The sequence below is a fragment of the Ensifer sp. CCNWLY38 genome (assembly GCF_037120565.1).
In the GTDB taxonomy this organism is placed as follows: Bacteria; Pseudomonadota; Alphaproteobacteria; order Rhizobiales; family Rhizobiaceae; genus Ensifer; species Ensifer adhaerens_H.
Window position 1 is genome coordinate 115,344 of the sequence record NZ_JBBBBO010000005.1, and the last position, 115,343, is coordinate 230,686.

At 63.0% G+C, this 115,343-nt stretch carries 94 protein-coding genes, 1 pseudogene and 1 riboswitch (2 of these 96 cut by a window edge); of the genes and pseudogenes, 55 read left to right on the forward strand and 40 right to left on the reverse strand.

Features of this window, described 5'->3' with window-relative positions:
* On the reverse strand, positions 1-930 hold the 5' portion of the coding sequence (locus V7S54_RS12630) for an aspartate-semialdehyde dehydrogenase (RefSeq protein WP_057251996.1). The gene continues 105 nt to the left of window position 1, outside the view; the window shows 930 of its 1,035 coding nt (coding positions 1-930); the start codon lies at positions 928-930; its stop codon lies off the left edge, out of view.
* Positions 931-1,427: 497 nt separating this feature from the next.
* Between V7S54_RS12630 and V7S54_RS12635 the strand changes: the two genes are divergently transcribed.
* Positions 1,428-3,317 (forward strand): MFS transporter, encoded by a 1,890-nt coding sequence (locus tag V7S54_RS12635; protein ID WP_065376393.1) that lies wholly within the window; start codon positions 1,428-1,430, stop codon positions 3,315-3,317.
* Positions 3,318-3,425: 108 nt separating this feature from the next.
* Here V7S54_RS12635 and V7S54_RS12640 read toward each other — a convergent pair whose 3' ends face one another.
* Positions 3,426-4,115, reverse strand: coding sequence for a phosphatase PAP2 family protein (locus V7S54_RS12640; RefSeq protein ID WP_065376394.1), 690 nt, complete (start codon positions 4,113-4,115; stop codon positions 3,426-3,428).
* A gap of 195 nt (positions 4,116-4,310) precedes the next feature.
* Entirely contained in the window at positions 4,311-5,423 is a 1,113-nt protein-coding gene (leuB, locus tag V7S54_RS12645; protein WP_336408456.1) for a 3-isopropylmalate dehydrogenase, read from the reverse strand.
* A 463-nt stretch (positions 5,424-5,886) separates the two neighbouring features.
* On the opposite strand from leuB, the gene V7S54_RS12650 reads away from it, so the two are divergent.
* On the forward strand, positions 5,887-6,528 hold the full coding sequence (locus tag V7S54_RS12650; RefSeq protein WP_065374021.1) for a LysE family translocator: 642 nt from the start codon (positions 5,887-5,889) through the stop codon (positions 6,526-6,528).
* 106 nt (positions 6,529-6,634) lie between these two features.
* Positions 6,635-8,698, forward strand: coding sequence for a M3 family metallopeptidase (locus tag V7S54_RS12655; protein ID WP_065374022.1), 2,064 nt, complete (start codon positions 6,635-6,637; stop codon positions 8,696-8,698).
* Positions 8,699-8,768: 70 nt separating this feature from the next.
* On the opposite strand, the gene V7S54_RS12660 is transcribed toward V7S54_RS12655, so the two are convergent.
* Positions 8,769-9,941 (reverse strand): dihydrodipicolinate synthase family protein, encoded by a 1,173-nt coding sequence (locus tag V7S54_RS12660; RefSeq protein ID WP_065374023.1) that lies wholly within the window; start codon positions 9,939-9,941, stop codon positions 8,769-8,771.
* Between the two features lie 299 nt (positions 9,942-10,240).
* On the opposite strand from V7S54_RS12660, the gene V7S54_RS12665 reads away from it, so the two are divergent.
* Genes V7S54_RS12665 through V7S54_RS12685 form a run of 5 tightly spaced genes read left to right on the forward strand, consistent with a single transcriptional unit; the run spans position 10,241 to position 16,182 of the window.
* Positions 10,241-11,281, forward strand: coding sequence for a LacI family DNA-binding transcriptional regulator (locus V7S54_RS12665; RefSeq protein ID WP_065374024.1), 1,041 nt, complete (start codon positions 10,241-10,243; stop codon positions 11,279-11,281).
* A complete protein-coding gene (locus V7S54_RS12670; protein ID WP_065374025.1) occupies positions 11,278-12,279 on the forward strand; it encodes a Gfo/Idh/MocA family protein in 1,002 nt (333 codons plus the stop codon). The genes V7S54_RS12665 and V7S54_RS12670 overlap by 4 nt, the downstream gene beginning before the upstream one ends.
* 3 nt (positions 12,280-12,282) lie before the next feature.
* Positions 12,283-13,902, forward strand: a complete 1,620-nt coding sequence (locus V7S54_RS12675) for an acyl CoA:acetate/3-ketoacid CoA transferase (protein ID WP_336408455.1) — start codon at positions 12,283-12,285, stop codon at positions 13,900-13,902.
* Positions 13,895-14,674 carry an enoyl-CoA hydratase/isomerase family protein gene (locus V7S54_RS12680; protein WP_065374026.1) on the forward strand — a complete coding sequence of 260 codons (780 nt, stop codon included), beginning with the start codon at positions 13,895-13,897 and terminating at the stop codon, positions 14,672-14,674. Before V7S54_RS12675 ends, V7S54_RS12680 begins: the two co-directional genes overlap by 8 nt.
* Entirely contained in the window at positions 14,674-16,182 is a 1,509-nt protein-coding gene (locus V7S54_RS12685; protein WP_065374027.1) for an aldehyde dehydrogenase family protein, read from the forward strand. Before V7S54_RS12680 ends, V7S54_RS12685 begins: the two co-directional genes overlap by 1 nt.
* A gap of 102 nt (positions 16,183-16,284) precedes the next feature.
* Here the strand turns inward: V7S54_RS12685 and V7S54_RS12690 are convergent, their stop codons facing one another.
* Positions 16,285-17,349, reverse strand: a complete 1,065-nt coding sequence (locus V7S54_RS12690) for a LacI family transcriptional regulator (RefSeq protein WP_065374028.1) — start codon at positions 17,347-17,349, stop codon at positions 16,285-16,287.
* Positions 17,350-17,663: 314 nt separating this feature from the next.
* Between V7S54_RS12690 and V7S54_RS12695 the strand changes: the two genes are divergently transcribed.
* The 9 genes from V7S54_RS12695 (at position 17,664) to V7S54_RS12735 (ending at position 27,588) form a co-directional block, all read left to right on the forward strand.
* Entirely contained in the window at positions 17,664-18,896 is a 1,233-nt protein-coding gene (locus tag V7S54_RS12695; RefSeq protein ID WP_419178161.1) for an ABC transporter substrate-binding protein, read from the forward strand.
* Positions 18,897-19,070: 174 nt separating this feature from the next.
* On the forward strand, positions 19,071-19,949 hold the full coding sequence (locus tag V7S54_RS12700) for a carbohydrate ABC transporter permease (protein WP_065374030.1): 879 nt from the start codon (positions 19,071-19,073) through the stop codon (positions 19,947-19,949).
* Positions 19,949-20,830, forward strand: a complete 882-nt coding sequence (locus tag V7S54_RS12705; protein WP_065374031.1) for a carbohydrate ABC transporter permease — start codon at positions 19,949-19,951, stop codon at positions 20,828-20,830. Before V7S54_RS12700 ends, V7S54_RS12705 begins: the two co-directional genes overlap by 1 nt.
* A 4-nt stretch (positions 20,831-20,834) precedes the next feature.
* Positions 20,835-21,947, forward strand: a complete 1,113-nt coding sequence (locus V7S54_RS12710) for an ABC transporter ATP-binding protein (RefSeq protein WP_065374032.1) — start codon at positions 20,835-20,837, stop codon at positions 21,945-21,947.
* A gap of 6 nt (positions 21,948-21,953) precedes the next feature.
* On the forward strand, positions 21,954-23,453 hold the full coding sequence (locus tag V7S54_RS12715; protein WP_065374033.1) for an FAD-dependent oxidoreductase: 1,500 nt from the start codon (positions 21,954-21,956) through the stop codon (positions 23,451-23,453).
* Complete coding sequence (locus V7S54_RS12720; protein WP_065374034.1) at positions 23,450-24,229, forward strand: 3-ketoacyl-ACP reductase; 780 nt, start codon at positions 23,450-23,452, stop codon at positions 24,227-24,229. The genes V7S54_RS12715 and V7S54_RS12720 overlap by 4 nt, the downstream gene beginning before the upstream one ends.
* 103 nt (positions 24,230-24,332) lie before the next feature.
* Positions 24,333-25,988: a GMC family oxidoreductase gene (locus V7S54_RS12725; protein ID WP_065374035.1), complete on the forward strand. Its 1,656-nt coding sequence runs from the start codon at positions 24,333-24,335 to the stop codon at positions 25,986-25,988.
* Positions 25,989-25,995: 7 nt separating this feature from the next.
* A complete protein-coding gene (locus V7S54_RS12730) occupies positions 25,996-26,313 on the forward strand; it encodes a Dabb family protein (protein ID WP_336408454.1) in 318 nt (105 codons plus the stop codon).
* Between the two features lie 9 nt (positions 26,314-26,322).
* The gene (locus tag V7S54_RS12735; protein ID WP_065374037.1) at positions 26,323-27,588 is read left to right on the forward strand and encodes a glycerate kinase type-2 family protein; all 1,266 of its coding nucleotides are present in this window, start codon (positions 26,323-26,325) and stop codon (positions 27,586-27,588) included.
* 94 nt (positions 27,589-27,682) lie between these two features.
* On the opposite strand, the gene V7S54_RS12740 is transcribed toward V7S54_RS12735, so the two are convergent.
* Entirely contained in the window at positions 27,683-29,020 is a 1,338-nt protein-coding gene (locus tag V7S54_RS12740; protein WP_336408453.1) for an aspartate aminotransferase family protein, read from the reverse strand.
* A 147-nt stretch (positions 29,021-29,167) separates the two neighbouring features.
* Between V7S54_RS12740 and V7S54_RS12745 the strand changes: the two genes are divergently transcribed.
* Positions 29,168-29,716: a cupin domain-containing protein gene (locus V7S54_RS12745; protein ID WP_065374039.1), complete on the forward strand. Its 549-nt coding sequence runs from the start codon at positions 29,168-29,170 to the stop codon at positions 29,714-29,716.
* 276 nt (positions 29,717-29,992) lie between these two features.
* On the opposite strand, the gene V7S54_RS12750 is transcribed toward V7S54_RS12745, so the two are convergent.
* From V7S54_RS12750 to hglS, 4 genes are read right to left on the reverse strand one after another with little or no spacing between them, the layout of a single operon-like run.
* A complete protein-coding gene (locus V7S54_RS12750; protein WP_336408452.1) occupies positions 29,993-31,225 on the reverse strand; it encodes a pyridoxal phosphate-dependent aminotransferase in 1,233 nt (410 codons plus the stop codon).
* Positions 31,226-31,251: 26 nt separating this feature from the next.
* Positions 31,252-32,784 carry an L-piperidine-6-carboxylate dehydrogenase gene (amaB, locus tag V7S54_RS12755; protein WP_065374041.1) on the reverse strand — a complete coding sequence of 511 codons (1,533 nt, stop codon included), beginning with the start codon at positions 32,782-32,784 and terminating at the stop codon, positions 31,252-31,254.
* A gap of 28 nt (positions 32,785-32,812) precedes the next feature.
* Positions 32,813-34,234 carry an FAD-binding oxidoreductase gene (locus tag V7S54_RS12760; RefSeq protein WP_065374042.1) on the reverse strand — a complete coding sequence of 474 codons (1,422 nt, stop codon included), beginning with the start codon at positions 34,232-34,234 and terminating at the stop codon, positions 32,813-32,815.
* A gap of 10 nt (positions 34,235-34,244) precedes the next feature.
* Positions 34,245-35,645 (reverse strand): 2-oxoadipate dioxygenase/decarboxylase HglS, encoded by a 1,401-nt coding sequence (gene hglS / locus V7S54_RS12765; RefSeq protein WP_065374043.1) that lies wholly within the window; start codon positions 35,643-35,645, stop codon positions 34,245-34,247.
* A gap of 113 nt (positions 35,646-35,758) precedes the next feature.
* On the opposite strand from hglS, the gene V7S54_RS12770 reads away from it, so the two are divergent.
* The 3 genes from V7S54_RS12770 (at position 35,759) to V7S54_RS12780 (ending at position 47,274) form a co-directional block, all read left to right on the forward strand.
* On the forward strand, positions 35,759-36,652 hold the full coding sequence (locus V7S54_RS12770) for a LysR family transcriptional regulator (protein WP_057254863.1): 894 nt from the start codon (positions 35,759-35,761) through the stop codon (positions 36,650-36,652).
* Positions 36,653-37,013: 361 nt separating this feature from the next.
* Positions 37,014-45,641, forward strand: a complete 8,628-nt coding sequence (gene ndvB, locus V7S54_RS12775) for a cyclic beta-(1,2)-glucan synthase (RefSeq protein ID WP_065374044.1) — start codon at positions 37,014-37,016, stop codon at positions 45,639-45,641.
* Between the two features lie 478 nt (positions 45,642-46,119).
* Positions 46,120-47,274: an OpgC family protein gene (locus tag V7S54_RS12780; RefSeq protein WP_065374045.1), complete on the forward strand. Its 1,155-nt coding sequence runs from the start codon at positions 46,120-46,122 to the stop codon at positions 47,272-47,274.
* Between the two features lie 35 nt (positions 47,275-47,309).
* On the opposite strand, the pseudogene V7S54_RS12785 reads toward V7S54_RS12780, so the two are convergent.
* Together V7S54_RS12785 and V7S54_RS12790 are read right to left on the reverse strand one after the other, a co-directional pair.
* A pseudogene (locus V7S54_RS12785) lies at positions 47,310-47,944 on the reverse strand (LysE family translocator).
* Positions 47,945-48,104: 160 nt separating this feature from the next.
* The gene (locus V7S54_RS12790; protein WP_065374046.1) at positions 48,105-49,862 is read right to left on the reverse strand and encodes a glucan ABC transporter ATP-binding protein/ permease; all 1,758 of its coding nucleotides are present in this window, start codon (positions 49,860-49,862) and stop codon (positions 48,105-48,107) included.
* Between the two features lie 382 nt (positions 49,863-50,244).
* On the opposite strand from V7S54_RS12790, the gene V7S54_RS12795 reads away from it, so the two are divergent.
* Both V7S54_RS12795 and pyc read left to right on the forward strand, forming a co-directional pair.
* Positions 50,245-50,985 carry a helix-turn-helix transcriptional regulator gene (locus V7S54_RS12795; protein ID WP_065374047.1) on the forward strand — a complete coding sequence of 247 codons (741 nt, stop codon included), beginning with the start codon at positions 50,245-50,247 and terminating at the stop codon, positions 50,983-50,985.
* Positions 50,986-51,102: 117 nt separating this feature from the next.
* Positions 51,103-54,561: a pyruvate carboxylase gene (gene pyc / locus V7S54_RS12800; RefSeq protein ID WP_065374048.1), complete on the forward strand. Its 3,459-nt coding sequence runs from the start codon at positions 51,103-51,105 to the stop codon at positions 54,559-54,561.
* A 286-nt stretch (positions 54,562-54,847) separates the two neighbouring features.
* On the opposite strand, the gene V7S54_RS12805 is transcribed toward pyc, so the two are convergent.
* The 3 genes from V7S54_RS12805 to V7S54_RS12815 form a co-directional block, all read right to left on the reverse strand.
* Complete coding sequence (locus V7S54_RS12805; RefSeq protein ID WP_065374049.1) at positions 54,848-55,609, reverse strand: amino acid ABC transporter ATP-binding protein; 762 nt, start codon at positions 55,607-55,609, stop codon at positions 54,848-54,850.
* A complete protein-coding gene (locus V7S54_RS12810; RefSeq protein WP_336408451.1) occupies positions 55,606-56,286 on the reverse strand; it encodes an amino acid ABC transporter permease in 681 nt (226 codons plus the stop codon). The genes V7S54_RS12805 and V7S54_RS12810 overlap by 4 nt, the downstream gene beginning before the upstream one ends.
* 203 nt (positions 56,287-56,489) lie before the next feature.
* Positions 56,490-57,263 carry an amino acid ABC transporter substrate-binding protein gene (locus V7S54_RS12815; RefSeq protein ID WP_065374051.1) on the reverse strand — a complete coding sequence of 258 codons (774 nt, stop codon included), beginning with the start codon at positions 57,261-57,263 and terminating at the stop codon, positions 56,490-56,492.
* Positions 57,264-57,536: 273 nt separating this feature from the next.
* Here V7S54_RS12815 and V7S54_RS12820 point away from each other — a divergent pair, with 273 nt between their 5' ends.
* The 4 genes from V7S54_RS12820 to ispG all read left to right on the forward strand — a co-directional run bounded on the left by V7S54_RS12820 (position 57,537) and on the right by ispG (position 61,358).
* Complete coding sequence (locus V7S54_RS12820; RefSeq protein ID WP_083203579.1) at positions 57,537-58,322, forward strand: DeoR/GlpR family DNA-binding transcription regulator; 786 nt, start codon at positions 57,537-57,539, stop codon at positions 58,320-58,322.
* Positions 58,319-58,702 carry a glyoxalase/bleomycin resistance/extradiol dioxygenase family protein gene (locus V7S54_RS12825; RefSeq protein WP_065374053.1) on the forward strand — a complete coding sequence of 128 codons (384 nt, stop codon included), beginning with the start codon at positions 58,319-58,321 and terminating at the stop codon, positions 58,700-58,702. The genes V7S54_RS12820 and V7S54_RS12825 overlap by 4 nt, the downstream gene beginning before the upstream one ends.
* A gap of 29 nt (positions 58,703-58,731) precedes the next feature.
* On the forward strand, positions 58,732-59,916 hold the full coding sequence (locus V7S54_RS12830) for an MFS transporter (RefSeq protein WP_065374054.1): 1,185 nt from the start codon (positions 58,732-58,734) through the stop codon (positions 59,914-59,916).
* A 188-nt stretch (positions 59,917-60,104) separates the two neighbouring features.
* Complete coding sequence (ispG, locus tag V7S54_RS12835) at positions 60,105-61,358, forward strand: flavodoxin-dependent (E)-4-hydroxy-3-methylbut-2-enyl-diphosphate synthase (RefSeq protein WP_058321661.1); 1,254 nt, start codon at positions 60,105-60,107, stop codon at positions 61,356-61,358.
* Positions 61,359-61,534: 176 nt separating this feature from the next.
* Here ispG and hisC read toward each other — a convergent pair whose 3' ends face one another.
* Together hisC and V7S54_RS12845 are read right to left on the reverse strand one after the other, a co-directional pair.
* The gene (gene hisC / locus V7S54_RS12840) at positions 61,535-62,590 is read right to left on the reverse strand and encodes a histidinol-phosphate transaminase (protein ID WP_065374055.1); all 1,056 of its coding nucleotides are present in this window, start codon (positions 62,588-62,590) and stop codon (positions 61,535-61,537) included.
* A 4-nt stretch (positions 62,591-62,594) separates the two neighbouring features.
* The gene (locus tag V7S54_RS12845) at positions 62,595-63,509 is read right to left on the reverse strand and encodes a polyprenyl synthetase family protein (RefSeq protein WP_336408450.1); all 915 of its coding nucleotides are present in this window, start codon (positions 63,507-63,509) and stop codon (positions 62,595-62,597) included.
* Between the two features lie 145 nt (positions 63,510-63,654).
* On the opposite strand from V7S54_RS12845, the gene mtgA reads away from it, so the two are divergent.
* From mtgA to V7S54_RS12870, 5 genes are all read left to right on the forward strand, one after another.
* Positions 63,655-64,428, forward strand: coding sequence for a monofunctional biosynthetic peptidoglycan transglycosylase (gene mtgA, locus V7S54_RS12850; protein ID WP_083203581.1), 774 nt, complete (start codon positions 63,655-63,657; stop codon positions 64,426-64,428).
* Positions 64,429-64,531: 103 nt separating this feature from the next.
* Positions 64,532-65,266, forward strand: a complete 735-nt coding sequence (locus V7S54_RS12855; protein WP_065374057.1) for a DUF1868 domain-containing protein — start codon at positions 64,532-64,534, stop codon at positions 65,264-65,266.
* A 21-nt stretch (positions 65,267-65,287) separates the two neighbouring features.
* A complete protein-coding gene (locus V7S54_RS12860; RefSeq protein WP_065374058.1) occupies positions 65,288-65,935 on the forward strand; it encodes a glutathione S-transferase family protein in 648 nt (215 codons plus the stop codon).
* Between the two features lie 145 nt (positions 65,936-66,080).
* Positions 66,081-66,266: a 50S ribosomal protein L32 gene (rpmF, locus tag V7S54_RS12865; protein WP_057254881.1), complete on the forward strand. Its 186-nt coding sequence runs from the start codon at positions 66,081-66,083 to the stop codon at positions 66,264-66,266.
* Positions 66,267-66,616: 350 nt separating this feature from the next.
* Entirely contained in the window at positions 66,617-67,018 is a 402-nt protein-coding gene (locus tag V7S54_RS12870) for a hypothetical protein (RefSeq protein WP_065374059.1), read from the forward strand.
* A 203-nt stretch (positions 67,019-67,221) separates the two neighbouring features.
* On the opposite strand, the gene phaR is transcribed toward V7S54_RS12870, so the two are convergent.
* Positions 67,222-67,800 (reverse strand): polyhydroxyalkanoate synthesis repressor PhaR, encoded by a 579-nt coding sequence (phaR, locus tag V7S54_RS12875; protein WP_034802922.1) that lies wholly within the window; start codon positions 67,798-67,800, stop codon positions 67,222-67,224.
* 224 nt (positions 67,801-68,024) lie between these two features.
* Between phaR and V7S54_RS12880 the strand changes: the two genes are divergently transcribed.
* Together V7S54_RS12880 and V7S54_RS12885 are read left to right on the forward strand one after the other, a co-directional pair.
* On the forward strand, positions 68,025-69,206 hold the full coding sequence (locus V7S54_RS12880) for an acetyl-CoA C-acetyltransferase (protein WP_057254884.1): 1,182 nt from the start codon (positions 68,025-68,027) through the stop codon (positions 69,204-69,206).
* A gap of 389 nt (positions 69,207-69,595) precedes the next feature.
* Complete coding sequence (locus V7S54_RS12885) at positions 69,596-70,321, forward strand: beta-ketoacyl-ACP reductase (RefSeq protein WP_065374061.1); 726 nt, start codon at positions 69,596-69,598, stop codon at positions 70,319-70,321.
* Positions 70,322-70,334: 13 nt separating this feature from the next.
* On the opposite strand, the gene V7S54_RS12890 is transcribed toward V7S54_RS12885, so the two are convergent.
* Positions 70,335-70,517 carry a hypothetical protein gene (locus tag V7S54_RS12890; protein ID WP_065374062.1) on the reverse strand — a complete coding sequence of 61 codons (183 nt, stop codon included), beginning with the start codon at positions 70,515-70,517 and terminating at the stop codon, positions 70,335-70,337.
* Between the two features lie 483 nt (positions 70,518-71,000).
* On the opposite strand from V7S54_RS12890, the gene V7S54_RS12895 reads away from it, so the two are divergent.
* The 5 genes from V7S54_RS12895 (at position 71,001) to V7S54_RS12915 (ending at position 77,261) form a co-directional block, all read left to right on the forward strand.
* The gene (locus tag V7S54_RS12895; RefSeq protein WP_065374229.1) at positions 71,001-74,036 is read left to right on the forward strand and encodes a helicase-related protein; all 3,036 of its coding nucleotides are present in this window, start codon (positions 71,001-71,003) and stop codon (positions 74,034-74,036) included.
* 8 nt (positions 74,037-74,044) lie between these two features.
* Complete coding sequence (locus V7S54_RS12900) at positions 74,045-74,458, forward strand: RNA-binding S4 domain-containing protein (RefSeq protein ID WP_065374063.1); 414 nt, start codon at positions 74,045-74,047, stop codon at positions 74,456-74,458.
* A gap of 203 nt (positions 74,459-74,661) precedes the next feature.
* On the forward strand, positions 74,662-75,000 hold the full coding sequence (gene fdxA / locus V7S54_RS12905) for a ferredoxin FdxA (protein ID WP_057254888.1): 339 nt from the start codon (positions 74,662-74,664) through the stop codon (positions 74,998-75,000).
* Positions 75,001-75,411: 411 nt separating this feature from the next.
* Positions 75,412-75,981 (forward strand): CarD family transcriptional regulator, encoded by a 570-nt coding sequence (locus tag V7S54_RS12910; protein ID WP_034802893.1) that lies wholly within the window; start codon positions 75,412-75,414, stop codon positions 75,979-75,981.
* A gap of 413 nt (positions 75,982-76,394) precedes the next feature.
* Entirely contained in the window at positions 76,395-77,261 is an 867-nt protein-coding gene (locus tag V7S54_RS12915; RefSeq protein WP_057254889.1) for an RNA polymerase factor sigma-32, read from the forward strand.
* Positions 77,262-77,570: 309 nt separating this feature from the next.
* On the opposite strand, the gene V7S54_RS12920 is transcribed toward V7S54_RS12915, so the two are convergent.
* From V7S54_RS12920 to thiB, 4 genes are all read right to left on the reverse strand, one after another.
* Positions 77,571-79,082: a M48 family metalloprotease gene (locus V7S54_RS12920; RefSeq protein ID WP_065374064.1), complete on the reverse strand. Its 1,512-nt coding sequence runs from the start codon at positions 79,080-79,082 to the stop codon at positions 77,571-77,573.
* 303 nt (positions 79,083-79,385) lie between these two features.
* Positions 79,386-80,105: a thiamine ABC transporter ATP-binding protein gene (gene thiQ, locus V7S54_RS12925; protein ID WP_065374065.1), complete on the reverse strand. Its 720-nt coding sequence runs from the start codon at positions 80,103-80,105 to the stop codon at positions 79,386-79,388.
* Positions 80,102-81,706 (reverse strand): thiamine/thiamine pyrophosphate ABC transporter permease ThiP, encoded by a 1,605-nt coding sequence (thiP, locus tag V7S54_RS12930; RefSeq protein WP_065374230.1) that lies wholly within the window; start codon positions 81,704-81,706, stop codon positions 80,102-80,104. Before thiP ends, thiQ begins: the two co-directional genes overlap by 4 nt.
* Before the next feature lie 31 nt (positions 81,707-81,737).
* Positions 81,738-82,766: a thiamine ABC transporter substrate binding subunit gene (gene thiB / locus V7S54_RS12935; protein WP_065374066.1), complete on the reverse strand. Its 1,029-nt coding sequence runs from the start codon at positions 82,764-82,766 to the stop codon at positions 81,738-81,740.
* A gap of 49 nt (positions 82,767-82,815) precedes the next feature.
* A riboswitch (TPP riboswitch) is annotated at positions 82,816-82,934 on the reverse strand.
* A 145-nt stretch (positions 82,935-83,079) separates the two neighbouring features.
* Between thiB and V7S54_RS12940 the strand changes: the two genes are divergently transcribed.
* The 5 genes from V7S54_RS12940 to V7S54_RS12960 all read left to right on the forward strand — a co-directional run bounded on the left by V7S54_RS12940 (position 83,080) and on the right by V7S54_RS12960 (position 87,946).
* On the forward strand, positions 83,080-83,565 hold the full coding sequence (locus tag V7S54_RS12940) for a GNAT family N-acetyltransferase (RefSeq protein WP_065374067.1): 486 nt from the start codon (positions 83,080-83,082) through the stop codon (positions 83,563-83,565).
* A gap of 84 nt (positions 83,566-83,649) precedes the next feature.
* On the forward strand, positions 83,650-84,300 hold the full coding sequence (locus V7S54_RS12945) for a thiamine diphosphokinase (protein WP_065374231.1): 651 nt from the start codon (positions 83,650-83,652) through the stop codon (positions 84,298-84,300).
* A gap of 3 nt (positions 84,301-84,303) precedes the next feature.
* Positions 84,304-86,130: an ABC-F family ATP-binding cassette domain-containing protein gene (locus tag V7S54_RS12950; RefSeq protein ID WP_065374068.1), complete on the forward strand. Its 1,827-nt coding sequence runs from the start codon at positions 84,304-84,306 to the stop codon at positions 86,128-86,130.
* A 77-nt stretch (positions 86,131-86,207) separates the two neighbouring features.
* Complete coding sequence (locus V7S54_RS12955) at positions 86,208-86,711, forward strand: MarR family winged helix-turn-helix transcriptional regulator (RefSeq protein WP_065374069.1); 504 nt, start codon at positions 86,208-86,210, stop codon at positions 86,709-86,711.
* Positions 86,708-87,946 carry a multidrug effflux MFS transporter gene (locus V7S54_RS12960; RefSeq protein WP_065374070.1) on the forward strand — a complete coding sequence of 413 codons (1,239 nt, stop codon included), beginning with the start codon at positions 86,708-86,710 and terminating at the stop codon, positions 87,944-87,946. Before V7S54_RS12955 ends, V7S54_RS12960 begins: the two co-directional genes overlap by 4 nt.
* 62 nt (positions 87,947-88,008) lie before the next feature.
* Here V7S54_RS12960 and V7S54_RS12965 read toward each other — a convergent pair whose 3' ends face one another.
* Positions 88,009-89,226: an argininosuccinate synthase gene (locus V7S54_RS12965; protein WP_065374071.1), complete on the reverse strand. Its 1,218-nt coding sequence runs from the start codon at positions 89,224-89,226 to the stop codon at positions 88,009-88,011.
* 166 nt (positions 89,227-89,392) lie between these two features.
* Here V7S54_RS12965 and V7S54_RS12970 point away from each other — a divergent pair, with 166 nt between their 5' ends.
* On the forward strand, positions 89,393-90,034 hold the full coding sequence (locus V7S54_RS12970; protein ID WP_065374072.1) for a LysE family translocator: 642 nt from the start codon (positions 89,393-89,395) through the stop codon (positions 90,032-90,034).
* Between the two features lie 268 nt (positions 90,035-90,302).
* On the opposite strand, the gene V7S54_RS12975 is transcribed toward V7S54_RS12970, so the two are convergent.
* The 7 genes from V7S54_RS12975 to V7S54_RS13005 all read right to left on the reverse strand — a co-directional run bounded on the left by V7S54_RS12975 (position 90,303) and on the right by V7S54_RS13005 (position 96,507).
* Positions 90,303-91,097, reverse strand: coding sequence for an ABC transporter ATP-binding protein (locus V7S54_RS12975; RefSeq protein ID WP_065374073.1), 795 nt, complete (start codon positions 91,095-91,097; stop codon positions 90,303-90,305).
* Positions 91,094-91,972, reverse strand: a complete 879-nt coding sequence (locus V7S54_RS12980) for an ABC transporter permease (protein ID WP_057254900.1) — start codon at positions 91,970-91,972, stop codon at positions 91,094-91,096. The genes V7S54_RS12975 and V7S54_RS12980 overlap by 4 nt, the downstream gene beginning before the upstream one ends.
* Positions 91,973-92,191: 219 nt before the next feature.
* Positions 92,192-93,145 carry an ABC transporter substrate-binding protein gene (locus V7S54_RS12985; protein WP_065374074.1) on the reverse strand — a complete coding sequence of 318 codons (954 nt, stop codon included), beginning with the start codon at positions 93,143-93,145 and terminating at the stop codon, positions 92,192-92,194.
* A gap of 143 nt (positions 93,146-93,288) precedes the next feature.
* Positions 93,289-94,524, reverse strand: a complete 1,236-nt coding sequence (rlmN, locus tag V7S54_RS12990; protein WP_057254902.1) for a 23S rRNA (adenine(2503)-C(2))-methyltransferase RlmN — start codon at positions 94,522-94,524, stop codon at positions 93,289-93,291.
* Between the two features lie 282 nt (positions 94,525-94,806).
* The gene (locus V7S54_RS12995) at positions 94,807-95,310 is read right to left on the reverse strand and encodes an invasion associated locus B family protein (protein ID WP_065374232.1); all 504 of its coding nucleotides are present in this window, start codon (positions 95,308-95,310) and stop codon (positions 94,807-94,809) included.
* Positions 95,311-95,707: 397 nt separating this feature from the next.
* Positions 95,708-96,085 carry a YkvA family protein gene (locus tag V7S54_RS13000; RefSeq protein ID WP_057254903.1) on the reverse strand — a complete coding sequence of 126 codons (378 nt, stop codon included), beginning with the start codon at positions 96,083-96,085 and terminating at the stop codon, positions 95,708-95,710.
* Positions 96,086-96,189: 104 nt separating this feature from the next.
* Positions 96,190-96,507, reverse strand: a complete 318-nt coding sequence (locus tag V7S54_RS13005; RefSeq protein ID WP_065374075.1) for a 4a-hydroxytetrahydrobiopterin dehydratase — start codon at positions 96,505-96,507, stop codon at positions 96,190-96,192.
* An 89-nt stretch (positions 96,508-96,596) separates the two neighbouring features.
* Here V7S54_RS13005 and V7S54_RS13010 point away from each other — a divergent pair, with 89 nt between their 5' ends.
* On the forward strand, positions 96,597-97,073 hold the full coding sequence (locus tag V7S54_RS13010; RefSeq protein WP_065374076.1) for a low molecular weight protein-tyrosine-phosphatase: 477 nt from the start codon (positions 96,597-96,599) through the stop codon (positions 97,071-97,073).
* Here the strand turns inward: V7S54_RS13010 and thpR are convergent.
* Both thpR and V7S54_RS13020 read right to left on the reverse strand, forming a co-directional pair.
* Complete coding sequence (gene thpR, locus V7S54_RS13015; RefSeq protein ID WP_065374077.1) at positions 97,010-97,600, reverse strand: RNA 2',3'-cyclic phosphodiesterase; 591 nt, start codon at positions 97,598-97,600, stop codon at positions 97,010-97,012. The two genes, V7S54_RS13010 and thpR, sit on opposite strands and share 64 nt — an antisense overlap.
* Positions 97,601-97,714: 114 nt before the next feature.
* A complete protein-coding gene (locus V7S54_RS13020; RefSeq protein ID WP_065374078.1) occupies positions 97,715-98,356 on the reverse strand; it encodes an arylesterase in 642 nt (213 codons plus the stop codon).
* Between the two features lie 65 nt (positions 98,357-98,421).
* Between V7S54_RS13020 and V7S54_RS13025 the strand changes: the two genes are divergently transcribed.
* The 4 genes from V7S54_RS13025 to V7S54_RS13040 all read left to right on the forward strand — a co-directional run bounded on the left by V7S54_RS13025 (position 98,422) and on the right by V7S54_RS13040 (position 103,334).
* Positions 98,422-99,147, forward strand: coding sequence for an ABC transporter ATP-binding protein (locus tag V7S54_RS13025; protein ID WP_065374233.1), 726 nt, complete (start codon positions 98,422-98,424; stop codon positions 99,145-99,147).
* The gene (locus tag V7S54_RS13030) at positions 99,144-101,696 is read left to right on the forward strand and encodes an ABC transporter permease (RefSeq protein ID WP_065374079.1); all 2,553 of its coding nucleotides are present in this window, start codon (positions 99,144-99,146) and stop codon (positions 101,694-101,696) included. Before V7S54_RS13025 ends, V7S54_RS13030 begins: the two co-directional genes overlap by 4 nt.
* Positions 101,697-101,917: 221 nt before the next feature.
* Positions 101,918-102,655 carry a Bax inhibitor-1/YccA family protein gene (locus tag V7S54_RS13035; protein ID WP_065374080.1) on the forward strand — a complete coding sequence of 246 codons (738 nt, stop codon included), beginning with the start codon at positions 101,918-101,920 and terminating at the stop codon, positions 102,653-102,655.
* A 121-nt stretch (positions 102,656-102,776) separates the two neighbouring features.
* Complete coding sequence (locus tag V7S54_RS13040) at positions 102,777-103,334, forward strand: GNAT family N-acetyltransferase (protein WP_065374234.1); 558 nt, start codon at positions 102,777-102,779, stop codon at positions 103,332-103,334.
* A 222-nt stretch (positions 103,335-103,556) separates the two neighbouring features.
* Here V7S54_RS13040 and V7S54_RS13045 read toward each other — a convergent pair whose 3' ends face one another.
* The 3 genes from V7S54_RS13045 to acnA form a co-directional block, all read right to left on the reverse strand.
* Positions 103,557-103,961 (reverse strand): DUF2794 domain-containing protein, encoded by a 405-nt coding sequence (locus V7S54_RS13045; protein ID WP_065374081.1) that lies wholly within the window; start codon positions 103,959-103,961, stop codon positions 103,557-103,559.
* Positions 103,962-104,274: 313 nt separating this feature from the next.
* Positions 104,275-105,048, reverse strand: coding sequence for a DUF1223 domain-containing protein (locus V7S54_RS13050; protein WP_082616169.1), 774 nt, complete (start codon positions 105,046-105,048; stop codon positions 104,275-104,277).
* 309 nt (positions 105,049-105,357) lie between these two features.
* Positions 105,358-108,048 (reverse strand): aconitate hydratase AcnA, encoded by a 2,691-nt coding sequence (acnA, locus tag V7S54_RS13055; protein WP_065374082.1) that lies wholly within the window; start codon positions 108,046-108,048, stop codon positions 105,358-105,360.
* Positions 108,049-108,316: 268 nt separating this feature from the next.
* On the opposite strand from acnA, the gene ccmA reads away from it, so the two are divergent.
* From ccmA to V7S54_RS13080, 5 genes are all read left to right on the forward strand, one after another.
* On the forward strand, positions 108,317-108,967 hold the full coding sequence (gene ccmA, locus V7S54_RS13060; protein ID WP_065374083.1) for a heme ABC exporter ATP-binding protein CcmA: 651 nt from the start codon (positions 108,317-108,319) through the stop codon (positions 108,965-108,967).
* Positions 108,968-109,003: 36 nt separating this feature from the next.
* Positions 109,004-109,663, forward strand: coding sequence for a heme exporter protein CcmB (gene ccmB, locus V7S54_RS13065; RefSeq protein WP_065374084.1), 660 nt, complete (start codon positions 109,004-109,006; stop codon positions 109,661-109,663).
* 164 nt (positions 109,664-109,827) lie between these two features.
* Positions 109,828-110,598: a heme ABC transporter permease gene (locus V7S54_RS13070; RefSeq protein WP_065374085.1), complete on the forward strand. Its 771-nt coding sequence runs from the start codon at positions 109,828-109,830 to the stop codon at positions 110,596-110,598.
* Positions 110,595-110,771, forward strand: a complete 177-nt coding sequence (ccmD, locus tag V7S54_RS13075) for a heme exporter protein CcmD (RefSeq protein WP_082640735.1) — start codon at positions 110,595-110,597, stop codon at positions 110,769-110,771. The genes V7S54_RS13070 and ccmD overlap by 4 nt, the downstream gene beginning before the upstream one ends.
* Positions 110,768-111,376 carry a DsbE family thiol:disulfide interchange protein gene (locus V7S54_RS13080; RefSeq protein ID WP_065374086.1) on the forward strand — a complete coding sequence of 203 codons (609 nt, stop codon included), beginning with the start codon at positions 110,768-110,770 and terminating at the stop codon, positions 111,374-111,376. Before ccmD ends, V7S54_RS13080 begins: the two co-directional genes overlap by 4 nt.
* 248 nt (positions 111,377-111,624) lie before the next feature.
* On the opposite strand, the gene V7S54_RS13085 is transcribed toward V7S54_RS13080, so the two are convergent.
* The 4 genes from V7S54_RS13085 to mtaB all read right to left on the reverse strand — a co-directional run.
* Positions 111,625-112,218 (reverse strand): DUF2585 domain-containing protein, encoded by a 594-nt coding sequence (locus tag V7S54_RS13085; RefSeq protein WP_065374087.1) that lies wholly within the window; start codon positions 112,216-112,218, stop codon positions 111,625-111,627.
* Positions 112,215-112,847 (reverse strand): septation protein A, encoded by a 633-nt coding sequence (locus tag V7S54_RS13090; protein ID WP_112995713.1) that lies wholly within the window; start codon positions 112,845-112,847, stop codon positions 112,215-112,217. The genes V7S54_RS13085 and V7S54_RS13090 overlap by 4 nt, the downstream gene beginning before the upstream one ends.
* Positions 112,848-112,955: 108 nt before the next feature.
* Positions 112,956-114,737 carry a signal recognition particle-docking protein FtsY gene (gene ftsY / locus V7S54_RS13095; RefSeq protein ID WP_065374089.1) on the reverse strand — a complete coding sequence of 594 codons (1,782 nt, stop codon included), beginning with the start codon at positions 114,735-114,737 and terminating at the stop codon, positions 112,956-112,958.
* Between the two features lie 18 nt (positions 114,738-114,755).
* Positions 114,756-115,343, reverse strand: the 3' portion of a protein-coding gene (gene mtaB / locus V7S54_RS13100; protein ID WP_065374090.1) for a tRNA (N(6)-L-threonylcarbamoyladenosine(37)-C(2))-methylthiotransferase MtaB. It continues 687 nt past the right edge of the window; 588 of the gene's 1,275 nt are visible here — the last part of the coding sequence; its start codon lies off the right edge, out of view — the gene reads right to left on this strand; it ends in the stop codon at positions 114,756-114,758.

Consider the following 115,343-nt stretch of genomic DNA (forward strand, 5'->3'; position numbering starts at 1 on the left):
CCAGATGTTGAGACCGTTTTCGACGGTTGCGTCCTCGCGGATGCGCGAGATGTAGGTCGCATCTTCGCCGGCGCATTCGTAAGGCGTGACGTAGCCACCGTTTTCGTGCTTGTCGACGACCAGGCAACCCGGAGCCTCGCGCAGGATGTCGCGCGCTTCATCGGCGGTGATCTCGTTCTCGAACTCGATGTTGACCGATTCCGAATGGCCGATGAAGACGGGAACACGCACGGCCGTGCAGGTCACCTTGATCTTCGGATCGAGCATCTTCTTGGTTTCGGCCAGGACCTTCCACTCTTCCTTCGTGTAGCCGTCTTCCATGAACACGTCGATGTGCGGAATGACGTTGAAGGCGATGCGCTTGGTGAACTTCTTCGATTCGATCGGATCAGCGACGAAGACGGCGCGGGTCTGGTTGAAGAGTTCGTCCATGCCGTCCTTGCCGGCGCCGGAAACCGACTGGTAGGTCGAGACGACGACGCGCTTGATCTTGGCATGGTCGTGCAGCGGCTTCAGCGCCACGACGAGCTGGGCCGTCGAGCAATTCGGGTTGGCGATGATGTTCTTCTTGGTGAAGAGCGAGATCGCGTCCGGGTTCACTTCCGGCACGATCAGCGGCACTTCGGCGTCGTAGCGCCAGGCCGAGGAGTTGTCGATAACGACGCAGCCCTGCTGGCCGATCTTCGGCGAATACTTGAGAGAAACAGCGCCGCCGGCCGACATCAGGCAGATATCGGTATCGGAAAAATCGTAGTTTTCGAGGTTTCTGACCTTGAGGGTCTTGTCGCCAAAGGAAACTTCCGTGCCCTGGGAGCGGGCGGAAGCAAGCGCGACCACTTCATCCGCGGGAAAGCCGCGTTCGGAAAGGATGTTCAGCATCTCCCGGCCGACATTGCCGGTGGCGCCTGCGACTGCAATCTTGAAACCCATGATCTAAGCTCTCTTTCTGTCTCTCCTCTTCGGGTGGAGGGGGAACCGCGCGTGTTGCCACGAAGGTTCCGGTCCCCGGCCTTACCGGGGAGAGAGCGGAGGGCCAGAGACGTCAGACGGTTTTCGTCGTCGTTTTGGCCGTTGTTTTGCAAGCGAACGAAAAATCGACATCCTGCCCCGCGGCAAGAGCCGGCAGGATCAAAGCAGCGATGGCTGGACCGATTGGTCGCATGGTGGTGATTTCCTCGTTCGTCGCTGCTCTTACGCGGTTTTGGAGAAGAGTCAAGATATGGCGGTATCGCCGTGGCCCTGCGACGGGCTTCCGCGGTTGATCGCCGCATTAGACGAAAGTCATAAGCCGAAAGCATCTCTGCCTGCGCCGCTGGTTTTCTGACATCCTCTTCAACAGGCGCACCACGTCCGGCGGTTCTAGGGAGGAATGCCGGACCAGCCAATGGGCGCTCCAACAAGCTGTTTTGGAGTGGAGGATAAACGAAATGGCAAATGTCGCGACAGTGGACGACGCAAAAACGCGTCCAATGACCGGCGAGGAGAAGAAGGTCATCTTCGCCTCGTCGCTTGGTACCGTGTTCGAATGGTACGATTTCTATCTTTACGGCTCGCTTGCCGTCTATATCGGCGCGACCTTCTTCAGTTCCTATCCGGAAACGACGCGTAACATCTTCGCGCTTCTGGCCTTTGCCGCGGGCTTCCTTGTTCGCCCGTTCGGCGCCCTGGTCTTCGGCCGCCTCGGTGACCTCGTCGGCCGCAAGTACACCTTCCTCGTGACGATCCTGATCATGGGTCTGTCGACCTTCCTGGTCGGCATCCTGCCCGGCGCTGCCTCGATCGGCATTGCCGCACCAATCCTGCTCATCGCACTGCGCATGCTGCAGGGCCTGGCGCTCGGCGGTGAATATGGCGGTGCCGCCACCTACGTGGCCGAGCATGCGCCGCACGGACGCCGCGGTTACTTCACCTCCTGGATCCAGACGACGGCGACGCTCGGCCTGTTCCTGTCGCTGGTGGTGATCCTGCTCGTGCAGTTCCTGGTCGGCAAGGAAGCCTTTGCTGCCTGGGGCTGGCGCATTCCGTTCCTGGTCTCGGTCGTGCTTCTCGGCGTTTCCGTCTGGATCCGCCTGAAGATGAACGAATCGCCGGCCTTCAAGAAGATGAAGGAAGAGGGCAAGGGCTCCAAGGCACCGCTGTCGGAAGCTTTCGGCCAGTGGAAGAATGCCAAGATCGCGCTTCTGGCGCTCTTCGGCGCCGTCGTGGGCCAGGCCGTCGTCTGGTATTCCGGTCAGTTCTATGCGCTCTTCTTCCTGACGGGCGTGCTCAAGGTGGACGGCCAGTCGGCCAATATCATGGTCGCCGCTTCGCTCTTGATCGGTACGGGCTTCTTCGTGCTCTTCGGCTGGCTCTCCGACAAGATCGGCCGCAAGCCGATCATCATGGCCGGCCTGCTGCTTGCCATGCTCACCTACTTCCCGCTGTTCAAGGCGCTGACCTGGGCGGGTAACCCGGCACTCGCTCAGGCCCAGGCAACCGTCCGCGCGACGGTGACTGCAGCTCCCGGCGATTGCAAATTCCAGTTCAACCCGACGGGCACGGCGAAGTTCACCACCTCGTGCGACATCGCAACCGCATTCCTCACCAAGAACTCGGTGCCCTATGACGTGGTAACGACGGCCGCCGCGGGTACGGCCGCAACGGTCAAGGTCGGCGACACCACGATCAACAGCTACGACGCGGTCGCCGCAGGCGATGGCGCCAAGGCTGCCAATGCCGCCTTCGAAAAGCAGACCAACACGGCTCTCCACAATTCCGGCTATCCGCTGGTTCGTGGTGCGGCAAAGGTTCCGGAATCCAAGCTTGACGGCTTTGTCGCCGCCAACCCGGAGCTGGCGCTTGATCCGGCTGCCGTTCGCGGCGGCGAGAAGACCATGGTTCCGGCCGACAAGCTCGTGGCCGACAAGCTGTTGACGAAGGATGAAGTCGGCACTGCCACCGAAATGGCCGTCTACACGATCGCCGGCGGCGGCACCTACGCGATGGTGGCGGATCCCGCCAACGTCAACTGGACGACGATCATCGCCGTTCTGACTGTGCTCGTCATCTACGTGACGATGGTTTACGGCCCGATCGCCGCGCTGCTGGTCGAACTCTTCCCGACCCGCATCCGCTACACCGGCATGTCGCTGCCCTACCACATCGGCAACGGCTGGTTCGGTGGTCTGCTTCCGGCAACGGCCTTCGCGATGAGTGCTGCCCAGGGCGATATCTACTACGGCCTGTGGTACCCGATCGTGTTCGCAGGCATCACGCTGGTCATCGGTCTCTTGTTCCTGCCGGAAACGAAGGACCGCGACATTCACGCGATGGACTAAGTCTGCAGTCACGTGCTCCCGGGAGAACCATTTCCCGGGAGCGCACCAAATCTTCCCCGAGCTACTATGGCTCTCCTGACTCCGGCGCGGTCTTCCGCGCCGGCTTTTTTATGGGCGCGGATCGCTGCGCCCCACGAGCGGCCATCCACCCTCGCTCAGATGAAACAGCCGGTTCTGCCTGGCGAAGAGGAACGCCACCATCACCGACGTCCAAAGACCGAGCAGCAGCCCGGCAGCGACGTCGCTTGGGTAGTGTGCGCCGACGATGACGCGGGAAACGCCGATCGTCAGCGCCAGGATCAGAAAGAGTGGCCTCAGTTTCGGCAGCAGCATTGCGAAGACACCGAAGAAGGCGCCGGCCGCGGTCGAATGGCCGGAGGGAAAACTTTCGTACAGACCGCTGTTGGCAAATGGCGTCAGGCTGTAGGCGCCGAGCTCGGTGAAGAGTTCCGGCCGGGCCCGGCCGACGATTATTTTCAGTGTGTGGACCAGCGCGCTGGCGCTGCCGATTGTCAGGAGGAAATAGGCGGCGAGATCTCGGGCCGCACTTGCCCTGCGCTGAAGCGACCTCTGGTTTGCCGCGCGACGCAGGATGAACGTCGCTGCCAGGACCCCAGCTGAAAGGTAGATCATCCAGGCGAACGTCCCGAAGTCCGTGATCATCCGATTGAAATCGACGATGCTTTCCGGCAGCGCCTGCGCGCTTTGCGACAGATATGGATCCAATGGAATGAGTGCGAGCACGAGGACGAAGGTAGTCAGTGCAATCCATCCGGTGGTCGCAAGTGGTCCGTTCATGAATCTCCGTCCTGCCGCCGCGTCGCATGTCCGCGCGGCATTCGTTCTTCTCGTGGCGTCTAGTTCCCCGGATGTGTCGGTTCTTTTGGCAAATTCAAGGCCATGAAACGCAAAACACCTCCGGACGGGCTCCGGAGGTGTTTGTTCTTGTCTGCAGGTCGGCGTCAGATCACGCCTACTGGAATCGTTGGTGGCTCAGGCGGACAGTGCCTTGAACTCGGCAAGAATGGCGTCGCCCATCTCTGTCGTGCCGACCTTCTTGGCACCCTCGGCCATGATGTCGCCGGTGCGGATGCCCTGGTCGAGCACGGCGGCGATCGCCTTTTCCAGATTGTCGGCTTCCTTCACGAGGTTGAAGGAATAACGCAGGCACATGGCAAAGGACGCGATCATCGCGATCGGGTTGGCAATGCCCTTGCCGGCAATATCGGGGGCCGAGCCATGCACCGGCTCGTAGAGCGCCTTGCGCTTGCCGGTCACCGCATCCGGGGCGCCGAGCGAGGCTGACGGCAGCATGCCGAGCGAACCGGTCAGCATCGCGGCGACGTCCGACAGCATGTCGCCGAACAGGTTGTCGGTGACGATGACGTCGAACTGCTTGGGCTGGCGCACCAGCTGCATGCCACCGGCGTCGGCCAGCATGTGCTCAAGCTGAACGTCGGAGTATTTCGCCTTGTGCGTCTCGGTCACCACCTGGTTCCACAACACGCCCGACTTCATGACGTTGCGCTTTTCCATCGAGCAGACGCGGTTCTGCCTCGTGCGGGCCAGCTCGAAGGCGACGCCGGCGATGCGCTCGATCTCGTAGGTGTCATAGACCTGGGTGTCGATGCCGCGCTTCTGGCCGTTGCCGAGATCGATGATCTGCTTCGGCTCACCGAAATAGACGCCGCCGGTGAGTTCGCGCACGATCAGGATGTCGAGGCCTTCGACGAGTTCCGACTTCAGCGACGAGGCGGCAGCCAGTGCCGGGTAGCAGATCGCCGGACGCAGGTTGGCGAACAGTTCGAGATCCTTGCGCAGACGCAGCAGCCCGGCTTCCGGGCGCACTTCGTAAGGCACCGCATCCCACTTCGGACCGCCGACGGCGCCGAACAGCACCGCATCGGCGGCGAGCGCCTTTTGCATATCCGCTTCCGAAATCGCCTGGCCGTGGGCGTCATAGGCCGAACCGCCGACCAGCCCCTCGTCCGTCACGAAGCCGGCTGAAAGCTCGGCATTCATGTAGGCGATGATTTTGCGGACTTCCGCCATGGCTTCCGGGCCGATGCCGTCGCCGGGCAGAAGGAAGAGGTTGCGCACAGTCATGGATAGTCCTTCTCGCGGGGAAAACGACTGCATGTTTCCTTAAATCGTAGCCGATCTAAGGATAAAAACATGCAGCCTTCAAAAGTGCTACAGCGACCTTAGTGCGTCTGAACAGACGCACGGCGCTGTAGGCGGCGTTCTAGCGCAACTTCGTATCGAGGGAAATCGCCGAAACGAAAGATTTGTGCGCGCTCGCGAGCGACACGTTCCCGAAGGAACAGCTGCTCTGCCGAGGAAGTGGGATGCTCTTCTCAAGGCCGAGCATCTTGCCCGGCCATCGACCCTTCGAGGAGAAAAACATGCGCAATTTCGTCTACGCAGTCGCCGTACAAATCCGCGCCACGACCAAGAACTTAACCTTTGCTGGCAAGCGGTCACCCGCGTCATATAGCTGGCTTAGCTTTCCTCTTGACTGAATCGGTGCCTCCGGATCGAATGCGGGCAACACAACCGGGAACCCGCCATGTCCGAGACGCTGCTGATCGGCGCCTTTCTCGCCGCCCTTTCCTATGTCCTCATTCCCGGACCGGCGTTTCTGGCGCTGCTCGGCATCGGCGCCGGCCAGGGGCGCAAGGCCGGCGCCTTGTTCATGGGTGGGCATCTCGCCGGTGACGTTCTCTGGTCGACATTGGCGCTGGTCGCGATTGTCGGCGCGCGCTCCGTCGGCAGCACGATCTTCGATATCCTCGGCCTCTTCTGTGGTGCCTATCTCGGTTGGATCGGCTGGACGGCGCTGCGGGCACGCCCCGCCGGCGAGAACCGGGCGCTCCTGACGGTCGAGCGTCCTCTAAGGCGCGGGCTGATTTTTGGGCTCACCAATCCCAAGGGCTATCCGGTGGCGCTCGCAACCTTCACAGCGCTGCTTGCCAGCTCGGCCAACGCGCTGGAATTCGATGCCCTGCCGGCGCTGCTTGGCGTCTCGCTCATCGGCTTTCTCGTTGCCGACATTATCCTGGTCGTCATCATCGGCACTTCCGTGGTGCGTCGTTTCTACCGACGCCATGAGCTGGCGATCGTCAGGCTCTCCGGTCTCCTGTTCATGGGCTTTGCCGTCCAGGCGATCTGGCACGCCGCGCCGGGGCTTCTCGGCCTACGCAAACCTTGACGGTATCCCTGCCGGCAACCACCTTCATTTTCGCCGCTTCCTGATGTCATGGGTTAGCGGTATCCCTCCCCGGCCCCGCGTCGGACCGCATGCGAAAGGATTTCTGATGACCACCAGCACCCCGCTCAACCCCGCGCTTACATCATGGACAGGCCACGAGGGCCTGCCACGTTTTGATCTGGTGAAGGACGAGGATTTCGCGCCGGCGTTCGAAGCGGCCTTCCGGGAGCATGAAGCGGAGATTGACACGATCGCCGAAAATTCCGCCGCTCCGACCTTCGAGAACACCATCGTTGCTCTCGAAATCGCCGGCGATGCACTTTCGCGGGTGTCCTCCATCTTCTGGAACAAGGCCGGGGCCGACACGAACGAAACGATTCAGGCGCTGGAGCGCGACATTGCCCCGAAGATGTCGCGGCACTATTCCAAGATAGGCATGAATGCCGCGCTGTTCAGGCGCATCGACACGCTGTGGGAAGGCCGCCAGTCCCTGGGACTCGATCTTGAAGCGACGCGTGTGCTCGAGCGGCACTGGAAGGGTTTCGTCAAATCCGGCGCCAAGCTCGCAAAGCCCGAGCAGGAGCGGCTGGCCGCGATCAACGAAAAGCTCGCCGGCATCGGCGCAAAATTCGGACAGAACGTGCTTGCCGACGAGAAGAGCTGGGTTCTGCTCCTGGAGAGCGAGGAACAGCTCGCCGGCCTGCCGGATTTTCTGCGCGACGCCATGGCGGCAGTGGCCGAGGACCGTGGCCAGAAGGGAAAATACGCGGTTACCCTGTCGCGCTCGATCATCGAACCGTTCCTGACCTTCTCGGACAATCGCGAGCTTAGGGAGCAGGCCTTCCGCGCCTGGGTCGCGCGCGGCGAGAACGGCGGCGACACCGACAATCGCGGGCTCATTGCCGAGATGTTGGCGCTGCGCGCGGAAAAGGCGAAGCTGCTCGGCTATGAAAACTTCGCGTCGCTGAAACTCGACGACACCATGGCAAAGACGCCCGGTGCGGTGAACGGACTCCTGATGCAGGTCTGGGAAAAGGCCGTTGCCCGCGCCCGCGAGGAGGAGGCGGAGCTTGCCAGGCTCGTTGCCGACGAGGGCCGCAATCACGACGTCATGCCCTGGGACTGGCGCCACTACGCCGAGAAGCTCCGGGCCGAGAAGTTCAATTTCTCCGAGGGCGAGCTCAAGCCGTATCTGCAGCTCGAAAAGATCATCGAGGCCTGCTTCGACGTCGCCGAGCGTCTGTTCGCCATCACCGCGACGGAGAAGAAAGGCATCGCCGCCTATCATCCAGACGTCCGGGTCTTCGAGATCAAGGACGCGTCCGGCAAGCTGGTGGCCCTCTTCCTCGCTGACTATTTCGCCCGGCCTTCTAAGCGCTCCGGCGCATGGATGAGCTCGTTCCAGTCGCAGCACAAGCTCAAGCTGAAGAACGGTTCCGAGGGCGAGTTGCCGATCATCTATAACGTCTGCAATTTTGCCAAACCCGCCGAGGGCAAGCCGGCGCTGCTGTCGCTCGACGATGCCCGCACGCTGTTCCACGAGTTCGGCCACGCACTGCATGGCATGCTATCCAACGTCACCTATCCTTCGGTTTCGGGCACGGGCGTCTCGCGCGACTTCGTCGAATTGCCGTCGCAGCTCTATGAACATTGGCTGACGGTGCCGGAGATCCTCAAGCGCTACGCAGTGCACTACCAGACCGGCGAGCCGATGCCGCAGGCGCTGCTCGACAAGGTGCTGGCGGCCCGAACCTTCAATTCCGGTTTCGCCACCGTCGAGTTCACTTCTTCTGCTCTGGTCGACATGGCTTATCATACGGCCAAGGTGACGGCGGAGCCGATGGCGCTCGAAGCAAAGAAGCTGGATGAGATCGGCATGCCACGATCGATCGTCATGCGTCACCGCAGCCCGCATTTCCTGCACGTCTTCTCGGGCGACGGCTACTCGGCCGGCTACTATTCCTACATGTGGTCGGAAGTGCTTGATGCCGATGCCTTCGCCGCTTTCGAGGAGACCGGCAACGCCTTCGATCCGGCGATGGCCGCCCGCCTCAAGGACAACATCTATTCGGTCGGCGGCTCGATCGACCCGGAGGATGCCTACAAGGCGTTCCGCGGCAAGCTGCCGAGCCCGGATGCGATGCTGGCGAAGAAGGGGCTCGCCGCCTGAGGTGTGCTGACACCTGCCCGGTTGACTGGATATTGGAACGGCGCCCTTGGGCGCCGTTTTAGCGTTCTGCTCAAGCACTCTGCTCGACGCCCAATGTCGATAGCAGGCTTTGCATCCGCTGCACCGCCAGCTCCGGCCGGTCGAGCACATTAGCGCCGTCAGCGAGACGGAAGATGTCGGCATAGTGCAGCACTCCGCGGGCAGACTGCATGCCGGCCGGCATGGCGAAATGGCGTTGATGTCCGTTCAGCCAGGCGAGAAAGACGACACCTGCCTTGTAGTATTGCGTCGGCGCCTCGAAGATCTTGCGTGACAACGGCACGGTCGGCTCGATCACGCCGCGGAAGGTGGCGAGATCGCCCTTGGCAAGGGATGCCAGCGCCTTGGAGGCAGAGGGTGCCACCGCGTCAAAGATGCCCAGCAGCGCATGGCTAAACTTCGTGCCGTCGCCTTCGATCAGTTCCGCATAATTGAAGTCGTCACCGGTAAAGCAGAGCACGCCGTCCGGCAGGCGGTTACGCAGCACCACTTCCCTGGAGTTGTCGAGCAGCGAGATCTTGATGCCTTCGACCTTGTCGCGGTTGGCTTCGATGATCGACAGCACCGTATCGAGCGCCTGGTCGAAGTCCTCAGAGCCCCAGTAACCGCGAAGTTGCGGATCGAACATGTCGCCGAGCCAGTGCAGCACGACCTTGTGCCTGACCTGGCTGAGGATACGCCCATAGACGTGACGATAGTCGTCGGCGGACCGGGCGACGCGGGCGAGCGCACGGCTTGCCATCATGATCGCCCTGCCCCCCTCGCCTTCGACGAAGCCGACCTGCTCTTCGTAGGCGGCAATTACGTCGTCCAGCGATCGCGTGTCGGCGGGCGCCAGGTGGTCGGTGCCGGCACCGCAGGCAAGATCGGCGCCCGGAACCTGTCGCGCGTCCGCAAGCGAGCGGCGGATCAGTTCCTGCGCGCCCGGCCAGGCAAGGCCCATGCCGCGTTGGGCGGTGTCCATCGCCTCGGCGATCTTGAAGCCAAGGCTCCAGAGATGGTGGCGAAACGCCATCGTCGCCTCCCAGTCGATCGCCGGATTGCCCCAGGGATCGAGATCCCGGAGAGGATCCGAGACCACATGGGCGGCCGCATAGGCAATGCGGTTAAAGGTCGGCGGCGTCTGCGGCCGCGCGATCGGCGTTCCCGTCAGGCGGTATTCTTCAAGCGAACCGTCTTGGCGCGGCAGCGTCAGGCTTGTCATCGGGGTAGGTCTCCTCCGCGGAAGTTTGTCTTGAAATACTTTGGATCGTTCCAAATGGCAAGTGGCATTGTTTTTGGGAATTCGCCAATGGCGTTATCGGTGGCGGTTCACGTGTGATTACATCGTTGTTTTGTATGGATTTATGTCATCTGAAAGGCGCCGATATCACTGGCATCTGATGCCGATTGATTGCTAGAAGAGTCGTTGGTCCAGAAAAAAGTGATCAATCATCTCTTGACGAAATTGGAACGTTCCAATTATGAAAGAGAAAAGCGGCTAAGAGAATTCGGGAGGATGCTGTGGTCAAGGAGAGGGTAACGGTCATCGATATCGCACACGCCGCCGGCGTGTCGAAGTCGACCGTGTCGCTGGTTCTCCAGGGCAGCTCGCTCGTCAACGAGGCGACGCGCGCCAAGGTCAATGCCGCCATCCGCGATCTCGGCTATGTCTACAACCGTGGAGCGGCCAATCTTCGCCAGGCGAAGTCCAAGATCATCGGCATCGTCGTCAACGATCTCACCAACAGCTTCTTTGCCGAACTCGCTGTCGGCGTCGATGCCGTCGTGCAGTCGGCGGGCTTCGTGCAGTTCCTCGCCAATACCGGGGAAAAGATCGAGCGTCAGCGCGAAGTGGTGGCGTCGATGCGGGAACACGGCGTCTCCGGCCTGATCGTCTCTCCGGCGCGCGGCACGGAAGTTGCCGATCTCGCGCCTCTGGTCGACAGCGGCATTCCCGTCGTGCTTGTCGTGCGCGACATTGCCGGCGCCGACGTTTCTTCACTGATCTCCGACAACCACGCCGGCGCCATGGCCGCTGTGCGCCACCTGATCGAGCGCGGCCACCAGCGCATCGCCTTCCTCGGCGGCTTTCCCGATACTGCCGTCTTCGAGGCGCGCATGCGCGGCTACCGCGATGCTCTCATCGAGGCTGGCATGCCGACGTCGGAGTCGCTGATCATCGGTTCGGCGCCGTCGCGCGCCGGCGGTGTCACGGCGGTCGAGCAGGCGATGATGCTCGCCGACCGCCCGACGGCGGCGCTTTGCTTCAACGATGCGGTTGCCTTTGGCGTCTGCGATGGCCTCAGGGCGCGGCGGCTGGAGCCGGGCGTCGATTTCGCCGTCATCGGTTTCGACGACGTGATCGAGGCGAAGACCGCGGTGCCGGCGTTGACGACGGTTTCGGTCGATCCGCAGGGCATGGGCCAGCGGGCCGCCGAACTGCTGTTGAAGCAGATCAAGGCCGGCAAAGTGGAGCCTGAGGCGATCGTTGGTTCGGTGCGCCTCGTCGTTCGCCAGAGCTGCGGCGCTGCGGTGGAGAGGAAAAGGGAGGCATTGGCATGACGCGGTGGGGTCTGATCGGCGCAAGCACGATTGCGCGTGAATGGGTGATTGGCGCGATCCGCGCCGCCGGTGGCGAGGTCGTCTCGGTCATGAGCACCAACGCCGAGCGAGGCGCTGCCTATGCCGAAGAAAACGGCATTCCGAAGTCGGTGACGTCAGTTGCGGAACTGGTCGGTGATCCCGACGTCGATGCGGTCTATGTCTCGACCACCAACGAATTGCATCGCGAACAGACGCTGGCGGCGATCGCTGCCGGCAAACACGTGCTTTGCGAAAAGCCGCTGGCGATGAATCTCAATGATGGCTGCGAGATGGTGCTGAAGGCGTGTGAGGCGGGCGTCGTCCTCGCCACCAACCACCATCTGCGCAATGCCGCCCCCCATCGCGCCATGCGCGAAGCGATCGCCGCGGGCCGAATCGGCAGGCCGATTGCGGCACGCGTCTTCCATGCCGTCTATCTGCCACCGCACCTCCAGGGCTGGCGGCTCGACAGGCCGGAAGCCGGCGGCGGCGTCATTCTCGACATCACCGTGCATGATGTCGATACGCTGCGCTACGTGCTCGACGACGACCCGATCGAAGCCGTTGCCATCAGCCACAGCGCCGGCATGGGCAAGGAAGGCCTGGAAGACGGCGTCATGGGCGTGCTCCACTTCCGCTCTGGTGTCATCGCCCAGTTCCATGACGCCTTTACCACCAGGTTTGCCGATACCGGCCTCGAGGTGCATGGCACCAACGGTTCGCTGATCGGCCGCAATGTCATGACCCAGCGACCGGTCGGAACCGTGACGCTGCGCAATGCCGATGGTGAGACCGAGCTGTCGCTCGACCATCGCAATCTCTACGAAACCGCACTTTCCGCCTTCCATGCTGCCGTCAGAGGCGAAGGCCGTCCTTCGGCGACGGGCGAAGATGGCGTCTGGTCGCTGGCGACCGGCCTTGCCGTCGTCAAGGCGGCTGCGACCGGCCAGGCCGTGGCCATCGAAACGGGACTTTGAACGATGTCGATGAACAAGCATATCTCGCCGGCCGAAGCGGCCGCCCTGATCCCGGATGGTGCGGTGGTTTCCGTCTCGTCGTCCAGCGGGCTCGGCTGCCCCGACCTGATGCTGAAGGCGATCGGTGAGCGTTTCGAGACGACCGGCCATCCACGCGATCTCACCACGCTGCACCCGATCGCCGCCGGCGACATGAGCGGCATCAAAGGTGTCGACTACATCGCGAAGAAGGGCCTCCTGAAGAAGATCATCGGCGGCTCCTATCCCTCCGGTCCTTCGAGCGCGGAACCGCCGCTGATCTGGCAGATGATCGGCGCCAACGAAGTGGCCGCCTATAACGTCCCGTCCGGCATCCTCTTCGACATGCACCGTGAAGCTGCGGCCAAGCGGCCGGGCGTCATGACCAAGGTCGGCCTCGACACCTTTGTCGACCCGTCGCGCGAGGGCTGCGCGATGAATGCTTCGGCGGCGGCCGAACCGGTGGTCAAGAAGGTCTCGTTCGAGGGCGAGGACTGGCTCTATTTCAAGGCGATCGCGCCGCAGGTGGCCATTATCCGCGCAACGACCGCGGACGAGCGCGGCAACCTCACCTATGAACACGAGGGCGCTTATCTCGGCGGTCTCGACCAGGCGCTCGCCGCCCGCAACAATGGCGGCATCGTGATTGCCCAGGTTAAGCGCATCACCAAGGAAGGCTCGCTTAAACCCCACGAAGTACGTGTGCCGGGCGTGCTGGTGGACTATGTTATCGTCGATCCCGACCAGAAGCAGACGACCCAGACGCTTTACGATCCGGCGATCTCAGGCGAAATCTTCCGGCCGCTCGACAGTTTCCGGGTGCCGGAGTTCAACATACAGAAGGTCATTGCCCGCCGTGTGGCGCAGGAACTGCAAGCCGGCAGCGCCGTCAATCTCGGCTTCGGCATCTCGGCCAACGTGCCGCGCATCCTGCTCGAAGAAGGCCTGTATGGCGCGGTCACCTGGGTGATCGAGCAGGGCGCCGTTGGCGGCGTGCCGCTCCTCGACTTCGCCTTCGGCTGTGCCTCCAATGCCGATGCCTTCATGCCCTCGCCCTACCAGTTCACCTATTTCCAGGGCGCCGGCTTCGACGCCTCGCTGCTCTCCTTCCTCGAGATCGACCGCAACGGCTCGGTCAACGTCTCGAAACTCTCCTTCCGCCCGCATGTGACGGCAGGCGCCGGTGGCTTCGTCGACATCACCGCACGGGCGAAGAAGATCGTCTTCTCCGGCATGTTCAATGCCGGGGCCAAGCTTACGATTGCCGACGGCAAGCTGGTGATCGAGAAGGAAGGCAAGCTGAAGAAGCTGGTCAATGAGGTCGAGCACGTCACCTTCTCCGGTCGTCGCGGCATCGAGCAGGGTCAGGACATCACCTATGTGACCGAGCGCTGCGTGATGAAGCTGACCCCTCAAGGCGTCATGCTGACCGAGATCGCGCCGGGTGTGGATCTGCAGGCGCATATTCTCGACCAGTCCGAATTCCCGCTGCTCGTTTCCGACAGGCTGAAGATCATGGATGCCGCACTTTTCCAGGAAGCACTGATCGGGTTGGAGCTGCCGAAGAAGCCGGCGCGCCGGCTTGGGGGAGGCGACCGTGGCTGAGGGGCGTATTCGTATCGAGGTGGATGGCGCGATCGCGACCATGACGGTTGCCCGTCCGGAAAAGCTCAACGCTTTCGACATCGACATGCTGAAGGCGCTGGCCGCCGCCTGCGATACGGTGGAAGCCGACCGCAATGTGCGCGTTGTCATCCTCACCGGCGAGGGCAAGGCGTTTTCGGCCGGCGGCGACATCAAGGCCTGGGGCGGCATGGATGCTCCTGCCTTCGGTCATGACTGGGTGCGCTTCGGCCATCGTGTGTTCGAGCGGCTGGCGACGCTGCGCATGCCTGTGATCGCTGCGCTGAACGGCCACGCGCTCGGCGGCGGGCTTGAGCTTGCTGCGGCCGCCGACATCCGCCTGGCCGAAGCGCAGATCAAGATCGGCCTGCCGGAAACGAGCCTCGGCATGGTTCCCGGCTGGTCGGGCACGCAGCGGCTCGTTTCCCGCTTCGGCGCCCAGATCGTCCGGCGCATGGTGCTGGGTGGTGAGATGTTCACGGCCGAGACTGCGCTCAAGGAAGGCCTGGTCGATGCCGTCGTCGAGACCGGCACGGTCCTTGCCGCAGCGCGCGATTATGCGGCGCGTGTTGCGAAGCGCGGCCCGGCGGCGCTCGAAATCTCGAAACTGATGATCGCTTCGGCGAATGGCGAAGACAATGGCTCGGCGGTCGAGGCTCTTGGTTCGATCCTCGTCGCCAAGACCGGCGACCTCAAGGAAGGTGTCGCCGCCTTCTCGGAGAAGCGTGAAGCCCAATTCAAGGGAGAATGGTAATGACCGTGCTGGTGAAACCCAAGCCGATCGCGGACCACAAGGTCCGGGCCTTCCAGATGCTGATCGACGGCAAATGGGTGGATAGCGCCGAAGGCCGCACGATCGAACGTGTAGCGCCCGGCCATGGCGTCGTTGTCAGCCGCTATCAGGCGGGCACCAAGCTTGACGCCGAAAAGGCGATTGCCGCTGCCCGCCGCGCCTTCGACGAAGGCGCCTGGCCGCGCATGACCGCCTCGCAGCGGTCGCTGGTGCTGTTGCGTGCCGCCGACATCATCGCCGAACGCGCCGATGAACTTGCCTATCTCGACGCGATCGAATCCGGAAAGCCGATCAGCCAGGCGAAGGGCGAACTCGGCGGCGCCGCCGACATCTGGCGCTATGCCGCGGCCCTTGCCCGCGATCTGCATGGCGAAAGCTACAATACGCTCGGCGACGGCACGCTCGGTGTCGTGCTGCGCGAAGCGATTGGCGTCGTCTCGATCATCACGCCCTGGAACTTCCCGTTCCTGATCGTCAGCCAGAAGCTGCCCTTCGCCTTGGCGGCGGGCTGCACGACGGTGGTCAAGCCGTCCGAACTGACCTCGGCTTCGACGCTGCTGCTCGGCGAAATCCTCGAAGCGGCTGGCGTTCCCTCGGGTGTCGTCAATATCATCACCGGCACCGGCCCGGAGGTCGGTGCGCCGATGACGACGCATCCGGATGTCGACATGGTGTCCTTCACCGGTTCGACCGGTGTGGGCCGCCTGACCATGGCCAATGCCGCGCAGACCCTCAAGAAGGTGTCGCTGGAGCTTGGCGGCAAGAACCCGCAGATCGTTTTCCCCGACGCCAATCTCGACGAATTCATCGATGCCGCCGTCTTCGGCGCCTATTTCAACGCCGGTGAATGCTGCAATGCCGGCTCGCGCCTGATCCTGCACCGCGAGATCGCCGACGAGGTGACGCGCCGCATCGCCGAACTCTCGGCCAAGGTCAAGGTCGGCGACCCGCTCGACCCGCAAACCCAGGTCGGCGCGATCATCACGCCGCAGCATCTGGAAAAGATCGCCGGCTATGTTTCTGCTGCGTCAAAGGAAGGGGCAGCGGTCGCCCATGGCGGCACGGCGCTCGATCTCGGCATGGGCCAGTTCATGGCGCCGACGATCCTCTCGGCCGTTCGCCCCGACATGGCGGTCGCCCGCGAGGAAGTGTTTGGCCCGGTTCTCTCGGTTTTGACCTTCGAGACGACGGAAGAGGCAATCCGCATCGCCAATGCGATCGACTACGGTCTTTCGGCCGGCGTCTGGAGCCGCGACTTCGACACCTGCCTGACGATCGGCCGCCGCGTGCGCGCCGGCACCATCTGGATGAACACCTTCATGGATGGTGCGTCTGAGCTTCCCTTCGGCGGCTATCGCCAGTCCGGTCTCGGCCGTGAACTCGGTCGGCACGCCGTCGAGGACTACACCGAGACCAAGACGCTCAACATGCATATGGGCGCGCGCACCGGCTGGTGGATGCCGCATTAAGGCTAGGGCGAGGGAGGAGAAGACATGCGGATCGACGGCGGAGATCAGAGGCGGCAGGAGGCAGCGTCACGCGACGCGGCCCTGCGCATCTTTTCCGCCCGCTCAGCCCGCCGTGCCGAAGCTCGCGGGAATCTGCGGACAGAGCAGCAATTGCAGCTTGCTGGCGTCGCTTTCGCCGCCGATCTTCTGCAGGAGCACCCGGCCCATGTCCTCGCCGGTCGCCGTCAGGTCCTCGTAGATCGTCTCGACCTGCGGCTGGATGGCGCTCAGCAGATGCGAGGTCTGTTTGGCGACGATGTCGTATTCGCGGCCAAGCGTCAGCCCGCAATCGCTCATGCCGGTGATGGTTGCGAGCGCGCAGACCTCCCCGCCGCACATGAAACTGTCCGGCGGACCGGGCTCGGCGTAGCGCTGCCGGATACGGTCGCGGATCTCGCCGGCGGGACTATCAAGGTCGATGCCGGAGAGGATCTCATAGGCGCAACCGGCCTCGCGCACGGCGGTCATGAAGCCATGCTGCAGATGCCCGGCGAAGGTGAAACCGGCGGGACCGCTGATGAGAGCCGGCTTGCGTCTGCCCTTGGCGATCAGGCGTTTCGTCGCCTGGTAGGAAAAGGTGAAATTGTCGTAGTCGACATAGGGATGCGGGGTGGAAAGCTCCGTGCGCCCATGGGTGACGAAGGGAAAGCCGAGATCGGAGAGCAACCGGACCCGCGGGTCGAGCGGTTCCGTGCGCGAGAAGATCAGGCCGTCGGCCATGCCGTTGCGGGTGATGTAGTTGACCGCCTCGACATTGGTCGAATTCAGGAAGTTCGGCATGACGATCAGGTGAAACGCCGTGCCCTGCAGCGCCTTGGCGATACCGCTCATGATCGAAGTGCCGTAGCCGAGGATTTCCTCGTGTGGGTCGAGCAGCACGCCGATGACATTGGTGCGGCCGGTTTTCAGGCGCTGGGCGGCCCGGTCGGGCGAGTAGCCGATCTCATCGGCGACTTCGCGCACCCGCTTGCGGGTATCGAGCGAAATCTGCGGCGCATCGGAGAGCGCGCGCGAAACGGTGGTGACCGCAAGGCCGGTGATTTCCGCGATCGTGCGAAGGGTCGGCTTGCCGCGCTTGGCGGTGGAGCCACCGTCTTCGTGATGGGCGGGCTTGGAGGGATCGGCCAATGCTTGTCATCCTGAGAGCGGGCGAGAGCGGGTTTTGTAACGTGGTGCGAAGGGTTAGGCAATCGAATCATGAAAACGTTTTAAATCTCGCATCGCGGCATGGTTTGCTGCACTGCAAAAGCCAATGTGTGCTATATAATTCAGCAAATTCAATCGGTTCTGAAGGTGCTAAAATACAAAATGGCGCAATGCTTGACTTGCTGAATTTATAACGTTTTAAATGGCCAGCCGCTGGCTAGAGCGGCGCGAATTCCGGGGTGGAGGAGGTTCCGCCTCGTTAACTTGCAAACGGGAGGATAACGATGCGCAAGTTGATGACGACGACGGCCGTTGTGGCGCTGATGATGGCGGCCACCGCCGCGCGCGCAGCCGAAAATGTTGAAGTTCTGCACTGGTGGACATCCGGTGGCGAAGCCGCCGCACTCGACGTTCTGAAGAAGGACCTGGAAAGCAAGGGCATCACCTGGACCGACATGCCGGTCGCCGGCGGTGGTGGTACGGAAGCCATGACCGTGCTGCGCGCCCGCGTCACCTCGGGTAACGCCCCGACCGCCGTGCAGATGCTCGGCTTCGACATTCTCGACTGGGCCAAGGAAGGTGCGCTTGGCAACCTCGACGAAACCGCTGCCAAGGAAGGTTGGGACAAGGTCGTGCCGACGGCCCTGCAGCAGTTCTCGAAGTATGACGGCCACTGGATTGCAGCACCCGTCAACGTCCACTCGACCAACTGGGTCTGGATTAACAAGGCCGCGCTCGACAAGGCCGGCGGCAAGGAGCCAGCCAACTGGGACGAGCTGATCGTGCTGCTCGACAACTTCAAGGCCCAGGGCATCACCCCGATCGCCCATGGCGGCCAGCCCTGGCAGGATGCGACGATCTTCGACGCGGTCGTGCTTTCGCTCGGCACCGACTTCTACAAGCAGGCTTTCATCGATCTCGACCCGGCAGCGCTTGGCGGCGACAAGATGAAGGAAGCCTTCGATCGCATGACGAAGCTGCGCTCCTATGTCGACGACAACTTCTCGGGCCGTGACTGGAACCTCGCTTCCGCCATGGTCATCGAGAACAAGGCCGGCCTGCAGTTCATGGGCGACTGGGCAAAGGGCGAATTCCTGAAGGCGAAGAAGGTGCCGGGCACCGATTTCGTCTGCATGCGCTTCCCGGGCACGCAAGGCTCGGTCACCTTCAACTCCGACCAGTTCGCGATGTTCAAGGTTGCCGACGACAAGGTCCCGGCCCAGCTCGCCATGGCTTCGGCCATCGAAAGCCCGACCTTCCAGTCGGCCTTCAACGTGGTCAAGGGCTCGGTCCCGGCCCGCACCGACGTTCCGGACACGGATTTCGACGCCTGCGGCAAGAAGGGCATCAAGGACCTCGCCGAAGCCAATGCCAGCGGTAAGCTCTTCGGTTCCATGGCGCACGGCCATGCCAACCCGGCTGCCGTCAAGAACGCGATCTACGACGTCGTGACGCGTGAGTTCAACGGCGAACTGACGTCCGAAGAGGCCGTCAAGGAACTGGTCGCTGCCGTCGAGGCCGCGAAGTAACGGGCTCGTTCCGGGGCGCGCTCAAAGCGCCCCGGACACCCACTCCGACATGCAAGCGCCGTCGTGCCGCCGTGACCATTGGGACGCGGGGAAGGGCGCTTTGATACCCAGAACCTCGCGCGGATGCCGATATCAGGGATTTCCCGACGGCCGCGCCAGAAGTGGTGAACGTTCATGGATAGCCGCAGTCGCCTGCAGGACCTGATACCGAAGCTGGTCCTTGCCCCGAGCTTCCTTATCGTCCTGATCTTTGTCTATGGCTTCATTGCCTATACCGGCTTCCTGTCGATGACGGACAGCAAGATGCTGCCGTCCTACAATTTCGTCGGCTTAAGCAACTATGCGAAGCTGTGGGCACTGCCGCACTGGTGGCGGGCGGTGAGCAACCTGGCGATCTTCGCCGCGCTCTATATTGCCATCTGCTCCGTGCTCGGCTTGGGGCTTGCGATCCTGCTCGACCAGAAGATCCGCGCCGAAGGGTTCTTAAGGCCGATCTACCTCTATCCGATGGCGCTTTCCTTCATCGTGACCGGAACGGCGTGGAAGTGGTTCCTCGATCCCGGCATCGGGCTTGAAAACACCATGCATCTCTGGGGCTGGGAGAGCTTCTCCTTCAACTGGATCAAGGATCGCAACTACGCGATCTACTGCGTCGTCATCGCCGCGGTCTGGCAGTCGACCGGCTTCATCATGGCGATGTTCCTGGCGGGCCTTCGCGGCGTCGACAACGAGATCATCAAGGCGGCGCAGATCGACGGCGCCAAGACCTCGACGATCTATCGCCGGATCATCATCCCCTTGATGCGGCCGGTGTTCCTGTCGGCCTTCGTGGTGCTCGCCCATCTGGCGATCAAGGCCTACGACCTGATCATCGCCTTGACCGGCGGCGGCCCGGGCCAGGCGACCGAACTGCCGGCGACCTTCATGTATTCCTACACCTTCACCCGCAACCAGATGGGCATCGGCGCGTCCTCGGCGATCATCATGCTAGTGATGATCTTCTCGATCATCGTTCCCTATCTCTATTCCGAAATCCGGGGAGCAAAACGCTGATGAGCGCTCCGAGCCCAGACAACATCATCTCGCACAACCGCCTCACCCGCGCGTTGATCTACACCGCGCTGATCCTCTTCGCGCTCTATTCGCTGCTGCCGCTCTACGTCATGCTGGTGAATTCGGTTAAGCCGCTCGACGAGATACGCCAGGGTGGCATGCTCAACCTGCCGCAAACCTGGACGATCGAGCCCTGGCTTCAGGCCTGGTCTACGGCGCAGATCGGCGTTCAGCCGACGGGTCTCAAACCCTTCTTCATCAACTCGATCCTGATGGTCGTTCCGGCCGTAGCGATCTCGACGATCATCGGCGCGCTCAATGGCTACGTGCTGACGAAGTGGCGCTTTCCCGGTGCCAACATCTTCTTCGGCATGCTGCTTCTGTCCTGCTTCATCCCGTTCCAGATCGTGCTGATTCCGATGGCGCGCATTCTTGGTATCCTGGGGCTCGCCGGTTCGATCTGGGGCCTGATCTTCGTCCATGTGATCTATGGCCTCGGCTTCACGACGCTCTACTTCCGCAACTACTACGAGGCGTTCCCGACCGAACTGGTGCGCGCGGCGCAGATCGATGGCGCCAGCTTCTTCCAGATCTTCTGGCGCATCCTGCTACCGTCCTCCGGCCCGATCATCGTCGTTTCGGTCATCTGGCAGTTCACCAACATCTGGAACGACTTCCTGTTCGGTGCGTCTTTCTCCGGCCCCTATTCGACGCCGATGACGGTCGCGCTCAACAACCTTGTTGCGTCGTCGACCGGGGTCAAGGAATACAACGTTCACTTCGCAGGCGCGATCCTCGCCGCCCTGCCAACGCTCATCGTCTACATCGTGTCCGGCCGCTACTTCGTTCGCGGGCTGATGTCGGGCGCCGTGAAAGGATAAGCTCATGTCTTTCTTGAAAATCAGCAACCTGCGCAAATCCTACGGCTCGCTCGAGATCCTGAAGGACATCAACCTTGAGATTGAAAAGGGTGGTTTCCTTGTGCTCGTCGGCCCCTCGGGCTGCGGCAAGTCCACGCTTCTCAACACCATCGCCGGGCTGGAGCCGATCACGTCGGGGGAGATCGCCATCAACGGCCGCTCGGTCGCCGATCTGCATCCGTCGAAGCGCGACATCGCCATGGTGTTCCAGTCCTACGCGCTCTATCCGAACATGACGGTCGCCGGAAACATCGCCTTCGGCATGGAAATCCGCGGCGTGCCGAAGGACGAGCGCGAGAAGGCGATCAAGCAGGTCGCCGACATGCTGCAGATCGGCCATCTGCTCGACCGCAAGCCGAGCCAGCTTTCCGGCGGTCAGCGCCAGCGCGTCGCCATGGGCCGTGCGCTTGTGCGCAACCCGCAGGTCTTCCTGTTCGACGAGCCGCTTTCCAACCTCGACGCCAAGCTGCGCGTCGACATGCGAACGGAGATCAAGCGCCTGCACCATCGCATGAAGACGACGATCGTCTACGTCACCCACGACCAGATCGAGGCGATGACGCTGGCGACCAAGATCGCGGTCTTGAAGGACGGCGTGCTGCAGCAGTTCGGTACGCCGGCGGAAATCTACAACAATCCGGCGAACATGTTCGTCGCCGACTTCATGGGCTCGCCGGCCATGAACCTGTTGACGGCGCGCATCGAAACGAGCGGTTCCGACGTTGCCGTCACGCTCGCGCGCCCGAACGCCGAGCCGATGAAGCTGGCGGTGCCGCATAACGGCGCACTCTCCGCCTATGCCGGCAAGGACGTCGTCTTCGGCATCCGTCCGGAAGCGCTGACCGATCCTGACGGGGCCGACCGCAATGCCAAGGCGATCGTCGAAGGCGAATGCCTGATCGAGGTGGTTGAGCCCGCGGGTTCGGACACCTTCGCGGTCACCCGTCTCGGCGGCAAGGAAGTCGTTGCTCGCCTGCGCGCCGATGCGCGCATCGCCCCCGGCCAGACCTCGCGCCTTGCCTTCAATCTCGACAAGGCCGTGTTCTTCGATCCGCAGAGCCAGCAGCGGATCGCGTAACGAACGATGCAGGAGCGGCCGGACATCGTCATCATCGGATCGGGTATCGGCGGCTCCACCCTTGCGGCGGGGCTTGCCGGCTCCGGTGCCCGCATCGCCATCCTCGAGCGCGGCGAGCGCCTGCCCGATACGCCGGAGGCGCGCAGCTACAGCTCGATCTTCGTCAAGGGCCATTTCCGGCCCAGGGAGATGTGGCGCGAGCCCGATGGTACCGAATTCAATCCGGGAAATTTCTACTTCGTCGGCGGCAATTCCAAGCTCTTCGGCGCGGTGCTCCTGCGCTACCGGGCCGAAGATTTCACCGAGATGCAGCACCTTGGCGGCGTCTCGCCGGCCTGGCCCTTTCCCTATGAGGAACTGGAGCCATGGTACGGCAAAGCCGAGCAATTGTTCGAGGTGCGCGGCGAGCTGGGCCAGGACCCGACCGAGCCGTTCCACGCTTCGCCCTATCCTCACGGCCCGGTACCGGACGAGCCGGCGATTGCCCGCGCGCGCGCCGAGTTGAAGGCGCAGGGACTGCACCCGGCGACGCTGCCGCTCGGTGTCGATATCGAGACGTGGCTCGCCGGCGGGCGCACGCCATGGGACGGATTTCCCAACACCGGCAAGGGCAAGAAGGATGCCGAGACCGCATCGCTCGCGGCCGCCCTGAAGGACCCCAATATCGAGCTGATCACCTCAGCCCATGTCGACACGCTGGAGGCAGGCCCGGGCGGGCGGATCGAGGCGATCCACTACACCCACAGGGGCGAGAGGAAGCGCCTGTCGCCGAAGCTGGTGATCCTGTCAGCGGGCGCGATCAATTCGGCGGCCATCCTCCTGCGCTCCGGCGACGGCAAGGGTCTCGCCAATGCCTCCGACCAGGTCGGCCGCAACTTCATGAACCACAATTGCAGCGCCATGCTGGCGATCAACCCGTTCAAGCGCAACGACAGCATCTACCAGAAGACGCTGATGCTGAACGATTATTACCTGACCGGCGGCAGGGACGGCCTGCCGCTCGGCAATGTCCAGCTGCTCGGCAAGATCAACGCCGACATACTCAAGGCCAATGCGCCTATCTGGGCACCGCGCTTCGCCTTCGACTTCATGGCCGGTCATGCGGTCGACTGGTACATGATGACGGAGGATCTGCCGAACCCGGAAAGCCGCATCATGGTCGATGGCAAGGGCATCATCATGCAGTGGCGGCGCTCGAACATGGAGGCGCTGTCCGGGCTCGAAGCGAAGATGCGCGCGCACTTCAAGGCTGCGGGCTATCCGATCGTGCTTTCCCAGCCCTTCGACAAGCGCACGCCGTCGCATCAGTGCGGCACGGTGCGCATGGGCAAGGATCCGAAGGATGCGCCGCTCGACGTCTATTGCCGCGCCTTCGATCATCCAAATCTCTTTGTCGTGGACGCCGGCTTTCTGCCCACGTCCGCCGCCGTCAACCCGGCGCTGACGGTTGCCGCCCAGGCGCTGCGCGTCGCCGACCATATCGCCACGAAGGAGTTCCGATCATGACATCATCGACGCGTCCCGTCGCGATCGTCACCGGCGGCCGCCGCGGCATCGGGCTCGGCGTTGCCCGCGCGCTTGCGCGCGAAGGTTTTGACATCGCCATCACCGGTCTCGGCGCTCCAGACACTGCCACGGATCAGACGCTTGCCGAACTTGCGGGCGACGACGGCCGGGCCATCTACATCGAGGCGAATCTCGCCGATGCAAACGGCCACGCCGCGACGGTCGAGCGCGTTCGCGCCGAACTTGGCCCGATCCGCTGCCTGGTCAACAATGCCGGCATCGCCTCGGTCATCAGGGGCGATTTCCTCGACCTGCTGCCGGAGAATTTCGATACGATCGTCGCCACCAACCTGCGCGGCACGGTGTTTTTCACCCAGGCCGTCCTCGTGTCGATGCTGACCGATCCGGCCGATGTGACGCCGCGATCGATCATCAACATCACCTCGGTTTCGGCGACGATGAGTTCGCCGGAGCGGCTCGACTATTGCATGACCAAGGCCGGGCTTGCCGCCTTCAGCCAGGGTCTGGCGCTCCGGCTCGCCAATACCGGAATCTCGGTCTTCGAGATCCGTCCGGGCATCATCCGCTCCGACATGACCGCGGGCGTCTCGGCGAAATACGACACACTGATCGATGGCGGGCTGGTGCCGATGCGCCGTTGGGGCGAGCCGGACGATATCGGCAACATGGTGGCCGGTCTCGCCGGCGGCAAATTCGGCTTTGCCACGGGCTCCGTCATCCAGGCGGATGGCGGCCTTTCGATCGGCCGACTCTAGGAAACAGGCAGGATTTACGGACGCTCGCAAGCGGGCAGGGTTTGGAGTTATCACGCCGAATATTTGGAACGTTCCAAATGGCGGCGGCGGAGGAAGACAGGGAATGAGCTACGACTACATCATCACCGGTGCCGGCCCGGCCGGCTGCGTTCTCGCCAACCGGCTTTCCGAAGACCCGGCGGTGCGCGTGCTGCTGTTGGAGGCGGGCGGTGGCGACTGGAACCCGTTGTTCCACATGCCGGCCGGTTTCGCCAAGATGACCAAGGGGGTGGCCAGCTGGGGCTGGGAGACCGTGCCGCAGAAGCACATGAAGGGCAGGGTGCTGCGCTACACCCAGGCCAAGGTCATTGGCGGCGGCTCCTCGATCAACGCCCAGCTTTACACCCGCGGCAACGCCGCCGACTACGATCTCTGGGCCTCTGAGGACGGCTGCACCGGCTGGGACTATCGCAGCGTGCTTCCCTATTTCAAGCGCTGCGAAGACAACCAGCGCTTTGCCGATGACTACCACGCCTATGGCGGGCCGCTCGGTGTTTCGATGCCGGTCTCGGCCCTGCCGATCTGCGACGCCTATATCCGTGCCGGCCAGGAACTGGGCATTCCCTACAACCATGATTTCAACGGCCGCCAGCAGGCGGGCGTCGGCTTCTATCAGCTCACCCAGCGCAACCGTCGCCGCTCAAGCGCGTCGCTTGCCTATCTCTCGCCGATCAAGGATCGCCGTAACCTGACGGTCCGCACAGGCGCGCGCGTCGCGCGGATCGTGCTTGAGGGCACCCGCGCCGTCGGCGTCGAAGTCGTCACGGGCAAGGGCAGCGAGATCATCCGGGCGGAGCGGGAAGTGCTTGTTTCCTCCGGCGCCATCGGTTCGCCAAAGCTCTTGCTACAGTCCGGCATCGGCCCGGCCGATCACTTGAAGTCGGTCGGCGTCTCGGTGAAGCACGACCTGCCCGGCGTTGGCGGCAACCTGCAGGACCACCTCGATCTCTTCGTCATTTCCGAATGCACCGGCGACCACACCTATGACGGTGTGGCGAAACTTCATCGTACGCTATGGGCCGGACTGCAATATGTGCTGTTCCGTTCCGGACCGGTGGCGTCCTCGCTCTTTGAGACTGGAGGCTTCTGGTATGCCGAGCCCGATGCGCGTTCGCCGGATATCCAGTTCCATCTGGGGCTTGGCTCCGGCATCGAGGCGGGCGTCGAAAAGCTGAAGAACGCCGGCGTGACGCTCAATTCCGCCTATCTGCATCCGCGCTCGCGCGGCACGGTCCGGCTTTCTTCCTCCGATCCGGCGGCAGCGCCGCTGATCGACCCCAACTATTGGGAGGATCCGCACGATCGCAAGATGTCGATCGAAGGGTTGAAGATCGCCCGCGAGATCATGCAGCAGGCGGCGCTGAAGCCTTTCGTGATGGCGGAACGTCTTCCCGGCAATTCGGTCATCAGCGATGAACAGTTCTTCGACTATGGCTGCGCCAATGCCAAGACCGATCACCACCCCGTCGGCACCTGCAAGATGGGGACGGACGCCATGGCGGTGGTCGGCCTCGATCTGAAGGTGCGCGGGGTTGATGGCCTGCGCGTCTGCGATAGCTCGGTGATGCCGCGCGTTCCCTCTTGCAACACCAACGGGCCGACGATCATGATGGGGGAAAAGGGCGCCGACATCATCCGCGAGCGTCAGCCCCTGCCGCCTGCCATCTTTGCCCACGAACGTAACGACAGCCGCCCGCGCGCTCGCGCCGATATCCGTTGAGGTCCCCATGATCCGCCATTGCGTCTTCATCCGTTTCCGCCCCGAAATCTCCGAGGAGGAGAAAGCAACGATGTTCGACGAGATCGTCGCGCTGAAATCACGGCTGCCAGGCTTCATGGCAGCCCATATCGGTGGCAATGTCAGCCCGGAAGTGGGCATGGACAAGGGCCATGGTCTGGGCTTCATCGTGGACTTCACCGATGCGGCGGCACGCGATGCCTATCTTGAAGACGAGCAACATCGCAAGACCGGTGCCAAGATCGTGGCCGCAGCCGAAGGCGGCGTTGCCGGCGTCTTCGTCTACGATCTCGAAATTGCCGATTGAGCCGCGACGATGATTGACGCGCGCCCCTTTCTGACCAAGCTGTTCGACGCGGCCGTTCGAGCCGCTGATCCCTATGAGGCGATCAAGGCGCATCTGCCCGATCCGCCAAAGGGGCGGACCGTGGTCGTCGGCGCCGGCAAGGCGGCGAGCCAGATGGCGGCCGCCTTCGAGCGGCTCTGGAAGCATCCGTTGAGCGGGACGGTGGTGGCACGGCACGGCCCGATCGAGCATTGCGAGCGGATCACGGTGCTGCAATCGGCCCACCCCGTGCCGGACGAAGCTGGCCTCGCGGCCTCGAGCGTGCTGCTTTATGCCGTCTCCAACCTGACGGCCGACGATCTCGTGGTTGCGCTGGTTTCTGGCGGCGGCTCGGCCCTGCTGCCCGCGCCACCTGAAGGTTTGACGCTTGCCGACGAGATTGCCGTCAACAAGGCGCTCCTTGCTTCCGGTGCACCGATCTCAGCGATGAACGTGGTTCGCAAGCACGTGTCGCGCATCAAGGGCGGTCGGCTCGCTGCGGCGGCTTTCCCGGCGCGTGTCGTCAGCCTGGTGGTCTCCGACGTGCCCGGCGACAATCCGGCCTTCGTCGCCTCGGGTCCAACCGTTCCGGATCGCAGTACGGCGGCGGAGGCACTTGATATCGTTGCCCGTTACCACATGGTGCTGCCCGATGGGGTGATGGCGCATCTGCGCTCGGAAGCGGCAAGGGCGCCCGATCCGGACGATCTGCGTTTTGCCGGACATGAATGCCACGTGATCGCTTCGGCGAGCGTGTCTCTCGAAGCGGCCGCGGCCAAGGCTCGCGAACTCGGCATCGAGGCGCACATTCTATCCGATGCGATCGAGGGAGAGGCGCGTGATATCGGCCGCATGCATGCGGCGCTCGCTCGTGAGGTGGCGCTCAGGAGCCGCCCCTTCGAGAAGCCGGTGGTGCTGCTTTCCGGCGGCGAGACGACGGTGACGATCTCAGGCAAGGACTACGGCAAGGGTGGGCGCAACAGCGAGTTTCTACTGTCGCTGGCGCTCGACATTGATGGCGTTGCGGGCATTGATGCGCTTGCGGCGGATACGGATGGAATCGACGGTTCCGAGGACAATGCCGGCGCCTTTGCCGACGGGGAGAGCATAACCCGCATGCGGGCGGCCGGCATCGATCCGCGCCTGCACCTCGCGCGACATGATGCCTGGTCGGCCTTTGCCGCGAGTGGCGATCTCTTCGCGCCCGGACCGACGGGAACGAACGTCAACGATTTCCGGGCGCTGCTGATTCGTTAGCGCGTGGCTCTTTGGCAGAGAAGGTAGCCGGATTCACAGACAGCCGAAACCGCGATGCCGCCGCCGAGATCTTCGGCGGCGGCATTGCTTTGAGTTACTTGGCGCGCTTCAGCGCGTCGCCGAGGATCGAAACGATCTCGCCGAAATGCTTCTCTTCGGCGATCAGCGGCGGCGAGAAGGCGATGATATCGCCGGTGACGCGGATCAGCAGACCCTTTTCGAAGCAATCGACGAAGACGTCGTAGGCGCGGGCGCCGACAGCGCCGTCGCGCGATTGCAGCTCGATGCCGGCAATCAGGCCGATCGTGCGGATGTCGATGACGTTGGGCAGGCCCTTCAGCGAATGCATGGCGTCATGCCAGGCGTCCTGCAGCTCGACAGCGCGGGTCATCAGGCCCTCGTCGCGGTAGATGTCGAGCGTGGCGATGCCGGCGGCGCAGGCAGCCGGGTGACCGGAATAGGTGTAGCCGTGGAAGAGCTCGATCGCGTTCTCCGGGCCATGCATCAGAGCATCGTGCACCTTGCGGCTGGCAAAGACCGCGCCCATCGGGATGGCGCCGTTGGTGAGGCCCTTGGCGGTCGTCAGCAGATCCGGTGTGACGCCGAAGAAATCGGTCGCAAACGGTGCGCCGAGACGGCCGAAGCCGGTGATGACTTCGTCGAAGATCAGCAGAATGCCGTGCTTGTCGCAGATGGCGCGCAGCCGCTCGAGATAGCCCTTCGGCGGGATCAGCACGCCGGTCGAGCCGGCGACCGGTTCGACGATGCAGGCGGCGATGGTTTCGGCGCCGTGCAGCGCCACCAGACGCTCGAGATCATCGGCAAGTTCGGCGCCGTGCTCCGGCTGGCCCTTGACGAAGGCGTTTTTGGCGAGGTCGTGGGTGTGGCGAAGGTGGTCCGAGCCGGGAAGCTGCGGGAAGACGCGGCGGTTGTTGAGGATGCCGCCGACGGAAATGCCGCCGAAGCCGACGCCGTGATAGCCGCGCTCGCGGCCGATAAGCCGGGTGCGCGTGCCCTGGCCGATCGCGCGCTGATAGGCGATCGCGATCTTCAGCGCGGTGTCGACCGATTCGGAACCGGAGCCGGTGAAGAACACGCGGTCAAGCTTCTGGCCCTCCGGGCCGGGCGCGATCTCGGCGAGGCGCTCTGCGAAATCGAAGGCGATCGGGTGGCCCATCTGGAAGGAGGGGGCGAAATCCATCGTCGAAAGCTGGCGCTCGACGGCAGCGGCAATCTGGCGGCGGCCATGGCCGGCGTTCACGCACCAAAGACCGGCAGTGCCGTCGAGGATCGTGCGGCCATCGGTGCTGGTGTAGTGCATGCCTTCGGCCGAGGCGAGCAGGCGCGGGGCCTGCTTGAACTGCCGGTTGGCGGTAAACGGCATCCAATAGCTGTCGAGAACGGGGGCGTTGGGCTTGGTGTGCTGGTTCATGGCATCCTCCTGAGATCGGCGATTGACGCCATGATTTGATTTGCCAAACAAGTCCTTTTCTGATGTCACTTAACTCATTGAATTTCATCGGGTTGATGCAGTGTATTTGCGCTATTTCGAACAACCTGAACACCGGAATGAACAGCCATGAGCGTCGATATCGGAAACCGGCTTCGTCACCTCCGCCTGATGCACAATCTGTCGCAACGAGAACTCGCCAAACGCGCGGGCGTGACCAACTCGACGATCTCGCTGATCGAATCGAACGCCTCCAACCCATCCGTCGGCGCGCTGAAGCGCATTCTCGACGGCATTCCGATAGGCCTTGCGGAGTTCTTCTCCTTCGAGCCGGAGAAGCCGCGCAAGGCGTTTTATGCAGCAGAGGAACTGGTCGAGATCGGCAAGGGGCCGATTTCCTACCGCCAGATCGGCGAAAACCTCTTCGGCCGCAGCCTGCAGATCCTGAAGGAGGTCTATCAGCCGGGTGCCGATACCGGAAAGGTGCCGCTGGTGCATGACGGCGAGGAGGGAGGCATCGTGCTTTCGGGCCGCATCGAGGTCACCGTCGATGACGAGCGAAGGATCCTGGGGCCGGGGGATGCGTATTACTTTGAGAGCCGCCGGCCGCATCGCTTTCGCTGCGTCGGGCCGGTGCCTTGTGAAGTGATCAGCGCCTGTACGCCGCCGACGTTTTGAGGGGGGTAGGCTCGCCTCGTCAATTGGCGCAGGTGGAGTGCGAGGATGCCCCTCATCCCGCTGCCGCGACCTTCTCCCCGCAAGCGGGGCGAAGGGACATGCGGCGTGCTCCCTGATCCCTCTCGAACGTCGTGGCGATGCAGTTGCTCGCGCGCCAAGCCGCGCTGACGAGAAGATCTGCCCTCGCAAGTGGAAAGTAGCCGGAGCTGCACACTCGATGGCGTCCCCTCTCCCCGCGCGCGGGGAGAGGGTTAGGGTGAGGGGCAGATTGCCTGCTCAGGAGAGCCGGGTGCAGGCGTCGGCGATGCGCGTCAGCGCTTCCTTCAGTTCCGCTTCCGACGTCGCATAGGAGATGCGGAAGAACGGCGACAGACCGAAGGCCGAGCCCGGAACGACGGCGACGTGGGCGTCGTCGAGCAGGTAGGCGCAGAAGTCCGTATCCGTCTCGATCGCCTTGCCCGATGGCGTGACCTTGCCGAGCATGCCGGCGCAGCCGGAGAAGGTGTAGAAGGCGCCTTCCGGGACGCGGCAGTCGAGACCGTCGATGGCGTTGAGGCCGTTGACGACGAGATCGCGGCGGTGCTGGAAGCTGGCCGTGCGTTCCTTCAGGAACTCCTGCGGGCCGGTCAGCGCAGCAACCGAGGCGGCCTGGCTGACGGAAGAGGGGCATGAGGTGGCCTGGCTCTGGACCACGGCCATTGCCTTGATCAGGTCCCGCGGACCGCCGGCATAACCGATGCGCCAGCCGGTCATGGCATAGGCCTTGGAGACACCGTTGACCGTGAGCGTCCGGTCCTTGAGGCGAGGTTCAAGCTGGGCCGGAGTGACGAAGCGGAAGCCGTCATAGACGATGTGCTCGTACATGTCGTCGACCAGCAGCCAGACATGCGGATGCTTCAGGAGCACGTCGAGCAACGGCCGATAGTCGGCAGCGCTGTAGGCCGCACCCGATGGGTTCGACGGCGAATTCAGGAGCACCCAGCGCGTCCTCGGCGTGATTGCCGCTTCGAGCTTGTCGGCCGTCAGGCGGAAACCGGAGGAGGCGTCGCAGGGGATCAGAACCGGATTGCCTTCGCAGATCTGGACGATATCGGAATAGGAGGTCCAGTAGGGCGTCGGGATGATCACTTCGTCGCCGGGATTGATCGACGCCATCATGGCGTTGAACAGGATCTGCTTGGCGCCGGTCGCCACCGTGATCTCGTCCTGCTCGTAGGCGAGGCCGTTTTCACGCTGGAATTTTTCGCGGATCGCCTTCTTCAGCTCCGGCGTGCCGTCGAGCGCCGTGTATTTGGTTTCGCCGCGCTTGATCGCATCACAGGCGGCGTCCTTGACGGTGTCAGGCGTGTCGAAGTCCGGCTCGCCTGCGCCAAGAATGATGACCGGCTTGCCTTCGCGCTTCATCGCTTGCGCGCGGGCGCCGATCTTGAGGATTTCGGACACCCCGATCGAGGAGATCCGCGAGGCGGGCTTGAAGCCCGCCTCCTTGACCGTTGCGTTGATGGTCATGGTCGAATCCTACTTAAGTGCGCCGGTTATTCGATGTCGAACGACACGCCCTGCGCCAGCGGCAGAGCCTTCGAATAGTTCACCGTGTTGGTGGCGCGGCGCATGTAGGCCTTCCACGAGTCCGAGCCGGATTCGCGGCCGCCGCCGGTTTCCTTTTCGCCGCCGAAGGCGCCGCCGATTTCAGCACCCGAGGTGCCGATGTTGACGTTGGCGATACCGCAATCCGAGCCGTCGACGGCGAGGAAGCGTTCCGATTCCTGCATGTCGCGGGTGAAGATCGAGGACGACAGGCCGGCCGCGACCGCATTGTGATCGGCGAGAACGGCGTCGAAGTCGCTGTACTTCATGACGTAGAGGATCGGCGCAAAGGTCTCTTCGAGAACCGGGCCGGCCTGTTCAGGCATTTCGACCAGAGCGGGCTTGGCATAGTAGCCGTTGTCGTAGCCGAGCTCGACGCGTTCGCCGCCGGTGACGCTGCCGCCGTGCGACTTTGCTTCACCGATTGCCTTCTGCATGCCGTCGAAGGCGGCCTTGTCGACCAGCGGGCCGACGAGGGCGGTCGATTCCAGCGGGTTGCCGACCGATACCGAGCCATAGGCCTTCTTCAGGCGCGGAACGAGCTGGTCATAGACGCTCTCGTGCACGAAGAGACGACGCATGGTGGTGCAACGCTGGCCGGCGGTGCCCATGGCGCCGAAGGCGATGGCGCGCAGGGCCATGTCGAGATCGGCCGAGGGGCAGACGATGCCGGCATTGTTGCCGCCGAGTTCGAGGATGGCACGGGCGAAGCGCTTGGCAAGGCGCGGACCGACGTCGCGACCCATGCGGGTCGAACCGGTGGCCGAAACGAGCGGAACCTTCGGGTTGTCGACGAGGACTTCACCGACGGTGCGGTCGCCGATCAAAACCTGCGACAGGCCTTCCGGCGCATCGCCGAAGCGGGCGAGCGCACGCTCGAAGATTGCCTGCGAGGCAAGCGCCGTGAGCGGGGTCTTTTCCGACGGCTTCCAGACGACGGAGTTGCCGCAGACGAGCGCCAGCGCCGTGTTCCACGACCAGACGGCGACCGGGAAGTTGAAGGCCGAGATGACGCCGACGACGCCGAGCGGATGCCAGGTTTCCATCATGCGGTGGCCGGGGCGCTCGGTGGCGATCGTCAGGCCGTAGAGCTGGCGGGAGAGACCGACGGCGAAATCGCAGATGTCGATCATTTCCTGAACTTCGCCGAGGCCTTCGGAGGTGATCTTGCCGGCCTCGATCGAAACCAGGCGGCCGAGGTCGGCCTTGAAGGCGCGCAGTTCTTCGCCGAGCAGGCGGATCAGTTCGCCGCGCTTCGGTGCCGGAACCAGGCGCCAGGCCTTGAAGGCTTCATGGGCCTTTTCGATCTTGGCGGCGGCTTCCGCGGCCGAAACCGTCTTGAGGTTGCCGATCTTTTCGCCGGTGACCGGGCTGTAGGACGGCATGTCGCCGCCGGTGTAGAGTTCCTTGGCGACGCCCATCTTTTCGAGAAGCGCTGCGGCTTCCTTGGTCACGTCGACTTTCTTGGTTGCGATGTTCATGGTCTGACTCCCGTTTTCCTGGCTTTGCCTATCCGAAACGCACGCTACCGAGCTTTCCCGGCGAGGTGAGCGTCTTCAGGCCTGCGGCCATGTCCTTGAGTTTGTCTGGTGTATAAAAGTCGTAATAGGCCTGGTTGCGGCGGCCGATCGCATGTTCCGCGCTGAAGCTGCCGTGATACTCCTCAACGGCGACCGCGAAAACCCATTCGCGAAGCCGCGCTTCGAAGGTTTCGTCCTGAAGCAGCGGGCTGTCCTTCGGCACGACGAGGTTGAAGTGCACGCCGCCGTCACCGATATGGCCGAAATCGCAGACGGTCACATCAGGGAATTTCGCCGGCATTTCGACCTTCATATGGTCGCAGAAGGCCATGATGTCACCCCTGCGGAAGGAGACGTCGAACGCGATCAGCTTGCCGAGGTGCTTGACCCCCTCGGACAGCGCGTGCCTCAGCGCCCAGATCTCGTGCGGCGGGCCGACGAAGGCGTCGGCGAGCGGCGCCTCCTCCATCTCCCAGATCTCGGCGAGCGCCGATTCCAGCACGGCATCGAGCGACTGTTCGCCTTCGCGTGGACCCCAGGTGCGGCTGATTTCGGCGAGGATGACATAATCAGGAACGTTGCCGCCCTGGAAGGGGTTCTTCAGCGACGGCACATGGGCAAAGGCGGCCTTGACGGCGTTCTTCGACATGCCCTCGAAAGCCGAGAGATAGGCGCCGAGACGCTCTTCCATGGCGCGAAGCAGCGGCATCACATGGGCGCCGCTGGCCGGAACCAGCAGGGCGGTTGCGGTCTGCTGCGGCAGGCGTTCGAGGTTGAGCACACATTCGGTGACGATGCCGAAGGCGCCCGAAGTGCCGACGAAGAGCTGCTTCCAGTCAACGCCGGTGTTGTTCTTGCGCAAGTCGCACTGCAGGTCGAGCACGGTGCCGTGCTCGTCCGCGAGTACGACCTTGAGGCCGAGGGTGTTGCGCCGTACGTCGCCGTACTTCAGGAAGCGCGAACCGCCGGTATTGGTGGCGATCATGCCGCCAATGCGCGGGTCGGCGCCGAGATCGATCGGGAAGAACAGGCCGTGCTCTTCCAGCCGCCGGTTGAGATCGGACAGCCGGAAACCGGCGTCGAGCCGCACCGAGCGGTTGTCGAGATCGAGATCGAAGCGCCTGGTCAGCCGGTCCAGGCTCAGAACCGCCTCGTCGCCCGATTGATCCGGGGTCGAGCCGGAAACGAGGCCGGTGTTGCCGGATTGCGGGATCAGCGCGATGCCGTTCGTAACGCAATAGGCAACTGCAGCAGAGACTTCTTCCGTCGTCGCCGGCCGCAGCACGAGCGAGGTCCGACCGCGATCGTAGCGCGCGCCGGTCTCGTAGGCTTCCAGGTCTTCAGGACGCGTAACGACACCCTTGTCACCAAGGATGCCGCTCAGCGCGTCGATGTGCCGTTTGTCGATCATCAGAAAAGCATCATTCCGCAGCGATCGCGCCGGTCAAGGCCCGGACGCAGCTTTCGATCGAAGCCTGTTCAATGCCGGCATAGTGGTCGAACTCGTTGAGGACGGTGGCGCCGAGATCCGCCTCGAAGCGCTTCTGGTTCGGGCTGGCGACGAAGTCCTGCTGGGCGCCGTCGCCAAGGTTCGACTGGAAGATACCCGCGGCGCTGACCGGCAGGAAGTCTTCGTAGACGATCGCGTCGAACTGGACGAGGCCGGTGGCGATCAGCGCTTCGATGTCACGCGCCGGGGAGACGCCGGCCTTGCGGCCCTTTGTCGTCAGCGAATAGCTGAAGTAGCCAAGCCCGGCTTCGCGGATACCTGCCCACGTGTCCGGGAAGGGCTCAAAAGCCGTGGCGAGGGCCGCTTCGTATTCGCGGGCATTGGAGCCGTCGGCGGCCGGGCGGACGATCTTGCGCGAGGCGTCGAGCAGGTCGTCATAGAGCGCACGGCCCTTCGGGGTCAGCGCAATGCCGCGCTGCTCGATCTCGCCGAAGCGGGCGGTGTGGGAGCCGGCCTTCCAGGCACCGTCGGCGTCCTTGAAGGAAACCGGTTCTTCCAGCGCCTTGAACGAGGTCTGGCGCAGGAGGATCGGGCATTTGCGGGTCGGCGGTCCCTCGACGACGGCCTTCGGCGCGATCGCGTATTCCGGCATGAGCGCCTGCACCTTGTCGATGTCGAGCGTGCGCGGCGTCAGGTGGTTGATGTGCGGACCCTTGAAGGAGACGACGTCGGCGATCAGGCGATGGGCGTCGTGCAGCCGCTTGTACATGTCGGCGCTGACATTGGCCTTGTCGTGCCAACGGAAGGTTTCGAGCACCTCCGAGACGAAACGTTCGGCGTCCGCCTTGTCGAGGCCACCGTCGCGCTCGGCTTTTTCGGTGAGTTCGACAGCGATGGGCGTAAAGATCCGGCGCTCGGCGAGGATCTCCTGTGACTCGGCGCGCAGGCTCTCGTCAGCGATCAAGTCCAGGCGCAGCAGCGAGGTGAAGACGCGGAACGGATTGCGCTTCAGCGCCGTCTCGCCGACCGGGCGGAAGGCGGTCGAATGAACCGGGACGCCTGCGGTCGACAGGTCGTAATAGCCGACCGGGTACATGCCCATGACGGCGAAAACGCGGCGCATCATTGCGAGCTCGGCCGGCGTGCCCAGGCGGATCGCACCGTGGCGCTCCTCGGAGATACGGTCGAGCGAATCGGTGGCGTCGAGGCGCTCCTTCAGCTTGGGGTCGGCGGCGAGCGTATCGTCGTTGACCTTGGCGACCAGCTCCATCAGCGTGCCATAGGCCGGCACCTCTTCGCGGTACATGACCGACATGGCTGCGGAAAAGGCCGAGCGGATGTCGTCGGCCGATACGAAACTATTCTCTTTCACTGGGGCTCGCCTCGCGCTATGGGTGAAGGACAAGGTCATTCTCATTTCGGATCATATCCGATCGAACTGGCCATTGATCGCGTTGCTTCTGACTATGTTGATGCGAGGCTGGAATGAAGTTAAGCCGCAGGCTGGTTCCCGACGTGACGACGCTGCAGGCGTTCGAATGCGCGGCGCGACACGGCAGCTTCACGCAGGCCGCTGCCGAACTGAATCTCACCCAAAGCGCCGTCAGCCGGCAGATCAAGGATCTCGAAAACCAGCTCGGCGTGCTTTTGTTCGAGCGCGTGCGCCAACGGGTGATCCTGTCGGATGCCGGCCAGAAGTTCCTGCCCGAGGTTCGCCGTCTCCTCAATCAGACCGAGGAGCTGATGGTGCGCGCCATGGCTTCGGCACGGGCGGACTCGACGCTCTCGATCGCGTCGCTGCCGACTTTCGGCAGCCGCTGGCTGGTGCCGCGCCTTCCCGATTTCCTCAAGCGGCATCCGGATACGGTGCTGAACATCGCCTCCCGTTCCGCGCCCTTCGATTTCGACGAGCAGAACTTCGATCTCGCCATTCACTACGGCCAACCGGTCTGGGCGCGCGCCACCTGCAGCTATCTCTGCAGTGAGATCATCGTGCCCGCTGCGAGCCCTGCCCTGTTGGCGAACCATCCGATCGAGACCCCCGAGGATCTCGTCGCCGGGCCATTGCTGCATCTCGCCACGCGGCCGAAGCTCTGGGCGCAATGGTTCGAGGCGAATGACATGGACGGCCGCGGCGCCTATCGCGGCAACCGTTTCGACCAGTTCTCGATGGTGATCGAAGCGGCGACGGCCGGGCTCGGTTTCGCGCTGCTGCCACGTTACCTGATCGAGCAGGAAATTGCCGCCGGCACGCTCAGCATCGTGCTCGACCGGCCGATGAAGACGGAAAACAGCTATTATCTCGCCGTGCCCGAGGGTAAGCTCGAAAACCCCATCAGCCTGGCCTTCCGGGAGTGGATCACCGAGCAAGTGGGCTAAGCGGATCGACGCTTTTCTAAAAATCGAGGGAACCTTCCTCGCCGCTTCACGTTTCGCCTCGTCTGCCATCCGCGATGAAGCTTGAGAAGAGGGCAATTGAGAGAGCTGTATCGAAGTGCCATTGGGGGCGCGCACAGCGGCCGGTTTCGGCTTGATTCGTCTGTGCGCAAATCGTCCAAACTTGTATGAGCAATCCTTGCAAGCTGTTGGCACCACGGCTAAAAAATGCCATTTTCATGCATCACCGCGGCCTTGAAAACCAATGCGCCGCCGGCTTTGCGATCTCCGATGCCCAGTCGAGGGCGGTGCCTGTTACCGCCAGTTCCCCGCATGCGGGAATTGACGGTGGATGGGAGGACACATGACCGTGTCTAGCAATGCGCCGGCTCAGCCTGACTTCTCAGGTCCGCAGCCAACCCGGCAACCCAACGAGGACCGGGCCGATCAACCCCGGTTGGATTCAGAACCCGTACCCATGCAGCTTCAAACAACGCCGCCCACCTCTCCGCGCGAACCGGAAGCAAAGCAGATCGATTACAACGATTCGATCCGCGCCACCTTCTTCTCGATGGAGGACCTCCGGCAATGCGGCGAGGATCTCGCAGTGAAGGGTGCCTCCTCGCTGCCGGGATTCTTCCCGTTCGAATTCCGGCCGCGGCATCGCGAAAACGAGAGCGAGATCCTGCGTGTCTACCGGGCGACCGCTGCGGACGTGGAAGCCGGGGCGACGATCACGCCGGCCGCCGAATGGCTGCTCGACAACCACCACGTCGTCGAAGAGGCGATCCAGGAAGTCCGGCGCGATTTCCCGCGCCGGTTCTATCGCCAGCTGCCGACGCTTTCGGTTTCCGGCACGGTGATCCCGCGCACCATGGCGCTCGCCTGGCTCTATGTCGCCCACACCCACAGCACAGTGACGCGCGAAAGCATCACGGCGATGGTCGAAGGCTTCCAGAGGCACGACACTTTCAAGATCGGCGAACTCTGGGCGCTGCCGTCGATCCTGCGCTTCGTGCTGATCGAGAACCTCCGCCGGATCGCCATCCGCGTCGAGCGCTCGCGCGGCATGCGCCGAAAGGCGAACGACATCGCCGACCAGATCATCCGCCTGAACGATCCGGAGAAATATCGGGTGCTACTTGCGGAATCGGAGGCGCTGGCTGCCGACAACACCTTCGTCGCGCAACTGCTTTACCGCACGCGTGACGGCTCGCAGACCTCCGGCGCGGTCATTGCCTGGATCGAGGAGCAACTTGAGAGGCGCGGCAGCGACGTCGAAAACGCGCTGGTCGCCGAACAGAATCGCCTGTCGTCCGGCAATGCGACGATGAGCAACATCATCCGCAGCCTGCGTGAGATCGACGACACCGACTGGGCTGTCTGGTTCGAAAGCGTCAGCAAGATCGACGCGGCGCTGCGTGAGGGCTCCGACTATGCGGCGCTCGATTTCGGGTCGCGCAACAAGTATCGCGACACGATCGAGAAGCTCGCGCGTCGTTCCGGCCACAGCGAATACGAGGTGACGCAGATCGCCATCGAGATGGTGCGCGAGGCGGAGACTGCGGCCGAGACCGAAGTGCCGCTCCAGGAGCCGAACGTCGGATCCTTCCTCGTCGGCAAGCAGCGCAAGGTGCTCGAGAAGAAGATCGGCTATCGACCGTCGCTGCTGCAGACCATCATCCGTATCAGCCGCAGGCTCGACTGGTTCGCGATCGCCGGCCCGAACATCCTCTTGACGATCCTGGCGATGATCGCCGTCTATTCCTTCGTCAGTCCGATGGATATTCCGAACGGCGCGAAGCTGATCATGCTGCTTCTGTTCGCGCTGCCGGCGTCGGAAGGCGCGATGGGGCTGTTCAACACGATGGTGACGCTGTTCGTCAAACCATCGCGACTTGTCGGCTATGAGTTCCTCGACGGAATTCCCGAGCATGCCCGCACCCTCGTCGTCGTACCTTGCCTGATTGCCAAGCGCGACCATGTCGACGAACTCGTGCGCAATCTCGAGGTGCACTACCTCGCCAACCCGCGCGGCGAGATTTATTTCGCACTGCTCAGCGACTGGGCCGATAGCAAGGTAGAGGAGTCGAGCACCGATTCCGACGTGCTCGACTACGCCAAGCGCGAGATCGCCCAGCTTTCGGCGCGCTACGCCTATGACGGCAAGACGCGCTTCCATCTCCTGCATCGCCGCCGCCTGTTCAACGAGCAGGAAGGCGTGTGGATGGGTTGGGAGCGCAAGCGCGGCAAGCTGCACGAACTGAACATGCTGCTTCGCGGCGACCGCGACACCTCGTTCCTGCAGGGCGCCAACACGGTGCCGGACAACGTGCAGTACGTGATGACGCTCGATTCCGACACGCGCCTGATGCGCGATGCGGTGACGAAGCTCGTCGGCAAGATCTACCATCCGATCAACCGTCCGGTGGTCGACCCGAAGACACAGAACGTGATCGCCGGCTACAGCCTGCTGCAGCCGCGCGTGACGCCGTCGCTGACAACGGGCAGCGAAGCTTCCGCATTCCAGCGCATTTTCTCGGCCAACCGCGGCATCGACCCCTATGTCTTCACTGTTTCCGACGTCTACCAGGACATCGCCGGCGAAGGCAGCTTCACCGGCAAGGGCCTCTACCATGTCGACGCCTTCGAGGCGGCGCTCAAGGGCCGGATCCAGGAAAATGCCGTTCTCAGCCACGATCTGCTCGAAGGCTCCTATGTGCGTTGCGCGCTGGTCACCGACGTCGAACTCGTCGAGGACTTCCCGACCCGCTACGAGGTCGAGATGTCGCGCCAGCATCGCTGGGCGCGTGGCGACTGGCAGCTGCTGCCCTACATCTTCAATTTCTCGAACGGGCTGTCGATGCTCGGGCGCTGGAAGATGTACGATAACCTGCGTCGCTCGCTGATCCCGCTTGCCTGGCTCGTCGCCTCGGTGATGGGCTGGTACTACATGGAGCCGACCGAGGCGCTGATCTGGCAGATCGTCCTGATCTTCAGCTTGTTCGTGGCCCCGACCCTGTCGCTGATCAACGGCCTCCTGCCGCGCCGCAACGACATCGTCGCCCGCGCCCACCTTCACGCGGTGCTGACGGAAGTCCGCGCCGCCAATGCGCAAGTGGCGCTCCGCATCGTCTTCATCGCCCACAATGCGGCGATGATGGGCGACGCGATCGTTCGCTCTCTCTACCGCACCTTCGTCAGCCGCAAGCTGATGCTCGAATGGCGCACGGCCGCGCAGGTGCAGAGTGCCGGCCACGGCACGATTGGCGATTACTACCGCGCGATGTGGATCGCCCCGGCGCTTTCGGCGCTTTCGCTGGCGCTTGCCGCGATCTCCGACACCGGCCTGCCGTTCATCGGCATTCCCTTCGCGCTGCTCTGGGCGCTTTCGCCTGCCGTCGCCTGGTTCGTCAGCCAATCGGCCGAAACCGAGGACCAGCTCGTCGTCTCCGATGAAGCGATCGACGAGATGCGCCTGATTGCCCGGCGCACCTGGCGTTATTTTGAGACCTTCGTGACCGCCGAGCAGCACTTCCTGCCGCCGGACAACTTCCAGGAAACGCCGCAGCCGATCCTGGCCGAGCGCACATCGCCGACCAATATCGGCGTCTACCTGCTATCGGTGATGTCGGCGCGCGATTTCGGCTGGATCGGCTTCGAGGAGACGATCAACCGGCTGGAGCAGACGATCGCCACCATCGACCGCCTGCCGAAGTATCGCGGACACCTGTTCAACTGGTATCGGACGAACACGCTCGACACCATGGAGCCGCGCTACATCTCGTCGGTCGACAGCGGCAACCTCGCCGGCCACCTGATCGCCGTATCGTCGATGTGCCGCGACTGGGCCGAAGCGCCGTCGGCGCATGTCCAGGGCAGCCTGGACGGCATCGGTGACGTGGTGGCGATCCTCCAGGAGGTGTTGCGCGATCTGCCCGACGACCGCAAGACGGTCCGGCCGCTGCGTCGCCTGATCGAGGAACGCATCGTCGGCTTCCAGAACGCGCTTGCCGCAGTCAAGCGCGAGCGCGAGTTCGCGTCGATCCGCGTGATCAACCTCGCGGTGCTGGCGCGCGACATGCACAAGCTCACCGTCAACCTCGACCACGAGGTGCGCACGCCGCAGAGCACCGAAGTGACGAAATGGGCAAATGCGCTCGTCAGCACCTGCGAAGCCCATATCGCCGACGGTGTCTTCGATCTCGGTGCGATCGAATCGCTGCGCCAGCGCCTGCTGGTGCTGAAGGATCGCGCCCGCGACATCGCCTTCTCGATGGATTTCGGCTTCCTGTTCCGGCCGGAGCGGCGCCTGCTGTCGATCGGCTTCCGGGTCAACGCCAACGAGCTCGACGAGGCCTGCTACGACCTTCTCGCCTCGGAAGCGCGTCTTACCAGCCTGTTTGCCATCGCCAAGGGGGATCTGCCGACCGAGCACTGGTACAAGCTCGGTCGTCCGATCGTGCCGATCGGCGCGCGCGGCGCGCTGATTTCGTGGTCCGGTTCGATGTTCGAATATCTCATGCCGCCGCTGGTGATGCAGGAACGGCAGGGCGGTATCCTCAACCAGACCAACAATCTGATCGTGAAGGAGCAGATCAACCACGGCCGTCGTCTCGGCACGCCCTGGGGCATCTCGGAAGCCGCCTTCAACGCGCGCGACCACGAGCTCACCTACCAGTACACCAACTTCGGCGTGCCGACGCTCGGGCTCAAGCGCGGCCTCGGCCAGAATGCGGTCATCGCGCCCTACGCCTCGATCCTTGCCTGCATGTACGATCCGAAATCGGCGCTCGCCAACCTCGGACGTCTTCGCGAGGTCGGCGCACTCGGTGTCTACGGCTTCCATGATGCCGTGGACTTCACGCCGACGCGTGTGCCCGAGGGCCAGAAGTGTGCGGTCGTGCGCAACTACTATGCGCACCACCATGGCATGTCGATCGCGGCCGTCGCCAACGTCGTCTTCAATGGCCGGCTGCGCGAGTGGTTCCACGCCGATCCGGTGATCGAGGCCGCCGAACTGCTGCTGCAGGAAAAGGCGCCGCGCGACATCCCGATCATGAATGCCAAGCGCGAGCCGGAATCGGTCGGCAAGGGCCAGGACGACCTCCTGCGTCCGGAAGTCCGCATCATCGAGAACCCGCTGGCACAGGACCGGGAGACCGTGTTTCTCTCCAACGGCCATTACTCGGTCATGCTGACGGCCAATGGCGCCGGCTATGCCCGCTGGAACGGCCAGTCTGTTACCCGCTGGAAGCCGGATCCGGTCGAGGACCGCAGCGGTACCTTCATCTTCCTGCGCGACACGACGACGGGCGAATGGTGGTCGACGACATCAGAGCCGCGGCGTGCGGCCGGCGAGAAGGTGCTGACCCGGTTCGGCGACGACAAGGGCGAATTCGTCAAGACCGTCGGCGATCTCATCAGCGAAGTCGAGTGCATCGTCGCCACCGAACACGATGCCGAAGGGCGCCGGGTCATCCTGCTCAATACCGGCACCCAGGATCGCTTCATCGAAGTGACCTCCTATGCCGAGCCAGTGCTTTCGACCGATGAGGCCGACAGCGCGCACCCGGCCTTCTCGAAGATGTTCGTGCGCACGGAAATCAGCCGTCGCGGCGACGTCATCCGCGTCAGCCGCAACAAGCGCAGCGCCAGCGACCCGGACATGGAAGTGGCGCATCTCGTCACCGACAATGCTGGCAGCGATCGCCATACGGAAGCGGAGACCGACCGTCGCCGCTTCATCGGCCCGGGCCGCACGCTTGCCGAAGCTGCCGCGTTCGACACGGACGCAGTGCTTTCGGGCACGGACGGCTTTACGCTCGATCCGATCATGTCGCTGCGCCGCGTCGTTCGCGTGCCCGCCGGCAAGAAGGTCAGCGTCGTCTTCTGGACGATCGCCGCACCAAGCCGCGAGGAGGTCGATCGCGCGATCGACCGCTATCGCCATCCGGAGACCTTCAATCAGGAACTCATCCACGCCTGGACCCGCAGCCAGGTGCAGATGCGCCATGTCGGCGTGACATCGCAGGAGGCCGCGAGCTTCCAGATGCTCGGCCGTTACCTCGTCTATCCGGACATGCATCTGCGTGCCGATACGGCGACGGTACAGGCAGGCCTCGACTCCCAGTCGAAGCTCTGGCCGCTGGCGATCTCGGGCGATTACCCGATCTTCTGCCTCCGCATCAACGACGACGGCGATCTCGGCATTGCGCGTGAAGCGCTGCGCGCCCAGGAATATATGCGCGCCCGCGGCATTACCGCCGACCTCGTCATCATCAACGAGCGGGCCTCGTCCTATGCGCAGGACATGCAGCATGCGCTGGATTCCATGTGCGAGAACCTGAGGCTTCGTGGCCTTTCGGACGGCCCGCGCCAGCACATCTTCTCGGTGCGCCGCGACCTGATGGAACCGGAAACCTGGTCGACCCTGCTGTCGGCCTCGCGCGCCGTGTTCCATGCCCGCAACGGCACGATCTCCGACCAGATCGCCCGTGCCAACTCGCTCTATTCGCCGGCGCCGGTGAAGGGTGCCGAGAAGAGCGGCGAGTTTGTCGGCCCGCTTTTGGCGGCGCCGCAGGAGAAGGCGGACTTTGCTCCGGCCGAAATCAAGGGCGATGGCCTTTCCTTCTGGAACGGCTTCGGTGGTTTTGCCGAAGGCGGTCGCGAATATGTCGTGCGCCTTCGTGGCGGCGAAGCGACGCCGCAGCCCTGGATCAACGTCATCTCCAACGAGCAGTTCGGCTTCCACGTTTCGGCGGAAGGCGCGGCCTTCTCCTGGAGTCGCAACTCGCGCGACTACCAGCTGACGCCATGGACGAACGACACGGTCATCAACCGTCCGGGTGAAGCGATCTTCATCCGCGACATGGAGAGCGGTTCGGTATCAACGCCCTATGCGTCGCTCTCGCGCCGCCGCTCCGTCGTCTTCGAAACGGCGCATGGGCTCGGCTATTCGAGCTTCCGCAGCACCCAGGACGACCTCGAGATCGAGGCGACCCATACGGTGCACCGGAGCCTGCCGGCAAAGCTCATTCGCGTCTCGATCCGCAACCGCGCGACGACGGCACGGCGGTTGAGGCTCTACGGCTATAACGAGTGGGTGCTCGGCAACAACCGCGCCCGCTCGGCGCCATTCATCCTCTCGAAGTGGGATGAGGAGACAGCGGCGCTGGTCGCGACCAACCCCTACAGCATCGACTATGCCGGTCGTTCGGCGTTCTTCACCGCCGATGGCGGCCAGGCTGCCGGCTACACCGCCAGCCGGCGGGAGTTCCTGGGCTCGCTCGGCGGCATCCTCGTGCCGCAGGCGGTGCTTTCGGGTGCCGATCTCTCGGGTTCGGTCGACGTCGACGGCGACCCTTGTGCGGTCATTGCGTCCGATCTGACCATCGAACCCGGTGCCGAACAGCAGGTCACCTTCATTCTCGGCGATGCCGACAATGAGGATCAGCTTCGTGCCGTACTCGGTGAGCTGCGCGAGACTGCATTCGACACGGTGCTCGAGGCGGCCAAGACGTTCTGGCGCGATTTCACCGATATCGTGAAGGTGGAAACGCCGGATCCGGCCTTCGACGCCATGATCAACAACTGGCTGCCCTACCAGAGTCTCGGTTGCCGCATCATGGCGCGCTCCGCCTTCTATCAGGCGAGCGGTGCCTTCGGCTTCCGCGACCAGCTGCAGGACACGCTGGCCTTCCTGATCCACCGGCCGGAGCTTGCCCGGGCGCAGATCCTGAATGCGGCAGCCCGCCAGTTCGTCGAGGGTGACGTGCAGCACTGGTGGTTGCCGGGAACCGGCGCCGGCGTGCGCACGATGATCTCCGACGACGTCGTCTGGCTCGCCCATGCCGTTACGCATTATTGCTCGGTGACCGGTACCTCCGACATCCTGAGAGAACAGATCGCCTTCATCAGCGGTCCGGAGCTCGAAGAGGGCCAGCACGACGCCTTCTACAAGCCTGAGATTTCCGAGGAGGTCGGCGACGTCTACGAGCATTGCGCCCGTGCGCTCGACCTCGCGATCAGGCGGACCGGCGAGAACGGCCTGCCGCTGATCCTCGGCGGTGACTGGAACGATGGCATGAACCGTGTCGGTGCTGCCGGCAAGGGCACCAGCACCTGGCTTGGCTGGTTCCTCGCAGGCACGCTTCGCGGCTTCCTGCCTTACGCTCGCGAGCGTAAGGACCAGGCGCGCGTCACCCGTTGGGAGACGCATCTCGAAGCCCTGAAGAAGGCGCTCGACACCGCCGGCTGGGACGGCGACTACTATCGTCGCGGCTACTACGACGACGGCACGCCGCTCGGCACCAGCGAGGCGCTCGAGTGCCGGATCGATTCGATCGGTCAGTCCTGGAGCGTCCTCTCGGGCGAAGGCGACGAGCAGCGTTCGCTCAAGGCGATGGATGCGGTGATGGCCGAACTGGTCGATCCGGACCAGCACATCGTACGGCTGTTCACGCCGCCGCTCGAGCGGACGTCGCAGGATCCGGGCTACATCAAGGCCTATCCGCCCGGCGTGCGCGAGAATGGCGGGCAATATACCCATGCGGCCACCTGGGTGGCGCTGGCCTTCGCCGAACAGGGCAGGGCGGAAGAAGCCTGGCGCGTGTTCCAGATGCTGAACCCGGTCTCGCATGCGCAGAGCCGCGAGGCGGCGGAACACTACCGCGTCGAGCCCTATGTCGTCGCCGCCGATATCTATGGCGAAGGCGATCTGGCGGGACGCGGCGGCTGGACCTGGTACACCGGTTCGGCTGGCTGGCTCTACCGCGTCGGCGTCGAAGGTATTCTCGGGATCCGCAGACAGGGCGACAAGCTGGTCATTCGGCCGGTGCTGCCGGCGGCCTGGGACGGCTACTCCGCAGAAGTGACGCTCAACGGCGCGCGGCACAAGATTTCGGTGCAGCGCGACCAGAAAAGTGGCGAGCCGATCGTCAGCATAAACAATAGTGTCACAAAAAACGCGCATGAAGGCATTTTGCTGTAACGGCCGGCGTTGAAGACAGGATGAAACCGGCTTTGTTCCCGCAAGGGCAAGGCCGGTTTTTCTTTGCGGAGATGCGGGCGGGATGACCCCCGACGGCCGGGTGACGTGTCTTGGAGTGCCAGGCGTTCAGACGAACGCACAAAGGGCGCTCTAACACTTTGAAGCCAGAGCATCTTATCCGCTTGCAGTGACTTCACTTGAAAGCGGGATGCTCTAGATCATCGGAGCGGGATGGGGCGCAGAACTGCAACATGTTCCTCATCCCACCTACTGCATGTCTCCTTAAATCGACCTCGATTTAAGGACCAAGACATGCAGAAAATCGAAGTGCTACAGCGACCTTTGCGCGTCTGAAAAGACGCGCGGCGCTGCCGTTAATGGTGCCGGGCATCTCGCGCGTTTGAATGACGGCGCGGGCTGTCGGTGCCCGTTTCAACAGGGATGGGGCAGGGGCGCCAAATCCTGGAAAACGGACCGCATGCTGCAAAAGACATTTCAGGGTGGCGTCAACCCGACGTCCGCCCGAATGGTTCCCAAGGAGCGTGACACACGCCTCGATGTGTTCAGGGCGCTGTGCCTGCTGACGATCTTCGTCAACCACGTTCCGGGACAGTATCTCGAATATCTGACGCACAAGAACTTCGGCTTTTCCGATTCCGCCGAAGCCTTCGTGCTGATCTCCGGCCTGTCGGTCGGGATCGCCTATGGCGGCAAGTTCGCCGCCGGCGGACGGCTGGCGATGACGCTGAAGATCTGGCGCCGGGCGCTGGCTCTTTATGTCGCCCACATCATGACCAGCATCGTGACGCTGGCGATTTTTGCGGCCGGGGCGATCTACTTCGGCCGGCAGGACCTGATCGGCGAGATCAACATTCGTCCGATGGTGGAACAGACGGAGCAGGGCATCGTCGCCATGGTGCTTCTGGGGCATCAGCTCGGCTACAACAACATCCTGTCGATGTATGCGGCGCTGTTCCTGATGCTGCCGGGTATTCTCTGGCTGAACGGCGTCAGCAAGAAACTGCTGCTGTTGCTGTCGGCCGCGCTGTGGCTCGCCGCAGGCATCTTCAAGTTCGTGCCGTCGAACTTCCTCGACGAGGGCTATTGGTTCCTCAATCCCTGGTCCTGGCAATTCCTGTTCGTCATCGGCATCGTCATGATGACCTTCGTGCGCAATGGCGGATCGCTCCCGCGGTGGCCCTGGCTGATCGTGCTGTCCTGTACCTATCTCGCGGTTTCCGCTGTCTGGGTGCTGTTCTCCTTCTGGAGCATCGACCTTTCCTTCGGCCTTCCAGCGGTCCTGACTGGCTTTGATAAGACCTTCCTGTCGGGCCCGCGGCTGCTGCATGTTCTGGCGCTCGGCTACATCGTCGCCGTGACGCCTCGCATCAGCAACCTCGCCAAACTCGACAGCGATCATCCGCTCGCGGTTGTCGGGCGACACTCGCTGCCGATCTTCATCTTCGGCACGATCCTGGCGATGTCCGGCCAGGTGCTGCTGTTCGTCACCGGGCGAAACCCGATCTTCGGCAGCCTCTTCGTGCTCGTCGGCATCGGGCTGCATTTCGCCTATGCCTATTATCTCGAATGGCTGCGCGGCATCGCCTCGGCCAAACCGCTGCGGGCGGCGTGAGCAACGCCGCCGACAACCTGTTTGCTGGAAATGCTCTAGTTTCTGGCGCCCAGGGCAAGGCGGCACGCCAGCCCCGTGAACACGGTGGCGAGAAGATATTGCGGCAGCTTCGGGAAACGCCTGATGCCAGCGAGCCGCGCGCGCAGATGGCTGCCGACCAGGATGACTGAGCCGTTCACCAGGAAGCCGACCCCGTTCAGTACGGTCGCCAGCAGAAGCATCTGTCCGATCATCGACCCGCTCGCCGGGTCCACAAACTGTGGGAACAGCGCCAATACGAACAGCGCCATCTTCGGATTGAGCAGGTTCGTCATCAGCCCCTCGCCGAAGATCCGCCTGTTCGAAAGGCGCTTGAGCGTCGAAACCGGTGACGCGCTCGATGCGTTCGAGCGGACTGTCTTGTAGGCGAGGTAGAGCAGATAGGCGCAGCCCGCCCAGCGCACGATCTCATAGGCAACCGGCACGGTGACGAAGAGCTGGGAAAGACCGAGTGCTGCGGCCAGCGCGTGGCAATAGGTGCCGACTGCGATCCCGGCATAGGTGAGGAACCCGGCCGCGCGCCCCTGGCTCACGCTCCGAGAAGCGATGAGCAGAGCATGTCAGGGCCGGGCGTGGCGGTGAGCACGAGGCTTGCTGTGGCGAAAACTGCGATTGTGGAGATGTCCGGCATGATGATTCCTTTGGAATTGGGGCCGGAATTCCCGTCTACCAGCAATCTCGAGAATGGCAAGGCTGGTCGACGCGACGTTGTCAGGACGCCGAAAAGAAAAACCACCCGCGTTTGACCGCGGGTGGTTTGAAGTTCGTTCGCTTGATTTGAAGCGCGTGTCTTATGCCGCCGTGTGGCTCATGCGGACGTCTTCGTCCGTCAGGATACCACTGGCGCGCAAGAGGGCTGCGAAGCGGCCATTGCTCTGGCTGAGCTCGTTGAAACCGCCCATTTCGACGACGCGGCCCTGATCCATGAAGATCACCAGGTCGGCCTCGCGCACCGTCGACAGGCGGTGTGCGATGATGAAGGTCGTGCGGTTCTTGCGCAGCGCATCGATCGCATCCTTCACGCGGGCCTCGGTTTCGACGTCGAGCGCGCTGGTCGCCTCGTCGAGCACCAGGATCGGCGCGTTCTTGAGGATGGCGCGGGCGATGGCCACACGCTGGCGTTCGCCGCCCGACAGGCGATTGCCGCGTTCGCCGACGACCGTGTCGTAGCCGCCCGTCCGGCCCTCGATGAAGTCGCAGGCAGCGGCCGCTTCGGCGGCAGCCATGACTTCCTCGATCGTCGCATCGTCACGGCCGAGACGGATGTTGTCCGAGATCGAACGGTTCATCAGGCCCGCATCCTGGAAGACGGTGGCGATCGAGCGGCGCAGCGACTTGCGCGTTACCTTCGAGATATCGTTGCCATCGATCAGGATCTGGCCATCACGCGGATCGTGAACACGCTGCAGCAGGTTGACGAGCGTCGTCTTGCCGGCACCCGTCGGGCCGACGATGGCGATCGTCTGGCCGGCCTTGGCCGTGAACGAGACGTTGTGCACGCCCTGGTTCGTGTTGGCAAAGTCGAAGGAGACATTGCGGAACTCGACTTCGCCGACAGCTGGCGGCAGTTCAGTCGCGCCTGCCGGCTCGTCACGTTCGCGCACGGCGTCTTCGAGCTGGAAGAAGTCTTCGAGCTTGGCACGGGCTTCGAAAATCTGCGTCACGAAGGCCTTCATCTGGTCGAGACGGCCGATCAGCAAGTTGGCAAAACCGATGAAGGCGATGACTTCGCCGACGCCGAGCTCGCCGCGCTGCACCAGCACGGTGCCGATGACGAGGATCGCCATCATCGAAATGGTGGAGGCGACGCGGTTCAGCGCGCTCGCCAATGCCCACCAATCGAGCACCGGGAACTGGGCGGAGATCAGCCGTTCGGTGAACTTCTTCAGCTCGCGGGTTTCAGCCTCGATGCGGTTGTAGCTGTGCACGACCGAGACGTTGCTGATGGCGTCGGAAACGTGGGAGAAAACCGTATGATAGTGGTTCTCGACCGAGGCCTGACCTTCCTTGGTGCGGCTCATCACCGCCTTGCTGATCATGATGTAGGCCGCGCCGAGCACGAGAAGGACGAGCGAGAGGCGCACGTCCATGGCAAAGGCGGTCGGAATGAGCAGCATCAGCGCGACAGCCGTCGCCAGATGCTGACGCATGAACTCGAGCCAGAGACCGAAGAGGGTTTCGCAGGCGCGCAGCAGGGTATGCAACGCGTTGGATGTGCCGCGCTGGCTATGCCAGGCGAGCGGCATTGAAACGATCCGGCCAAAGGCTTCCGTCAGGAGCGTGGCGCGGCGGCCATGGGCCAGCCGGTCCGCCTCGCGGGCAACGAGCACGAAGGCGACGGTGTTGAAGACGCCGAGGCCTGCCCACATCAAAAGCATCGGCGTGACCTCGCCCTTCGACGAGATGGCGTCGATGATGCGCCCGAACAGGATCGGCTCGGCAATCGTGATGGCTGCCAGAACGACGTTGGCGAAGACGATCGCCGAGACACGAAACTTGTGAACCGCAAGATACTGGAGCGCTCTTGCATACACTTGGAACAATGACACTGTCTCACCCCTTCCGGGTACCGGATTTGACTCGCCGCAGTCCTTCTGCGGCGGATGCACCCGCGTCCTCGAGGTACGGTTGGCGGGCTTGGGCTCCGCCCCTATACACTCGGGGCCGCGCTGAGACGGTCTTTTGCGGCAAAGGGAAGCCGTAGCCGGACGCATGGACAGCCACTCGTTTTCCCGTTTCGCTCGATGCGAGCTTGGCGAGAATATTCATAGTCTGCTATCTGTCGTGCCAACTCCGATTTCTTGCATATTTCGCATAAGACCGGGCGTGGTATGACGGATTATCGCGGGTGCAACATGAATGGTCGCTGAACGGTGCCTTTATGTCCGGATTCGGAAATGCGACCATATGCATCTACCTGGAAGGTGATCCATGAACATTACGCTGCTCGTACAGTTTCTCGCGCTTCTGGAGGAGATGAAGACACGCGAGGAAATCATCCCGGAATTCGAGCGCCTGCTCGATCGCTGCGGCTTCGACTTCTACGGTGTCGTTCGGCAGCCGAAGCCGCATGACAATCCGCTGCGGCTTCTGCTGGCCGGCCGCTGGCCGGAAGGCTGGCCGCAGATCTACATTCGCAAGAAGTTCGTCGTGATCGATCCGACCATCCGCTATCTCGGCCATGCGCAGCGCGGCTTCCGCTGGCGCGACACGCTGTTTGCCTTCCGCTCCGATCCGCATCGCAAGCGCATGGAAAGCATGATGATCGAGGCCCGCAACCACGGTCTCTACGATGGCTACATCTTCCCGGTGCACGGCCGGCGCGGTCTGCTCGGCAACCTGACGGTCGGCGGTCGCGTCGTCGACTTGAGCCCGGTCGAGATCAGCCTCTTCGACGCCATCGCCAAGCGGCTGTTCTGGAAGCTGCTGGAGCTGACTGACCCGGAAGTTTCGGCGGAACTCGGCTCGCGCGTCGAGGTGCAGATGACGCGGCGCGAAATGGAAGCGCTCAACTATCTCGCCGACGGCATGACTTCGAACGACATTGGCAAGGTGCTCGATATTTCGAGCCATACGGTCGACTGGTACATGAACGGCATCCAGGAGAAATTGAAGGGCAAGAATCGCCATCACGTCGTGGCGATCGCCTTCCGACTCGGGCTGATCTCCTGACGCAAAGGCTTTCGGTTTCCTGTCGCATCTGAAATTGCGCTCTGCTCGGTGACTCGCTAATACTTTATTTCGCGGGTGCAGCATTTCCCGCAATATCAAGTCATTGAGGAGACCGACTTGCCTATCTCGAAGATCCTTGTTGCCAACCGTTCTGAAATTGCCATCCGCGTTTTTCGCGCTGCAAACGAACTCGGTCTGAAAACGGTCGCGATATGGGCTGAAGAGGACAAACTGGCACTGCACCGCTTCAAGGCGGACGAAAGTTACCAAATCGGCCGCGGGCAGCACCTTGCTCGCGACCTCGGTCCGATCGAAAGCTACCTGTCGATCGAAGAGGTGATCCGCGTCGCCAAGCTTTCGGGCGCCGACGCGATCCATCCGGGCTACGGCCTGCTTTCGGAAAGCCCTGAATTCGTCGATGCCTGCGACGCCGCCGGCATCATCTTCATCGGTCCGCGGCCGGCGACGATGCGCCAGCTCGGCAACAAGGTTGCCGCGCGCAACCTCGCGATTTCCGTCGGCGTGCCGGTCGTTCCGGCCACCGATCCTCTGCCGGACGACGAAAAGGAAATCCATCGCCTGGCGGCCGAGATCGGCTATCCCGTCATGCTCAAGGCCTCCTGGGGCGGCGGCGGACGCGGCATGCGCGCCATTCGCGACCCGAAGGACCTGATCCGTGAGGTGACGGAGGGCAAGCGCGAAGCCAAGGCCGCCTTCGGCAAGGATGAAGTGTATCTTGAAAAATTGGTCGAGCGCGCCCGCCACGTCGAAAGCCAGATCCTCGGCGATACCCACGGCAATGTCGTGCATCTCTTCGAGCGCGACTGCTCGATCCAGCGCCGCAACCAGAAGGTCGTCGAGCGTGCGCCGGCGCCCTACCTTTCGGATGCGCAGCGCCAGGAACTTGCCGACTATTCGCTGAAGATTGCCCGTGCGACGAGCTATGTCGGCGCGGGCACGGTCGAGTATCTGATGGATGCCAACACCGGCAAGTTCTACTTCATCGAGGTCAACCCGCGCATTCAGGTGGAGCACACCGTCACGGAAGTCGTGACTGGCATCGACATCGTCAAGGCGCAGATCCACATCCTCGACGGCGAGGCGATCGGCACGCCGGAATCGGGGGTGCCGAAGCAGGAGGACATCCGCCTCAACGGCCATGCGCTGCAGTGCCGCATCACCACCGAAGACCCGGAGCAGAACTTCATTCCGGACTATGGCCGCATCACCGGTTATCGCTCGGCCTCCGGCTTCGGCATCCGTCTCGACGGCGGCACGGCCTATCCGGGTGCAGTCATAACCCGCTTCTACGACCCGCTGCTCGTCAAGGTTACCGCCTGGGCGCCGAACCCCCTCGAAGCGATCAGCCGCATGGACCGCGCGCTGCGGGAGTTCCGCATCCGCGGTGTGGCAACCAACCTGACCTTTCTCGAGGCGATCATCAGCCATCCGAAGTTCCAGGACAACAGCTATACGACGCGCTTCATCGACACGACTCCGGAACTGTTCCAGCAGGTGAAGCGCCTGGACCGCGCGACGAAGCTGCTCACCTATCTCGCCGACGTCACGGTCAATGGCCACCCGGAGGCGAAGGGCCGCCCGCGGCCAGCTGCCGACGCCGCGAAACCCGTCGTCCCGTTCATCGACGGCGACATCAAAGCCGGTACCAAGCAGAAGCTCGACGAACTCGGCCCGAAGAAGTTCGCCGAGTGGGTGCGTGGCGAAAGCCGAGTGTTCCTCACCGATACGACCATGCGCGACGGCCATCAGTCGCTGCTTGCGACCCGCATGCGCACCCATGACATCGCCCGCGTCGCCGGCACCTATGCCCGCGCTCTGCCGCAACTCTTCTCGCTCGAATGCTGGGGTGGCGCGACCTTCGATGTGTCCATGCGCTTCCTCACCGAAGACCCGTGGGATCGCCTCGCCCGCATTCGCGAGGACGCCCCGAACCTGCTGCTGCAGATGCTTCTGCGCGGCGCCAACGGCGTCGGCTACAAGAACTATCCTGACAATGTCGTCAAATACTTCGTGCGCCAGGCGGCGAAGGGCGGCATCGACGTGTTCCGCGTCTTCGACTGCCTCAACTGGGTCGACAACATGCGGGTATCGATGGAGGCTGTCGCCGAAGAGAACCGCATCTGCGAGGCGGCGATCTGCTACACCGGCGACATCCTGAATTCGGCCCGCCCGAAATACGATCTCAAGTATTACACGGCGCTGGCGGCCGAGCTGGAAAAGGCCGGCGCGCACATGATCGCCGTCAAGGACATGGCGGGCCTGTTGAAGCCGGCAGCCGCACGCGTGTTGTTCAAGGCGCTGCGCGAGGCGACCGACCTGCCGATCCACTTCCACACGCACGACACCTCGGGCATTGCAGCTGCGACCGTGCTTGCCGCCGTCGAAACTGGCGTCGATGTGGTCGATGCGGCGATGGACGCGCTTTCCGGCAATACCTCGCAGCCCTGCCTCGGCTCGATCGTCGAGGCGCTCCGGGGATCGGACCGCGATCCGGGTCTCGATCCCGAGTGGATTCGTCGCATCTCCTTCTATTGGGAAGCGGTGCGCCACCAGTATGCCGCCTTCGAAAGCGACCTCAAGGGGCCGGCGTCCGAAGTCTACCTGCACGAAATGCCGGGCGGACAGTTCACCAACCTCAAGGAACAGGCGCGTTCGCTCGGTCTCGAAACCAAGTGGCACCGCGTCGCCCAGGCCTATGCCGACGCCAACCAGATGTTCGGCGACATCGTCAAGGTGACGCCGTCGTCCAAGGTCGTCGGCGACATGGCGCTGATGATGGTCTCCCAGGACCTGACCGTCGCCGACGTCGAGAACCCGGCCAAGGACATCGCCTTCCCGGACTCGGTCGTCTCGATGCTGAAGGGCGATCTCGGCCAGCCCCCGGGCGGCTGGCCGGAAGCGCTGCAGAAGAAGGCGCTGAAGGGCGAAAAGGCCTATACCGCCGTTCCGGGCTCGCTGCTGCCGCCGGCCGATCTCGATGCGGAGCGCAAGGCAATCGAGGACAAGCTCGAGCGCAAGGTCGACGACTTCGAATTCGCCTCCTACCTGATGTATCCGAAGGTCTTCACCGACTATGCGGTTGCCGCCGATACCTACGGTCCGGTCAGCGTCCTGCCGACGCCGGCTTACTTCTACGGGCTTGCACCGGGCGAGGAACTGCAGCCGGAGATCGAGCGAGGCAAGTCGCTCGTGATCCTGCATCAGGCCAAGAGCGAGCCGGACGAGAAGGGCATGGTCAAGGTGTTCTTCGAACTCAACGGCCAGCCGCGCCTGATCAAGGTTCCGGACCGCAACCGGAGTGCTCAGAGCGCCGTGCGCCGCAAGGCCGAGGCAGGAAACGTCGCCCATCTCGGCGCGCCGATGCCGGGTGTCATCTCGACCGTCTTTGTCTCGCCAGGACAGGCGGTCAAGGCAGGGGACGTGCTGCTCTCGATCGAGGCGATGAAGATGGAAACGGCGCTTCATGCCGAGAAGGACGGCACGCTTTCCGAAGTGCTGGTGCGCGCCGGCGACCAGATCGACGCCAAGGATCTGCTGATCGTCTTCGGCGCCTGAGGGTTTCCACTCAAACAAACAGAAACGGCCGGGTCTTGCCCGGCCGTTTTGTTTTTTGCGAGGTTGCTGTCGAAGTGGCCGGTCTAGCCTGTACCTCTGTCATCCTCGGGCTTGACCCGAGGATCCATTCACAAGGTCACCCCTTGCGAAACAACCCAGTCGCCAAGGGTCGCCAGTATAATCGACTGCTCGCGCATGGATCCTCGGGTCAAGCCCGAGGATGACGGAGGGTGGGCTTCGGTCTTCGCGCTATGCCGCCAATGCGATCCTCGCTCGACCTTGTGCCTCAAATCTCGTAGTCGTGCGGGGCGCTCAGCGAGGCGATGAACTTCTTGGTGCGCTCGCGCTCGGGCGCGGAGAAGATCGTCTTCGGGGCACCGCTTTCGACGATGAGACCGCCGTCGAGGAAGATCACCTTGTCGGCGACGCGAGAGGCAAGCCGGAGGTCGTGGGTCGCCATGACCATGGTCGTGCCTTCACGAGCAAGCCGGCTCAGGACCTCGACGACTTCTTCCGCCAGTTCCGGGTCGAGCGCCGAGGTTGGCTCGTCGCAGAGAAGCACGCGCGGCGAGGGGGCAAGCGCGCGGGCGATCGCCACACGTTGCTGCTGTCCGCCCGAAAGCGTCGCCGGCCAGGCGTCGGCCTTGTGCGCCATGCCGACCTTTTCCAAGAGTTCCATGGCGCGCGTCTTCGCCCTCTCCGCCGGCCATTTCAGCACCGTGACGAGGCCCTCCATGACGTTGCCGAGTGCGGTCTGGTGCGGGAAGAGTTGGAAGTTCTGGAACACCATGCCGGTCTGCCGGCGCAGGCGCTGGATCGCCGCCCAGCCGACCTTGCGGCCGGGTGAGAATTCCAGCGTCTCGTCGCCAAGCCGGATTGCGCCGGACGTTGGGATCTCCAGCAGATTGATGCAGCGCAGCAGCGTGCTCTTGCCGCCGCCCGACGGGCCGACCAAGGCCGTCACCGTGCCCTCGGCGAGCGTGACGGAGATATCCTTCAGCACCAGATTGTCGCCGAAGCGCTTTTCGATGTGGGAGAGCTCGATCATGCACGTGCCTCCAGGAAGCCGCCATAGCGGGCGAAGCGCCGCTCCAGCCGCACTTGCAGGGCCGAGAGCACGGAGCTCATGGCGAGATAGATCAGCGCCGCCAGGATATAGAGAATCAGCGGTTCATAGGTGGTGGCGACGATGCGCTGGGCGGTCTGGAACATCTCCGGCACGGTGATGGCGGCGGCCAGCGACGTGTCCTTCACCAGCGAGATGAAGGTGTTCGACAGCGGCGGCACGGCGACGCGGGTCGCCTGCGGCAGGATGGTGCGACGCATCGCCTGGCTCCAGCTCATGCCAATGGAGTAGGCGGCCTCCCATTGCCCGCGCGGAACCGATTGGATCACGGCGCGGATGATTTCGGACGTGTAGGCGCCGACGTTCAGCGAGAAGCCGATGAGCGCGGCGGTGAAGGCGTCGAGCAGAATGCCGGCGCTCGGCAGGCCATAGAAGATCACGAAGAGCTGGACGAGCAGCGGCGTGCCGCGGATGACCCAGACATAAAACCGCGCGATGGCGACGACCGGCGCCGGCCCGAACAGGCGGGCGACCGCCGTGGCGAGGCCAAGGACGAGGCCGAAGATGAAGGAAAGCAGCGTCAGCGGGATGGTGAAGGTGAGGCCGGCCCACAGCAGGGACGGCAGCGAATCCAGCATGAGTTGGAGCCAGGTGGGCAAGGGCGGGCCTTTCAAAAAGCGCGATCCGCCCCGGTGACCGGAACGGATCGCGATTCATACTGCATAATCCCCTGGATCGGAATCGATTAGGGTGGAGATTATGCAGCGAGCCTAAAGTGTTACAACGTCCTTTGCGCGCCATGTTTGACGCGCGGCGCTGTAACGAGAATGGCCGGTGGTAAAACCGGCCGGCAGATCGGGATTTACTTCGAGACGTCGGCGCCGAAGTACTTCTGCGAGATCTTGTCGTAGGTGCCGTCGGCCTTGATCTCGACAAGCGCCTTGTTGATCGCTTCCAAGAGTTCCGGCTCGTCCTTGCGGATGATGATGCCGGAGAAGTCGGCGTCGGCCTGTTCGGCCGCGATCTTTACCGGCGCGTCGGGCTTCTTCTTCTTGAAGTCGAGGAAGGAGAGGCTGTCGTTGATCGTCGCATCGGCGCGGCCGGTGAGCACGAGCTGGATCGACTGGTCGAAGCCGTCGGTGCCGACGAGTTCGGCGCCGGACGCGGTTGCGAGCTTGCCGAAGTTGCTGGTCAGCGACTGAGCAGACTTCTTGCCCTTGAGGTCGGCGAAGCCCTTGATCTCCTCGTTGTCGGTCTTGACGATCAGCACGGCCTTGGAGGCGATGTAGGGCTCGGAGAAGTCGTACTTCTTCTTGCGCTCGTCGGTGATGCCGACCTGGTTGATGACCGTGTCGTAGCGGTTGGCGTCGAGGCCGGCGATCAGGCCGTCCCATTTGCCTTCAAGGAATTCGGCCTTGACGCCGAGCTTCTCGGCGACAGCCTGGCCGATCTCGACGTCGAAGCCGACGAGCGCGCCGGAGGCGTCGTGATAGGTGAAGGGCGCATAGGTGCCCTCGGTGCCGATCTTCAGGACACCGGCGGATTTGACCGCGTCGAGATTTTCGCCGGCTTCAGCAGAAGTGAGGGCGGTAATCTGCATCAGAGCGGCGGCGAACAGCGTGGGGAGGAGCTTCATCGTGGTTTTCCATCTTCTTTGTGGTCCGGCCCGTCGTCCGGATTGAGCGGACAATCGCATAAAAGATTGGCGATCTGAGCGCATAAAACACCAATTCCCGAGCGTTTTGATGAAGAATTTTCCTCGAAATGGCGTCGATCACGCGCAAAAGGCACGGTTTGCTCGAATTGCTGGCCCGCGGTGATTTGGCTGATTGTGCGACTTGAAATCGGTTTCAAAAGTCGTTATGCACATTCATAGCGATTTATGCACGTTTATGCACGATTGGCAAAAATGTCGAGCGATCTCTTACTTCGTGAGCGAAAGACGCTGATCCAGGAGCGGCTGAAGGCCAAGGGCCGGGTGCTGGCTGCGGATCTCGCTGCCGAGCTCAACGTCTCCGAAGACACGATCCGCCGCGACCTGCGCGAAATGGCGGCAGCGGGCCTTTGCGAGCGGGTCTATGGCGGCGCGCTTCCGGTCGTTCCGGCGGCGCACAGCAGTTTGAGCGAGCGGGTGGCGATGGCGCCGGAGCGCAAGGCAATGCTTGCCCGCGCAGCCGTCGGCCTGATCAAGCCGGGCATGACCGTGTTCCTCGATGCCGGTTCCACAAACCTCGCCATCGCCCAGCTGATTGAACCCGACCTGCAGGTCACGGTCGTTACCAATACGCCACTGATCGCTGCAGCGCTGATGGAGAAGCCTGGCGTCGATCTCATCCTACTTGGCGGGCCACTCAACCGTGCCGTCGGTGCGGCCATCAGCGCGCGGGCGCAGCGCGACGCGGAACTGCTCAGGCCCGATCTCTGCCTTCTCGGCACCTGCGGCGCCGATGCCGAAGCGGGCCTGACAGCGATCTATTTCGAGGATGCGGAGTTCAAGCGACTGATTGCTGCGCGCAGCCGGCGTCTCGTTGTTGCCATCACCAGCGACAAGCTCGGGACGGCGGCGGCCCACGCGATCGTCGGTATTGACGAAAGGGCGGTGCTGATCCTGGAGGCTGATGCCCCGGCAGCGCATCGTGCGGCGTTCCAGGCAGCCGGCGCGGAAATTCTGCTGGCAGGAGGGCCTGAACGATGAGCATCACCCATGTGGCCCTCTGGACCCGTGACCTCGAGGCGATCGCCCGCTTCTGGTCGACAATCTTCGGCGCCGAGGTCGGCGACGTTTACGAAAGCCGGCGGCGGCCGGGCTTCCGCTCACGCTTCCTGAGGCTTGGCGACGGACCAGCGATCGAGATCATGGAGGGCCCTTGGGTTGCTCCGGGCGATCCGGCGCAAGAGCGCACGGGCCTTGCCCATGTGGCGCTGTCGCTCGGCAGCGAGCAGGCGGTCGACGCCATGGCCGCGCGCGCCGACGCTGAGGGCATACTGATCGCAAAGCCGCGCTGGACCGGCGACGGCTTCTACGAGGCGGTTGTTCGCGACCCTGATGGAAATCTGATCGAAATCACTGTTTGAGCCGGCCGATCCGGCAACGAGGCAATCCCATGGACCAACGTTCTCCCACCGCGACCGTCCGCCAAGGCTATATGACCCGCAACCGGCTGGCGGTTTCCCTGCTCTTCCTGATGAACGGCTTTGTTACCGGCAGCTGGGCACCGAAGATCCCCGAGTTCAAGGACCGGCTCGGCATAAGCGAAAGCGTGCTCGGCCTCCTGATCCTGATGTTCGGCATCGGCTCGCTGGTGCTGATGCCGATTGCCGGCGGCTATATCGCCCGCGTCGGTTCGCAGAAGGTGGTCAAGGTGACGGCCATCATCCTGTCGCCGCTGCTTCTGCTTTTGACATTGGTGCCAAACGTCTGGGCGGCGGCGATCGGCATGTTCGTGCTCGGCGGTTTCGTCGGCGCGATGGATGTCGCCATGAACGCCAATGCGGTCGAGGTCGAGAAATCGATGCGGCGGGCAATCATGTCCTCCTGCCACGCCTATTGGAGCCTTGGCGGCCTGATCGGTGCCGGCATCGGCGGGTTCCTCATGGCGCGCGTCGGCGTGCTGCCGCATGTCTTCGTCGTCACCGTGATCTGCCTGGCGCTGATCGCGATTGCCTGGCCGATGATCCTTGCCGACAAGCCGCATCCGGCCGCCGCCAAGGAAAAGCTCCGCCTGCCGATGACGCCGCTTCCTTGGCTGATCGGCATCATGGCGCTGTTTTCGATGGTGCCGGAGGGCACGGTGCTCGATTGGGGCGCGCTCTACCTGCGCAACGAGCTTGGTGCCTCGGTGGAACTGTCCGGCTTCGGCTTTGCCGCTTTCTCCGCCACCATGGCGACCATGCGCTTTGCCGGCGACCTCGTGCGCGACCGCTTCGGCGCCAAGCGGACGCTCCGGATTTGCACGGTCACTGCACTCGTCGGCATGATCATCGCGGGCACGGCGCCGAATGCCTATATCGCCATTCTTGGCTTTGCGATTGCCGGCGTCGGCATCTCCAACATGGTGCCGATCGCCTTTTCGGCGGCCGGCAACATGCCGGGCCTGCAGCCTGGCATCGGCCTTTCGGTCGCGACCTTCATGGGCTATTCGGGCATGCTGTTTGCGCCGTCGGTGATCGGCTTCGTTGCCGAACACACTGGCTTTGCCATCGTCTTTGCCTCGGTGCCGGTGCTGTTCATTGTGGTGCTGATGCTGTCGCATCATGCTCATCATGCCGACCACGCAAAGGGGCACTGAGGCCGGCCGCCTGCCATCAAATCGCCGTCAGGGCATGATGTCGCCGTTGACAACGGTGCTTTCCTCATCCACCTGATGGACGAAAAGCATGAGCGGGACGGCAGAAGTCCATGCGGTTTTCCGCCCGCATCCCGCGCTGAAACGATGAGACCAGGTCACTGGCGTGACCTGGGGACCAAGAGGCCTTCATGTCTGCCGCCTTCGATTTTGATCCGCAGCCCCGCCGAGCGTCCGTCGCCGTCGATGTCGGCGGGGTCATAGTGGGCGGTGGCGCGCCGGTGGTCGTCCAGTCGATGACCAACACCGATACCGCCGATATCGACGGAACGGTGGCGCAGGTTGCCGCTCTCCACAAGGCCGGCTCGGAACTGGTGCGCATCACCGTCGACCGCGACGAAAGTGCCGCCGCCGTGCCGAAGATCCGCGAGCGGCTCGAGCGCCTCGGTCTGGACGTGCCGCTCGTCGGCGACTTCCACTATATCGGCCACAAGCTCTTGGCCGATCATCCGGCCTGCGCTGAGGCGCTTGCCAAGTACCGCATCAATCCGGGCAATGTCGGCTTCAAGGACAAGAAGGACAAGCAGTTCGCCGAGATCGTCGAAATGGCGATCCGCTACGACAAGCCGGTGCGCATCGGCGTCAACTGGGGCTCGCTCGACCAGGAACTCCTGACGCGCCTGATGGACGAGAACCAGGCGAACGGCTTTCCGCTGACGGCCCAGCAGGTGACGCGCGAGACGATCGTGCAGTCGGCGTTGCTCTCGGCGGATCTCGCCGAGGAGATCGGCCTGCCGCGCAACCGTATCATTCTCTCCGCCAAGGTTTCGGGTGTCCAGGACCTGATCGCCGTCTATGCCATGCTGTCGGCCCGCTCGGACCATGCGCTGCATCTCGGCCTCACCGAGGCCGGCATGGGCACCAAGGGCATTGTCGCCTCCTCCGCCTCGCTCGGCATCCTGATGCAGCAGGGCATCGGCGACACGATCCGCATTTCGCTGACGCCGGAGCCCGGTGGCGACCGCACCCGCGAGGTGCAGGTGGCGCAGGAACTGCTGCAGGTCATGGGCTTCCGCCAGTTCATTCCGGTGGTTGCAGCGTGTCCCGGCTGCGGGCGCACGACGTCCACCGTGTTCCAGGAGCTCGCACAGAAGATCCAGGACGATATCCGCCGCAACATGCCGGTCTGGCGCGAGAAATATCCCGGTGTCGAAGGCCTGAAGGTCGCGGTGATGGGCTGCATCGTCAACGGCCCGGGCGAAAGCAAACATGCCGACATCGGCATTTCGCTTCCGGGCACCGGTGAAATGCCGGCCGCCCCGGTCTTCATCGACGGCCAGAAGGCGATGACGCTGCGCGGCCCGAACATCGCCGCGGACTTCGAGACGCTGGTTTCCGATTACATCGAGAAGCGTTATGGCCGCGGCCAGGCGGCTGCCGAATAGGCGTTTTCTTCCGGTATTCCAAGCGACGTACACGGCTCCTGCCGCCCGGAAGCGCGGCTTCAGGCCTATCGCCGCGACGTCATCCCGCTCTCAAGTGGAATCACTCGAAGCGGAAAGACGCTCTAGAATCAAAAGGCTAGAGCGTCCCTTGTGCGTTCATCTGAACGCACGGCGCTCTAGAGAACCTCGTCCAGCGCTTCGATCAGTCGCGCGCATTCCTGATCGGTACCGATCGTGATGCGCAGGAAATCGGAAATGCGGGGCTTGGCGAAATGGCGGACCAGCACGGCCCGCTCGCGCAGCGCCTTCATCAATGCCTCGCCGTCATGGCCCGGATGCCGGGCGAACACAAAGTTGGCCTGAGATGGCAATACGTCGAAGCCGCGTTGAGCGAGGTCCGCCGCAAGCTGTTCGCGGGAGCCGATGATTTTTGCGCGCGTTTCCTCGAACCAGGCTTCGTCCTCGATCGCGGCGATGGCGCCTGCTTGCGCCGGACGGCCGAGCGGATAGGAGTTGAAGCTGTCCTTCACCCGCTCCAGCGCCTCGATCAGCGGCCGCTGGCCGATGGCGAAGCCGACACGAAGGCCTGCAAGCGCGCGCGACTTGGAGAAGGTCTGCACGACCAGCAGGTTCTCGTATTTCGAAACGAGTTCTGCTGCCGACTGGCCGCCGAAGTCGACATAGGCCTCGTCGATGACGACGGGCTGGTCCGGGTGGCTTGCGACGAGCCGCTCGATATCAGCGAGCGGCAGGCCGATGCCGGTCGGCGCGTTCGGGTTCGGCAGGATGATCGCGCCGCAGAGGCGATCATAGTCGGCGATGTCGATCTCGAAGGCGTCGTTGAGCGGGACCTCGACCGTGTCGATCTCGAAGAGCCGCGCATAGGTCGAATAGAAGCTGTACGAAATATCCGGATAGAGCAGCGGCGAGTCGTGCTTCAGGAGGCCGGCGAAGATATGGGCCAGCACCTCGTCCGAGCCGTTGCCGACGAAGACTTCTTCTGCCGTCACCCCATAGCGCGCGGCGATCGCCTGGCGAAGCTTCAGCGCCAGCGGATCGGGATAGAGCCTCAAGTCATCGCTCGCCGCTGTGCGGACCGCGTCGAGCACCTTCTGAGAAGGGCCGTAGGGGCATTCGTTGGTGTTGAGCTTCACCAGATTGGCGATGCGCGGCTGCTCGCCCGGCACATAGGGCTTGAGCTTCGAGACGATCGGCGACCAGTATTTGCTCACGGGGTTAATTCCTGCGGTTGGCGACGAAACGGGCGGTGTCGACGAGAATGGCCGAGCGCTCGCCATAGGGCGCAAGCAGGGCTTCGGCTTCTGCGACCAGTTGCTCCAGCCGCTCTTCTGCCCAGGCCTGGCCGTGCAGCGCGACCAGCGTGCCCTTGCCGCGGGCGGCGTCCTTGCCGGTCGCCTTGCCCATGGTCTCTGCGTCAGCGGTGAGGTCGAGCAGGTCGTCGGCGAGCTGGAAGGCGAGGCCGATCTTTTCGCCGAAGTGGCGAAGCCGGGCGCGGTCGTCTTTCGATGCGCCAGCGACGATGGCGCCCGCTTCGCAGGCGAAGCGGATGAGGGCGCCGGTTTTCATGGCCTGCAGCGTCACGATGCCGGCCTCGTCGGGCGGCGACTTCTCCGCTGCCAGATCGAGCGCCTGTCCGCCGGCCATGCCGCCGTGGCCGGCGGCGCGTCCGAGCGCCAGGATCAGCTCCACTTTCTGGCCGTCCGTCAGCAGCGTTTCGGGGGCCGCGATGGTGTCGAAGGCGAAGGTCAGCAGGCTGTCGCCGGCGAGGATCGCGGTTGCCTCGTCGAAGGCCTTGTGCACCGTCGACTGGCCGCGCCTGATATCGTCGTCGTCCATCGCCGGCAGGTCGTCATGGACGAGGGAATAGCAATGGACGCATTCGAGCGCCGCGCCGACGCGCAAGGATGCATCTAGGCTGCCGCCGAGAAGATCCGCACATTCGATCACCAGGAAGGGGCGCAGACGCTTGCCGCCGTTCAGCACGCCGTGCCGCATGGCCGCGAGCAGGTTTGCCGGTCGCGTGATCTCGTCGACCGCTGTCGCCGAGCCGAGCAGGCGCTCGAGCAGAGCTTCGACGGCGCGGGCATTGCCGGTAAGGCGGCGGGTAAAGGGCGATGTGTCCTGGCTCATGCGCGCTCTTTGGCACGGGCGAAGAGGGCTTTCAACGGGGATTCGTGTCGCAGCGGCGCGCTTTCCCTGGGACAGCCGCCTGGGCGCCTTGCCTTTTACCAGAAAGCCCGTTCAACTTTGCCGGACCATGCACTAAGAGAAGCGGATGGACAGCGAGGTGAACAGTCAGGCCGTGAACGTCGTTCCGGAAGCGCGCGAGGAGGGCGAAGTGCCTTCCAGTCGCTGGTCTTCGCTTCGCCGGACGTTACGCACGAAACGCCGCCAGATCATCCTGGCTGTCCTGGGTTTCGTTGCCCTGCCCTATGTGCTGATCGTTCTCTATCTCGTCGAGTTCGTCCACCCGGTCTCCACCTTGATGCTGCGCGATCTCGTTTTGCTTCGCGGCTACGACCGCCAATGGGTCGATTTCGAGAACATCTCGCCGGTGCTCGTCCAATCGGTGATGATGTCGGAGGACGGTCAGTTCTGCGCCCATGACGGTGTCGACTGGGGCCAGATGCGCGGCGTGGTCGAGGATGCGCTTGACGGGGAATCGACCCGTGGCGCCAGCACCATCCCGATGCAGACGGTCAAGAACCTCTACCTCTGGAACGGCCGCTCCTTCCTGCGCAAGGGCATGGAACTGCCGCTGGCAATTGCCGCCGACTTCGTCTGGAGCAAGCGGCGGTTGATGGAGATCTATCTGAATGTCGCCGAATGGGGGGATGGTATCTACGGTATCGAGGCGGCGGCCCGCCACCATTTCGGCGTTTCCGCGGCGAAGCTCTCGCGCCGGCAGGCCGCACTGCTTGCGGTTTCGCTGCCCAATCCGAAAGAGCGCAACGCCGGTAAACCCGGCCGTGGGCTCAAGCGTCTGGCGAATTTGATCGAGCGTCGCGCCAGCCGCTCCGGCGGCTACATCACCTGCCTTTATGATTGAGATCAGACCTTTTCATTGGATGCGGTTGCCGGGGGATGTCATCCTGGCTTCGTAGAGTTCTGCCATCTGGGCCTCTCTCCATTCGAAAGGCCCGATCGCTCCCATGCCCCCAATTTCCCCTTCGCTTCTCGCCTTTGGCCGCAACGCAAACACCATTCCGCCGAAGCATCTCGGAACCCGCTACGCCACCGACGGCCGCTTCCTGCGGGAGCCGGGCAACACAGTCGTCTCCCACGTCACCGCCGGATCACCGTCCGAGGCGGCCGTACTTGCCGTGCGTGAGCGTCTGATGGCGATGCCCGAGGCCGGGCAGTTTGCCTTCACCCATCCGTCCAGCCTGCATATGACGATCTTCCAGGGCATCATCGAATATCGTCGCAGGCTACCCTATTGGCCCGTCGATATGGCGCTCGATACGCCGATCGATGTGATGACCGAACACTACTGTGCGCGGCTGAAGCACTTTGCGCCGTTGCAGCCCTTCCGGGCCCGCGTGACGGATGTCACGCCGACCGGTCTTGCGCTTGAAGGCGACAGCGCCGCCGATCGCGCTTGCCTCAAGGCTTGGCGCGATGCTTTCGCCGAAGTCTTCGGCTATCGCCATCCCGATCATGACGACTATGCGTTTCACATCACCTTCGCCTATGTCATCGACTGGCTCGATGACGCGGCACTGCCGCGCTGGCAGGAAATGTTGAGCGAACAACTCGCCTACCTCAGGGAACGGGCGCCGGTGATCGAGCTCGATCCGCCGGCCTTCTGCTCGTTTGAGGACATGAACCATTTCGAGGAACTGATCGTTTTCTCGGACAGATCAGCAATCACGGCCAGCAATTAAGGCCAGCATCAAGGAATGTAGATGACCGGACTTACCCTTTACGTCGGCAACAAGAACTATTCGTCCTGGTCGATGCGGCCCTGGATGGCGATGACCGCCGCGGGCATCGCCTTCGAGGACGTGGTCATTCCCTTCGATTTCGCGGCCGGCAATCCTGATATCCGCGCGGTCTCGCCGACGGGGCGCGTGCCGTTGTTGCGGCATGGCGATCTGCTTGTCTGGGAGTCGCTGGCGATCATCGAATATGTCGCCGAGCTCTTTCCCGACGCCGGGATTTGGCCGGCCGATCGCCAGGCCCGCGCCCGGGCCCGCAGCTATTCCATGGAGATGCTCTCCGGTTTCAGGGCGCTGCGCGGTGCCTGCCCGATGAACGTCCGCCGGGAGAGGCGGGCTCTTCAGGTGGATGCCGACGTTCGCGCTGATGTCGTCCGCATCGAGCAAATCTGGAAGGAGGCGCTCGCCCAATCCGGCGGCCCGTTCCTCTTCGGATCCTTCAGCGCGGCGGATGCGATGTACGCACCTGTGGTCAACCGCTTCGACGTCTACGATCTCGTTGCGGATCAGGAAACGCTCGGTTACATGGATCGCGTCAAGGCACATCCCGCTTTCCTGAAATGGGAAGAGGCCGCCCGCGCGGAGCCCTGGGTCGCTGCCGAAGACGAGGTCTGAAACGGCCGAGTCGAAAATTTGCGGCTGGGGACTGGTCAAACAGCAGTTGCCCATGTATAAGCGCGCCAAATTTCCGTGATTAACATCTGTTTTACACGGCCATTTCGGCTGCTGAACAGTGTTTGCCCGATAAGTGGAGAATGAAATGGCTGTACCGAAAAGAAAAACGAGCCCGTCCAAGCGTGGCATGCGCCGTTCCGCTGACGCTCTCAAGACGCCGACCTACGTCGAAGACAAGAACTCCGGCGAACTGCGTCGTCCGCACCACATCGACCTGAAGACCGGCATGTACCGTGGCCGTCAGGTTCTGACCCCGAAGGAAAACGCATAAGCGTTTCCGTTCGTGGAATGGTTCAAAGGGCTGGCTCTGCCGGCCCTTTTGTTTTGCGTCTGACATTTTCTCGCTTGGACCCTGTGTTATCCGCAGGAGCTAGAGCATCACGCGCCAAGGTGAAGTCACTGGGAGCGGAGAGATGCTCTAGACCCAAAGTGCTAGAGCGTCCTTGGTGCGTTCATGCGAACGCACAGCGCTCTACAGCGCCGCGCGTCTTATCAGACGCGCAAAGGTCGCTGTAGCACTTTGAATTGCTGCATGTTTTTGTCCTTCAATCGGCTACGATTAAAGGAAACATGCAGTAGGCCTGAAGACGCCGCAAGACGCGGCAAAGGAGTTTGCGCCTGATGCTCGCTGCCGTTCCGCTGCTGATCCTGCCGTTCGTTGTCTACAATTTCGCGATGATCGGAATGTTCGGCGGTATGGCCGGGTTGAACGCCGAGATGCTGTCGCTGTCCATGCTGTCGGGCGCGACCTGGACGATGCGCTTCGGCGACCTCCTGATCGTCGTCGCACTGCTGTTGCTCTTCGTCGAATTGCTGAAGGCGACCCGCACGAGCACGCGTGCGCTGATGGATCACCTGTTGTCGATGATCCTGTTCATCGCCTTCCTGATCGAATTCCTGCTGCTGGCGCCGGCGGCAACCCAGCTGTTCTTCATCCTGATGACGATCAGCTTCATCGACGTCATCGCCGGCTTCGCCGTCTCGATGCGCTCGGCCGGACGGGACGTGTCGATCGGCCTTTAAAGCCTGTCGCGCAAAAGTGCGCAGCGGTTTTGCGACAACGACATGCGAAATATCAAGAACTTAAAGCGCAAGGAGCGAATCTGAGAGTTCGCGACGCGCTTTAGGTCACGATCGATCCTCGGGCGTTGGCCCAATTCAGGGTATTGTTTGCTGGACGGGAATTGGGCGGGTGGCTCACACCCGCCTTTGCAAGGAGAATGCGCTCAGCCGAGATTGTCGAGCTTGGTCTGGAGAGCGCGAAGCTGCTCCTTGAGCTCGTCGATATCCTTGGCTTCGGCCTTCTTGGTTTCCTTCACCGGCGGGGCGGTGATGAAAGGCGAGAACATCTGCATCGCCTGATGGAACATCTCGGTATTGCGGCGGACCTGCTCTTCGACAAGTTGCAGCGGAACCTGCAGGTTCTTGCCGAGCGGCGTGTCACCGAAGGCCTTGTTGATCTGCTCGCGCATCTGCGACTGCTGCTCGGTGAAAGCCTGCATCGAATGCTCGAGATAGCTCGGCACCACCATCTGCATCTGGTCGCCGTAGAACGAGATCAGCTGGCGCAGGAAGGAGATCGGCAGAAGCGTGTTGCCGGTCTTGGACTCCTGCTCGAAGATGATCTGCGTCAGCACGGAATGGGTGATGTCTTCGCCGGACTTTGCGTCCTGGACGATGAAATCCTCGCCCTTCTTCACCATGACAGCCAGGTCGTCGAGCGTGACATAGGTGCTGGTCCCGGTGTTGTAGAGCCGCCGGTTCGCATATTTTTTTATAACGATCTGGCCTTCGTGCTTCGCCATCAGGGTCTCCTCTCACCCATCATCCCGTCTTTATTGCGTTTTTCAGAGTATCCGCAAAAGAGCGCCGCTGACAATGTCTTTGTGCGTTGCGGTGACGCAAGTGCGAAATCTTGCGGTTCAACCTCAGATGACGGTTTTGTGGCAGGGCATCAAGGCGTTTGACTTGCGCCGCGCGCTTTGACAGTCTGCCTTCATTAGGCAAGAAAGATCTGAGGAAACGTCCCATGAGCAATCCCTCCATCGTGATCGCCAGCGCCGCCCGTACCGCGGTCGGATCCTTCAACGGTGCATTCGCCAACACACCGGCGCACGAGCTCGGCGCCGCCGTCATCAAGGGCGTGCTCGAGCGCGCAGGCGTCGAGGCAGGCGAGGTCGACGAGGTGATCCTCGGCCAGGTCCTGCAGGCCGGCGAGGGCCAGAACCCGGCGCGTCAGGCGGCGATGAAGGCGGGTCTTCCGCAGGAAAAGACCGCCTGGGGCATGAACCAGCTCTGCGGTTCCGGTCTTCGTGCCGTGGCGCTCGGCATGCAACAGATTGCAACCGGTGATGCGGATATCATCGTCGCCGGTGGCATGGAGTCCATGTCGATGGCGCCGCATTGCTCGCATCTTCGCGGCGGCGTGAAGATGGGCGATTTCAAGATGATCGACACGATGATCAAGGACGGTCTGACCGACGCCTTCTACGGCTATCACATGGGCATCACCGCCGAAAACGTCGCCCGCCAGTGGCAGCTCAGCCGTGAAGAGCAGGATACTTTCGCGCTCGCCTCGCAGAACAAGGCCGAAGCGGCACAGAAGGCCGGGCGGTTCGCCGACGAGATCATTCCCTTCATCGTTAAGGGCCGCAAGGGTGACGTCACCGTCGACCAGGACGAATATATCCGCCATGGCGCAACGCTCGACCAGATGACGAAGCTGCGTCCGGCCTTCGACAAGGAAGGCACGGTCACCGCCGGCAACGCCTCCGGCCTCAATGACGGCGCGGCGGCCACTCTGCTGATGACCGAAGCGCAGGCTTCCAAGCGCGGCATCCAGCCGCTCGCCCGTATCGTTTCCTGGGCAACGGCCGGCGTCGATCCGCAGGTCATGGGCACCGGCCCGATCCCGGCTTCGCGCAAGGCGCTGGCGAAAGCCGGCTGGGCGATCGGAGACGTCGAACTGGTCGAGGCCAACGAGGCTTTCGCGGCACAGGCCTGCGCGGTCAACAAGGACCTCGGCTGGGATCCGTCGATCGTCAACGTCAATGGCGGTGCGATCGCCATCGGCCATCCGATCGGCGCTTCCGGCGCCCGCGTGCTCAACACGTTGCTCTTCGAAATGAAGCGCCGCGGCGTTTCCAAGGGGCTTGCAACGCTCTGCATCGGCGGCGGCATGGGCGTCGCCATGTGCGTCGAACGGCTCTAATCGGTTTGGCGGCATGAACAGCGCCAGGTGGGTTCCATTTTCCCTCTTGCTGGCCGGTTCGCCGATCGTTTCCGCACATGCCAATCCCGCGCCTCTCGACGAGGCGCGGTTGGTTCAGTGCATGCTGGAACATACGACCTCGGACGACGAGGCCGTTTTCAGGGACATGGTGGTTGCGGCCCTGAACGATGACAGCGGTGCGTTGAAGCATCGCTCGTTCAGCTCTCCAGTCTGATGATGAACCTCGCACTCACCAAGTGCGAGGTAGGTATGTCTATGCTCGCGACGCCTCAGTTCCAGGCTGTCGCCGAGCGCTACGGACGACAGGTCGGCGAAAAGCTGATGAAGAAGGCCTTTGAGAAACTGAACTGATCAAGTGGGAGGCGTGCATGAGCAGGGTAGCATTGGTCACAGGTGGGTCGCGCGGCATCGGCGCGGCAATCTCCATCGCACTCAAGAATGCCGGCTACAAGGTGGCCGCAAACTATGCCGGCAATGACGAAAAGGCTGAGGCCTTCAAGCAGGAAACCGGCATCCCGGTCTATAAGTGGGATGTTTCCAGCTATCAGTCCTGTGCCGAGGGCATCGCCAAGGTCGAGGCCGATCTCGGCCCGGTAGACGTGCTGGTCAACAATGCGGGCATCACCCGCGATGCGATGTTCCACAAGATGACGCCCGAGCAATGGGGCGAGGTGGTCGGCACCAACCTCACCGGTCTCTTCAACATGACGCATCCGCTCTGGTCCGCCATGCGCGACCGCGGTTTCGGCCGCGTCATCAACATCTCGTCGATCAACGGCCAGAAGGGCCAGATGGGCCAGGCCAACTATTCGGCGGCCAAGGCCGGCGATCTCGGCTTCACCAAGGCGCTCGCCCAGGAAGGTGCGGCGAAGGGGATCACCGTCAACGCCATCTGCCCGGGCTATATCGGCACGGAAATGGTGCGGGCGGTGCCGGAGAAGGTGTTGAACGAGCGGATCATCCCGCAGATCCCGGTCGGCCGCCTCGGCGAGCCGGAAGAAATCGCCCGCTGCGTGGTGTTCCTGGCCTCCGACGACGCCGGCTTCATCACCGGCTCGACGATTTCGGCGAATGGCGGACAGTTCTTCGTCTGACCTTCTGGTCTCATCATTGCTTTTGAGCGGCGCCCTGCGGGGCGCCATTTTTGTGCAGGGCGGAGAGAAGAAACGCCTGTTGCCCCGGCATTTGAATCCCGAAGTTGCGCCCGTGATTCTGTTGCCGGCGCGCGACGCAGACACTATATCTTGTGGAGAACAAAAGCGGAATGATGCGCGGATCACGAGTCGACATCGGATCCTCCCGTATTGGTCGAGGGTGCGCGGTGCGATTCTCATTCTCTCTGCCTAGTGAATCTCCGATGAATTTCGTTAAAAATTTTCCAGGCTTTCCAGAGTCTTGGATTCGGAATCCTTTGACCTGTCTGGCAATGGGACAGCCAGGATTAAGGCGAGTCATGGGCTCCAACACACGCGCGAGGCGTCAGATTCAGGATGTGGTGCAACGTTCGGTGTTGAAATCTATATGTAGTCGTGAACATACAGTGAATCGCGATGAGTCTTCGATTCGTCGCCGATTCGTTCCACGGCTGTTCCGAAACCGGGTTGCGCCAACCACAACAGGTGGTGCTCTGGGATCAGAGGCGCCGAACGATGGTTTTAGTTGTCGGCGCCTCTTGCGTTTGGCTCGGTGCGTGGGCATGTGTTTGCCGCCAGCGTGAAAAGACGCTGGCGTAATTTCTGAATGCCCGGGATCGATGACGTGTCCGTTCACCCCATGATCCTGAGCGGCCGCGGCGTAACCGCGGTGCTCGGGCCAACCAATACCGGCAAGACGCACTATGCGATCGAGCGCATGATCGCGCATGACAGCGGCGTCATAGGCCTGCCGCTGCGCCTCCTGGCGCGCGAGGTCTATACGCGCCTGGTCGAAAGGGTCGGCCATCACAATGTCGCGCTGATCACCGGCGAGGAGAAGATCACTCCGCATCGCGCCCGCTATTCGGTCTGCACCGTCGAAGCGATGCCGCGCGAGACGACCGCGTCCTTCGTGGCGATCGACGAGGTGCAGCTTGCCGGCGACCTCGAGCGCGGGCACATCTTCACCGACCGGATCCTGCATCTGAGAGGACGCGGCGAGACGCTGCTTCTGGGGGCTGCAACGATGCGGCCGATCCTGGAGCACCTCCTGCCCGGCATCACGGTCGTCGAGCGGCCGCGCATGTCGCAGCTTCTCTATGCCGGCTCGAAGAAAATCACCCGCCTGCCGCATCGCTCGGCGATCGTCGCCTTCTCGGCCGACGAAGTCTATGCGATCGCCGAACTGATCCGCCGTCAGCGCGGTGGTGCCGCCGTCGTGCTCGGCGCGCTGTCGCCGCGCACGCGCAATGCGCAGGTGGCGCTCTATCAGGAAGGCGACGTCGAGTATATGGTGGCGACCGACGCGATCGGCATGGGTCTCAACCTCGACGTCGATCACGTCGCCTTCGCGCAGGACCGCAAGTTCGACGGCTACCAGTTTCGCAACCTGAACCCGGCCGAACTGGCGCAGGTCGCCGGGCGCGCCGGGCGACATCTGCGTGACGGAACGTTCGGCGTCACGGGTCGCGTCGATCCTTTCGACAACGAGCTCGTTCATCGCATCGAGTCGCACGAGTTCGATCCGGTGAAGGTACTGCAGTGGCGCTCGAAGGCGTTCGACTACGCCTCGATTACGGCCCTGAAGAAGAGCCTCGATGCGGCGCCGACGGTTCCGGGCCTTGCCCGGGCGCTACCTGCGGTAGACCAGCAGGCGTTCGAGCATCTGACCCGCTACCCGGAGGTCGTCGACATTACGACCAATGCCGAGCGCGTCGAAAAACTATGGGAAGCCTGCGCGCTGCCGGACTATCGGCGCATCACGCCCGCCCAGCACGCCGATCTGATCTCGACGATCTACGCGGATCTCGTTCGCCGGGGTACGGTGAACGAGGACTTCATGGCCGAACAGGTCAGGCGTGCCGATCACACCGACGGTGAGATCGACACACTTTCGGCGCGAATCGCGCAGATCAGGACCTGGACCTATGTGTCGAACCGGCCGGGATGGCTGGCCGATCCGACACACTGGCAAGAAAAGACGCGGGAAATTGAAGATCGATTATCCGACGCACTACATGAACGGTTGACGAAACGCTTTGTTGATCGCAGGACATCTGTGCTCATGAAGCGCCTGAGAGAGAATGCTATGCTGGAAGCTGAAATCAGTGTGAATGGTGATGTCTTCGTCGAAGGACACCACGTAGGACAACTAACCGGTTTCCGGTTTACGCTGGCGACCGGCGGCGACGGCCCGGACGCCAAGGCCGTGCAGGGCGCTGCCCAGAAGGCGCTGGCGCTCGAGTTCGAGGCGCGGGCCGCACGTCTGCACGCCTCGGGCAACAACGACCTGGCGCTTTCGTCGGATGGTCTCGTGCGCTGGCTCGGCGATCCCGTCGCCCGTCTGGCAGCGAGCGACCATGTCATGCGTCCGCGCGTCATTCTGCTTGCCGACGATCAGCTGCAGGCGAACGCCCGCGAGCATGTCGTGGCCCGCATCGAGCGTTTCGTGAACCATCACATCGGTACGGTGCTGAAGCCGCTCGACGATATTTCGCGCGCTGAAGACCTCGAAGGCCTCGCCAAGGGCCTTGCCTTCCAGCTCGTCGAGAACCTCGGCGTGCTCTTCCGCCGCGATGTCGCCGACGACGTGAAGTCGCTGGACCAGGACGGCCGCGCTTCGATCCGCAAATACGGCGTTCGCTTCGGCGCCTACCACATCTTCCTTCCGGCGCTCTTGAAGCCGGCTCCGGCCGAGCTGATCACGCTGCTCTGGGCGCTGAAGAACGACGGCCTCGACAAGCCCGGCTATGGCGACCTCATTCCGATGCTCGCGGCCGGCCGTACGTCGGTCGTCACCGATCCGTCCTTCGAGCGCACCTTCTACAAGCTTGCCGGCTTCCGCTTCCTCGGAAAGCGCGCCGTGCGCATCGACATCCTCGAGCGCCTGGCCGATCTCATCCGGCCGCTGCTGCAGTGGAAGCCCGGCGCACAGCCGCGTCCCGAAGGCGCCTATGACGGCCGTCGTTTCACCGCCACCACCTCGATGCTTTCGATCCTCGGCGCAACGCCTGATGATATGGAAGAGATCCTGAAGGGCCTTGGCTATCGGGCCGACAGCGTCAAGGCCGAGGAGGCTGCGGCCTTCCTCGCCAGCCAGGACGGTGCGCCCGCCTCTGCTGCCGCCGCCTCCGAGCCGGTTGCTGCCGTCGATGACGCGGACGCTGCTGACAGCGCGTCGGATGTCGAGACCGCAGCCGTTGAGGCACCGGCCGCCGAGGCCGAGAACGCTGAGGGCGAAGTCGCCACCAGCGAGGTGCAACCAGCCGAAGCTCAAGTCGCCGAGACCGGAGAACCGGTCGAAGCCAAGCCCGTGCTGCTGTGGCGTCCCGGCACTCGCCAGGATAACCAGCGCCAGGGCGGCGGTCGCCACCAGGGCGACCAGCGTCGCGGCGGCCAGCGCCATGGACATGGCCAAGGCCAAGGCCAAGGCCAGAGCGAGGGACGTGAGGGCGGACGCAAGGGCGGCCAGCCGGTGCGCGGCAAGCGCCATGACGGCGGCAAATCGGAAGGCGGTCCGCGCCAGGACCGTGGTGATCGTCATGATCGTCACGACCGCGGCGGCAAGCCCGGCCAGGGCAAGTTCGAGGCGCGCCCGCCGCGTCGCGAGAAGCCGGTGGATCCGGATTCGCCCTTCGCCAAACTCGCGGCGCTCAAGGAGCAGATGAAGAAGTAAGGCAGGTCATGGAAAAACAGCCCACGTCCAACCCGGCATCGCGCCAGCGTCTCGACAAGTGGCTGTTTTTCACGCGGCTGATCAAATCGCGCTCGCTTGCGCAAAAGGCGATCGAGGACGGCCGCGTGGCCGTCAACGAGCAGCGCGTGACGCAGTCGTCGTTTCAGGTCAAGACGGGGGACCTGCTTGAGCTCGTCCTCGACCGCCGCAGCCTGACCGTGCGCGTGCTTGCGCCAGGGGAGCGACGTGGCCCCTACGAGGAAGCGCGGCTTCTTTATGATGATCTCACGCCGGAACTGCCGAAGGAGAAACTCTCGGCATTTGATCTCGCCACACGCGACCGTGGGGCGGGACGCCCGACCAAGAAAGAGCGGCGGGATACCGATCGGCTAAAACCCGATTTCGATCCGCGCGAGGATTAGAAAACTCTGCCTTTGCCGCGGCGTTTCGCGCATTGAATATTCTTGCAAAGGGTCCATAAAGCCTTTACCTGACAGACCCACGTTGGGTGCATTGGTCTTGCTTCGGCAGCTATGCGCGCCGGACATTCCTAGCATGCGCGGACGATGAGCATCACCATTGATTGCCGTCTGCCATCAAACGTGAGCATTGGCTGGAGTACCTCATGACGTATGTCGTGACCGACAATTGCATTCGCTGCAAGTATATGGACTGTGTCGAAGTCTGCCCCGTGGACTGCTTCTATGAGGGCGAGAATTTCCTCGTCATCCATCCCGACGAGTGCATCGATTGCGGCGTTTGCGAGCCGGAATGTCCTGCCGAGGCGATCAAGCCGGACACCGAGCCGGGCCTTGATATGTGGTTGAAAGTGAACGCTGATTTTGCCACGAAGTGGCCGAACGTCACGGTCAAGCGCGATCCGATGCCGGAAGCCAAGGAGATGGACGGCGTGGAAGGCAAGTACGAGAAATTCTTCTCCGCCGAGCCGGGACAGGGCGACTGAGACGAACGATCTCGATCGTTCGTCGAGGCTGACGCAGCGAGCGCGACCCAGCGCGCCAAACCTGGGGAAAAACCCGCACTGCGCTCGCAGGTGCGAGAATGGTGGCTTGATGGCTGCCATGCAGCAAATTATTGATTTCGGCACTTTTTTGTGATAGGTTCCTTCTACTGATCCACAGAGGGTGTTTTTGCGCGCCCGAAAACCATCACGAAAGCAAACGATCTCCAAAACGCGGTTTCTCCCTATTACGCAACATGGCTTTGCTCTGTTGCGACCGCATTTCATGAGGCTGTTTGCGTTCCGTGGACGGACCAGGATGTACCCACCCGGCGGTATCCCCGTCTATCCCGGGCCTCACTGACCCGGCCCCGGCCAGAATGGCCGGCGCGAAACAGGGAGTTTTTGAAACGAATGACGACCCAGCAGAAAAAATCTTCGACACGCCAGGGCTTCAAGACCGGTGAATCGATCGTCTATCCGGCCCACGGCGTTGGCCAGATCGTGGCGATCGAAGAGCAGGAAGTCGCCGGCATGAAGCTTGAGCTTTTTGTCATCGATTTCGAGAAGGACAAGATGCGGTTGAAGGTGCCGGTGGCCAAGGCTGTCAGCATCGGCATGCGCAAGCTGTCCGAAACCGATTTCGTCGATCGTGCGTTGAAGGTTGTGCAGGGCAAGGCTCGCGTGAAGCGCACCATGTGGTCGCGCCGCGCCCAGGAATACGATGCCAAGATCAACTCCGGCGACCTGATTTCCATCGCGGAAGTCGTCCGCGATCTCTATCGCGCCGAAAACCAGCCGGAACAGTCCTATTCCGAACGCCAGCTCTATGAAGCTGCCCTCGACCGCATGGCGCGCGAAATCGCTGCCGTGAACAAAATGTCGGAGACCGAAGCTGTGCGCCTCGTCGAGGCAAACCTCAGCAAGGGTCCGAAGCGCGGCAAGGCAATCGACGAAGACGACGCCCAGGACGAAGCAGCATAAGCTTCCAAGCCGCAGTGAGACTGCAAAAAAGCCCGGCCGTCGCGCCGGGCTTTTTCTTTGATCTGATGGAACTTTTGCCCGCCACGCGCATTTACATTAGCCGGCAGGAACGCGCCGCTTTCGCGCCGGGCGATCTTGGTTCTGTGATCCGTCACCGTTCAGGTTCGTGATTTTGAAGTTAGGGCGCCGCGTCGTTTGTTCAAGATCGGCGCCGGGGCTCTTGAGCGAGGAAGGAAAAGATCATGCGGTTTCCGCGGCCATCCCGCTCTGACTTAAAAGAACCGATCACGATAAGTTGGATCGATCCGATCCAAATCATCGTGATCTAGACGCCCCTGCTGCCGGACTCGCCATCTGTCCGGCCTTTTGGACTTCACACGCAATGGCGCCCGGCGCCAGTCACGGAGTGATCGATGAAGACTCTCACTGCAGACCGGCGGATGATCAAGATCGCAATGGAGGCGCCTTATCTCGAGCGCGACGAGGAGCACGCGCTGGCACAGGCCTGGCGGAACGACCATGATCAGGAAGCCCGCAACAAGATCGCCATGTCGCATATGCGGCTCGTGATCTCGATGGCAGCGAAGTTCCGCAACTTCGGCCTGCCCATGGGCGACCTGGTGCAGGAAGGCCATATCGGCCTCCTGGAAGCGGCGGCCCGCTTCGAACCCAGCCGTGAGGTGAGGTTTTCGACCTATGCGACCTGGTGGATCCGGGCATCGATGCAGGACTATGTCCTGCGCAATTGGTCGATCGTCCGGGGCGGCACGAGTTCGGCTCAGAAGGCGCTGTTCTTTAATCTGCGGCGCTTGCGTGCCCGTCTGGCGCAAGGCGACAGGCAACTTACATCGCAGGCTATGCATGAGGAAATTGCCGCGGCGCTCGGCGTCAGCATTGCCGATGTGCAGACCATGGATGCGCGGCTTTCCGGCAGCGACACCTCCTTGCAGGCCCCCGTTGGCGGCGCCGATTCCGATGGCGGCGAGCGGCTGGATTTCCTGGCCAGCGATGCGCCGCTTCCGGACGAACAGGTCAGCGACATGATCGACGGCGAGCGCGCCCGTGTGTGGCTCCGCGATGCGCTGGGTGCCTTGACCGAAAGGGAGATGCGGATCATCCGTGCACGACGACTGTCGGAGGACGGTGCGACGCTGGAAGAGCTCGGCCTCGATCTCGGCATTTCCAAGGAACGGGTGCGACAGATCGAAACCCGGGCGCTCGAAAAGCTCAGAGTGGCGCTCGCGACCAAGGCGCCGGCCCTGACTGCGGGCATTCACTAGAGCATTTCACTGTTTCATTGAAACAGCGAATTGCCCCAACTGTTTGAAATTACGCAATTCCGGACGGAAAACCGTTTCACACTTTTCCTGGAATTGCTCTAAAGCCTGTCGCGCAAACGTGCGCAGGGGGTTTTGCGCGTCTGATAGGACGTGCGGCGCTATAGGCCTCAGGGGCACCGTCGTGCGGGCTCGGACCTCAATCGGAGGCACTGCCCGTGTGCTCGAACATTGAGGTCTGGGGCAGCAGCGAACGCCTGAGCCTTCAGCAGCATATGCGCCTTCGACGCGCGTGCAGTGAGGCTGCCGTGCTTACTCGGAAACGATTTTCACCTTGTCGCCCGGCTTCACAGTCGAGGTGACCTGCATCGCATTGATCACCCGGAACAGGTCCAGCTTGCGATCGGTCCCCATCATGCGGGCGGAAAGCGTCGCGATCGTCTCGCCGGGCCTTACCGTTACGACGCGGATGCGGAGCGGCTTCAGCGATTGGGCCTCGCCCTGCGTCATGCGGCGGAACGAGCTGCGCAGCTGGTTCGCGGTCGGCTCGAGCGCGTTCGAACCCTTGGGAACGGCGGTCAGGAAGCGGTAGATGCGGGTGTCGATGCGGATGACCGTGACGTCGAAGTCCCAGCGATCGGCAGAGGCGCGCGCGGTCGCGGCGTCGAGGCCGTTGATATTGATCGGCCTGATCGTGTCGGGCTGCAGGCCGGTGACCCAGCCGCTGGCGATATAGTCGGTCAGGCTGCGACCGCCCGTATCCGCCACGCCGTCGAAGCGCACAGCGATGTCGCCAGGGCCGGTCGCAAGGACCGCTTCTGCCTTGTTGTCGATCTGGAAGCCGGTCGGCACGTCGAAACGGATGCCGAGCTGGCCGTGCAGGAAGGTCTGGCCGCGGACATAACCTTCCTGCGGGCTGTCGCCGTAGAGCAGGCCGTCGATACCGGCGAGGTAATAGTCGCGGCCGCGATCGCCGCTGGTGCCTTCCGGCCCAAAGGCGCGGGCATGCCGGCGCGCAAGGTCCACGCGCTGCGGTGCGTTCGGGTGGCTCGACAGGAAGTCGAGGCTCTGGTCGGATTCCGGATCGACGGCGGTGAAGCGGCTATAGGCTGCCATCGAGTCCAGGAAGCGTGCGGCGGCGTAAGGGTCGTAGCCGGCTTCGCCGAGCATGCGCACGCCGATGACGTCGGCCTGGAGCTCCTGGTTGCGCGAGAAGGCCGCAAGGCGCAGCTTGCCGCGGGCGAGCGCCTGCTTGCCGGCGAGATCGGACGACAGCACCTCGGAAACCACGCGGCTGGCGATGACTTCCGCTTCCTCGCGTTGCTGACGTTCGATGCCGTGGTTGGCGGTGACGTGCGCCATTTCGTGCGAGAGCACGGCGGCGACTTCGGAGGCATCATTGGCAAGCGCCAGCAGGCCGCGGGTGACATAGAGATAGCCGCCCGGCAGTGCAAAGGCGTTGATCGCCGGCGAATTCAGAATGGTGATGCGGTAGGACTGCTGCGGGTTCTCCGAGACGGCGGTCAGCGCTCCGGCGATGCGGGCGACCAGCCGTTCGGTCTTGGCGTCCTTGTATTCGCCGCCGTAGCTTGCAACGATGCGCGGATGTTCGCGTGCGCCCATCTTGGCGCGCGGATCGTTCTTCTGGACCTCGTCGACAATCTGCGGATTGGACGAGGGCGAAACTGTCGGCTCGTAGGATTGTTCGATCACCGACTGGCATGCGGAGAGAAGCGTGGTCGCGAGCAGCGCAACCACAACGCGTGCACGCAGCCGTCCGCGCTTCGGCGGGAACCGGTCGTGTGTGACTGTATGCCTCTCCATGCCTCAGCCCGTTTCCCGTCTGTCGCTCCACCCGCATGCAGCGGGGCTATGGAACGACAGCGTTGAAAGTCCTACTTTTTCAGTCCGGCAGCGTTGCTCCGCCGCGACTGTTCAGCCCTGGTCTTGCTGTATCTGATTTCAGCGCCACCTGCCTAGTTTGTCTCGGTAGAAATAGTTGCCCCGTGGTATCACGGCAACGGATGCGCGAATATTCGCGCGCCCGGCCAGATATTTCGCGCGTCGCATGGCGTCGCGGTCAAATTGTGGCAATCGGCTGAGGGCGAGGAGAAACCGGCCCCACCTTCACGCGTTGCCAAGAAAGCGGTCGATTGCCGCATTGTCGCGCCGCTCCAGGAAGCGGTCGAGTGTATCGTGTGCAATGATACGCCCCTGGTCGAGAAAAAGCACGCTATCGGCCAGCGCCTTCACGTCTTCGGGATGGTGCGTGATCATCAGAATGGTGTTGCCTTCTTCCGCGTGCAACTCGCCAAGAAGCGTGCGCATGCCGGCGCGCATGCCGGGGTCGAGGGCGGCAAAAGGTTCATCCAGCAAGAGCAGGGGGCGGTGCCGCACAAGTGCGCGGGCGAGCGCGACCCGCTGGCGTTCGCCGCCGGAAAGCGTGGGCGGCAGCCTTCGTCCGAAGCCTTCAAGCCCAACCCGGTGAAGCGCGTCCTCGATCTTCTTCCGATCTTCGTCTATCAGGCGAAGTGCCGGGTCTATGCCGAGGCCGACATTGGTCGCGACATCTAGATGGGCGAAGAGATTGTTGTCCTGGAAGATCATCGAGACCGGGCGTTCCGAAGGTGCCTGGTTGGCAGCGTTCTGGCCGAGGACACGGATCTCGCCGTGGTCGGCATCTTCAAAGCCGGCGATGAGGTGAAAGAGCGTCGACTTGCCGGAACCGGAGGCGCCGGCAACGGCGACGATGCCGCCGGCAGCGATCGTGCAATCGAAGTGCAGCGCGGTCGTTTCGAAACGAACCTCGACATTGCGCAGTTCTATGGCCGCGGTGGGCTCAGTCATGCTTTGCGTCCTTCTCGCCGGCGGACGTCTTCCGCCGTGCCGAGGATGGTGAAGATCAGGCAGAGAAGCCCGAGGAAGAGGGCGAGGCCGGCAGCATCGGCGGTGCGGTAGCTGCCCATGCGGCTATAGAGCAGCCAGGGAAGCGTCACCATGTCCTGCGAGCCGAAGAGGGCGACGGCGCCGAGGTCGCCGAGCGACAGCGCCATGGCGAAGGAGAGCGCCATCAGCAGCGGCCTTCGGAGGGCGGGAAGGTCGATCCATCGCAGGCGATGAAAGCCACGGATGCCGAGGCTCGCTGTCAGCCGTTCGGAACGCGCCGCATGCGTCGCCATGGCCGGCGCCAGGATACGGTGGACAAAGGGGAGCGCCATCAGGGCGTTGATCGCGACGATGATGACAGGCGCAAAGCGCGCGACATCGCCGAAGGGGCGAAGGAGCAGGAACCAGCCGGCGCCGAGCACGACAGGCGGCACCAGCAGGATCAGCGAGGTACTGGCGCCGATCGCACCGGCAAGGCCGTGTGCCAGCGCGCCCGCATGGCGTGGCGCGGTGACCGTCGCTGCGGCGCGGATCATCATGGCCGCCATGGCGACGGAGGCGAGTGCCGAGGCGAGCGCGATCGCCGCACTCGTCATCAGCGCCCGGTGCACGTTCGGATCGCGCGCGAGCTTCAGAAGATCGGCCTGCAGGCCGGAGACGACCACCGCAATCAGCGGGGCGATGAGAAAGAGCAATGCCAGGATGATCCAGGCGCCATCGTTGAACCGCGCCGCTGTCGTTGCGCCATCGAAGCGCCTAACCGTGCGGCCGCCGGTCATGCCCTCTTCCGGCTCCGTTGCCAGTCGTCTGAGGATGAGAAGCAGGATACCGGTCATGGCGATCTGCAGGCCGGACAGCGCGATGGCGCGTGGCGGATCGAAATCGAAGCGCAGCGCCTGATAGATCGCGACCTCGATGGTGCTGGCAGCGGGCCCGCCGCCAAGCGTCAGCACGAGCGTGAAGCTGGTGGCGCAGAGCATGAAGACGAGGCCGGCCGCGCCCGGCAGCAGGCCGCGCAGGACAGGCCATTCGATGAAGCGGAAGAGCGCTCGGGAGGGCATGCCGAGATTGGCAGCGCTGCGCCAGTATTCGGCCGGAATGCGCTCGAGGCCGGCCAGGAACAGGCGCGCCGCGAGCGGCATGTTGAAGAAGACATGGGCAAGAAGGATGCCGAACAGGCCATAGATGCTGATCGATTGCTCGAGGCCGAGCCAGCGCAGGCCGGAATTGAGGAAGCCCTGGCGTCCCCAGATCTCGATCAGCCCGAGTGCGCCGACGAGAACGGGCAGGCCGAGCGGCAGCGCCATCAGCCGCAACAGCCAGATCCGGCCGAAAAACTGCGGCCGCCGCGCCAGCGCCCGTGCCACCGGTATCGCGAATAGCACGGACAGCAGAGTGGAAAGGCTAGCCTGCAGCAGCGTGAAGCGGGTGACGCGCCAGATATAGGCATCGAACAGGGTGCCTTCGTCGGTGCCGCCGGTCTGGGCGAGCAAGGCAGCGATCGCCAGGCCGACGAAGAGCAGGAAGGCGCCGAGGCAAAATGCCCCGGCGACAACAGTCATGCGGTTTTCGCGAAGTGCGAACAATCCGGCCTCAGTTCTTGCTCATGGCAGCAAGCCACTCGTCGATCCAGGCCTTGCGGTTCTTCGCGACCTCTTCCGATGGCAGCAGGAAGGTCTTCTCCGGGTTGACCAGCTTGTTGAAGGCGTCCGGCAGCGGCTCCTTAGTCGCTGCGACCGGCATCATCCAGTTGGTCGTCGGGATGATCGACTGGAACTCCGGCCCGGTCATGAAGGCGAGAAACTGTTTTGCCAGTTCTGGCTCCTTGGCATTTTTGGTCATGCCGGCGACCTCGATCTGGATGTAGTGACCTTCCGAGAAGGTGGCCGCCTGGTAGCGCTCGGTGTTCTCAGCGACCATGTGGTAGGCGGGCGAGGTGGTGTAGGAGAGCACCATCGGCGCTTCGCCCTTGGTGAAGAGGCCGTAGGCTTCCGACCAGCCGGGGGTGACCGTGAGAACCCGATCCTTGAGCTTTGCCCAGGCGGCGCCCGCCTCGTCACCGTAGACCGCCTTGACCCAGAGCAGCAGACCAAGGCCCGGCGTCGAGGTGCGCGGATCCTCGATGACGATCTTCTGCGACGCGTCGCCTTCGACCAGGTCCTTGAGGCTCTTCGGCGGTGTCTTCAGGGTCTCGGTGTCATAGACGACGGCGAAATGGCCGTAGTCGTAGGGCAGGAAAGTGTCATCGGAGAAACCGCCCGGAACCTTCAGATCCTTGGCTTCGATGCCATGCTGCGCGAAGAAGCCGGTCGCCTTGGCTTCCGCCACGAGGTTGGTGTCGAGGCCGAGCACGATGTCGGCCTTCGAAGCTTGCCCTTCGAGCTTCAGACGGGTCAAGAGCTCAACGCCGTCGGCGACGCCGACATAGTTGACCTTGCACTCGCAGGTCTTTTCGAAGGCTTCCGCGACCTTGGCGCCCGGACCCCATTCGGTGATGAAGCTTTCGTAGGTGTAGACCGTCAGCGTCTTGTCGGCAGCAGCAGCGCCACTGGCGAAGGCAAGGCTTGCCGCTGCGCTGAGCGCTAGCCGGCTAAGTATTTTGAGCTGTGAAGAATTGGACATGCGAAGCACCTCTCCCAAAGTTCGTTGTTGCACGGGAAAAGGGCGTATCGGTGCGATCGCGTCTAATCCCTCCGCCGGTATGAGCCGGATCAGGTTCCGCGGGTTGGCGTTTTGACGCCTCTCAGCCTCCGGCCGCTTCGCGGTCGGGAGGCACCCCGTTAGAGCGGCAAGAGATTTACCGCTGCGTTGGCTCCATGGCAAGCGGTGTTTGGAATGGCCGATGCATGGGTCGAGCCCATTTTGCGCTGGGCGTTTCCGCCAAACGGTAACTGCGCTATGACACCATCACGCTTAGCCGCAAGGAGGAAACGCCATGCCAGATATGCTCGTTCGACTTTATGCCCTTCCGGCAGAGCCCCAGTCGCGGCTTGGTTCAGGCATCAGCATCCGTCGCGCCATGGCGCCGGAACGCCGTCTGGTGGTCTCCTGGATCGAAAAGACGTTTGGTGCCGGCTGGGCGGGCGAAGCGGAGGCTGCCTTCTCCTCGACCCCGACGCGCATGCACATCGCGGTGCATGACGAAAAGATCGTCGGCTTTTCCTGCCATGACGTCACGGCGCTCGGCTTCTTCGGCCCGACCGGCGTCGATGAAAGCATGCGCGGGCAAGGTATCGGCGAAGCGCTGCTGCTTGCGAGCCTGACGGCGATGCGCGACGCCGGCTATGGCTATGCGATCATCGGTGGCGTCGGCCCGGCGAAGTTCTACGAGCGCGTGGCAGGCGCGATCGAAATTCCCGATTCAACACCCGGGATCTATGCCGGCATGCTGTTCCCGGAACCGGTGCCGGAAGGGCACTGATGGCTACGGCAAATTGCTGCGATCGCAGCGGTTTGCGGTTTTCTTCGTTTTCCTTCCGCGATCCTTTGCGCTATGGGCATTGCCATGGCTCGATCGACCTTCACCATTTTGCTTGGCGGCGCCCTCTCGGTGACCAGCCGGCTGTCAGAGCAGCTCAGCGGCAGCCGCTTCGTTGCCGCTGACGGCGGCATGCGCCATGCGCGCCTGCTCGGCGTCGTGCCGGATGTCTGGGTCGGCGATTTCGATTCGACCGAAGACGCCCTGCTGTCCGACTTCGCCTCGGTTCCACGCGAGCCCTATCCGGCGGCAAAGGCTGCGACGGATGGCGAGATTGCGGTGGAAGCCGCGCTATCTCGCGGGGCCGACCGGCTGATCTTTGCCGGCGCGCTTGGCGGCAGCCGCAGCGACCATGCCTTCCTGCACCTGCTGCAGGCAGCAGCGCTTGCCGAGCGCGGGCTTTCGGTGGTGATGACATCTGGCGAGGAAGAAGCCTACCCGCTGCTGGCCGGTGCGCTCGATCTCGACCTGCCGAAAGGTTGCCTCTTTTCGGTGCTGGGATTGACCGAGCTGACCGGCCTTTCGATCGTCAATGCGCGCTATCCGCTTGATGATTTCACCCTGCCGTTCGGATCGTCCCGAACCGTTTCCAACGTTGCGGAGGGTCCCCTTCGCTTCAGCCTCAAGAGCGGACGCGCCATCGTGCTTGCCCGCCCCTATGATCTTTCCGGAGCCTGAGCCTTGGCGCCTCCCATTCTGAAACTCGACGATATCTTCTTGACCTTCGGCGGCGCGCCGCTGCTTGCCGGTGCCAACCTGCAAGTGGAGCCGGGCGACCGCATCTGCCTGGTCGGGCGCAATGGCTCGGGCAAGTCGACCTTGATGAAGATCGCCGCGGGTCTCGCGGAAGCGCAATCGGGCGAGGTGTTCCGCCATCCCTCCGCGACCATCCGCTATCTGCACCAGGCGCCGGATTTCGACGGCTACGACACGGTGCAGGCCTATGCCGAAGCCGGTCTCGGCCCGAGCGACGATCCCTATCGCGTCGCCTACCTGCTGCAGCATCTGGGCCTAACCGGCGAAGAAGACCCGACGCGCCTTTCGGGCGGTGAGGCGCGCCGCGCGGCATTGGCGCGCGTCATGGCGCCGGAACCTGACATCTTGCTGCTTGACGAACCGACCAACCATCTCGACCTGCCGACGATCGAATGGCTGGAAGATGAGCTTACCCGCAGCCGTTCGGCGCTGGTGCTGATCTCGCACGATCGGCGCTTCCTGGAGAAGGTGTCGACGGCGACCGTCTGGCTCGATCGCGGCCAGTCGCGCCGGCTCGATCGCGGCTTTGGCCATTTCGAAGCCTGGCGCGACGAGGTGCTGGAGGCCGAGGAACTGGAACAGCACAAGCTCGGCAAGGCGATCGAGCGCGAGGAGCACTGGCTGCGCTACGGCGTGACCGCGCGGCGTAAGCGCAACATGCGCCGCCTCGGCGAGTTGCAGACCATGCGGGCGGTCTATCGCGGCCACAAGGGGCCTCAAGGCACCGTGCAGGCAACGGCAGCTGACGCCAAGGAGTCCGGCAAGCTGGTGATCGAGGCCGAAAAGGTCAGCAAGGCCTATGGTGACCGCACCATCGTCGCGCCCTTCTCGATCCGCGTCCATCGCGGTGACCGCATCGGTCTGGTCGGCCCGAACGGTGCCGGCAAGACGACGCTCCTCAAGATGTTGACCGGTCAGATCGAGCCGGACGCTGGCACGGTCAAGCTCGGCACCAACCTCGAAATGGCGACGCTCGACCAGAAGCGCGAAGACCTCAACCTGGACGACACGCTGGCCCATTACCTGACCGACGGCCGCGGCGACAACCTGCTCGTCAACGGCGAGCAGCGCCACGTTACCGGCTACATGAAGGATTTCCTGTTCCAGCCGGAGCAGGCGCGCACGCCGATCCGCGAGCTCTCGGGTGGCGAGCGCGCTCGGCTGATGCTGGCGCGCATCCTTTCGCGGGCGACCAATCTTCTGATCCTCGACGAGCCGACCAACGACCTCGACATCGAGACGCTGGACCTCTTGCAGGAGATCGTCGCCGGCTTTGCCGGAACGGTCATTCTCGTCAGCCACGACCGCGACTTCCTCGATCGCACCGTCACCTCGACGATCGCGCCGGCAAACCCGGAGGAGCCGGATGGCCGCTGGATCGAGTATGCCGGCGGCTATTCCGACATGATGGCGCAGCGCAAGGGCGCGATTGAAGAGAAGCGCAAGGCAGAAAAGGCGGAAAAGGCCAAAGCCGACGCCGCTGCACCCGCCGCCGATGCGCCGAAGGCCGCCAAGGGCAAGCTTTCCTACAAGCAGAAATTCGCGCTCGAAAACCTGCCGAAGGAGATCGCCAAGGCAGAGGCCGAGGCCGCCAAGCGCGAAGAAAAGATGGCTGATCCCAATCTTTTCACAAAAGATCCAAATGCCTTTGCGAAGCTCGCCCAGGAACTGGAGAAGCTTCGTGCGGATCTCGCGCGCATGGAGGAAGAGTGGCTGGAGCTCGAAATGCTGCGCGAGGAGCTCGAAGGCTAGCTGCAACCAGTGACGCGTTGAACGGCGTCAGGGGATATGATAAGAAAAACTTATTATATCATTTGTGAACGATCCTGATGCCCTTCAAACTTGAATCAGAAACCATCGGAATGCTGCTCACGGACGTCTCGCGCCTTTTGCGCGGAGCTTTCGACCGCAAGGTCAATGCCATGGATCTGGGCATCACGCCCGGCGAGGCCCGCACGCTGATCCAGGTTGTGCTCAAAGAAGGCATCAAGCAGGCCGAAATCGCCACCCGTATGGGTATCGAGCCGATGACGCTTTCGGCCTATCTCGATCGGCTGGAGGCGATGGGCCTTGTTGCCCGCGTGCCGGATCCGGCAGATCGCCGCGCCAAGAACGTCGCCATCACCGAGAAGGCCGGCCCGCTACTCACCGAGCTGATGACGGGGCTGCGGGAGATGATGAACGCCTATACCGCGGGGCTCGACGAGGCGACGCGCGAGGTTCTCTGCGCCAATCTGCGCATCCTGCGCGACAACTTGCGTGAGCTTGACCCGTGCCTTGCCGGCAAGGAGACAGCGGAGAAGTCCGAGGACCAGCCCGGGACCCCGCGATGACACGCCGCATGAGCGAACGGCGGACGAGCATCATCGGGGCCTTCCTGGTGGCGCTCGGGCCTGTTTCCATGGCTCTCTATACGCCGGCCATGCCGGAGCTGGTACGGGCGTTTTCGTCGAGCGAAGCGGCGATCAAGATGACGCTGTCGCTCTATTTCGCCGGCTTCGCCTTTGCCCAGCTCGTTTCCGGCACGCTCTCCGATGTTATCGGACGCCGCCGCGCGACGCTGATCTTCATGGCGATCTATCTCGTCGGCAGCCTGATGGCTGCCTTTGCGCCGTCGGTTGCGGTGCTGCTCGCCGGGCGCCTGGTACAGGGTATCGGTGCTTCCGTCGGCATGACGGTGGCGCGGGCGATCGTGCGGGACCAGTTCACCGGGACCGAAGCGGCGCGGATCATGAACATGATCGGCATGATGCTGGCGCTGGGGCCAGCCTTGTCGCCGACGCTCGGCGGCCTGGCGCTCGGCCTTTTCGGCTGGCAGTCGATCTTCTTGCTGATGGTCGGCTTTGCCGCGATGGCTTGCATCACCGTGCAGTTCTTTATGGCCGAGACCGTGACACCCGACCCCGCCAAGGGGCACCTGAAGCCGATCGTTGCTGCCTATCGGCGATTGGTGAGCGACAGCCGCTTCGTCTCCTCGACGCTCGTCATCGGCGGAGCGGTCGGCGCGCTCTACGCCTGGGCGACGATGTTGCCTTTCGTGCTGATCAACGAAGTCGGCCTGACGCCCACCGAGTTCGGCGTCGGCATGTTGATGCAGTCGGGTCTGTTCTTTTCGGGAACGGTAGTGGTGCGGCTTTTGATGCGTCGTTTCACGCCGCAGGCGCTGGTACCGGCCGGCCTCGCCTTCATCGGTCTCGCCAGTCTGATCCTCGCCTACAGCATGCATGCACTTGCGCCGAGCTTCCTCTCGGTCATGCTGCCGATCGGCGTCTATGCCTTCGGCATCGCCTTTGTGATGCCCTATATGATGACGGCGGCGATGGCGCCCTTTCCTGATATCGCGGGAACAGCCTCTGCGATGATGGGCTTCGTCCAGATGGGCTCAGGCCTGCTCGGTGGCGCGATCGCCGCTGCGGTCGGTGTTCCGGTGCTGGCGCTTGGCACGATCATCCCGAGCTTCGGCCTCGTCTGTATCCTCAGCTATGTCTGGTATCGCCGGACGGTTCGGCTAGCGCCGCTGGCGGTGCCCTCCGACCGCGAGGATCCGTTACCGGACGCAGCGGAGTGAGGGAAACAAAAAAGCCTCCGCGAACTGGTCGCGGAGGCTTTTGCTTTTGGTGAATGCAGGTCTTAGCGGTTGCGCGCAGCCAGCGTGCGCAGGCGCAGCGCGTTGAGCTTGATGAAGCCGGCGGCATCCTTCTGGTCGTAGGCGCCCTGGTCGTCCTCGAAGGTGACGAGCTTGTCGGAATAGAGCGACTTCGGGCTTTCGCGGCCGATGGTCATGACGTTGCCCTTGTAGAGCTTCAGCGTCACTTCGCCTTCGACATGCTCCTGGCTCTTGTCGATCGCTGCCTGCAGCATTTCGCGCTCCGGCGAGAACCAGAAGCCGTAATAGATCAGCTCGGCGTAACGCGGCATCAGCTCGTCCTTGAGGTGAGCAGCACCCCGGTCGAGCGTGATCGATTCGATCGCGCGGTGCGCGGCAAGCAGGATCGTGCCGCCGGGGGTCTCATAGACGCCGCGCGACTTCATGCCAACGAAGCGGTTTTCGACGAGGTCGAGACGGCCGATGCCGTTGTCACGGCCGTAGTCGTTGAGTTTGGCGAGCAGCGTCGCCGGCGACAGGCGCACGCCGTTGATCGAGACGGCGTCACCGCGCTCGAATCCGATCTTGATGACGGTTGCCTGGTCCGGCGCGGCCTCCGGCGAGATCGTGCGCATATGCACGTATTCCGGGGCTTCCTGGGCCGGATCCTCGAGAACCTTGCCCTCGGACGAGGAGTGCAAGAGGTTGGCGTCGACCGAGAACGGCGCCTCGCCCTTCTTGTCCTTGGCAACCGGGATCTGGTGCTTCTCGGCGAATTCGAGCAGGTCGGTGCGGCTCTTGAACGACCAGTCGCGCCACGGAGCGATGATCTTGATGTCGGGGTTCAGAGCATAGGCCGAAAGCTCGAAGCGAACCTGGTCGTTGCCCTTGCCGGTGGCGCCATGGGCGATGGCGTCGGCGCCGGTCTTCTTGGCGATGTCGATCAGGTGCTTGGAAATCAGCGGTCGGGCGATCGAGGTGCCGAGCAGGTAGACGCCTTCATAGACCGCATTGGCGCGGAACATCGGGAAGACGAAATCCTTGACGAACTCCTCTCGGACGTCCTCGATATAGATCTCCTTGATGCCGAGCATTTCGGCCTTCTTGCGCGCCGGCTCGAGCTCTTCGCCCTGGCCGAGGTCGGCGGTGAAGGTGACGACTTCCGCGCCGAGTTCGGTCTGCAGCCACTTCAGGATGATCGAGGTGTCGAGACCGCCCGAATAGGCGAGAACGACCTTTTTCACGTCTTTATGCGATGCCATGGTTTCCGTCCGTCTGGTCTTGGGGAGGGCGGCGATGCCGCGTGCAAATCTGCGGCACTTTAGCCAGAACCTGCGGCGATACAAGCGCTAGAACGGCGGATGTCGCGAATCCGCTGGCAAAAGCGCGGGCGCGGGATTACTGGAGGCAGCTATACGGAGACCGATGATGGACTTCATTCCCAGCCTGCCAACCCTCGCCACCTTCGCCGCCGCAACGCTGCTTCTGGCGGCGACGCCCGGCCCGGACATGACGCTTTCGATCAGCCGCGCGCTGGCGCAGGGCAAGAAGGCGGCACTCTTCGTCGTGCTCGGCACCAGCTTCGGCATCGTCGTGCATACGCTGCTCGTCGCCTTCGGCATTTCGGCGCTGATCACCGCTTCGCCCACCGCCTTCACCATCCTCAAGGCCGGTGGCGCCGCCTATCTTCTGTGGCTTGCGGTGCAGGCGATCCGCTTTGGCTCGAGCATCTCCGTTCAGAAGATCGAGGTCACGGAGGGCACGGCGCTTGCCAACATTTCGGCCGGCTTCTGGGTGAACCTGCTCAATCCCAAGGTCATCATCTTCTTCATGACCTTCCTGCCGCAATTCGTCAGCGCCGACGACCCCTCGGTTACCGGCAAGCTCCTGTTCCTTGGCCTGCTGTTCATCCTGATCGGCATGCCGGTCAACATGCTGGTGGTGTTCACCGCCGATTGGCTGGCCTCCTGGCTGCAGCGCAACAGGGGCGTGATGCGGGCGCTCGATTACAGCTTCGCTGGGGTCTTCTCGGTCTTCGCAGTGAAGATCTTCATGACGACGGCGCGGTAAGGCGCGCGCCGGAGGGATCTGCCCCTCATCTGCCTGCCGGCATCTTCTCCCCGCTTGCGGGGAGAAGAACGCACGACGCACCGTTCGGCGCATATGGCGTCCTGTTGGAGCCGCTTCAAAGTGTGGAATGGTTCATTGCCTGCAATCTAAGCCGTCGGCCGAAGAGGGGCTGCGTGATCACCGCTTGTCTCTCTCCCCGTCCTTACGGGGAGAAGATGCCGGCAGGCAGATGAGGGGCAGGCTGTGACCGCGAGACAGGCCGACCGGATCAGCCGATCAGCAGCGCGTCGTCGTCGAGTGTCTGGCCGCGGATGCGGCGGAACATGGCGATCAGGTCCTCGACCTGCAATTCCTTGCGGCTGTCGCCGGCGACGTCGAGTACGATCTCGCCGCCGTGCAGCATGATGGTGCGGTGGCCGTAATCGAGCGCCTGGCGCATCGAATGGGTGACCATCATCGTCGTCAGCTTGCGCTCCGAGACGATCTTCTGGGTGAGGTTCATCACGAACTCGGCCATGCCCGGGTCGAGTGCCGCCGTGTGCTCATCGAGCAGCAGCACTTCGGAACCCGCGAGCGTCGCCATGACCAGCGAGACCGCCTGACGCTGGCCGCCGGAGAGCAGATCCATGCGGTCGCCCATGCGGTTTTCGAGGCCGAGATTGAGCTCGGCGATGCGCCCGCGGAAATGCTCACGGCGCTTGGGGCCGAGTGCTGCGACAAGACCGCGCGCCTCGCCGCGCTTGGCGGCAAGCGCCAGGTTTTCCTCGATCGACAGGGCGCCGCAACTCCCCGTCAGCGGATCCTGGAAGACGCGGGCGACGAGGCCGGCACGGGCGGCGGTGCCCTTGCGGCTGACATCGGTCTTCCCGATCATCACCTGGCCTTCGCTCGGTAGCACGTCGCCGGCGAGCACGCCGAGCAACGTCGACTTGCCGGCGCCGTTGGAGCCGATGACGGTGACGAAGGAGCCTTGTTCGATCGTCAGGTCGACGCCGTTCAGCGCCTGCTTCTGCAGCGGGGTTCCCTTGCCGAAGATGACCTGGATGTTGTTGACGCTGATCATGCCGCACCTCCACGACGCAGGCGGGGAAGGACGAGGGCGAAGGTGACGAGCGCGGCGGTGACGAAGTTAAGGTCGGAGGCCTGCAGCCCGAGCATGTCGGTCGACAGCGCCAGCTGGATGGCGATGCGGTAGAGGATCGAGCCGAGCACGCAGCCGATCAGTGCGATCAGGATGCCGCGCGCGCCGAGCAGCGTCTCGCCGATAATGACGGCGGCAAGGCCGACGACGATGGTGCCGACGCCCGAGGTGACATCGGCGAAACCGTTGGTCTGGGCAAAGAGCGCACCGCCGAAGGCGACGAGCGCATTGGAGATCGCCATGCCGAGATAGATCTGGCGGTTGGTGTCGACGCCTTGGGCACGGGCCATGCGCGCATTGGCGCCGGTGGCGCGCATCGCGAGACCGGCATCGCTCTCAAGGAAGCGCCAGACGACGATGACGGCGATGACGACGAGCACGCCGATGAACAGCGGCCGGACGTAGAAATCACGAAGACCGAGACCGTAGAAGGGCGACAGCATCGTGTCGGCATTGATCAGCGCGACGTTCGGCTTGCCCATCACGCGAAGGTTGACCGAGAACAGCGCGATCATCGTCAGGATCGAGGCGAGCAGGTTGAGGATCTTGAAGCGCACGTTGAGCATCGCCGTGACGATGCCGGCGGCAGCCCCCGCGACCATCGCCACGCACGCGGCAAGCCATGGGTTGACGCCGGCAATGATCAGCACGGCGGTGACGGCGGCGCCCAGCGGAAACGATCCGTCGACGGTCAGGTCGGGGAAATCGAGTACCCGGAATGCAAGAAAGACGCCGACGGCGACAAAGGCGTAGACCAGCCCCAGTTCCACGGCTCCCCAGAAAGCGATTAGACTCAACCCCAGACCCTCTTTTCTACGTGTCGCGCGTGGTTGTCCTCATGGGCGCGACGCTCCCGCCTGGCACATGGGGCCATCTGTGGCCGGGCGCATGTGCGGCTTAGAACTTTGGAGCGGCCCCTCAATCCCAAGGATGCAGGCCCCTCATAGCGAACCGCCCCCGTATGGAACGGAGGCGGGCAAAACGCAACAAACTTGAACCTGAAAAGGCCGAAAGCCTTATTCAACGACGCGCGTTGCGCGCTTTACGACACTTTCCGGAAGGGTGACGCCCATTTTCTCGGCGGCCTTCTTGTTGATCACCAGGTCGGAACCGGCGGCGACCTTGACGGCGATGTCGCCCGGGTTTTCGCCCTTAAGGATGCGCACAACCACGTCGCCGGTCTGCTTGCCGACGTCGTGGTAGTTGAAGCCGAGGGCTGCGAGCGAGCCGCGGGCAACCGAATCCGTGTCGGCGGTGAAGAGCGGCAGCTTGGCTTCTTCAGCCACAGCCACGGCGCCTTCAAGTGCGGAAATGATCGTGTTGTCGGTCGGAACGTAGATCGCGTCGGCGCGGCCGACGAGGGCGCGGGCAGCACCCTGGACTTCGGCCGACTTGGTGGCGGCGGATTCGACGACGGTCAGGCCGGCCTTTTCGGCTTCGGTCTTCAGCACGGCGAGCAACGAAACGGAGTTGGCTTCACCGGAATTGTAGAGGTAGCCGATCGACTTGGCGTTCGGCAGGATTTCCTTGATCAGCGCGACGTGTTCGGCAACCGGCGACATGTCGGAGAGGCCGGTGACGTTGCCGCCGGGCTTATCCATGTCCTTGACGAGCTGCGCGCCGAGCGGATCGGAAACGGCGGTGAAGACAACCGGAATGTCGCGGGTCGAGGAGACGACGGCCTGGGCCGACGGCGTCGAGATCGGCACGATCACATTCGGTGCCTCACCGGCGAACTGGCGGGCGATCTGGGCGGCGGTTGCCGGGTTGCCCTGCGCCGACTCGTAGATGAACTTGAGGTTCTCGCCTTCCTTGTAGCCGGCGGCGGCCAGCGCATCCTTCACGCCGTCGCGGGCGGCATCGAGCGCCGGATGCTCGACGATCGCGGTCACGGCGACGGTCACCTCATCGGCGCGGGCGGGCAGGGTGAATGCCACCGTAGCGGCAAGGGCGATGAGAAGTGAGCGCATGGGTTGTCCTCCAATTGATTTCCCGCTTTCTTAGGAAACCGGTGACATGAAATCAATCGATAGGAACTGCATCACCCATCAAAGTTCTTCATCGATCCCGGAGAGCCGGGATCGGCAAACCGCCGCGGGGTGGGCGGTTCGTCTCAGTCCTCGCCGTGATTGGCGATCATCATTGCCTCGAAGGCGAGGCGGTCGACCTTACGCATGCGCTCGGATTCCGACTTCAGCTGGCCACAGGCGGCGAGAATGTCGCGACCGCGCGGCGTGCGGATCGGAGAGGCATAACCGGCCTGGTTGATGAAGTCAGCAAACTTCTCGATGTGTTCCCAGTCGGAGCACTGGTAGTTGGTGCCAGGCCACGGGTTGAAGGGGATGAGGTTGATCTTCGCCGGTACCCCCTTCAGGAGCTTCACCAGTTGCTTGGCGTCTTCGAGGCTGTCGTTGACGTCCTTCAGCATCACATATTCGAAGGTGATGCGGCGGGCGTTGGAAAGCCCCGGATAGGCGCGGCAGGCGTCCATCAGTTCCTTCAGCGGGTACTTCTTGTTGATCGGCACCAGCATGTCGCGCAGGTCGTCGCGCACCGCATGCAGCGAGATCGCCAGCATGACGCCGATCTCTTCGCCGGTGCGGTAGATTTCCGGCACGATGCCGGAGGTCGAGAGCGTGATGCGGCGCTTGGAGAGCGACAGGCCCTCGCCGTCAGACGCGATCAGCAGTGCGGTCTTGACGTGTTCGAAATTGTAGAGCGGCTCGCCCATGCCCATCATCACGATGTTGGTGATCTTGCGGCCCTCGGCGGGCACGATCGCGCCCTGTGGCGTGTCGCGCTCCGGGAAATCGCCGAGCCGGTCGCGGGCAAGCAGCAGCTGCGCCAGGATTTCTTCGGCCGTCAGATTGCGCACCAGCTTCTGCGTGCCGGTGTGACAGAAGGAACAGGTGAGTGTGCAGCCGACCTGGCTCGAAATGCAGAGCGTGCCGCGGCCTTCTTCGGGGATGTAAACGGTCTCGATCTCGACCGGGCGGCCGGCGCCGCGGGCCGGGAAGCGCAGGAGCCACTTGCGGGTGCCGTCGCCGGAGATCTGTTCCTCGACGATCTCGGGCCGGGCAATGGTGAAATGCTGCTTCAGCATCTCGCGCATGTCCTTGGACACGTTCGTCATGTGGTCGAAGTCGGAGACGCCGCGCACGTAGAGCCAGTGCCAGAGCTGGCTGACGCGCATCTTGACCTGGCGCTCCGGCACGCCCTTTTCGACGAGGGCCTTGGCCATGTCCTCGCGCAGGAGGCCGATCAGCGACGGCTTCTCCGCTTCAGGCGCTGCGCGCACCTGCGGTGCCCTAGCGATCTCCACCCGGTTCAGAATTTCAGTGGCTGCCATGCTCGTGATGTCCTGTCGTACAGCGTGAGGCCGTCCGGAGAGCGGGTCCGGAATTCGTCCTGATGCGCGAATTGAAATCGGTCGAGCCATCGAAAGCGGCCAATCAGGGCGCGGAGGCTCTCAAGTTGCGCGGGCTTTAGCATTGTTTTGGCCAGGAGTCACGAGGCAGACCCTTTGAACGCAATAGGCCGGCTTCGCAGCCGGCCCAATGCCTGGTTCTTCGCCATGGCTTTCACGCCTGTTGTGCCGCAAGACCGCTGCACACTGCGTGACATGCCTGGCTTACTTGCAGGCTTCGATCTGCTTCAGCGCAGCCGAGATGCCCGAGAGCGAATAGGAGTAGGACGTGGCCGTGCCCTTGCGCGACTTGGCGTTGACCGACATGGCCTTGCCGGTCTTCATCGCGGCGACGAGTGCCGGTTCTTCGGCCGCGTTTTCCACCCAGGCGGAGTTGCCCTTGGTAAACATCACGAAGGTGCGGCCGTCGATGACGACGTTGACCTTGGAGTTTTCCTGAAGGGCGTAGCCCATCATCGCCTGCGGCTCATAGCTGATGTTCTGGCCCGGGCGCTGGGATACGAGGAAGAAGATGTCGCCGTGGTCGACGCCGGCCGGGCTCTTTTCCTTCGGAACCGAAAGGACGTAGCAGACCTTGCCGCCGCCGGCGCTGTAGGAATAGGCGCCCCAGGCGTTGAACTGCTGGATGCGCGTCGGAGACTGGGCGGCAGCCATGCTGGCGGTCGCCAGAACGAGTGCGATTGCGGTTGCGATCTTTCTTACAAACATGAGGTCCTGCCGCTTTTCTTGCTCTTCGATCACCCGAAACAGGTCAGACGGGCGACGCGTAGTCGTCATTTGATTTGTTTTGACTTAATTCAGGTTACCAAACCGTCAACGAAGGCTGAAAACCGCGGGTTTAGCCCCGAAATGGAGCGGTTTGCCCCATTTGCCCCAGCGCCTTTCACCCGATGATTCGCGGTGAGCGAACCAAGGGTCGATGCCGGATGCGCGTCGCCTCGGAATGCTGTTCCAGAAGGTTTCCTGCCCCAAGCCATTGCATGGCGCCAGCCGCGCCTAAGCGTGCGATCAGCGTCATTTGCAAGTCTATGCCACAAAGATTCGGGCAAGAGTTTGACTTTCGGGCAGGAATGGGGCGCCACAACCTGGCGGCCGGCTTTCAACATCAGCCCTCAGGCGTGTCGGCCAGCGTCTCGTCGGCCTTGGTATAGTGCGTTTCCTTGATCTGGCCGCTGATGGCGGCGAAGGCCGCGGTCAGCACCGCCACGTCGTCGGAAAAACCGACCACTGCCAGCACGTCGGGCAGGAAGTCGAGCGGCAGGACGAAATAAGCGAGCGCGGCCAGCAGGATGCCGCGGGTGCGCGTCGGCGTCTTCGGATCGATAGCGCAGTAATAGGCGGCGACCAGATCGCGGCTGAAGGGGATCTGGCGTGCGGCCCGGCGGAAGGTCGGCCAGAAGCGTCGCTTCACGCGCTTTTCCCTGCGTTCCTGCTCGGATTCTTCGCCAGGCAAGAGAATTTCACCGATCTTGATGTCGTCCATCGTCCCGCTTCCGACGCTCCAGCACTTTGATGCCAGAACATCTTATCCGCTCTCCGCGTGAAAGCGGGATGCTCTGGCGTTTCTCAATATGGGGATCGGCCGTGCTATTTCAAATGATCCGGCATCCGGCCGGCCGCCGCCTTGTCCATGCGCGCCGCCAATTTGAAGTCGAGTTCTGTCAGCCCACCGGCATCATGGGTGGTCAGGGTCACGTCGACGCGATTGTAGACGTTGAACCATTCGGGATGATGGTTGAATTTTTCGGCGACGATCGCGCACTCGGTCATGAAACCGAAGGCTTCGACGAAATTCTTGAAGCGGAATGCCTTCCAGATCGAGGTGCCGTCTTCGGCTCGCACCCAGCCTTCCATCTTGTGCAGGTTTTCGGCAATCGTCGCTTCGTCGAGCTTTTCCGCAGTCATCGTCTCTCTCCCACACATCGACCTATTCGAAGGCCGAGCTGCCGCGTATAAGTGCGCATCCATCTGCAGTCCTGTCGAATTTGAATAGCATGAAACCGGTCAGAGTTCTTTTCGTTTGTCTCGGCAATATCTGCCGGTCGCCGCTGGCCGAAGGCGTGCTGCGATCGTTGGCCGAGCAACAGGGATTAGCACCGGCGCTGCAGGTGGATTCGGCCGGAACTGGTGCCTGGCACATCGGCGATCCGCCCGACAGCCGCTCGATCCAGGCGGCGCGGCGGCACGGGATCGATATCTCTGCGCTGCGCGGGCGCCAGGTCGGATCGGAGGATTTCCGGGATTTCGACCTGATCCTCGGCATGGACGAAAACAATGTCCGCACGCTCAAGCGGTTGGCGCCCGCCAATGCGGCCGAGAAGGTGCATCTCTTCCTCGACTATGCGTCCGGCCGCAATCAGGATGTCCCGGATCCCTATTACGAAGGACCGGAAGCCTTCGAGGCGCTCTACCAGACGCTCGAGGCCGGATGCTCGTCGTTGCTCGAAAGGCTCGGCGACCGCGCCTCGTGAAGCGGGAAGACCTCTTCCGTTAGGTAAGGTCCGCCGCCAACCGAATCGCGCGATGACAGAAGCACGAAGCGTGACACGGCAAAGGCCGAGGTCATGAAGTTGCCGCGCCCGGAAAGGTACTCGACGACATCCTCGACGCGGCTGGAGCGCAGCCTGGCGAGCGTCACATGCGGGGTGAACTTGCGCGGATCCGGCTGCAAACCGAGCCGCTGGCAGATGCGTTCGATCTCCGCCTGCAGCGCATACATTTCCGGATGATTGCTGACACCGGCCCAGACCGAATGCGGCTTCTTCGAGCCGAAGGCGCCGGTGCCGGTCAGCTGCAGCTGGAACTCCGGTCTTTCGATCCGGTCAAGCTTGTCGATGATCTCGTCTGCGGTGCGCCAGTCGACGTCACCGATAAAGCGCAAGGTGATGTGGTAGTTCTCCACATCTATCCAGCGAGCTCCGGGAAGTCCTCCGCGCAGCAACGAAAGACTCATTGCTGCATTGCGCGGAATTTCGAGGGCGGTGAATAGTCTCGGCATGGCGAGCTCCCCGAATCTCTTGCAGATGTCTCAGCGAATCACGCATCGAGTCTGCACGCAACTAGTATTTGACACTTACGAATATTAACGTTCCCTTAACTGTGGACGATGTCATCACTCCTTCTTATTCAGCGTTGCCAGAAAGCGTTCGACGACGGGCAGTGCCTTCTCGACCATTACGCCGACGCCGTCGCCATTGGGATGCATGCCGTCTTCCAGCTTGAGCTTCGCCTCGGTCACCACGCCGTCGAGGAAGAACGGGTAGAGTTCCAGCCCATATTTTTTGGCGAGCTCCGGAAAGATCGGGTTGAAGCGGGCGGCATAGTCGGCGCCCATGTTCGGCGGTGCCATCATGCCCGCGAGCAGCACCGGAATACCGCGGTCCTTCAGGCGCGTAATCATCGCCTCGATGTTCTTGCGGGTCTCTTCCGGCGGGATGCCGCGCAACGCGTCGTTGGCGCCAAGTTCGAGGATCACGCCCTTCGTGCCATCGGGCACGGACCAGTCGATGCGGGCAAGGCCGCCGGATGAGGTGTCGCCGGAAACGCCGGCGTTCGCGATCGTCACGTCCAGGCCCTTTTCCTTCAGCGCCTTTTCGAGCCGAGCGGGGAAGGCGTCCTGCGGCGGAAGCTGATAGCCCGCCATCAGGCTGTCGCCGAACCCCACGAGGCTGATTGTCTCGGCGCGTGCTGCCGATGATAACGCAATTGTCATCGTCAGTGCCAAGAAAACCCGTTGAAATCCTTTTAATGCCATGGGCCTGTTCCTAAATCCCGAATGCCGTTTCTGTTCCCCATTTCGTTCATATAGGGTTGTTTCGCTTGGCCAGCACCATCATCGAACTCAAAAACGCGGATCTGACCCTCGGGGAGGCGGCGGCCTCGGTGCACGTGCTGAAGGGCATGAGCCTGACGATCAATGCCGGCGAGTCCGTCGGCATCGTCGGTCCGTCGGGTTCGGGCAAGTCGACGCTGTTGATGGTGCTTGCCGGGCTCGAGCGGCTGGATAGCGGCGAGATCGTGATCGACGGTACGCCGTTGCATCGGCTCGATGAGGACCGGGTGGCTGACTTCCGTGGGCGCAACATCGGCATCGTCTTCCAGTCCTTCCACCTCATCCCCAACATGACCGCGCTCGAAAACGTCGCGGTGCCGCTCGAACTCGCGAATGTTGCCGGCGCCTTCGAGATCGCGCGCAAGGAACTCGTCGCCGTCGGTCTCGGCGAGCGGCTCAGCCACTATCCCGGCCAGCTTTCCGGCGGTGAACAGCAGCGCGTGGCGATCGCTCGCGCCTTGGCGCCTTCGCCGAAACTGCTGATCGCCGACGAGCCGACGGGCAACCTCGACGCCGAAACCGGACGCCAGATCGCCGATCTGCTTTTCGCCGAACAGCATGACCGCGGCATGACACTCGTGCTCGTGACGCATGATGCGGCTCTTGCCGCACGTTGTGTGCGGCAAGTCCGCGTCCGCTCCGGCGAGATCGTCGCCGGCGGCGAGGCGGGGCCGCTTGCGGTGACGCCGCGCCAGGAGGCGGCCTCGGCATGAGCGGCGCGTCATCGGTTCGGCTGCGGCCGCTGCTTGCTCTTCGCCTGGCGCTGCGCGAAATGCGCGGCGGGCTCAGAGGCTTCTACATTTTCCTTGCCTGCATCGCGCTCGGGACCGCGGCGATTGCCGGCGTCAATTCGTTGTCGCAATCGATCACGGCGACGATCGCTATGCAGGGGCAGGAACTGCTTGCCGGCGACATCCGCTTCGAGCTCAACAATCGCGTGGCGACAACGGACGAGCGGGCCTATCTCGACAGTCTCGGAACTGTCGCGGTTTCCGCCGGCTTGCGGTCAATGGCGCGGTTGCCCGACGGATCCAACCAGGCGCTGGTCGAACTGAAGGCGGTCGACGCTGCCTATCCGCTCTACGGTGCACTGGAGAGCGAGCCGAACCGTCCGCTGCATGAGCTGTTGGTGCGCGATGGCGAGACCTTTGGCGCCGTCGTGGCACCGCTGCTGCTCGACCGTCTTGGCGTGCAGGTCGGAGATGAGATCCTTCTCGGCAACGCCAGGATCCGGATCGCCGGCACGATCGTGCGCGAGCCGGACGCCTTGTCCGACGGCTTCGGCTTTGCTCCCCGCCTCATGGTCTCGGCCGAGGCGCTCACCGCCAGCGGCCTGGTGCAGACAGGAAGCCTTGTCGAGCACAGCTACAAGGTAAAGGTCGCCGACCCGGCGCGGCTCGCGGCCATTCGCACCGATGCCGAGAAGCGCTTTCCGGCGGCCGGCTGGTCGATCCGCACCAGTGCCAACGCCGCGCCGTCGTTGACGGCGAACATCACCCGCTTCTCGCAGTTCCTGACGCTTGTCGGCCTGACGGCGCTCATCGTCGGCGGTGTCGGCGTTGCCAACGCGGTGCGCGCCTATCTCGATCAGAAGCGCAGCGTGATCGCCACCTTCAAATGCCTGGGCGCTCCTGCTTCACTGGTGGCGATGATCTATCTCGCGCAGATCCTGATGATCGCCTTGATCGGCATCGTGATCGGCCTGTTGCTTGGCATGCTGATCCCCTTTATCGCCGCGCAGTTCCTGGCCGACCTATTGCCGATCTCGACGGAGTTTCATCTCTATCCGGGCGCGCTCGGTCTTGCTGCGCTCTTCGGCGTGCTGACGGCGCTGACCTTCGCCATCCTGCCACTTGGCCGGGCACGGGCCATTCCGGCAACCGCGCTCTTCCGCCAGCAAGGCTTCGACCCCACCGGCTTTCCGGCATGGCCCTATTTGCTCGGCGCCGTCGCTTGTCTTGCAGCACTCGCGGGGCTCGCGATCTGGACGGCCTACGACCGCTATATTTCGCTCGTGTTCCTGGGCGCGATCGCCTTTGCCTTCATTGTCCTGCGCGTCGTTGCGCTCGCGATCGCCTGGCTCGCGCGCCGCAGCCCGCGGGTCAGCTCGCCGGCCCTCAGGCTGGCGATCGGCAATATCCATCGCCCCGGCGCGCTCACGTCTTCCGTCGTCTTGTCGCTCGGCCTCGGGCTGGCGCTGCTTGTGACGCTGGCTCTGATCGACGGCAATCTGCGCCGCGAGCTTACCGGCAACATGGCGGAGAGGGCGCCGAACTTCTTCTTCGTCGATATCCAGGGCAACGAGATCGAAGGCTTCCGCTCGGTGCTCAACCGAACGATCCCGAAGGGCAAGGTCATCGAGGTGCCGATGCTGCGCGGCCGGATCATTGCCTTCAACGGCGCGGACGTGAACAGCCGCAACGTGCCGCCCGGCGGCCAATGGGTGCTGCGCGGCGACCGCGGCATCACCTATGCCAAGAACAAGCCGGAGAACTCGACGCTTTCAGCGGGCACGTGGTGGCCGACCGACTATAGCGGCGAGCCCCTGGTTTCCTTCTCGGCGGAAGAGGCCGGCGAACTCGGCCTGAAGATCGGCGATACCGTGACCGTCAACGTGCTTGGCCGCAACATCACCGCCAAGATCGCCAATTTCCGCAACGTCGAGTGGGAATCGCTTTCGATCAACTTCGTCATGGTGTTTTCGCCGAACACCTTTGCCGGTGCGCCGCATGCATGGCTGGCAACGGTCATCGATCCGGCAGCGACGCCGGAAGAGGAGGCGGCGGTGCTGAAGGCCGTCACCAACGCCTATCCGACGATCACCAGCGTGCGTGTGAAGGATGCTCTCGACATCGTGAACGGGCTGCTTGGACAGTTAGCAACGGCCATCCGGGCGGCGGCCGCGGTGGCGCTCGTCGCCTCCGTCCTGGTGCTTGCCGGTGCGCTCGCCGCCGGCAACCGGGCGCGCGTCCATGATGCCGTGGTGCTGAAAACGCTGGGTGCGACGCGCGCGACCCTCATCCGGGCATTCAGCTACGAATATGCCATTCTCGGCCTCGCAACCGCGGTTTTCGCGCTGTTTGCCGGCGGAGTTGCCGCCTGGTTCGTCGTCAGCCGCATCATGACGCTGCCGTCAAGCTTCCTGCCGGATGTCGCCATCCTGACGGTTGTAGGAGCGCTGGTGATGACCGTCGGCATCGGTCTTGCCGGTACCTGGCGTATTCTCGGCCAGAAGGCGGCGCCGGTCCTGCGAGAGCTTTGAGCGGTGAAGTTAACCGTAAATCCCCGTCGCGCTTGCCGGAAACGGCCGGATCCGTTCGAATCCAGCGGTTTCGGGTCTTGTACGCAACGGGTTTCGGCATCATATTTATCCACAGGCATGCTGGAGCTCCGCAGCGGCGCCTGGGCGTGGAAGCCAGCCTTCCAAAGCAGACGTTCGCCGCCCGACACCGTAACTTCCACCGGAGCTTAAATGAGGAAACAATGGCTGATCTGAGAAACTACCAAACCCGAATGTCGCCCGCCGGCGCTCAGGCGGGTGCCGTGATCGATGAGGGCCTTCGCGCGTACATGCTGAAGGTCTACAACCTGATGGCCCTGGGCCTGGCGATCACAGGCGTGGCAGCTTACGGAACCTATGCGCTTGCCGCCTCCAATCCGGCATTCGCCCAGCTCATCTACGCTTCGCCCCTGAAGTGGGTCGTGATGCTGGCGCCGCTGGCGATGGTCTTCTTCATGAGCTTCCGCATTAATTCGATGAGCGTCTCCGCAGCACAGACGGCGTTCTGGATCTACGCCGCCCTGATGGGCTTGTCGCTGTCGTCGATCTTCCTGGTCTTCACCGGCCAGAGCATCGTGCAGACGTTCTTCGTCACGGCCGCTTCGTTCGGTGCGCTGTCACTTTACGGCTACACGACCAAGAAGGATCTGTCGGGCTTCGGCACGTTCCTGATCATGGGCCTCTTCGGCCTGATCATCGCGTCGATCGTCAACATCTTCCTTGCTTCGTCGGCCCTCGGCTTCGCGATCTCCGTGATCGGTGTTCTGATCTTCGCTGGCCTTACCGCCTACGACACGCAGAAGATCAAGGAAATGTACTATGAAGCCGACGACAGCACCGTTGCCGGCCGCAAGGCGATCATGGGCGCTCTGACGCTCTACCTCGACTTCATCAACCTGTTCATGTTCCTGCTGCAGTTCATGGGCAACCGGAACAACTAAGCTTGAAATGAATAGCGGAAAAGGCGGCCTCGGCCGCCTTTTTTGTTGCCGGAAATAGTTGATCGCGTCCCGGCCTCATGGGAGTGAAGGACGACGAAACCTCGAGATGCAGTTTGCCGCCATGTCCCTGAGTTTGCGTGACGCCGCCTTGGCCGACCTTCCTGCCATCACCGCGATCTACCGCGAGTCCGTTCTGAACGGCGTCGCCACCTATGAGATCGAACCGCCTTCCGAGGCGGAGATGCGAAACCGCTTCGAGACGATCATCAACAACGGCTACCCCTATATGGTCGCATGCGATGGCAGCGGATCGATCGTCGGCTATGCCTATGCGTCCGCCTTCCGGACGCGCACGGCCTATCGCTTTCTGGTCGAGGATTCGATCTACCTGGCGCCGGAAGCGCGCGGCAAGGGTGCCGGCAAGGCGCTGCTTGTCGAACTCATTCGTCGTTGCACCGAGCTCGGCTTCCGGCAGATGGTTGCGGTGATCGGCGGTGCCCACCCGGCGTCGATCGCCGTACACAGCTCGCTCGGCTTCGAGCATCAGGGCACGATGAAAGCGACTGGCTTCAAGCATGGCCGTTGGCTCGACACGGCGATCATGCAGCTCGCGCTTGGCGAGGGCCAGACGAGCGATCCGCCGGAAGACGTCTATCCGGACACGCTTTATCAGAACTGATCGCCGCCTCGCGGACGCCCGACATGCGCTGATTGCAGTGAGCCGTCCCGGGGCAGGTCAAAGCCCAGCGTCGGAAGAGGTCGCCGCGCATCTCACCGGGACGCCGGTGCGGATCAGGTCTCAAGGCGCGTCGCGATCTTGCAGTCCGCTCCCAGCGCTTCAAGTTTCTGATATTTCGCATGTCGTTATTGCAAACCGCCGCGCACTTTCGCGCGACCTGCTTCAGGTTTCCACCAGCTTCAGGACCTTGTCGAACACCTTGAGCACCTGGGCGAGCTCATGGCCGCGTTTCAGGATCGTGCCGTGAATGTTCAGCACGCTATAGGCGCCCTGTTTCGTCGACAGCTTCGGGTTCTTCTCGATCCGGTAGAGCGGCATTTCGCCCGAACGCTTGAACACCGAGAAGACCGCGCGGTCCTTCAGGTGGTCGATGGCGTAGTCCCGCCACTCGCCTTCGCCGACCATTCGACCGTAGACCCAAAGGATCTGGTCCAACTCGCGGCGATGGAAAGTGATGGGGGGAGGGTTCTTGGCGTTCTTGTATTCGTGAAGATCGACGACCACTTCGGAAGTGGTCTCGCGCTGATGGCGCGCCTCGCCTTGCGGCAAATCCGGCTCATCGGTCATCGGCAATCCGGCCTTCTGTTGTGACAGAACGATAACAGTGTGCCTGACGTGAGCCGAAAAGCAAGCCGGAAGCCGTTGGACGATGTGGGCATTTCTTACCTCTGCCCCATTTCAGTCAAACCGCCGCCCCAATTCACCGCAAAACTCGCGAGCGCTGACGGACAGAGTCGTTGCCACCGTATGTCCGGTCAGGTCGTCATGCTGCGGGAGTTCACCGAACGCAGCCATGGCCGGTTCGGTCCGGTAACTTCGAACCCTCAGCCCCAGCCCCTCGATGCTGCCGGGCCGAACCACCCCCTTGCGCCGCGCCCGCTTACAATTTGCCTTGCGGGCCGGCGAGCACGGCCGTGGCGCCGATGATCGCGCCCGGCGTTTCCTTGTCCTTCATCGATTGCAAGAGAACGGCACAGCCGCTGTTGCCGGGCCGCTCGGTCAGAACCGTTGCGGGAAGGGTGAAGGTTGCCGGCTTTCCGTCCCACATGCCGATCGTCTGAATGTCGCGCACGGCATGCCAGTAGGGGATTTCCTTGCCGCTGTTCTCCCCCTTCTCCATCTTCACCACTTTCGCGCGGTCGAAATAGACGACGACGACGTTCGCCTTGCCGATGCCGCTACCGACGTTGATCTGGATTTCTTCGCCCTCAATCTTCGCCTCGACGGGAACGGCAAGCCCCTTGCCTTCGGCCTTCATCGTCTCCAGCCGCGTCTTGATCGCCTGAAGATTGCCGCCGTTGACATGGTCGCGCCCGTTCAGGATCGCCTGGGGCGTATAGACGCCATTGCGGCCGAGCATGCGCGCATAGGCGTATTGCCGTTCGGTATTTTCCTTGGAGGCCAGGGTGTCCGCCCAACCGAGATAGTTCCAGTAGTCGACATGGTAGGCGAGCGCCACGACGTCACCTCCATCGACAAGGGCCTTCAGTGCCGCATCGGCCGGCGGGCAGGAGGAACAGCCCTGGCTGGTGAACAGTTCCACGACGCCTTTGATCACCTGTCCGTCCTGTGCCCCGGCCGGTGCACCAGCGGCTGCGAACAGCCCGAAAGCCAGTGCAAAAGGGCGAATGAAAGAACGGTCTGCGGATGTCATGGCGTCACTTCGTTGGGGGCCGTCGGCCTACTCCTTATGGGGGAGTTCATTACATACGCCGGCCACGCATCAACGGGAAGTCACGTTGGAGTGAGGTGACGGGTGAGCACGGGCTTGTGTTGGACGTTCTGGGATTTGACGACCAAAGAAAGAGCCGGGGCGCCTTTCGACGTCCCGGCTCCAATGCTTTGCGATGGTTCTACAGCGCCGCGCGTCTTATCAGACGCGCAAAGGTCGCTGTAGCACTTTGATTTTCTGCATGTCTTCGTCCTTAAATCGAGATCGATTTAAGGAGACATGCAGTAGCGATCAGGCGGCGAGGTCGCGCAGAACCGTCTGCAGGATGCCGCCGTTGTTGACGTAGGTCACTTCGTCCAGCGTATCGATCCGGCAGATCAGCGGAATTTCCTTCACGCTGCCGTCGCCATAGGTAACCTTGGCAACGCGCTTTTCGCGCGGCTGGACATTGGCGAGGTTGTCGATGGTGACGATTTCATCGCCCTTGAGGCCCAGCGATTCCCAGGTCGTGCCCTCTTCGAAGACGAAGGGGATGACGCCCATGCCGACCAGGTTCGAGCGGTGGATGCGCTCGAAGGACTGCGCGATGACGGCCTTGACGCCGAGCAGGTTGGTGCCCTTCGCAGCCCAGTCGCGCGACGAACCGTTGCCGTATTCGACGCCGGCGAAGATGACGAGCGGAACGCCCTCTTCCTTGTACTGCATGGCGGCGTCGTAGATCGACATCTCTTCCTTCGACGGATAGTGGATGGTGTAGCCACCTTCCTTGCCGTTCGGGCCGAGCATGTGGTTGCGGATGCGGATGTTGGCAAAGGTGCCGCGCATCATCACCTCATGGTTGCCGCGACGCGTACCGTACTGGTTGAAGTCGGCAACGCCGACGCCATGACCGATGAGGTAGGCACCAGCCGGCGAGGCAGCCTTGATCGAACCGGCCGGCGAGATGTGGTCGGTGGTGATCTTGTCGCCGAACAGGCCGAGAACGCGCGCACCCTTGATGTCGGAGATGCCTGAGCCGGACTTGCCCATGCCGACGAAGTAGGGCGGGTTCTGCACGTAGGTCGAGCCATCGTCCCAGGCGTAGGTCTGGCCCGGAGGAACCTGAACGGCCTGCCAGTTTTCGTCGCCCTTGAACACGTCCGCGTACTTGGTCGCGTAGAGTTCACGGGTGACGTACTTGAAGATGAACTCCTGGATTTCCTTCGAGGTCGGCCAGATGTCCTTGAGGAAGACCGGGTTGCCGTCCTTGTCTTCGCCGAGCGGTTCGTTGGTCAGGTCCTTCTGGACCGTACCGGCGAGTGCGTAGGCAACGACGAGCGGCGGCGAGGCGAGGTAGTTCGCCTGAACGTCCGGCGAGATACGGCCTTCGAAGTTGCGGTTGCCGGAGAGAACGCCGGCAGCAATCAGGCCCTTGTCGTTGATCGTCTTGGAGATCGGCGCCGGCAGCGGACCGGAGTTACCGATGCAGGTGGTGCAGCCGAAGCCGACGAGGTTGAAGCCGAGCGCGTCGAGGTCCTTCTGCAGGCCCGACTTGGCGAGGTATTCGCCGACGACCTGCGATCCCGGTGCCAGCGAGGTCTTGACCCACGGCTTGGACTTCAGGCCCTTGGCGACCGCGTTGCGGGCGAGCAGGCCGGCGGCAATCAGCACCGACGGGTTGGAGGTGTTGGTGCACGACGTGATCGCAGCGATGGCAACGTCGCCATGGCCGAGATCGAAGTCCGTGCCTTCGACGGCGTAGCGGTTCGAAATCTGGCCCGGCTTCTTGTAGTCGCCTTCGAGTGCGGTCGCGAAGCCCGATGCGATGCTTTCGAGCGGGATGCGGCCTTCCGGACGCTTCGGACCAGCCATGGCCGGTACGACGTCGCCGAGGTCGAGTTCCAGCGTGTCGGTGAAGACAAGCTCCGAGCCGTCACCGTCGCGCCACATGCCCTGCGCCTTGGAATAGGCTTCGACCAGCGAAATGCGCTGCTCTTCGCGGCCGGACATGGTGAGGTAGTTGATGGTTTCGCTGTCGACCGGGAAGAAGCCGCAGGTCGCGCCGTATTCCGGACCCATGTTGCCGATGGTGGCGCGGTCGGCGAGCGTCATGTTGTCGAGGCCCGGGCCGAAGAATTCGACGAACTTCGAAACCACGCCCTTCTTGCGCAGCATCTGCACGACCATCAGCACGAGGTCGGTCGCGGTGACGCCTTCCTTCAGCTTGCCGGTCAGCTTGAAGCCGATGACTTCTGGCAAAAGCATGGAAACCGGCTGGCCGAGCATCGCAGCTTCCGCCTCGATGCCGCCGACGCCCCAGCCGAGAACGCCCAGGCCGTTGATCATCGTGGTGTGGCTGTCGGTGCCGACGCAGGTGTCCGGGTAGGCGGTAATTTCGCCGTCTTCTTCACGGGTCCAGACGGTCTGGCCCAAATACTCCAGATTGACCTGGTGACAGATGCCGGTGCCGGGCGGAACGACGCGGAAGTTCTTGAACGCCTGCTGGCCCCACTTCAGGAAGCGGTAGCGCTCGCCGTTGCGCTGGTATTCCAGCTCGACGTTGCGGGCAAAGGCGTTCGGCGTGCCGAATTCGTCGACGATGACGGAGTGATCGATGACGAGGTCGACGGGAACGAGCGGGTTGATCTTCTCGGGGTCGCCGCCGAGCGAGACCATGGCGTCGCGCATGGCAGCAAGGTCGACTACGGCGGGAACGCCGGTGAAGTCCTGCATCAGCACGCGGGCCGGGCGGTAGGCGATTTCGTTTTCAGCCGTGCCCTTGTCGTTCAGCCAGGCGGCAACGTTCTCGATGTCCTTCTTGGTGACGGAGCGGCCGTCTTCATTGCGCAGCAGGTTCTCGAGCAGAACCTTCATCGAGTAGGGGAGTTTGGAAACGCCGGCGAGACCGTTCGCCTCCGCCTTCGGCAGGCTGTAATAGACGTAGTCCACACCGTTGACGGTGAGCGTGGAGCGACAATTGAAGCTGTCTAGGGATTTGGACACTGGATAATACCCCGTTCCGTCTGATCGCCAAAAACTGACGTACGAACGCCCGAGCGCAATGAAGCGCGAATTGGGATGCGGGTGCGGCCATTTCCGCTGTCCGTACGTGGAAATTCATTCCATGTTCGGCGCTAGGATGAAATTCACGCCGACCGCTGGCGTGTTGGCCGCCTTATAGATAATTTCTCCAAAACGTGCCAGAGCAACGAAGGTCCAATTGGAACTTTTTTTGCTCTGCGGAAGACGCGCGAAGGGAAGTCTAATATTCATGCGCCTGCTGGCTGAAGGTTTGAGTGCGAAGCGCGGCGAGGATCTGATTTTTAACGATATTTCCTTTGCGCTCGATACCGGTGAGGCCCTTGTGGTGACGGGTCCGAACGGCTCGGGAAAGTCCACTTTGCTTCGGGTTCTGGCCGGGTTGCTGAGCCCCGAAAGCGGGCATTTGAAACTTGAGAATGCCCCCCCAGAAATAGCTCACCCGTCGGAGCTCAGCCACTATCTCGGGCATCGCAACGCGATGAAGCGCGAATTGACCGTCGCAGAAAATCTTTCCTTCTGGCAGCGTTTCATGGGCGATTCGCCGGGTGGCCTTGGCGTCCCCCTCAGCGAGGCCGTCGAAGCGGTCGGCCTGCCTGATATCGCGCATCTGCCCTTCGGTTATCTCTCCGCCGGTCAGCAGCGCCGCATGGCGATGGCGAAGCTGCTCGTCGCCCATCGCCCGATCTGGATTCTCGACGAGCCGACCGCAGCACTCGACGCCGGCGCCGATCGGCTGTTCGCCGACCTGGTAAAGGCGCATCTCGCCAAGGGCGGCATCGTGATCGCAGCGACGCACCAACCGCTCGGGCTCGATCAAACGAGGGAATTGCACATGAAGGGCTTCGAGCATTTCGCGGGAGGGCTCTGGCATGATGCGTAAAAGCGCGTCCGTGCTCGCTGCCGGGAGAATGCCGGCATGATCGCGCTCTTCTTCCGTGATCTGAAGCTGTCGATCCGCGCTGGGGGTGGGGCGATGATCGGCGTGCTCTTCTTCATGACCGTGGTCGCGGTCATTCCCTTCGGCGTCGGCCCGGATCTCAATCTGCTTGCGCGCATCGGTCCGGCGATCCTCTGGATCGGCGCGCTGCTCGCCTCGCTGCTCGGTCTCGATCGTCTGTTCCAGGCGGAGCGCGACGATGGTTCGCTCGATCTCATGCTGATGCAGGAGACGCCGCTGCTCTTTACCGTCTTCGTCAAATGCGCGGCCCATTGGGCATCGACCGGCCTGCCGCTGGTGATCGCCTCGCCCTTGCTCGGTCTCTTCATGAACATGAGCGAGATCGCGATCGGTGCCACCATGCTGACACTGCTGATCGGCACGCCGGCGATCACCTTCATCGGTGCGGTTGGTGCTGCCGTCGCTGTGTCGCTGCCACGGGGCGGGCTGCTGGTGTCGATCCTCGTGCTGCCGCTTGCGATCCCCGTGCTGATCTTCGGCGTCAGCGCCGTCTATGCGGCGATCGAGGATCCGGCGCCGTTCCTGCCGCCCCTGATGATCCTTGCGGCTATCACGCTGTTCTTTGCCGTCATCGGGCCGGTTGCCGCCGCCGCCGCACTTCGGCACGCGTCCGATTGACGCAATCGGAGCGGAACGGCTGAAACAGTTTGCGGTTTTCCGTCGTAGCCGGCGCTAAGTCATTCAGATCGATCACGTTTATGATTGGCGGTCCCAACTGATCGTGATCGGTCGATTGACGCGGATCAATTGCAGCAGGGGGACTTAAGCGTTAAAGAGCCATCATGAGCGAAAACAGCCTGGCCATCCGCAAATTCAGCGATCTCGCCAACCCGACACGGTTCCTGGCGCTGGCCGACCGTCTGCTGCCGTGGCTTGCCGGCCTGACAGCGCTGTTCTTCGTCGTCGGCCTCTGGCTTTCCTTCATGACGGAAGGCGACTACCAGCAGGGCGAGACCGTGCGCATCATGTATGTGCATGTTCCGGCCGCCTGGCTGTCGATGATGTGTTATTCGGTGATGGCGCTGGCAGCGCTTGGCACGCTCGTTTGGCGCCATCCGCTGGCCGACGTCTCTTCGCGCGCGGCCGCACCGATCGGCGCCTGTTTCACCTTCCTGGCGCTCGTCACCGGCTCGCTTTGGGGCAAGCCGATGTGGGGCACCTGGTGGGTCTGGGACGCGCGGCTGACCTCGGTCTTCGTGCTGTTCCTCATGTATCTGGGACTGATGGCGCTCAACCGCGCGATCGACGACCCTGCGCGATCCTCCAAGGTTTCCGCAGTGCTGGTGCTGGTCGGTTTCGTCAATATCCCGATCATCAAGTTCTCGGTCGAATGGTGGAACACGCTGCACCAGCCGGCGAGCGTCATGCGGCTCGACGGGCCGACGATCGATCCGGAGTTCCTGTGGCCGCTGATCATGATGGCGGTTGCCTTCACGCTTCTGTTCTTCACGCTGCACATCGCCGCCATGCGCAACGAAATCCTGCGCCGGCGCGTCACGGCGCTGCGCCGTCTGGCGGCGCGCAGCGCTGGCCGGGGAGCGCGCACGAAATGATGAGCCACGCCGCCTACGTCTTCACGAGTTATGGAATAGCGACGCTGACCGTCCTCGGCCTGATCGCCTGGGTGGTTCTGGATGGGCGCGCGCGTCGGCGTGAGCTTGCCGAGCTTGAAGCATCCGGCATCCGCCGTCGCTCCGCCGAACCGGCATCGGGAGAGACACGATGACCAGCACTCCTGCGCCCGGCAGCGACGAGCGCAAGCCGGGGCCGATGCGTTTCGTGCTCGCGGCACTGCCGCTCATCATCTTCGCCGGGCTTGCGGCGATCTTCTGGAGCCAGCTCAATTCCGGCAAGGACGTGAGCGAGATCCCGTCCGCACTGATCGGCACGAAGGCGCCGAAACTCGACCTTCCTGCACTCGAAGGGGCGACCCGCGATGGCCAGCCGATGCCGGCGCTGACCGACGTGGCGATCAAAGGCAAGCTGACGCTAGTCAACGTCTGGGCCTCCTGGTGCGTGCCCTGCCGTCAGGAGCATCCCTTCATTCTGGAACTGTCGAAGGACCCGCGGCTCACCGTCGTCGGCATCAATTACAAGGACCAGAACGAAAACGCGCTGCGTTTCCTCGGCGAGCTCGGCAATCCCTTCTCGGCGATTGGTGTCGACCCGCGCGGCAAGGCGGCGATCGACTGGGGCGTCTACGGTATTCCGGAATCCTACCTCGTGGGTGCCGACGGTACGATCCTCTACAAGCGCGTCGGCCCGTTCGACGAGAATAGCGTGAAGAATGGACTGCTGCCGGCGATTGAGAAAGCTGCCGCGGGTTCGTGAGTGCATAAGCTCCTCTGTCAGAGCCACCCCCTCATCCCGCTGCCGCGACCTTCTCCCCGCAGGCGGGGCGAAGGAGACTCGCGGCGCCCGAACGCCTAAATCTCCGCACTGCACCAAGGCGATGCACGACGGTCCTTGCTCTCGAGGGTAAACAGAATAGAAGCGGATGCCCCAAGTTCCTTCTCCCCGTTTACAGGGAGAAGGTCGCGGCAGCGGGATGAGGGGCGGCGGCGAAGTCCGAAGCCCGACTAAATCCCCGCCTGCCAATCCCTGACGGCATCGAGCGGCCAGACCAGCATCAGCACGTTCAAAGTGAGATTGTCGCGGATCAGCCAGCCGGTGAAGAGTTCGAAGACGATGGCGATCGTCACTGTCAGCCAGACGGGCATGCGGGCCGCAAACATAAAGCCCGCCACCATCGCCAGCGTGTCCATGGTCGAATTCAGGATGCTGTCGCCGAAATAGTCGAGCGAGATCGTCGCGGAGCGATAGCGGTTGATCACCATGGGGGTGTTTTCGGCGATCTCCCAGGCGGATTCGATGACCATTGCCAGGAAGAGTTTGGCCGTCAGCGGCTTGCGGCGCAAGAGCAGGTGGCCGAGGCCGTAGAACAGGAAGCCGTGGATGATATGGGAGGGTGTGTACCAGTCGGCGATGTGCTGGGAGTTGCCGCTGGATTTGACGACGGGTTCGAACAGTTTGACGTAGCCGCAGTCGCAGATCCAGATGCGGCCCATCAGATGCTGGGTGACGATCTGGATCAAAAGAACCGCGAAACAGGCGGCGAGCCAGAGGAGTGCGTGCCGGTTGCGGCTGTCATTCTCCTCAAGGGCGGTGCTCACTCGGCGTTCTCCTGGTCAAGCGAGTGTTTCATGATCAAGGGCATCTGGGCGAGCGTGAAGAGAATGGTGATCGGCATCGTGCCCCACACCTTGAAGGCGACCCAGAAATCGGTCGAGAACGAGCGCCAGACCACTTCGTTGAGCACGGCCAGGAACACAAAGAACACACCCCAGCGCAGCGTGAGCTTGCGCCAGCCGTCCTCGTCGAGCTTGAAGGCGGAATGGAAGACATAGCCGAGCAGCGACTTGCCGAAGAGAAGACCGCCGAGCAGGATCGCGCCGAACAGCGTGTTGACGATCGTCGGCTTCATCTTGATGAAGGTGTCGTTCTGCAGCCACAGCGTCAGCGCACCGAAGACGAAGACGACGATGCCTGAGATCAGCGGCATCATCGGCAGGGTGCGGGTCAGCATCCAGGAGACGGCAAGCGCGATCGCGGTCGCGGCCATGAACAGGCCGGTGGCGATGAAGATCGGACCGCCGAGCTCGGCGAGCGCCGGGAAATGCCCGGCCAGCCATTCGCCGCGCGAATTGGCGAAGAAGAAGACCATCAGCGGTCCAAGCTCCAGCACCATCTTGAGCAAGGGGCTGACTTCCTTCTGCGGCTTGGTAGCCTCGATCGACGACATCTGGGGGTCCTGTTTCTGCATGTGCCTGCTGCTCATAACACCAGCTTTGCGGCAAAACCATATCAAGGCAACGGTCCCGCGCAAATGCGCGGGCGCAGAACGGCCTCGTCAGGCGGCAACGCCGGCGATCGCCTCGGCGAAATCCTTGGCCTCGAAAGGCTCCAGATCGTCGATGCCTTCACCGACGCCGATGAAGTAGACCGGCAGCTTGTGCTTGGCGGAGATGGCGACGAGGATGCCGCCGCGCGCCGTGCCGTCGAGCTTGGTCATGATCAGACCGCTGACGCCGGCGACGTTGCGGAAGATCTCCACCTGCTGCAGCGCGTTCTGTCCCGTCGTGGCATCGAGCGTCTGCAACACCGTGTGCGGCGCATCCGGATCGAGCTTTCCGAGCACGCGCACGATCTTTTCGAGCTCGGCCATCAGTTCCGCCTTGTTCTGCAGGCGGCCGGCCGTGTCGATGATCAGCACGTCGGCCTTCTTTTCGCGCGCCTGCTGGAACGCCTCATAGGCGAGGCCGGCGGCATCGGCGCCGAGCTTTGAAGAGACGATGTCGGATTTGGTGCGCTCCGCCCAGATCTTCAGCTGCTCGATCGCGGCGGCACGGAAGGTGTCGCCGGCTGCAAGCATGACTTTCAGGCCCGCGCCCGAGAGCTTGGCGGCGAGCTTGCCGATCGTCGTGGTCTTGCCGGTGCCGTTGACGCCGACGACGAGGATGACATGCGGCTTGTGGCTGAGATCGAGCTCCAGCGGCTTCGCGACGGGCGACAACACCTTGGTGATCTCGCCGGCCATGATGCGCGAGACGTCCTCGCCGGAGACATCCTTGCCATAACGCTCGGAGGCAAGCGTATCGGTGATGCGCATCGCGGTCTCGACGCCGAGGTCGGCCTGGATCAGCAGGTCTTCAAGGTCCTGCAGCGTTGCTTCATCGAGCTTGCGCTTGGTGAAGAGGCTGGCGATCTGCCCGGTGAGCTGCGACGAGGTGCGTGCAAGCCCGCGGCGCAGGCGCTGGTACCAGGTGAGCTTTTCCTTCGGCGCGGCGGCGGGCTCGTCCCCAAGCTTGCGCTCGGTGGCGGAGAAGCCTTTGGGCAGGGCGGGGGTGGCGGCGATTACCTCTGCTTCGCCGGCCTCGGTCGGCGCGACTTCAGCCACGGCCTCTGCCGCATCGCTCTCTGCGGTTTCGAAGCTTTTGCGGAGGGCTGCGGCTTCACCCCCCTCTGCCCTGCCGGGCATCTGCCCCACAGGGGGGGAGATCGGGCTGGGCTCGCCCTCGGCATCAGCTACGGGTGTTTCGGCCGTCGTGATGACGCGTGGTTCGGCTTCGCCATCGTCCGCAGTTGGCAAGGCTTCTGCGGTGCCCTCGATGGTCTCGGCTTCGTGGGAGGTTACGATGATCTCTATGGAATCCGCTGGCTTCTCGTCGGCAACAGCTTCCGCGGTGGTTAGAGACGCATCGTCGATGGCTGCCTTGTTCTCCGCCTGCTCTCCCTCCTTGTGGGGGAGATATCCCAAAGGGACAGAGGGGGGTGCGGCAACAGCAACCTCAACCGATTCCGCATCGGCCTCGTCACGCGTCAACTCTTCGCTATCGTCGGAAGCGGGACCGCCCGCAGTCTCGATCTCGGCTTCGAGCACCGGATCGTCCTCGGAGAGCGGCAGTGTCTCGATATCGACAGGCGGCTCGAAGGCGGCGTCCGGGGTCTCTTCGGCAATTTCAGCCGCGGCGACAGGCGCAGACGGTTCCACCGCCTCGGCACTCGGTTCCGGGTGCTGCTCCGCCTCAGGCGCGACGACAATCGTCTCCTCGGGCGCGACATCCTGCGGTTTTGTCTCCTCCACCGCGCCCTTGCCGAAGGTGAAGATCCTCTTGATGAAACCCATTGCCATTCAGGAATTCCGCATAAATCAGGCCGCAGCCATCTGTTTTACCTGCATCGTCAGATGCTTGCCATTGTGGCCGGTGATCGTGACCGGGACAAGCGCGCGCGGTTTGAGGCCGGCGGCGTCGACGAGCGTGAAGTTTTGTGTGTGGGCGAGCCCGTTATTCTCGACCAGGATCGTCTGCTCGCTGCCGACCATGCCTTCGAGATGGCGGGCGTAGAGTGTCGCGCCGACTGCACGCAGGCGTGCGGCGCGGTCCTTGACGAGGCCACGGTCGAGCTGCGGCATGCGCGCTGCCGGCGTGCCTGGACGCGGGCTATAGGGAAAGACGTGCAGATGGGCGATGCCGCAATCGTCGGCGAGCTTCGCGGCATTCTCAAACATCTCCTCGGTCTCCGTCGGGAAACCGGCGATCATGTCGGCGCCAAGGCTGATCTCGGGCCGCAGCCGGCGGACTTCATCGGCGAAGGCGCGGGCGTCGGCGCTCGAGTGGCGGCGTTTCATGCGCTTCAGGATCAGGTCGTCGCCATGCTGCAGCGACAGATGCAGATGCGGCATGAAGCGCGCCTCGTCGGCGATCAGGTCGAAAAGGTGCTTGTCGGCTTCGATGCC

Excerpts from the sequence above, each read along its gene's own strand:
- V7S54_RS12635 (WP_065376393.1), top strand. The coding sequence starts at position 1,428 with ATGGCAAATGTCGCGACAGTGGACGACGCAAAAACGCGTCCAATGACC.
- V7S54_RS12640 (WP_065376394.1), bottom strand. The coding sequence starts at position 4,115 with ATGAACGGACCACTTGCGACCACCGGATGGATTGCACTGACTACCTTC.
- leuB (WP_336408456.1), bottom strand. The coding sequence starts at position 5,423 with ATGACTGTGCGCAACCTCTTCCTTCTGCCCGGCGACGGCATCGGCCCG.
- V7S54_RS12650 (WP_065374021.1), top strand. The coding sequence starts at position 5,887 with ATGTCCGAGACGCTGCTGATCGGCGCCTTTCTCGCCGCCCTTTCCTAT.
- V7S54_RS12655 (WP_065374022.1), top strand. The coding sequence starts at position 6,635 with ATGACCACCAGCACCCCGCTCAACCCCGCGCTTACATCATGGACAGGC.
- V7S54_RS12660 (WP_065374023.1), bottom strand. The coding sequence starts at position 9,941 with ATGACAAGCCTGACGCTGCCGCGCCAAGACGGTTCGCTTGAAGAATAC.
- V7S54_RS12670 (WP_065374025.1), top strand. The coding sequence starts at position 11,278 with ATGACGCGGTGGGGTCTGATCGGCGCAAGCACGATTGCGCGTGAATGG.
- V7S54_RS12675 (WP_336408455.1), top strand. The coding sequence starts at position 12,283 with ATGTCGATGAACAAGCATATCTCGCCGGCCGAAGCGGCCGCCCTGATC.
- V7S54_RS12685 (WP_065374027.1), top strand. The coding sequence starts at position 14,674 with ATGACCGTGCTGGTGAAACCCAAGCCGATCGCGGACCACAAGGTCCGG.
- V7S54_RS12695 (WP_419178161.1), top strand. The coding sequence starts at position 17,664 with ATGACGACGACGGCCGTTGTGGCGCTGATGATGGCGGCCACCGCCGCG.
- V7S54_RS12700 (WP_065374030.1), top strand. The coding sequence starts at position 19,071 with ATGGATAGCCGCAGTCGCCTGCAGGACCTGATACCGAAGCTGGTCCTT.
- V7S54_RS12705 (WP_065374031.1), top strand. The coding sequence starts at position 19,949 with ATGAGCGCTCCGAGCCCAGACAACATCATCTCGCACAACCGCCTCACC.
- V7S54_RS12710 (WP_065374032.1), top strand. The coding sequence starts at position 20,835 with ATGTCTTTCTTGAAAATCAGCAACCTGCGCAAATCCTACGGCTCGCTC.
- V7S54_RS12715 (WP_065374033.1), top strand. The coding sequence starts at position 21,954 with ATGCAGGAGCGGCCGGACATCGTCATCATCGGATCGGGTATCGGCGGC.
- V7S54_RS12720 (WP_065374034.1), top strand. The coding sequence starts at position 23,450 with ATGACATCATCGACGCGTCCCGTCGCGATCGTCACCGGCGGCCGCCGC.
- V7S54_RS12725 (WP_065374035.1), top strand. The coding sequence starts at position 24,333 with ATGAGCTACGACTACATCATCACCGGTGCCGGCCCGGCCGGCTGCGTT.
- V7S54_RS12730 (WP_336408454.1), top strand. The coding sequence starts at position 25,996 with ATGATCCGCCATTGCGTCTTCATCCGTTTCCGCCCCGAAATCTCCGAG.
- V7S54_RS12735 (WP_065374037.1), top strand. The coding sequence starts at position 26,323 with ATGATTGACGCGCGCCCCTTTCTGACCAAGCTGTTCGACGCGGCCGTT.
- V7S54_RS12740 (WP_336408453.1), bottom strand. The coding sequence starts at position 29,020 with ATGAACCAGCACACCAAGCCCAACGCCCCCGTTCTCGACAGCTATTGG.
- V7S54_RS12745 (WP_065374039.1), top strand. The coding sequence starts at position 29,168 with ATGAGCGTCGATATCGGAAACCGGCTTCGTCACCTCCGCCTGATGCAC.
- V7S54_RS12750 (WP_336408452.1), bottom strand. The coding sequence starts at position 31,225 with ATGACCATCAACGCAACGGTCAAGGAGGCGGGCTTCAAGCCCGCCTCG.
- amaB (WP_065374041.1), bottom strand. The coding sequence starts at position 32,784 with ATGAACATCGCAACCAAGAAAGTCGACGTGACCAAGGAAGCCGCAGCG.
- V7S54_RS12760 (WP_065374042.1), bottom strand. The coding sequence starts at position 34,234 with ATGATCGACAAACGGCACATCGACGCGCTGAGCGGCATCCTTGGTGAC.
- V7S54_RS12770 (WP_057254863.1), top strand. The coding sequence starts at position 35,759 with ATGAAGTTAAGCCGCAGGCTGGTTCCCGACGTGACGACGCTGCAGGCG.
- ndvB (WP_065374044.1), top strand. The coding sequence starts at position 37,014 with ATGACCGTGTCTAGCAATGCGCCGGCTCAGCCTGACTTCTCAGGTCCG.
- V7S54_RS12780 (WP_065374045.1), top strand. The coding sequence starts at position 46,120 with ATGCTGCAAAAGACATTTCAGGGTGGCGTCAACCCGACGTCCGCCCGA.
- V7S54_RS12795 (WP_065374047.1), top strand. The coding sequence starts at position 50,245 with ATGAACATTACGCTGCTCGTACAGTTTCTCGCGCTTCTGGAGGAGATG.
- V7S54_RS12805 (WP_065374049.1), bottom strand. The coding sequence starts at position 55,609 with ATGATCGAGCTCTCCCACATCGAAAAGCGCTTCGGCGACAATCTGGTG.
- V7S54_RS12815 (WP_065374051.1), bottom strand. The coding sequence starts at position 57,263 with ATGAAGCTCCTCCCCACGCTGTTCGCCGCCGCTCTGATGCAGATTACC.
- V7S54_RS12820 (WP_083203579.1), top strand. The coding sequence starts at position 57,537 with ATGTCGAGCGATCTCTTACTTCGTGAGCGAAAGACGCTGATCCAGGAG.
- V7S54_RS12825 (WP_065374053.1), top strand. The coding sequence starts at position 58,319 with ATGAGCATCACCCATGTGGCCCTCTGGACCCGTGACCTCGAGGCGATC.
- V7S54_RS12830 (WP_065374054.1), top strand. The coding sequence starts at position 58,732 with ATGGACCAACGTTCTCCCACCGCGACCGTCCGCCAAGGCTATATGACC.
- ispG (WP_058321661.1), top strand. The coding sequence starts at position 60,105 with ATGTCTGCCGCCTTCGATTTTGATCCGCAGCCCCGCCGAGCGTCCGTC.
- V7S54_RS12845 (WP_336408450.1), bottom strand. The coding sequence starts at position 63,509 with ATGAGCCAGGACACATCGCCCTTTACCCGCCGCCTTACCGGCAATGCC.
- mtgA (WP_083203581.1), top strand. The coding sequence starts at position 63,655 with ATGGACAGCGAGGTGAACAGTCAGGCCGTGAACGTCGTTCCGGAAGCG.
- V7S54_RS12855 (WP_065374057.1), top strand. The coding sequence starts at position 64,532 with ATGCCCCCAATTTCCCCTTCGCTTCTCGCCTTTGGCCGCAACGCAAAC.
- V7S54_RS12860 (WP_065374058.1), top strand. The coding sequence starts at position 65,288 with ATGACCGGACTTACCCTTTACGTCGGCAACAAGAACTATTCGTCCTGG.
- rpmF (WP_057254881.1), top strand. The coding sequence starts at position 66,081 with ATGGCTGTACCGAAAAGAAAAACGAGCCCGTCCAAGCGTGGCATGCGC.
- V7S54_RS12870 (WP_065374059.1), top strand. The coding sequence starts at position 66,617 with ATGCTCGCTGCCGTTCCGCTGCTGATCCTGCCGTTCGTTGTCTACAAT.
- phaR (WP_034802922.1), bottom strand. The coding sequence starts at position 67,800 with ATGGCGAAGCACGAAGGCCAGATCGTTATAAAAAAATATGCGAACCGG.
- V7S54_RS12880 (WP_057254884.1), top strand. The coding sequence starts at position 68,025 with ATGAGCAATCCCTCCATCGTGATCGCCAGCGCCGCCCGTACCGCGGTC.
- V7S54_RS12885 (WP_065374061.1), top strand. The coding sequence starts at position 69,596 with ATGAGCAGGGTAGCATTGGTCACAGGTGGGTCGCGCGGCATCGGCGCG.
- V7S54_RS12890 (WP_065374062.1), bottom strand. The coding sequence starts at position 70,517 with ATGTCGACTCGTGATCCGCGCATCATTCCGCTTTTGTTCTCCACAAGA.
- V7S54_RS12895 (WP_065374229.1), top strand. The coding sequence starts at position 71,001 with ATGATCCTGAGCGGCCGCGGCGTAACCGCGGTGCTCGGGCCAACCAAT.
- V7S54_RS12900 (WP_065374063.1), top strand. The coding sequence starts at position 74,045 with ATGGAAAAACAGCCCACGTCCAACCCGGCATCGCGCCAGCGTCTCGAC.
- fdxA (WP_057254888.1), top strand. The coding sequence starts at position 74,662 with ATGACGTATGTCGTGACCGACAATTGCATTCGCTGCAAGTATATGGAC.
- V7S54_RS12910 (WP_034802893.1), top strand. The coding sequence starts at position 75,412 with ATGACGACCCAGCAGAAAAAATCTTCGACACGCCAGGGCTTCAAGACC.
- V7S54_RS12915 (WP_057254889.1), top strand. The coding sequence starts at position 76,395 with ATGAAGACTCTCACTGCAGACCGGCGGATGATCAAGATCGCAATGGAG.
- V7S54_RS12920 (WP_065374064.1), bottom strand. The coding sequence starts at position 79,082 with ATGGAGAGGCATACAGTCACACACGACCGGTTCCCGCCGAAGCGCGGA.
- thiQ (WP_065374065.1), bottom strand. The coding sequence starts at position 80,105 with ATGACTGAGCCCACCGCGGCCATAGAACTGCGCAATGTCGAGGTTCGT.
- thiP (WP_065374230.1), bottom strand. The coding sequence starts at position 81,706 with ATGACTGTTGTCGCCGGGGCATTTTGCCTCGGCGCCTTCCTGCTCTTC.
- thiB (WP_065374066.1), bottom strand. The coding sequence starts at position 82,766 with ATGTCCAATTCTTCACAGCTCAAAATACTTAGCCGGCTAGCGCTCAGC.
- V7S54_RS12940 (WP_065374067.1), top strand. The coding sequence starts at position 83,080 with ATGCCAGATATGCTCGTTCGACTTTATGCCCTTCCGGCAGAGCCCCAG.
- V7S54_RS12945 (WP_065374231.1), top strand. The coding sequence starts at position 83,650 with ATGGCTCGATCGACCTTCACCATTTTGCTTGGCGGCGCCCTCTCGGTG.
- V7S54_RS12955 (WP_065374069.1), top strand. The coding sequence starts at position 86,208 with ATGCCCTTCAAACTTGAATCAGAAACCATCGGAATGCTGCTCACGGAC.
- V7S54_RS12960 (WP_065374070.1), top strand. The coding sequence starts at position 86,708 with ATGACACGCCGCATGAGCGAACGGCGGACGAGCATCATCGGGGCCTTC.
- V7S54_RS12965 (WP_065374071.1), bottom strand. The coding sequence starts at position 89,226 with ATGGCATCGCATAAAGACGTGAAAAAGGTCGTTCTCGCCTATTCGGGC.
- V7S54_RS12970 (WP_065374072.1), top strand. The coding sequence starts at position 89,393 with ATGGACTTCATTCCCAGCCTGCCAACCCTCGCCACCTTCGCCGCCGCA.
- V7S54_RS12975 (WP_065374073.1), bottom strand. The coding sequence starts at position 91,097 with ATGATCAGCGTCAACAACATCCAGGTCATCTTCGGCAAGGGAACCCCG.
- V7S54_RS12985 (WP_065374074.1), bottom strand. The coding sequence starts at position 93,145 with ATGCGCTCACTTCTCATCGCCCTTGCCGCTACGGTGGCATTCACCCTG.
- rlmN (WP_057254902.1), bottom strand. The coding sequence starts at position 94,524 with ATGGCAGCCACTGAAATTCTGAACCGGGTGGAGATCGCTAGGGCACCG.
- V7S54_RS12995 (WP_065374232.1), bottom strand. The coding sequence starts at position 95,310 with ATGTTTGTAAGAAAGATCGCAACCGCAATCGCACTCGTTCTGGCGACC.
- V7S54_RS13000 (WP_057254903.1), bottom strand. The coding sequence starts at position 96,085 with ATGGACGACATCAAGATCGGTGAAATTCTCTTGCCTGGCGAAGAATCC.
- V7S54_RS13005 (WP_065374075.1), bottom strand. The coding sequence starts at position 96,507 with ATGACTGCGGAAAAGCTCGACGAAGCGACGATTGCCGAAAACCTGCAC.
- V7S54_RS13010 (WP_065374076.1), top strand. The coding sequence starts at position 96,597 with ATGAAACCGGTCAGAGTTCTTTTCGTTTGTCTCGGCAATATCTGCCGG.
- thpR (WP_065374077.1), bottom strand. The coding sequence starts at position 97,600 with ATGCCGAGACTATTCACCGCCCTCGAAATTCCGCGCAATGCAGCAATG.
- V7S54_RS13020 (WP_065374078.1), bottom strand. The coding sequence starts at position 98,356 with ATGGCATTAAAAGGATTTCAACGGGTTTTCTTGGCACTGACGATGACA.
- V7S54_RS13030 (WP_065374079.1), top strand. The coding sequence starts at position 99,144 with ATGAGCGGCGCGTCATCGGTTCGGCTGCGGCCGCTGCTTGCTCTTCGC.
- V7S54_RS13035 (WP_065374080.1), top strand. The coding sequence starts at position 101,918 with ATGGCTGATCTGAGAAACTACCAAACCCGAATGTCGCCCGCCGGCGCT.
- V7S54_RS13040 (WP_065374234.1), top strand. The coding sequence starts at position 102,777 with ATGTCCCTGAGTTTGCGTGACGCCGCCTTGGCCGACCTTCCTGCCATC.
- V7S54_RS13045 (WP_065374081.1), bottom strand. The coding sequence starts at position 103,961 with ATGACCGATGAGCCGGATTTGCCGCAAGGCGAGGCGCGCCATCAGCGC.
- V7S54_RS13050 (WP_082616169.1), bottom strand. The coding sequence starts at position 105,048 with ATGACATCCGCAGACCGTTCTTTCATTCGCCCTTTTGCACTGGCTTTC.
- ccmA (WP_065374083.1), top strand. The coding sequence starts at position 108,317 with ATGCGCCTGCTGGCTGAAGGTTTGAGTGCGAAGCGCGGCGAGGATCTG.
- ccmB (WP_065374084.1), top strand. The coding sequence starts at position 109,004 with ATGATCGCGCTCTTCTTCCGTGATCTGAAGCTGTCGATCCGCGCTGGG.
- V7S54_RS13070 (WP_065374085.1), top strand. The coding sequence starts at position 109,828 with ATGAGCGAAAACAGCCTGGCCATCCGCAAATTCAGCGATCTCGCCAAC.
- ccmD (WP_082640735.1), top strand. The coding sequence starts at position 110,595 with ATGATGAGCCACGCCGCCTACGTCTTCACGAGTTATGGAATAGCGACG.
- V7S54_RS13080 (WP_065374086.1), top strand. The coding sequence starts at position 110,768 with ATGACCAGCACTCCTGCGCCCGGCAGCGACGAGCGCAAGCCGGGGCCG.
- V7S54_RS13090 (WP_112995713.1), bottom strand. The coding sequence starts at position 112,847 with ATGTCGTCGATCGAGGCTACCAAGCCGCAGAAGGAAGTCAGCCCCTTG.
- ftsY (WP_065374089.1), bottom strand. The coding sequence starts at position 114,737 with ATGGCAATGGGTTTCATCAAGAGGATCTTCACCTTCGGCAAGGGCGCG.